Source organism: Aeromonas sp. CA23 (genome assembly GCF_002587065.1).
Classification (GTDB): domain Bacteria; phylum Pseudomonadota; class Gammaproteobacteria; order Enterobacterales; family Aeromonadaceae; genus Aeromonas; species Aeromonas bestiarum.
This window is the reverse complement of record NZ_CP023818.1, coordinates 4,913,214-5,026,492: the sequence shown is the minus strand read 5'-3', so window position 1 is coordinate 5,026,492 and position 113,279 is coordinate 4,913,214. Positions and strand designations below refer to the sequence as shown.

110 protein-coding genes, 1 tRNA gene and 13 pseudogenes (1 of these 124 only partly in view) are annotated in these 113,279 nt (G+C 53.5%); 78 read left to right on the top strand and 46 right to left on the bottom strand.

Annotated elements, in window-relative coordinates; all coding sequences use genetic code 11:
• The first annotated feature begins 106 nt into the window (after positions 1–106).
• The 17 genes from CK910_RS23180 to galE all read left to right on the top strand — a co-directional run bounded on the left by CK910_RS23180 (position 107) and on the right by galE (position 15,208).
• Positions 107–736 (top strand): outer membrane beta-barrel protein, encoded by a 630-nt coding sequence (locus CK910_RS23180; RefSeq protein WP_098984881.1) that lies wholly within the window; start codon positions 107–109, stop codon positions 734–736.
• Between the two features lie 173 nt (positions 737–909).
• A complete protein-coding gene (locus CK910_RS23175; protein ID WP_098984879.1) occupies positions 910–1,854 on the top strand; it encodes a YbgA family protein in 945 nt (314 codons plus the stop codon).
• 159 nt (positions 1,855–2,013) lie between these two features.
• Positions 2,014–2,901, top strand: coding sequence for a MerR family transcriptional regulator (locus CK910_RS23170; RefSeq protein WP_098984878.1), 888 nt, complete (start codon positions 2,014–2,016; stop codon positions 2,899–2,901).
• On the top strand, positions 2,898–4,319 hold the full coding sequence (phrB, locus tag CK910_RS23165) for a deoxyribodipyrimidine photo-lyase (RefSeq protein ID WP_098984876.1): 1,422 nt from the start codon (positions 2,898–2,900) through the stop codon (positions 4,317–4,319). Before CK910_RS23170 ends, phrB begins: the two co-directional genes overlap by 4 nt.
• 1 nt (position 4,320) lies before the next feature.
• Positions 4,321–4,749, top strand: coding sequence for a nuclear transport factor 2 family protein (locus CK910_RS23160; RefSeq protein ID WP_098984874.1), 429 nt, complete (start codon positions 4,321–4,323; stop codon positions 4,747–4,749).
• The gene (locus tag CK910_RS23155) at positions 4,746–5,480 is read left to right on the top strand and encodes an SDR family NAD(P)-dependent oxidoreductase (protein WP_172955408.1); all 735 of its coding nucleotides are present in this window, start codon (positions 4,746–4,748) and stop codon (positions 5,478–5,480) included. Before CK910_RS23160 ends, CK910_RS23155 begins: the two co-directional genes overlap by 4 nt.
• Complete coding sequence (locus CK910_RS23150; protein WP_098984872.1) at positions 5,477–6,736, top strand: NAD(P)/FAD-dependent oxidoreductase; 1,260 nt, start codon at positions 5,477–5,479, stop codon at positions 6,734–6,736. Before CK910_RS23155 ends, CK910_RS23150 begins: the two co-directional genes overlap by 4 nt.
• Positions 6,733–7,485, top strand: coding sequence for a DUF1365 domain-containing protein (locus CK910_RS23145; protein WP_043134390.1), 753 nt, complete (start codon positions 6,733–6,735; stop codon positions 7,483–7,485). The genes CK910_RS23150 and CK910_RS23145 overlap by 4 nt, the downstream gene beginning before the upstream one ends.
• Complete coding sequence (locus CK910_RS23140; protein ID WP_098984870.1) at positions 7,485–8,741, top strand: SAM-dependent methyltransferase; 1,257 nt, start codon at positions 7,485–7,487, stop codon at positions 8,739–8,741. The genes CK910_RS23145 and CK910_RS23140 overlap by 1 nt, the downstream gene beginning before the upstream one ends.
• A 2-nt stretch (positions 8,742–8,743) precedes the next feature.
• Positions 8,744–9,223, top strand: a complete 480-nt coding sequence (locus CK910_RS23135; RefSeq protein ID WP_098984868.1) for a DUF2878 domain-containing protein — start codon at positions 8,744–8,746, stop codon at positions 9,221–9,223.
• Positions 9,220–9,438 carry a TIGR02450 family Trp-rich protein gene (locus CK910_RS23130; RefSeq protein ID WP_043134397.1) on the top strand — a complete coding sequence of 73 codons (219 nt, stop codon included), beginning with the start codon at positions 9,220–9,222 and terminating at the stop codon, positions 9,436–9,438. The genes CK910_RS23135 and CK910_RS23130 overlap by 4 nt, the downstream gene beginning before the upstream one ends.
• Positions 9,395–9,937, top strand: a complete 543-nt coding sequence (locus CK910_RS23125) for a chalcone isomerase family protein (RefSeq protein WP_098984867.1) — start codon at positions 9,395–9,397, stop codon at positions 9,935–9,937. The genes CK910_RS23130 and CK910_RS23125 overlap by 44 nt, the downstream gene beginning before the upstream one ends.
• Positions 9,938–9,951: 14 nt before the next feature.
• The gene (locus CK910_RS23120) at positions 9,952–10,494 is read left to right on the top strand and encodes a DUF3833 domain-containing protein (protein ID WP_172955407.1); all 543 of its coding nucleotides are present in this window, start codon (positions 9,952–9,954) and stop codon (positions 10,492–10,494) included.
• A 129-nt stretch (positions 10,495–10,623) separates the two neighbouring features.
• Positions 10,624–11,091 carry a Dps family protein gene (locus CK910_RS23115; RefSeq protein WP_021140949.1) on the top strand — a complete coding sequence of 156 codons (468 nt, stop codon included), beginning with the start codon at positions 10,624–10,626 and terminating at the stop codon, positions 11,089–11,091.
• 218 nt (positions 11,092–11,309) lie between these two features.
• Positions 11,310–12,959: a hydroxylamine reductase gene (gene hcp, locus CK910_RS23110; protein WP_098984863.1), complete on the top strand. Its 1,650-nt coding sequence runs from the start codon at positions 11,310–11,312 to the stop codon at positions 12,957–12,959.
• 132 nt (positions 12,960–13,091) lie between these two features.
• Positions 13,092–14,099: a hybrid-cluster NAD(P)-dependent oxidoreductase gene (locus CK910_RS23105; RefSeq protein WP_098984862.1), complete on the top strand. Its 1,008-nt coding sequence runs from the start codon at positions 13,092–13,094 to the stop codon at positions 14,097–14,099.
• An 83-nt stretch (positions 14,100–14,182) separates the two neighbouring features.
• On the top strand, positions 14,183–15,208 hold the full coding sequence (galE, locus tag CK910_RS23100; protein WP_043554742.1) for a UDP-glucose 4-epimerase GalE: 1,026 nt from the start codon (positions 14,183–14,185) through the stop codon (positions 15,206–15,208).
• A gap of 180 nt (positions 15,209–15,388) precedes the next feature.
• Here the strand turns inward: galE and CK910_RS23095 are convergent, their stop codons facing one another.
• Complete coding sequence (locus CK910_RS23095) at positions 15,389–16,138, bottom strand: DsbA family protein (RefSeq protein WP_043134406.1); 750 nt, start codon at positions 16,136–16,138, stop codon at positions 15,389–15,391.
• A 198-nt stretch (positions 16,139–16,336) separates the two neighbouring features.
• Between CK910_RS23095 and CK910_RS23090 the strand changes: the two genes are divergently transcribed.
• Positions 16,337–16,424: transfer RNA gene (locus CK910_RS23090), tRNA-Ser, on the top strand.
• 220 nt (positions 16,425–16,644) lie between these two features.
• Here CK910_RS23090 and CK910_RS23085 read toward each other — a convergent pair.
• The 19 genes from CK910_RS23085 to CK910_RS22995 form a co-directional block, all read right to left on the bottom strand.
• Positions 16,645–17,553 carry a hypothetical protein gene (locus CK910_RS23085; RefSeq protein WP_098983700.1) on the bottom strand — a complete coding sequence of 303 codons (909 nt, stop codon included), beginning with the start codon at positions 17,551–17,553 and terminating at the stop codon, positions 16,645–16,647.
• A gap of 116 nt (positions 17,554–17,669) precedes the next feature.
• On the bottom strand, positions 17,670–18,074 hold the full coding sequence (locus tag CK910_RS23080) for a type IV toxin-antitoxin system YeeU family antitoxin (RefSeq protein WP_098983701.1): 405 nt from the start codon (positions 18,072–18,074) through the stop codon (positions 17,670–17,672).
• 2 nt (positions 18,075–18,076) lie between these two features.
• On the bottom strand, positions 18,077–18,391 hold the full coding sequence (locus CK910_RS23075; RefSeq protein WP_098983702.1) for a hypothetical protein: 315 nt from the start codon (positions 18,389–18,391) through the stop codon (positions 18,077–18,079).
• A 122-nt stretch (positions 18,392–18,513) separates the two neighbouring features.
• Positions 18,514–18,810: a hypothetical protein gene (locus CK910_RS23070; protein WP_098983703.1), complete on the bottom strand. Its 297-nt coding sequence runs from the start codon at positions 18,808–18,810 to the stop codon at positions 18,514–18,516.
• A 30-nt stretch (positions 18,811–18,840) separates the two neighbouring features.
• Complete coding sequence (locus CK910_RS23065) at positions 18,841–19,182, bottom strand: hypothetical protein (protein ID WP_098983704.1); 342 nt, start codon at positions 19,180–19,182, stop codon at positions 18,841–18,843.
• 1 nt (position 19,183) lies between these two features.
• Complete coding sequence (locus CK910_RS23060; protein WP_098983705.1) at positions 19,184–19,726, bottom strand: hypothetical protein; 543 nt, start codon at positions 19,724–19,726, stop codon at positions 19,184–19,186.
• Between the two features lie 28 nt (positions 19,727–19,754).
• Positions 19,755–20,081 carry a type IV toxin-antitoxin system YeeU family antitoxin gene (locus CK910_RS23055; protein WP_098983706.1) on the bottom strand — a complete coding sequence of 109 codons (327 nt, stop codon included), beginning with the start codon at positions 20,079–20,081 and terminating at the stop codon, positions 19,755–19,757.
• The gene (locus tag CK910_RS23050) at positions 20,078–20,440 is read right to left on the bottom strand and encodes a hypothetical protein (protein ID WP_098983707.1); all 363 of its coding nucleotides are present in this window, start codon (positions 20,438–20,440) and stop codon (positions 20,078–20,080) included. Before CK910_RS23050 ends, CK910_RS23055 begins: the two co-directional genes overlap by 4 nt.
• Positions 20,437–20,652: a hypothetical protein gene (locus CK910_RS23045; RefSeq protein ID WP_098983708.1), complete on the bottom strand. Its 216-nt coding sequence runs from the start codon at positions 20,650–20,652 to the stop codon at positions 20,437–20,439. The genes CK910_RS23050 and CK910_RS23045 overlap by 4 nt, the downstream gene beginning before the upstream one ends.
• Positions 20,652–21,119: a hypothetical protein gene (locus CK910_RS23040; protein ID WP_253852696.1), complete on the bottom strand. Its 468-nt coding sequence runs from the start codon at positions 21,117–21,119 to the stop codon at positions 20,652–20,654. The genes CK910_RS23045 and CK910_RS23040 overlap by 1 nt, the downstream gene beginning before the upstream one ends.
• A 157-nt stretch (positions 21,120–21,276) precedes the next feature.
• The gene (locus CK910_RS23035; protein WP_172955316.1) at positions 21,277–21,615 is read right to left on the bottom strand and encodes a hypothetical protein; all 339 of its coding nucleotides are present in this window, start codon (positions 21,613–21,615) and stop codon (positions 21,277–21,279) included.
• Between the two features lie 24 nt (positions 21,616–21,639).
• Positions 21,640–21,831, bottom strand: a complete 192-nt coding sequence (locus tag CK910_RS23030) for a hypothetical protein (RefSeq protein ID WP_098983709.1) — start codon at positions 21,829–21,831, stop codon at positions 21,640–21,642.
• Complete coding sequence (gene radC, locus CK910_RS23025) at positions 21,828–22,325, bottom strand: RadC family protein (RefSeq protein WP_098984860.1); 498 nt, start codon at positions 22,323–22,325, stop codon at positions 21,828–21,830. Before radC ends, CK910_RS23030 begins: the two co-directional genes overlap by 4 nt.
• A gap of 88 nt (positions 22,326–22,413) precedes the next feature.
• A complete protein-coding gene (locus tag CK910_RS23020) occupies positions 22,414–22,716 on the bottom strand; it encodes a hypothetical protein (RefSeq protein ID WP_098984858.1) in 303 nt (100 codons plus the stop codon).
• The gene (locus tag CK910_RS23015) at positions 22,691–23,119 is read right to left on the bottom strand and encodes a hypothetical protein (RefSeq protein WP_098984855.1); all 429 of its coding nucleotides are present in this window, start codon (positions 23,117–23,119) and stop codon (positions 22,691–22,693) included. Before CK910_RS23015 ends, CK910_RS23020 begins: the two co-directional genes overlap by 26 nt.
• A gap of 10 nt (positions 23,120–23,129) precedes the next feature.
• Positions 23,130–23,555: a DUF2787 family protein gene (locus CK910_RS23010; RefSeq protein ID WP_172955449.1), complete on the bottom strand. Its 426-nt coding sequence runs from the start codon at positions 23,553–23,555 to the stop codon at positions 23,130–23,132.
• A 35-nt stretch (positions 23,556–23,590) separates the two neighbouring features.
• Positions 23,591–24,154 (bottom strand): lecithin retinol acyltransferase family protein, encoded by a 564-nt coding sequence (locus CK910_RS23005; RefSeq protein WP_098984851.1) that lies wholly within the window; start codon positions 24,152–24,154, stop codon positions 23,591–23,593.
• 84 nt (positions 24,155–24,238) lie between these two features.
• Positions 24,239–24,925: a hypothetical protein gene (locus CK910_RS23000; RefSeq protein ID WP_253852780.1), complete on the bottom strand. Its 687-nt coding sequence runs from the start codon at positions 24,923–24,925 to the stop codon at positions 24,239–24,241.
• Between the two features lie 17 nt (positions 24,926–24,942).
• Entirely contained in the window at positions 24,943–25,308 is a 366-nt protein-coding gene (locus CK910_RS22995) for a hypothetical protein (RefSeq protein WP_098984847.1), read from the bottom strand.
• A 270-nt stretch (positions 25,309–25,578) separates the two neighbouring features.
• Between CK910_RS22995 and CK910_RS22990 the strand changes: the two genes are divergently transcribed.
• Entirely contained in the window at positions 25,579–25,923 is a 345-nt protein-coding gene (locus tag CK910_RS22990) for a helix-turn-helix domain-containing protein (protein WP_098984845.1), read from the top strand.
• Positions 25,924–27,108: 1,185 nt separating this feature from the next.
• On the opposite strand, the gene CK910_RS23990 is transcribed toward CK910_RS22990, so the two are convergent.
• Positions 27,109–29,181 (bottom strand): hypothetical protein, encoded by a 2,073-nt coding sequence (locus CK910_RS23990; RefSeq protein ID WP_157774676.1) that lies wholly within the window; start codon positions 29,179–29,181, stop codon positions 27,109–27,111.
• Positions 29,182–29,281: 100 nt separating this feature from the next.
• Here CK910_RS23990 and CK910_RS22980 point away from each other — a divergent pair, with 100 nt between their 5' ends.
• The 12 genes and pseudogenes from CK910_RS22980 (at position 29,282) to CK910_RS22925 (ending at position 39,716) form a co-directional block, all read left to right on the top strand.
• Positions 29,282–29,530 (top strand): helix-turn-helix transcriptional regulator, encoded by a 249-nt coding sequence (locus CK910_RS22980; RefSeq protein WP_098984843.1) that lies wholly within the window; start codon positions 29,282–29,284, stop codon positions 29,528–29,530.
• Positions 29,508–30,977 (top strand): YfjI family protein, encoded by a 1,470-nt coding sequence (locus CK910_RS22975; RefSeq protein WP_098984841.1) that lies wholly within the window; start codon positions 29,508–29,510, stop codon positions 30,975–30,977. Before CK910_RS22980 ends, CK910_RS22975 begins: the two co-directional genes overlap by 23 nt.
• Positions 30,978–31,554: 577 nt before the next feature.
• Positions 31,555–32,226: an inovirus Gp2 family protein gene (locus CK910_RS22970; RefSeq protein ID WP_157774675.1), complete on the top strand. Its 672-nt coding sequence runs from the start codon at positions 31,555–31,557 to the stop codon at positions 32,224–32,226.
• Positions 32,227–32,297: 71 nt separating this feature from the next.
• On the top strand, positions 32,298–32,702 hold the full coding sequence (locus CK910_RS22965) for an H-NS family histone-like protein (protein WP_098984839.1): 405 nt from the start codon (positions 32,298–32,300) through the stop codon (positions 32,700–32,702).
• A gap of 109 nt (positions 32,703–32,811) precedes the next feature.
• Positions 32,812–33,585: pseudogene (locus CK910_RS22960) on the top strand (IS5 family transposase).
• Positions 33,586–34,125: 540 nt separating this feature from the next.
• The gene (locus tag CK910_RS22955; RefSeq protein WP_157774674.1) at positions 34,126–34,521 is read left to right on the top strand and encodes a hypothetical protein; all 396 of its coding nucleotides are present in this window, start codon (positions 34,126–34,128) and stop codon (positions 34,519–34,521) included.
• A 196-nt stretch (positions 34,522–34,717) separates the two neighbouring features.
• Positions 34,718–35,418: pseudogene (locus CK910_RS22950) on the top strand (IS5 family transposase); the annotation flags it as partial.
• Positions 35,419–35,507: 89 nt separating this feature from the next.
• Positions 35,508–36,427, top strand: a pseudogene (locus CK910_RS22945) (IS5 family transposase).
• A 76-nt stretch (positions 36,428–36,503) separates the two neighbouring features.
• Positions 36,504–36,746 (top strand): annotated as a pseudogene (locus CK910_RS22940) (transposase); the annotation flags it as partial.
• Between the two features lie 1,114 nt (positions 36,747–37,860).
• On the top strand, positions 37,861–38,514 hold the full coding sequence (locus CK910_RS22935; RefSeq protein ID WP_098984836.1) for a hypothetical protein: 654 nt from the start codon (positions 37,861–37,863) through the stop codon (positions 38,512–38,514).
• Positions 38,515–38,531: 17 nt separating this feature from the next.
• Complete coding sequence (locus CK910_RS22930; RefSeq protein WP_098984835.1) at positions 38,532–39,242, top strand: hypothetical protein; 711 nt, start codon at positions 38,532–38,534, stop codon at positions 39,240–39,242.
• Positions 39,243–39,287: 45 nt separating this feature from the next.
• Positions 39,288–39,716: a hypothetical protein gene (locus tag CK910_RS22925; protein WP_098984833.1), complete on the top strand. Its 429-nt coding sequence runs from the start codon at positions 39,288–39,290 to the stop codon at positions 39,714–39,716.
• 365 nt (positions 39,717–40,081) lie between these two features.
• Here CK910_RS22925 and CK910_RS23985 read toward each other — a convergent pair whose 3' ends face one another.
• Together CK910_RS23985 and CK910_RS22920 are read right to left on the bottom strand one after the other, a co-directional pair.
• The gene (locus CK910_RS23985; RefSeq protein WP_157774673.1) at positions 40,082–40,243 is read right to left on the bottom strand and encodes a hypothetical protein; all 162 of its coding nucleotides are present in this window, start codon (positions 40,241–40,243) and stop codon (positions 40,082–40,084) included.
• A gap of 92 nt (positions 40,244–40,335) precedes the next feature.
• A pseudogene (locus CK910_RS22920) lies at positions 40,336–40,966 on the bottom strand (transposase); the annotation flags it as partial.
• 333 nt (positions 40,967–41,299) lie between these two features.
• On the opposite strand from CK910_RS22920, the gene CK910_RS22910 reads away from it, so the two are divergent.
• Together CK910_RS22910 and CK910_RS22905 are read left to right on the top strand one after the other, a co-directional pair.
• On the top strand, positions 41,300–42,241 hold the full coding sequence (locus CK910_RS22910; RefSeq protein ID WP_098984829.1) for an IS1595 family transposase: 942 nt from the start codon (positions 41,300–41,302) through the stop codon (positions 42,239–42,241).
• 84 nt (positions 42,242–42,325) lie between these two features.
• Positions 42,326–43,594 carry an IS4 family transposase gene (locus CK910_RS22905; protein WP_098984827.1) on the top strand — a complete coding sequence of 423 codons (1,269 nt, stop codon included), beginning with the start codon at positions 42,326–42,328 and terminating at the stop codon, positions 43,592–43,594.
• Positions 43,595–43,713: 119 nt separating this feature from the next.
• Here the strand turns inward: CK910_RS22905 and CK910_RS22900 are convergent, their stop codons facing one another.
• Positions 43,714–44,529 carry a LysR family transcriptional regulator gene (locus CK910_RS22900; protein ID WP_098984826.1) on the bottom strand — a complete coding sequence of 272 codons (816 nt, stop codon included), beginning with the start codon at positions 44,527–44,529 and terminating at the stop codon, positions 43,714–43,716.
• 211 nt (positions 44,530–44,740) lie between these two features.
• On the opposite strand from CK910_RS22900, the pseudogene CK910_RS22895 reads away from it, so the two are divergent.
• Together CK910_RS22895 and CK910_RS22890 are read left to right on the top strand one after the other, a co-directional pair.
• Positions 44,741–44,911, top strand: a pseudogene (locus tag CK910_RS22895) (helix-turn-helix domain-containing protein); the annotation flags it as partial.
• A gap of 22 nt (positions 44,912–44,933) precedes the next feature.
• Positions 44,934–45,335, top strand: coding sequence for an H-NS family histone-like protein (locus CK910_RS22890; RefSeq protein ID WP_098984824.1), 402 nt, complete (start codon positions 44,934–44,936; stop codon positions 45,333–45,335).
• Between the two features lie 409 nt (positions 45,336–45,744).
• Here the strand turns inward: CK910_RS22890 and CK910_RS22885 are convergent, their stop codons facing one another.
• The 3 genes and pseudogenes from CK910_RS22885 to CK910_RS22875 all read right to left on the bottom strand — a co-directional run bounded on the left by CK910_RS22885 (position 45,745) and on the right by CK910_RS22875 (position 51,401).
• Positions 45,745–49,380 (bottom strand): ATP-binding protein, encoded by a 3,636-nt coding sequence (locus tag CK910_RS22885; protein WP_098984823.1) that lies wholly within the window; start codon positions 49,378–49,380, stop codon positions 45,745–45,747.
• A 3-nt stretch (positions 49,381–49,383) separates the two neighbouring features.
• Positions 49,384–50,025: a response regulator transcription factor gene (locus tag CK910_RS22880; RefSeq protein ID WP_098984822.1), complete on the bottom strand. Its 642-nt coding sequence runs from the start codon at positions 50,023–50,025 to the stop codon at positions 49,384–49,386.
• A 459-nt stretch (positions 50,026–50,484) separates the two neighbouring features.
• Positions 50,485–51,401 (bottom strand): annotated as a pseudogene (locus CK910_RS22875) (IS5 family transposase).
• A 254-nt stretch (positions 51,402–51,655) separates the two neighbouring features.
• Here CK910_RS22875 and CK910_RS22870 point away from each other — a divergent pair.
• The 3 genes from CK910_RS22870 (at position 51,656) to CK910_RS22860 (ending at position 54,833) form a co-directional block, all read left to right on the top strand.
• Positions 51,656–52,444, top strand: coding sequence for a hypothetical protein (locus CK910_RS22870; protein ID WP_098984821.1), 789 nt, complete (start codon positions 51,656–51,658; stop codon positions 52,442–52,444).
• A 638-nt stretch (positions 52,445–53,082) separates the two neighbouring features.
• Positions 53,083–53,784 (top strand): EAL domain-containing protein, encoded by a 702-nt coding sequence (locus tag CK910_RS22865; RefSeq protein WP_098984820.1) that lies wholly within the window; start codon positions 53,083–53,085, stop codon positions 53,782–53,784.
• A gap of 44 nt (positions 53,785–53,828) precedes the next feature.
• The gene (locus CK910_RS22860; RefSeq protein WP_098984819.1) at positions 53,829–54,833 is read left to right on the top strand and encodes an OmpA family protein; all 1,005 of its coding nucleotides are present in this window, start codon (positions 53,829–53,831) and stop codon (positions 54,831–54,833) included.
• A gap of 842 nt (positions 54,834–55,675) precedes the next feature.
• Here the strand turns inward: CK910_RS22860 and CK910_RS22855 are convergent.
• Positions 55,676–55,981: a hypothetical protein gene (locus tag CK910_RS22855; RefSeq protein WP_098984818.1), complete on the bottom strand. Its 306-nt coding sequence runs from the start codon at positions 55,979–55,981 to the stop codon at positions 55,676–55,678.
• 433 nt (positions 55,982–56,414) lie between these two features.
• Here CK910_RS22855 and tnpC point away from each other — a divergent pair, with 433 nt between their 5' ends.
• Entirely contained in the window at positions 56,415–57,836 is a 1,422-nt protein-coding gene (gene tnpC / locus CK910_RS22850) for an IS66 family transposase (protein WP_098984817.1), read from the top strand.
• Between the two features lie 146 nt (positions 57,837–57,982).
• The gene (locus tag CK910_RS22845; RefSeq protein WP_098984816.1) at positions 57,983–58,306 is read left to right on the top strand and encodes a hypothetical protein; all 324 of its coding nucleotides are present in this window, start codon (positions 57,983–57,985) and stop codon (positions 58,304–58,306) included.
• Positions 58,307–58,410: 104 nt separating this feature from the next.
• On the opposite strand, the pseudogene CK910_RS22840 reads toward CK910_RS22845, so the two are convergent.
• From CK910_RS22840 to CK910_RS22830, 3 pseudogenes are all read right to left on the bottom strand, one after another.
• Positions 58,411–58,989, bottom strand: a pseudogene (locus CK910_RS22840) (IS3 family transposase); the annotation flags it as partial.
• Positions 58,990–59,001: 12 nt separating this feature from the next.
• A pseudogene (locus CK910_RS22835) lies at positions 59,002–59,895 on the bottom strand (IS3 family transposase); the annotation flags it as partial.
• A pseudogene (locus tag CK910_RS22830) lies at positions 59,891–59,986 on the bottom strand (transposase); the annotation flags it as partial. The pseudogenes CK910_RS22835 and CK910_RS22830, both read right to left, overlap by 5 nt.
• Positions 59,987–60,347: 361 nt before the next feature.
• On the opposite strand from CK910_RS22830, the gene CK910_RS22825 reads away from it, so the two are divergent.
• The 7 genes from CK910_RS22825 to CK910_RS22795 all read left to right on the top strand — a co-directional run bounded on the left by CK910_RS22825 (position 60,348) and on the right by CK910_RS22795 (position 67,193).
• The gene (locus CK910_RS22825) at positions 60,348–60,881 is read left to right on the top strand and encodes a fimbrial protein (RefSeq protein WP_098984814.1); all 534 of its coding nucleotides are present in this window, start codon (positions 60,348–60,350) and stop codon (positions 60,879–60,881) included.
• Between the two features lie 218 nt (positions 60,882–61,099).
• Entirely contained in the window at positions 61,100–61,636 is a 537-nt protein-coding gene (locus CK910_RS22820) for a fimbrial protein (protein WP_098984813.1), read from the top strand.
• Positions 61,637–61,699: 63 nt separating this feature from the next.
• On the top strand, positions 61,700–62,449 hold the full coding sequence (locus CK910_RS22815; RefSeq protein ID WP_098984812.1) for a fimbrial biogenesis chaperone: 750 nt from the start codon (positions 61,700–61,702) through the stop codon (positions 62,447–62,449).
• Between the two features lie 55 nt (positions 62,450–62,504).
• The gene (locus CK910_RS22810; RefSeq protein ID WP_157774672.1) at positions 62,505–65,069 is read left to right on the top strand and encodes a fimbria/pilus outer membrane usher protein; all 2,565 of its coding nucleotides are present in this window, start codon (positions 62,505–62,507) and stop codon (positions 65,067–65,069) included.
• 11 nt (positions 65,070–65,080) lie between these two features.
• Positions 65,081–66,166, top strand: a complete 1,086-nt coding sequence (locus tag CK910_RS22805; protein WP_098984810.1) for a fimbrial protein — start codon at positions 65,081–65,083, stop codon at positions 66,164–66,166.
• A complete protein-coding gene (locus CK910_RS22800; RefSeq protein ID WP_098984809.1) occupies positions 66,133–66,432 on the top strand; it encodes a fimbrial protein in 300 nt (99 codons plus the stop codon). Before CK910_RS22805 ends, CK910_RS22800 begins: the two co-directional genes overlap by 34 nt.
• A gap of 2 nt (positions 66,433–66,434) precedes the next feature.
• A complete protein-coding gene (locus CK910_RS22795; RefSeq protein WP_098984808.1) occupies positions 66,435–67,193 on the top strand; it encodes a fimbrial biogenesis chaperone in 759 nt (252 codons plus the stop codon).
• Between the two features lie 157 nt (positions 67,194–67,350).
• Here CK910_RS22795 and CK910_RS23980 read toward each other — a convergent pair.
• The 3 genes and pseudogenes from CK910_RS23980 to CK910_RS22785 all read right to left on the bottom strand — a co-directional run.
• Positions 67,351–67,476, bottom strand: a pseudogene (locus tag CK910_RS23980) (IS1595 family transposase); the annotation flags it as partial.
• 221 nt (positions 67,477–67,697) lie between these two features.
• Positions 67,698–68,080: pseudogene (locus CK910_RS22790) on the bottom strand (IS110 family transposase); the annotation flags it as partial.
• A gap of 119 nt (positions 68,081–68,199) precedes the next feature.
• Complete coding sequence (locus tag CK910_RS22785; RefSeq protein WP_157774671.1) at positions 68,200–68,904, bottom strand: EAL domain-containing protein; 705 nt, start codon at positions 68,902–68,904, stop codon at positions 68,200–68,202.
• A gap of 323 nt (positions 68,905–69,227) precedes the next feature.
• On the opposite strand from CK910_RS22785, the gene CK910_RS22780 reads away from it, so the two are divergent.
• The 7 genes from CK910_RS22780 to CK910_RS22750 all read left to right on the top strand — a co-directional run bounded on the left by CK910_RS22780 (position 69,228) and on the right by CK910_RS22750 (position 78,496).
• Entirely contained in the window at positions 69,228–69,794 is a 567-nt protein-coding gene (locus CK910_RS22780) for an opacity family porin (protein ID WP_098984806.1), read from the top strand.
• A gap of 756 nt (positions 69,795–70,550) precedes the next feature.
• Positions 70,551–71,744, top strand: a complete 1,194-nt coding sequence (locus CK910_RS22775; RefSeq protein WP_098984805.1) for an efflux RND transporter periplasmic adaptor subunit — start codon at positions 70,551–70,553, stop codon at positions 71,742–71,744.
• 17 nt (positions 71,745–71,761) lie between these two features.
• Positions 71,762–74,911, top strand: a complete 3,150-nt coding sequence (locus CK910_RS22770) for an efflux RND transporter permease subunit (protein ID WP_098984804.1) — start codon at positions 71,762–71,764, stop codon at positions 74,909–74,911.
• Positions 74,904–76,289, top strand: a complete 1,386-nt coding sequence (locus CK910_RS22765) for an efflux transporter outer membrane subunit (protein ID WP_098984803.1) — start codon at positions 74,904–74,906, stop codon at positions 76,287–76,289. Before CK910_RS22770 ends, CK910_RS22765 begins: the two co-directional genes overlap by 8 nt.
• 214 nt (positions 76,290–76,503) lie before the next feature.
• Entirely contained in the window at positions 76,504–76,932 is a 429-nt protein-coding gene (locus CK910_RS22760) for an FAD-dependent oxidoreductase (protein ID WP_157774670.1), read from the top strand.
• Positions 76,869–78,023, top strand: coding sequence for an FAD-dependent oxidoreductase (locus CK910_RS22755; RefSeq protein WP_098984801.1), 1,155 nt, complete (start codon positions 76,869–76,871; stop codon positions 78,021–78,023). Before CK910_RS22760 ends, CK910_RS22755 begins: the two co-directional genes overlap by 64 nt.
• A gap of 146 nt (positions 78,024–78,169) precedes the next feature.
• On the top strand, positions 78,170–78,496 hold the full coding sequence (locus CK910_RS22750) for a hypothetical protein (RefSeq protein WP_098984800.1): 327 nt from the start codon (positions 78,170–78,172) through the stop codon (positions 78,494–78,496).
• A 116-nt stretch (positions 78,497–78,612) separates the two neighbouring features.
• Here the strand turns inward: CK910_RS22750 and CK910_RS23975 are convergent, their stop codons facing one another.
• Complete coding sequence (locus CK910_RS23975; protein ID WP_157774669.1) at positions 78,613–78,936, bottom strand: hypothetical protein; 324 nt, start codon at positions 78,934–78,936, stop codon at positions 78,613–78,615.
• Positions 78,937–79,067: 131 nt separating this feature from the next.
• On the bottom strand, positions 79,068–80,276 hold the full coding sequence (locus tag CK910_RS22745) for a tyrosine-type recombinase/integrase (RefSeq protein ID WP_098984799.1): 1,209 nt from the start codon (positions 80,274–80,276) through the stop codon (positions 79,068–79,070).
• 402 nt (positions 80,277–80,678) lie between these two features.
• Here CK910_RS22745 and CK910_RS22740 point away from each other — a divergent pair, with 402 nt between their 5' ends.
• From CK910_RS22740 to CK910_RS22710, 8 genes and pseudogenes are all read left to right on the top strand, one after another.
• Entirely contained in the window at positions 80,679–81,449 is a 771-nt protein-coding gene (locus CK910_RS22740; RefSeq protein WP_172955406.1) for a LuxR family transcriptional regulator, read from the top strand.
• Between the two features lie 232 nt (positions 81,450–81,681).
• Positions 81,682–82,200, top strand: coding sequence for a type VI secretion system effector Hcp1 (gene hcp1, locus CK910_RS22735; protein ID WP_042867131.1), 519 nt, complete (start codon positions 81,682–81,684; stop codon positions 82,198–82,200).
• 189 nt (positions 82,201–82,389) lie between these two features.
• Entirely contained in the window at positions 82,390–82,689 is a 300-nt protein-coding gene (locus tag CK910_RS22730; protein ID WP_098984797.1) for a PAAR domain-containing protein, read from the top strand.
• A gap of 11 nt (positions 82,690–82,700) precedes the next feature.
• Positions 82,701–84,611: pseudogene (locus CK910_RS22725) on the top strand (type VI secretion system Vgr family protein); the annotation flags it as partial.
• Between the two features lie 72 nt (positions 84,612–84,683).
• Positions 84,684–85,445, top strand: a complete 762-nt coding sequence (locus CK910_RS24470) for an ADP-ribosyltransferase (protein WP_367582019.1) — start codon at positions 84,684–84,686, stop codon at positions 85,443–85,445.
• A complete protein-coding gene (locus tag CK910_RS22720; RefSeq protein WP_098984795.1) occupies positions 85,442–86,242 on the top strand; it encodes a DUF4123 domain-containing protein in 801 nt (266 codons plus the stop codon). Before CK910_RS24470 ends, CK910_RS22720 begins: the two co-directional genes overlap by 4 nt.
• A complete protein-coding gene (locus tag CK910_RS22715) occupies positions 86,242–88,239 on the top strand; it encodes a T6SS phospholipase effector Tle1-like catalytic domain-containing protein (RefSeq protein ID WP_098984794.1) in 1,998 nt (665 codons plus the stop codon). The genes CK910_RS22720 and CK910_RS22715 overlap by 1 nt, the downstream gene beginning before the upstream one ends.
• Complete coding sequence (locus CK910_RS22710; protein ID WP_098984793.1) at positions 88,239–88,940, top strand: DUF2931 family protein; 702 nt, start codon at positions 88,239–88,241, stop codon at positions 88,938–88,940. Before CK910_RS22715 ends, CK910_RS22710 begins: the two co-directional genes overlap by 1 nt.
• A 127-nt stretch (positions 88,941–89,067) precedes the next feature.
• Here CK910_RS22710 and CK910_RS22705 read toward each other — a convergent pair whose 3' ends face one another.
• Positions 89,068–89,952, bottom strand: coding sequence for a LysR family transcriptional regulator (locus CK910_RS22705; protein WP_098984792.1), 885 nt, complete (start codon positions 89,950–89,952; stop codon positions 89,068–89,070).
• A 109-nt stretch (positions 89,953–90,061) separates the two neighbouring features.
• On the opposite strand from CK910_RS22705, the gene budA reads away from it, so the two are divergent.
• Both budA and alsS read left to right on the top strand, forming a co-directional pair.
• A complete protein-coding gene (gene budA, locus CK910_RS22700; RefSeq protein WP_098984791.1) occupies positions 90,062–90,841 on the top strand; it encodes an acetolactate decarboxylase in 780 nt (259 codons plus the stop codon).
• Positions 90,842–90,868: 27 nt separating this feature from the next.
• Positions 90,869–92,539 (top strand): acetolactate synthase AlsS, encoded by a 1,671-nt coding sequence (gene alsS / locus CK910_RS22695; RefSeq protein ID WP_098984790.1) that lies wholly within the window; start codon positions 90,869–90,871, stop codon positions 92,537–92,539.
• Between the two features lie 100 nt (positions 92,540–92,639).
• Here the strand turns inward: alsS and CK910_RS22690 are convergent, their stop codons facing one another.
• Both CK910_RS22690 and CK910_RS22685 read right to left on the bottom strand, forming a co-directional pair.
• Positions 92,640–93,215 carry a DJ-1 family glyoxalase III gene (locus CK910_RS22690; RefSeq protein WP_098984789.1) on the bottom strand — a complete coding sequence of 192 codons (576 nt, stop codon included), beginning with the start codon at positions 93,213–93,215 and terminating at the stop codon, positions 92,640–92,642.
• Between the two features lie 35 nt (positions 93,216–93,250).
• A complete protein-coding gene (locus CK910_RS22685; protein WP_098984788.1) occupies positions 93,251–94,183 on the bottom strand; it encodes a ketopantoate reductase family protein in 933 nt (310 codons plus the stop codon).
• Positions 94,184–94,384: 201 nt separating this feature from the next.
• Here CK910_RS22685 and CK910_RS22680 point away from each other — a divergent pair, with 201 nt between their 5' ends.
• Positions 94,385–94,867 (top strand): YajQ family cyclic di-GMP-binding protein, encoded by a 483-nt coding sequence (locus CK910_RS22680; RefSeq protein WP_005311958.1) that lies wholly within the window; start codon positions 94,385–94,387, stop codon positions 94,865–94,867.
• Between the two features lie 132 nt (positions 94,868–94,999).
• Here CK910_RS22680 and CK910_RS22675 read toward each other — a convergent pair whose 3' ends face one another.
• The 6 genes from CK910_RS22675 to CK910_RS22650 all read right to left on the bottom strand — a co-directional run bounded on the left by CK910_RS22675 (position 95,000) and on the right by CK910_RS22650 (position 100,215).
• On the bottom strand, positions 95,000–95,842 hold the full coding sequence (locus CK910_RS22675; protein ID WP_043134423.1) for a nucleoside-specific channel-forming Tsx family protein: 843 nt from the start codon (positions 95,840–95,842) through the stop codon (positions 95,000–95,002).
• A 156-nt stretch (positions 95,843–95,998) separates the two neighbouring features.
• Entirely contained in the window at positions 95,999–97,378 is a 1,380-nt protein-coding gene (locus CK910_RS22670; RefSeq protein ID WP_098984787.1) for an AmpG family muropeptide MFS transporter, read from the bottom strand.
• Positions 97,379–97,463: 85 nt separating this feature from the next.
• Positions 97,464–97,793: a hypothetical protein gene (locus tag CK910_RS22665; protein ID WP_098984786.1), complete on the bottom strand. Its 330-nt coding sequence runs from the start codon at positions 97,791–97,793 to the stop codon at positions 97,464–97,466.
• A 116-nt stretch (positions 97,794–97,909) separates the two neighbouring features.
• Complete coding sequence (locus CK910_RS22660) at positions 97,910–98,461, bottom strand: peptidylprolyl isomerase (RefSeq protein ID WP_042867155.1); 552 nt, start codon at positions 98,459–98,461, stop codon at positions 97,910–97,912.
• A gap of 14 nt (positions 98,462–98,475) precedes the next feature.
• Positions 98,476–99,048 (bottom strand): YajG family lipoprotein, encoded by a 573-nt coding sequence (locus tag CK910_RS22655; RefSeq protein WP_098984785.1) that lies wholly within the window; start codon positions 99,046–99,048, stop codon positions 98,476–98,478.
• Positions 99,049–99,072: 24 nt separating this feature from the next.
• The gene (locus tag CK910_RS22650) at positions 99,073–100,215 is read right to left on the bottom strand and encodes a methyltransferase (protein ID WP_098984784.1); all 1,143 of its coding nucleotides are present in this window, start codon (positions 100,213–100,215) and stop codon (positions 99,073–99,075) included.
• A 206-nt stretch (positions 100,216–100,421) separates the two neighbouring features.
• Here CK910_RS22650 and CK910_RS22640 point away from each other — a divergent pair, with 206 nt between their 5' ends.
• From CK910_RS22640 to nqrM, 9 genes are all read left to right on the top strand, one after another.
• Positions 100,422–100,730: a BolA family protein gene (locus CK910_RS22640; RefSeq protein WP_042867323.1), complete on the top strand. Its 309-nt coding sequence runs from the start codon at positions 100,422–100,424 to the stop codon at positions 100,728–100,730.
• 440 nt (positions 100,731–101,170) lie between these two features.
• Positions 101,171–102,514 carry a Na(+)-translocating NADH-quinone reductase subunit A gene (locus CK910_RS22635; protein ID WP_098984782.1) on the top strand — a complete coding sequence of 448 codons (1,344 nt, stop codon included), beginning with the start codon at positions 101,171–101,173 and terminating at the stop codon, positions 102,512–102,514.
• Between the two features lie 3 nt (positions 102,515–102,517).
• Positions 102,518–103,747 (top strand): NADH:ubiquinone reductase (Na(+)-transporting) subunit B, encoded by a 1,230-nt coding sequence (locus CK910_RS22630; protein WP_098984781.1) that lies wholly within the window; start codon positions 102,518–102,520, stop codon positions 103,745–103,747.
• A complete protein-coding gene (locus CK910_RS22625) occupies positions 103,737–104,525 on the top strand; it encodes a Na(+)-translocating NADH-quinone reductase subunit C (protein WP_043134434.1) in 789 nt (262 codons plus the stop codon). Before CK910_RS22630 ends, CK910_RS22625 begins: the two co-directional genes overlap by 11 nt.
• Positions 104,518–105,150, top strand: a complete 633-nt coding sequence (locus tag CK910_RS22620; protein WP_042867161.1) for an NADH:ubiquinone reductase (Na(+)-transporting) subunit D — start codon at positions 104,518–104,520, stop codon at positions 105,148–105,150. Before CK910_RS22625 ends, CK910_RS22620 begins: the two co-directional genes overlap by 8 nt.
• A 3-nt stretch (positions 105,151–105,153) precedes the next feature.
• A complete protein-coding gene (gene nqrE / locus CK910_RS22615; RefSeq protein WP_005330713.1) occupies positions 105,154–105,750 on the top strand; it encodes an NADH:ubiquinone reductase (Na(+)-transporting) subunit E in 597 nt (198 codons plus the stop codon).
• A gap of 17 nt (positions 105,751–105,767) precedes the next feature.
• Positions 105,768–106,991 (top strand): NADH:ubiquinone reductase (Na(+)-transporting) subunit F, encoded by a 1,224-nt coding sequence (gene nqrF / locus CK910_RS22610; RefSeq protein WP_098984780.1) that lies wholly within the window; start codon positions 105,768–105,770, stop codon positions 106,989–106,991.
• A gap of 3 nt (positions 106,992–106,994) precedes the next feature.
• Complete coding sequence (locus CK910_RS22605; protein WP_043554759.1) at positions 106,995–108,032, top strand: FAD:protein FMN transferase; 1,038 nt, start codon at positions 106,995–106,997, stop codon at positions 108,030–108,032.
• Between the two features lie 11 nt (positions 108,033–108,043).
• Positions 108,044–108,268, top strand: a complete 225-nt coding sequence (gene nqrM / locus CK910_RS22600; protein WP_042867164.1) for a (Na+)-NQR maturation NqrM — start codon at positions 108,044–108,046, stop codon at positions 108,266–108,268.
• 90 nt (positions 108,269–108,358) lie between these two features.
• Here the strand turns inward: nqrM and CK910_RS22595 are convergent, their stop codons facing one another.
• Positions 108,359–108,577, bottom strand: a complete 219-nt coding sequence (locus tag CK910_RS22595; RefSeq protein WP_098984779.1) for a hypothetical protein — start codon at positions 108,575–108,577, stop codon at positions 108,359–108,361.
• Positions 108,578–108,709: 132 nt separating this feature from the next.
• On the opposite strand from CK910_RS22595, the gene dinB reads away from it, so the two are divergent.
• The 4 genes from dinB to CK910_RS22575 all read left to right on the top strand — a co-directional run.
• On the top strand, positions 108,710–109,762 hold the full coding sequence (gene dinB / locus CK910_RS22590) for a DNA polymerase IV (protein WP_098984778.1): 1,053 nt from the start codon (positions 108,710–108,712) through the stop codon (positions 109,760–109,762).
• A gap of 66 nt (positions 109,763–109,828) precedes the next feature.
• Positions 109,829–111,970 (top strand): methyl-accepting chemotaxis protein, encoded by a 2,142-nt coding sequence (locus CK910_RS22585; RefSeq protein ID WP_098984777.1) that lies wholly within the window; start codon positions 109,829–109,831, stop codon positions 111,968–111,970.
• A gap of 283 nt (positions 111,971–112,253) precedes the next feature.
• Positions 112,254–113,174 carry a transcriptional regulator GcvA gene (locus CK910_RS22580; protein WP_043134445.1) on the top strand — a complete coding sequence of 307 codons (921 nt, stop codon included), beginning with the start codon at positions 112,254–112,256 and terminating at the stop codon, positions 113,172–113,174.
• 45 nt (positions 113,175–113,219) lie between these two features.
• Positions 113,220–113,279 carry the beginning of an alpha/beta fold hydrolase gene (locus tag CK910_RS22575; RefSeq protein ID WP_098984776.1) on the top strand. 579 nt of this gene lie beyond the right edge of the window, so only the first 60 of its 639 coding nucleotides appear in the window; the start codon lies at positions 113,220–113,222; its stop codon lies beyond the right edge, outside the window.

The following is a 113,279-nucleotide window of genomic DNA, read 5'->3' as shown; positions in this document are numbered from 1 at the left end:
TGACATGATTTGGCAACAGCTTGCCGCTCGGCATTCCCCCTCCTGCTCGGCACAATGGTTCCATTCCAGCTAGGTCTCAACTAGCTCAACACGTGGAGTCATCAAAATGAAAAAAGTGGCACTTTCTGTTCTGGTTCTGGCCGGTTTCGCTTCTACTTCTGCTCTGGCACAGGATGCCTTCAGCTACGCCAAGGGCGGCCTGACCTGGGCACACACCAAGTCCGATTACATCGGTGGCAAAGAGGGCAACAACCGCGACTTCGGCGGCCTGAGCCTGGATCTCTCCAAGAGCTTCGGTTCCAACTTCTACGGCCGTCTGGGCAGTGAATTCACCTCCCGCAACGATGGCAACGACAGCATGGGCCTCTCCAGCCTGGGCCTGGGTGTCTACACCCCGCTCAGTACCGGTCTGAACCTGTATGGTGAAGCGGGCCTGATGGGTTACACCATGGAGCGTCAGGTGGCTGCCAACGTGAAGGACAGCGGCTGGGATCTGATCACCCGCAAGAACAGCGGCAGCATGTACGGTGAAGTGGGCCTGCGTTACGACATCGGCGCCGTCGAGCTCTCCACCGGCTACCGCTACGCCAACATGACCGACGACATGCACGATTTCAAAGTGGGCGCCGCCTACAAGGTGAGCCAGAACCTGGCCCTCACCGCCGATTACACCTATCGCAAGTGGGACCTGCAACAGGGTTCCATCTCCAGCCTGGGTGTGAAGTACAGCTTCTAATCCTGTTTCCTGTAGTGTCTTCATTTTTGCCCATGACGTCTGTCATGGGCTTTTTCATTTTCTGGTGATCCTGTTTTCGCCCTTGTGCCGTATCAGTCCGCAATAGTTATACAACTTTCATTTCTTTGTATAACTGCTATAACTGAACTCAGGCTTATACAAGGGGCGTCAACATGTACAAGATTAAAGTCGGTATCAGTGCCTGCCTGCTGGGACAGGAAGTGCGGTTCGACGGGGGCCACAAGCGCTCCAGCTTCTGCGAACGGGATCTTGGCGCTCACTTCGATTACCACCCTGTCTGTCCCGAGATGGCCATCGGCCTGGGGGCGCCGCGCGCCGCCATCCGGCTGGTCAAGCGCCATGGCGAGATCCGCGCCGAGGCGAGCAACGGCAGCTTCGATGTCACCGAGCAACTGATCGCCTTCAGCGAGCAGAAGGCCCGTCAGCTCGACTTCATCTCCGGTTACATCCTCTGCGCCAAATCCCCCAGCTGCGGCATGGAGCGGGTGCGCATCTACGGCGCCAACAACGAGGGGAGTGCCAAGGAGGGGATAGGCCTGTTCGCCAAGGCGCTGATGGAGGCCAACCCCCTGCTGCCGGTGGAAGAAGATGGCCGCCTGTGCGACCCCATTTTGCGGGAAAACTTCGTGCTGCGGGTCTTCGCCTACCACGACTGGCAGCAGCTCTGCGCCCAGGGGCTCAGCGCCGCGGCGCTCATCCGTTTTCACTCCCGCTACAAGTATCTGGTGCTCTCCCATGCCACCCCCCAGTATCGGGCGCTCGGCAAGCTGCTGGGCAACCTCGGCAAGGCGAACCTGCAGCAGGTGGCCGACAGCTACATCAAGGGATTGATGGCGGCCCTGACCCTGCGTGCCAATCGACGCAGCCACACCAATGTGCTGATGCACCTGCAGGGTTACTTCAAGCGGGTACTGACTCCGTCCCAGAAGCAGGAGCTGGCCGACACCATAGACAAGTACCGCACCGGCATCTTCCCCTTGCTGGTGCCGCTGACCCTGATCCGCCACTACCTGCGGGAATACCCCAATCCCTATCTGGCGCAGCAGGTCTATCTCAATCCGCACCCCGATACGCTGAAATTGCGTTACGGGCTCTGAGTCCAGCTTCGTGGCCCTGGCGCCTATCTGGTCGCGCAAGGTCTATCTGGACCTGCCCCCCGATACGCTGAAATTGCGTTACGGGCTCTGATCCCTGCTTTGTGACCCCGGGCCCGCATCAGGGCCGGGGCGCCCATACCCTGTTGAATGGAATTAGCCATGTCAGATTTACCACAAGATGATGCCACCAGACCGGATGAGGGAATTTACCCCATTCGCGAGGTCTCCCGCCTCACCGGCGTCAATGCCGTGACCCTGCGCGCCTGGCAGCGCCGCTACGGGCTGGTGCAGCCGGCCCGCACCGAGAAGGGGCACCGCCTCTACAGCGAGCAGGATATCCGCCAGATAGGCGAGATCCTGAGTTGGCTGGAGCGGGGGGTGAGCATAGGCCAGGTCAAGGGATTGCTGAGCGAGCCCCAATCCCAGCTGGTGAGCGATCACTGGCAGCAGACCCTGGAGCAGCTATGCCAGGCGGTGCTCGCCCTCAGCCAGCGCAAGGTGGAGGCGCAACTGAATGACCTGCTGGCGAGCTACCCGTTCGAGCTGGTGCGCAGCCGGGTGCTGCAACCCCTGGTGGCGCAGTTGCTCGGCCTGTGGCGCGAGCGGCCCGATGGCGAGCTGCTGCAACAGGTGTGGCTGGGCTGGCTTCATACCCGCTTCGCCCGCCACCTGATCGAGCAGGAGAAGGGCGTGCCGATCACCTTGGCGAGCTGGGGCCAGGTCGGCCCCCTCGATCTGGTCTGGTCTGCCTACGAGCTGATCGGCCAGGGTTATGAGGTGCAGCTGCTGGGGGCGGTCGAGCCGCGCCACCTCGCCCTGCTGGAGGGGCGGGCGACCACTCCCTGGCTGGTGCTGCTGGGGGCCGGGCTTGGCAAGCAGGATCTGGCCACCGGCTGGCCGACGGGCACCCGCTTGTTTGGCGAGCTGGGGCGCCTCTATGACGCGGATTGGCTGACGGCCCACGGCTGGCAGCCCACCCTTGCACAGGTTTCTTTGGACCAACCGGCAGCCCGTGGCGGCGCCGTGCGCGGGAGCAAGACCCCATGAAGCTGGTCTGGTTTCGCAATGATTTGCGCCTCGCCGACAACCCGGCCTTGCGACACGCTTGCGCCGAGACGGGGGAGGTAGCCGCCCTGTTTGTCATTTCCCCGATCCAGTGGCGACAACACAAGATGGCCCCCATCCGTCAGCGCTTTATGCTGGCGCAGGTCGATGCGCTGGGCCGAGAGCTGGCGGCCCTCGGCATCCAGCTCCATCTGTTGCGGGTGGAGACCTTTGCCGAGCTGCCGGCGGCGCTGGCGGCCCTGAGCCGGCAGCTGGGTGTCACTCATCTCTACGCCAATCAGGCCATCGAAATCGATGAACAGCGCCGTGACCGTGCCGTCAGCGCCGCGCTGGCGGAGCAGGAGGCAAGTTGCCACTGGTTCAACGGCTGCTGCGTGCTGCCGCCGGGGCGTGTGCTGACCGGTTCGGGTGAGATGTTCAAGGTATTCACCCCCTTCAGCCGCGCCTGGCTCAAGGCGCTGGAGGAGGATGGCTTCGTCATTCACCGAGCCCCCGCGCCACGGGGCGAGCCGCTGTCGTGGCAGCCTCTGGCAGAGCGGGAGTGGGTTGATGAAGCATTGGGTGAGCTGACGGCTGATCCCCGTTGGCCCGTGGGGGAGGCGGAAGCCGTTCGCCGTCTGCACGCTTTTCTGGAACAGGCGGTGCTCGACTATGGCGAGACCCGGGACTTTCCGGCTCAGGCGGGCACCTCCATCCTCTCGCCTTATCTGGCTGCTGGCATCATAAGCCCGCGCCAGTGCGTAGGAGCGCTGCAGCAGAGGCTCGGTTATCGGCCCCAATCCAAGGCACAGCCCGGTTTCGTCTGGCTCAACGAGCTTGTCTGGCGCGACTTCTATCGCCACCTGCTGGTGCTGGTGCCGACCCTCTCCATGAACCTGCCGTTCAAACCCGAGACAGCCGCCTTGCCCTGGGGCTGGGATCCGGAGGCCTTGGCCGCCTGGTGCGAGGGGCGCACCGGCTATCCCATCGTCGATGCGGCCATGCGCTGCCTCAACGCCACCGGCTGGATGCACAACCGGCTGCGGATGATAGTGGCGAGCTTTCTGACCAAGGATCTGCACATCCACTGGCGGCTCGGGGAGGATTACTTCATGAGCCAGCTGATTGACGGGGATCTGGCGGCCAACAACGGCGGCTGGCAGTGGGCGGCGGGTACGGGCGCCGATGCGGCCCCCTACTTTCGGGTGTTCAATCCCACTACTCAGGGACAACGATTTGATCCACAAGGAGACTTTATCCGTACCTGGGTAACTGAACTTGCCGATGTCCCCGCCGCCTATGTGCACCAGCCCCATGACTGGTTGCGACTCAAGGGGGAAAGGGGATATCCGGCACCCATGGTGGATCACGCCGTCGCCCGGGTGAGAGCCATCGAGATGTTTCGACACCTGGAGAAATAGGATGAACGCGCCGCTGGCCCGCTTTATTGCCCTTTACCAGCAACTGGACAAGCAGCAGTTGCATCGCTTGCCGGACGTCTATGCCGAGCAGGTGATCTTCATCGATCCGGCCCACCGTATCGAGGGGCTGACGGCGCTCACCGACTATTTTGCTGCTCTGTATCAGCGTCTCGCCGACTGTCGCTTCGAGATCATCAGCCAGCAGCAACAGGGTCGCGAGGCCTGGATAAGCTGGGTCATGACCTTCTCCCACCCAAGGCTCGGCGGAGGGCGGCCCGTCACTGTGGAGGGGGCGACCCGGCTTGAGTTCGACGCCGCAGACAAGGTGTGTCTGCATCGCGATTACTTCGATCTCGGCGCCATGCTCTACGAGCAGTTGCCGCTGCTCGGATCCCTGGTGCGCACCATCAAGGGGAGGCTGGGATCATGAGCGGACGTGTGCTGATCACGGGGGCCAGCTCCGGGCTGGGCCGCCAGCTGGCACTCGATTATCGGCAGGCGGGCTGGCAGGTGTGGGGCTGCGGCCGCGATGGCGATCGGCTGCTGGCATTGGGTCGCCACGGCATCACCCCCTTGCAGTTTGATGGCCGGGATGCGGCTGCCATGGCAGAGGTGGCGGCCAGCCTGCCGCCGCTGGATCTGCTGATCCTCAATGCCGGTAGCTGCGAATACATGGATCTGGCTGAGGGGTTCGATGGCGAGCTGTTTGCCCGGGTGATCGAGACCAACCTCATCGCTACCGGCCAGGCGCTGGCCACCTTCCTGCCGCTGCTGGAACGGGGTGCCCGGCTCGCCATCGTCGGCTCCTCGGTGAGCTGGTTGCCGCTGCCAAGGGCCGAAGCCTATGGTGCCTCCAAGGCGGCCCTCGACTATCTGGCCGATACCCTGCGTCTCGATCTCAGGGCCAGGGGCATAGCCGTGACCCTGATCCGCCCCGGCTTTGTGCAGACGCCGCTCACCGCCCAAAATGATTTTCCCATGCCCTGCCTGGTGACGGTGGAGCAGGCCTCTCGCGCCATCCTGAGCGGACTGGCGGCCGGTCGTCACCAGATCCACTTTCCCCGCCGCTTCATCTGGTTGCTGCGCCTGCTTGGCGCACTGCCGGTGGGACTCTGGCTGCGGCTTGGCAGCACGCTTGTTTCGAAAGGACGCCCTTCATGAAGAAAAAAATCGCCATCGTCGGCTCGGGTATCTCCGGGCTTACCGCCGGTTTTCTGCTCCACAAGCGCCACGACATCACCCTGTTCGAGGCGGCCCCCACCCTGGGGGGTCATACCGCCACCGTCGATGTCAGCCTGGCCGGTCGCAGCTATGCCATCGACACAGGTTTTATAGTGTTCAACGATCGCACCTACCCCAACTTCCTGAAGCTGCTTGAGCGGATCGGCGTGGCGCGCCAGCCGGCCGAGATGAGCTTTTCGGTGAAGAGCCCGCAGGGGCTCGAGTACAACGGTCACAATCTCAACACCCTGTTTGCCCAGCGCAGCAATCTGCTGAGCCCGCGTTTTTACCGCTTCGTGGCCGAGATACTGCGCTTCAACCGGGAGGCCCGTGCCTGGCTGGCCGACGGCCAACGACATGGCGAGTGTCCTGCGCTGACCCTGGGGGACTTCTTGCTGGTGGGGGACTTTAGCGACTACTTCGCCCGCCACTACATTCTGCCCATGGGAGCGGCCATCTGGTCCTCCACCCTGGCGGACATGCGTGCCTTTCCGCTGGCCTTCTTCCTGCGCTTTTTTGCCAACCACGGCCTGCTCGATGTGGCCAACCGTCCCCAGTGGTACGTGATCCCGGGCGGCTCGCGGGAGTACATAGGCCCGCTCACCGCAGGCTGGCAGCCGCAGATCCGCCTCGCCTGTCCGGTGCAGGGGATCCGGCGGCAGGCCGAGGGGGTGTCGATCCAGAGCCGCTATGGCGAGGAGCAGTTTGACGAGGTGATCCTCGCCTGCCACAGCGATCAGGCGCTGGCCCTGTTGCAGGATGTCAGCGAGCGGGAACAGGCGATTCTGGGCGACATGGCCTATCAGGCCAATGACGTCTGGCTGCATACCGATGCCAGCTGCCTGCCCACTCGCCGCAAGGCCTGGGCCAGCTGGAACTATCAGCTCGATGGCAGCGACGAGGCGCGGCCACTGGTGAGCTACAACATGAATATTCTGCAGGGGGTTAACTCGCCAGTGCCCTTCTGCGTCAGCCTCAATCCCAGGGGCAAGGTGGACGAGAGCAAGGTGCTGCGCCGCTTCGTCTATCACCACCCTGTGTTCAATCAGGCATCCATCCAGGCGCAGCAGGCGCGGCTGGAGATCTGCGGCCAGCAGCACACCCATTTCTGCGGCGCCTACTGGTACAACGGCTTTCACGAGGACGGGGTGCGCAGCGCGCTGGACGTGGCCAGACGCTTCGGAGCCGAGCTATGAGCACTGCCGCCATGGCTCAGACTGTCAGCGCCATCTGGCAGGGCTCGGTGCGCCATCGTCGCTTCGCACCGCGCGCTCATGCCTTCTCCTACAGCCTCTTCATGCTGGGGCTGGATCTGGACGAGCTGCCGAGCCTCGGCCAGGGGCGCTGGTTCGCCGTGGAGCGGGCCGGGCTGCTCTCCTTTCACCGCAATGATTACCTCAAAGGCCGCGAGGGAAGCCTCAAACAGGCGGTGTGGGACAAGGTGACCGAGCTTGGCGGCGCGGCCGAGCCGGACGGGCGCGTCTTGCTGCTCGGCAATGTACGCTGCCTGGGCTTCTATTTCAGCCCGGTCAATTTCTACTTCTGCTACCGGCAGGGGGAGGCGCGTTACCTGCTGGCCGAGGTGTCGAACACCCCCTGGAACGAGCGTCACTACTACCTGCTGGATCTGGCGGCGCTGGCGCCCCACGACAAGGATTTTCACGTCTCCCCCTTCATGGGGTTGGCGATGCGCTACCACTGGCGTATTCGCCCGCCGGGGCAGGAGACGCTGATCCATATCGAGAGTCATCCCAGGTCCGGCGAGGCCAAGCTGTTTGACGCCACCCTGGCGCTCCGCCGTGAGCCGCTGTCGCGCAAGGGGCTGGTGGCGCTGCTCGCCCGCTGGCCCTGGATGACCCTGAAGGTGCTGCTCGGGATCTACTGGCAGGCCCTGCGTCTTTTTATCAAACGAACCCCCATCTTCACTCATCCGGAGAGCCGCTAATGGAACTTGTGCAATCAACCCTCTCTGCCTCTTTTATCGACAAAGGCGCGAGGCAACTGCTGCTGACTCTGCTGGGGCGTCTCGAGCATGGTCAACTGCTGCTGCGGGATGGCAGCGAGCGCCACAGCTTCGGCGTGGCGGGCACCGATCTGCACGCGGAAGTGGTGGTGCAGGATCCGGCCTTCTATCGCCGTCTGCTGCTGGGGGGCAGCATAGCCGCCGGTGAAACCTGGGTGGAGGGGCTCTGGACCAGCCCGGATCCGGTGGCGCTGGTGCGGCTGTTGGCCCGCAACCTGACGCTGCTCGACAGTCTGGAGCGGCGGCTCAGTTGGCTGAGTTTCCCCTTCAACAAGGCGCGCCACTGGCTCAACCGCAATACCCTGACAGGCTCGAGATCCAACATCGCCGCCCACTATGATCTCGGCAATACCCTCTATCAGGGCTTTCTCGATGGCCATATGCAGTATTCGAGTGCCATCTATCCGAGTGCCGACGCAAGCCTGGAGCAGGCACAACAGGCCAAGCTGCGCACCATCTGCGAGCGGCTGGAGTTGGGGCCTGACGATCACCTGCTGGAGATAGGCACCGGCTGGGGCGGGCTGGCCATTTATGCCGCTCGCCACTACGGCTGCCGGGTGACCACGACGACCATCTCCCGGGCCCAGCACGACTACGCAAAGGAGTGGATTGCGCGGGAGGGGCTCGACGATCGCATTACCTTGCTGCTGGAGGATTACCGCAAGCTGGAGGGAACCTTCGACAAGCTGGTCTCCATCGAGATGATAGAGGCGGTGGGCCATGCCTTCCTGCCGGACTATTTCCGCCAGTTGTCGCGCCTGCTCAAACCCGGTGGTCGCCTGCTCATTCAGGCCATCACCATAGCCGATCAGCGCCACGCCCAGTATCTGCGCGGGGTCGATTTCATCCAGCGTTACATCTTCCCCGGCGGCTGCCTGCCGAGCGTCTCCCAGATGGCGGGCTTGCTGGCCCGCGAGACCGACATGCAGCTGGTGCGGCTGCACGATCACGGCCACCATTACGCCCGCACCCTGGCGCACTGGTGCGAGCGCTTTCTGGCGCTGGCTCCTGAGCTGCCGAGGCTCGGCTACAGCCAGGATTTCATCCGGCTGTGGCACTTCTACTTTGCCTATTGCGAAGGCGGCTTCTGGGAGCGGGCCATCAGCCTGGTCCAGCTGGAAGCGGCCAAGCCTGGGCCCCTTGGCTGGTCGGGGGACCTGCCAGTAAGCGGTCACTGACCATGTGGCAGTGGGCCCAGCTGCTGGGGTTCAACCTCTACTGGTTGCTGGCGGTAAAGTGGCAGCAGCCGGGCCCGCTGCTGCTGATGCTGTTGCTCCACTTTCTCTTCTCCCCCAGCCGCAGGCGCGATCTGCGGTTATGGCCGGTGGCCCTGGCCGGCTGTCTGCTCGATGGCGTGCTCTGGCAGCTCGGGTTGTTTCAATTTTCGGCCGGTTTTCCCCTCTGGCTGGTGTTGCTCTGGCTGGGATTTGCCCTGACGCTGGCCCACGGCATGCGCTGGTTGCGCCCCTTGCCCCGCTGGCAGCAGGGGCTGTTTGGCATGGCGGGTGGCGCTTCCTCCTATGTGGCGGGAGCAGCCATGGGCGCAGTACACTTACCTTGGGGCATCTGGATCAGCACGGCACTGCTGGCGGTGATCTGGATGTGGTGGTTACCCGTACTCCTGTGGGTAACGGTCAAGCTGGAGGGTGAAGCGAGATGAACACCTTTTCGACCGACACCTTGTTGTTTTCCAAGTGGACCAAAGAGAGCCAGCACGAGCTGACCGAGCGCTTCTATCTGGTGGTGTCATGCCAGCGGGATGCGCAGGGGCAACTGGCCCGCGTGGTGATGCAGGATATCAACACCCTGCTGGAACAGGAGATGGATTGGCATGAACTGGAAGATCCCGCGAGCTGGCACATGGGGTGGAATTAGCCTGCTAATCGTGGCCTTGAGCAGCCCGTGTTCACTGGCCAAAGAGGCCCCTTCCACGCCCTGGCAGCCGCTGCGAGCCGTGGGGCAGGGAGAGATGAGCTGGCTCTGGTTCAAGCTCTATGACGCTACCCTCTACAGCGCAAGTGGCCGTTATGAGCCGGGCCATTATCCACAGGCGCTGATCCTCACCTACGCCAGAGAGATCAAACGCAGTGATTTGCTTACGGCCACCGCCGAGGAGTGGCAGCGACTCGGGCTCGGCAGCGATGCCGATCGCCGGCGCTGGCTCGATCAGCTGGCGGTGCTCTGGCCCGATGTGGGGGTGGGAGACAGACTTGCCTTCTATGTGGATGAGGCCGGATTTGGCCATTTCTGGTGGCACGAACGGCCGCTCGGCAGCCTCGCCGATCCCCAATTCTCCGCGGCCTTTCTGGCCATCTGGCTCGCCGACAACAGTCTCGATCCCGCGCTCACTCGCCGCCTGCGGGGTCAACTCTGATGCTGGAATACTCAATGTCTTTCTATCGTTATTGTCGCTTTCTGCTCTTGTTATCACTCGTGGTGCTGACGGGGTGTGGCAGCAATCTGGACGACTACCGTGGTCAGGGGCCGAACTGGGATCTCGCCCGTTTCTTCAACGGCAAGCTGGTGGCTCATGGCCTGGTGACAGACCGCAGCGGCGAAGTGACCAGTCGCTTCCGGGTCGAGATGCAGGGGCATTGGCAGGGTGGCAAGGGGGAGTTGTTCGAGCAGTTCTATTTCGATGACGGCCGCCGGCAGACTCGCACCTGGTTCTTGAGCAAGGGGGCGGATGGTCACTGGCGCGGCACGGCATCGGACGTGGTGGGGGAGGCAGTAGGCAAAACCCAAGGATTTGCCCTCAACTGGCGCTATCAGCTCGATCTGGCCCTGCCGGACGGGGAGTTGGTGCGGGTGAGCTTCGATGACTGGATGTATCTGCTGGATGAAGATCGCCTGATCAATCGGGCCGAGATCAGCAAGTTCGGCATTCATCTGGGCGAGGTGATCCTCTATATCGAGCGGCGTCCGGGGTGAGGCATGCCAGATCATCTGATGGGTGCACTTGGCGATAGCCGCTCGCTATCAATCAGTTAGGCAGCAACTATTACCTTTTGAGTCTGAAGGGAGCTAATCTGGCTCCGTCGTCAAATCTGGAGGTGAAACATGAAAAGTCCGATTGGTCTTGATACCGTTCAATCACAAGCCCTGGCCGCCGAGCTGAACAAGTTGCTGGCCAGCTACCAGATCCTCTACATGAACGTTCGTGGCTTCCACTGGAATATCCGCGGCAACCAGTTCTTCGAACTGCACCTGAAATTTGAAGAGATCTACAACGATCTGCTGTTGAAGGTCGATGCCCTGGCCGAGCGCATCCTCACCCTGGATGGCGTACCCATGCACAGCTTCAGCGACTACCTGAAAGTCTCTGCCATCCCGGAGCAGAAGGGACTGCATGACGGCCGTGCCTGTGTCGAATCCCTGCTTGAGAGCTTCCGCGAGCTGCTGGTCGCCCAACGCCGGATCCTGGGACAAGCCGCCGAGGCCGGCGACGAGGGGACTGCATCCATCCTCTCCGACTATGTGCAGCAGCAGGAAAAACTGGTCTGGATGCTGCGCGCCTATCTGGCCTGATCCTTTGTTGAAGCGAGTTTTGTTGTAAACCTTTGTTGTAAACCCGAGTTGTCTCTCCTTTTATCCACCCGCTTGCCGCCCTGTTTGGGCGGCTTTTTTGTTTTTGATCTGCGTCAATGAAAACTTAATTGGCAAATTGAATGCCTATTAAGTTTTTGGCGAGGGGCATAGAATCGCCACAAAACAAGTAACTGAAATGTCCAATTAGGAGAGGCATGATGTTTTGTGTGCAATGTGAACAGACAATTCGTACCCCGGCAGGCAATGGCTGTGCTTATGCACAAGGCATGTGCGGCAAGACGGCTGAAACTTCGGATCTGCAGGATGTGCTGATCTATGCGCTGCAGGGCCTCAGTGCCTGGGCGCTGGCCGCTCGCGAGCACGGCGTCATCGACAACGAGATCGATGCCTTCGTGCCCAAGGCCTTCTTCGCCACCCTCACCAACGTCAACTTCGACTCCGCCCGCATCGTTGGCTATGTCAACCAGGCGCTGGCTCATCGTCAGCAGCTGGCCGACCGTCTGGCTGCACTGGCGGTGCAAGTCACCGGCTTGCCCGAGGCCGCCGGCTTCGAGCCGGGTGACGAGCTGCTCGCCCAGCTGGCCCATGCGCCGCAAACCGCGGTCAATCGCGGCAAGAGCGAGGTGCATGAAGACATCATGGGGTTGCGTCTGCTCTGCCTCTACGGCCTCAAGGGCGCCGCCGCCTACATGGAGCACGCCCGGGTGCTGGGTCAGCAGGATAGCGCCGTGGCCGCCGAGTTCCATCGCATCATGAGCTGGCTCAGCACGGACCCGAGCGAGCTGGATCCCCTGTTCAAATGTGCCATGGAGATCGGCCTGCTCAACTTCAAAATCATGGAGATGCTGGATCTCGGTGAAACCACCGCCTTCGGCCACCCGGAACCGACCCAGGTACGCGTCACCCCGGTGCCGGGCAAGTGCATCCTGGTCTCCGGCCACGACATGATGGATCTCAAGCTGATCCTGGAGCAGACCGCAGGCACCGGCATCAATGTCTACACCCACGGCGAGATGCTGCCGGCGCTGGCCTATCCCTTCTTCAAGCAGTACCCCCATCTGGTGGGCAACTACGGCTCTGCCTGGCAGAACCAGCAGAAGGAGTTTGCGAACTTCCCCGGCGCCGTTGTGATGACCTCCAACTGCATCATAGATCCGAACGTGGGCGACTACAGCGACCGCATCTTCACCCGCTCCATCGTCGGCTGGCCGGGCGTGACTCACCTGGAAGGGGATGACTTCTCCGCCGTGGTGGCGAAGGCATCGGCGCTGGAAGGTTTCAAACACACAGAACTCGAGCACTTCATCACCATCGGCTTTGCCCGCAATGCCCTGATGCAGGCGGCACCAGCGGTGATCGACAAGGTGAAAGCCGGTGAAATCAGCCACTTCTTCCTGGTGGGCGGTTGTGACGGCGACAAGGCCGAGCGCGCCTACTTCACCGAGTTTGCCAAGGCCGCCCCGCAAGACAGCCTGCTGCTCACCCTGGGCTGCGGCAAGTACAAGTTCAACAAGCTCGACTTTGGCGACATAGGCGGCATTCCCCGTCTGCTGGACGTGGGTCAGTGCAACGACGCCTACTCCGCCATCCAGCTCGCGCTGGCGCTCTCCGAGGCGTTCGAGTGCGGCGTCAACGACCTGCCGTTGACCCTGGTGCTCTCCTGGTTCGAACAGAAGGCCATCGTCATCCTGCTCACCCTGCTGGCGCTCGGTGTGAAAGACATTCGCACCGGCCCGACCGCTCCGGCCTTCCTGACCCCGGCCCTGCTCAAGGTGCTGGAGGAGCAGTTCGGGCTGAAAGGGACCACCACGGCCGAAGCGGATCTCGCCGAGATCCTGGCGGCCTGAATCCGGTGATAGCGCAGGCCGCGCCGGCCTGATCATCTCAGCGTGTTGTAAGCCTTTGGCGAGCCTGATGGCTCGCCTTTTTTTCAAAGCGTCGTGTTTCAAAAACATGTTTTCAAAATGAGGAGCCTTGTGATGACCTCCACCTCTCTCACCCTGCGTTGCATTGGTCGTCGCGCCGACACCCATGATGTGGTGAGCTGGCAGTTCGCGCCGCTTGCAGGCAGTCTGCCCCCCGTGCTGGCCGGCCAGTGCGTGACCCTGCACACGATGATCGACGGCCGGCCCATGTGCCGTGCCTATACCCTCTCCTCCAGCCCGCAGGACGCGTGCTGGCAAGTCACCATCAAGGATGTGGGGCGGGTCTCCCACCATCTGCACCAGAGTCTGCAGGTGGGGGACGAGATCCGGGTCGACGGCCCCTTCGGCGACTTCAACCTGACGGCGCTGCCCTGCGAGCGACCGCTGCTGCTCAGCGCCGGTTCCGGCATCACCCCCATGTGGGCCATGCTGCGCGACGAGCTGGCCAAACTGCCCGAGGCGGACATCCGCTTCATTCACAGCGCCCGCTCGCCCCAGGATCTGATCTTCGCGGACGAACTGGCTGCGCTGGCCGAGGCTCACCCCGGCGTGCGCCACGCACTGATACTGGAAGAGGCACCGACGGCTTATCCCTGGGTTGGCCGACTCAGCCCGGACATGCTGAGGGAATTGGCACCGGATCTGCTCGCTCGCCACGTCTATCTGTGCGGCCCTGCACCTTACATGACCGCCGTCTGCGCCATGCTGGCGGAGCTGGGGTTGCCAGCGGAGCAGTTGCATCAGGAGTCGTTCGGCCTGCCTGCTGTTACATCGGGCGCGGCGCCGGTTGCGGCCGCCAGCGACCATTTCTGGCTGACCCTCAAGAAAAGCGGCAAGAAGGTGAAGATATTGCCGGGCCAGACCCTGCTGGCCGCCCTGGAAGGGGCTGGCGAGACCATGATGGCTGCCTGCCGCGCCGGAGTGTGTGGCGCCTGTCGCTGTACCACGACTGGCGAGATCGAACGGCAGAGCGTGATGACGCTGAGTGCGCAGGATCTGGAGGGCGGCGTCGCACTGGCCTGCTCCTGTACCGCCAGGGGGGATGTCAGCCTCGACTATTGAGGACGCCATGAACATCTCGGCCTTTTCCCGTTGTGACTGGGCGGGTACACTCAGCCCAGTTTCACCAGAACACGGGATAAAAAATGACAATATTGGTCACGGGCGGCGCCGGTTACATAGGTTCCCATACCCTGGTTGAGCTGCTCAATGCCGGGCAGCAGGTCGTGGTGCTGGACAACTTGTCCAACTCTTCCCCCGAGTCCCTCAAGCGGGTCGAGCGGATCACCGGCAAGCCGGTCATCTTCGTGGAAGGGGACGTGCTGGACAGAGCCTGTCTGCAGCAGCTGTTTGCCGCCCACAAGATTGAATCCGTGATCCACTTCGCCGGCCTCAAGGCGGTGGGGGAGTCGAGCCAGATCCCGCTCACCTATTACCAGAACAACATCACAGGTACCCTGGTGCTGTGCGAGGAGATGGCAAAGGCGGGCGTGTTCCGGCTGGTGTTCAGCTCCTCCGCCACAGTGTATGGCGATCCGGCCTCTGTGCCGCTGCGGGAAGATTTCCCCACCAGCGCGACCAATCCCTACGGTCGCTCCAAGCTGATGGTGGAAGAGATACTGCGTGACTTGTCCAAATCCGATCCGCGCTGGGCCATAGTGCTGCTGCGCTACTTCAACCCGGTTGGCGCCCACGAAAGCGGCCTCATAGGTGAAGATCCCAACGGCATCCCCAACAACCTGCTGCCCTATATCAGCCAGGTGGGGGTCGGCAAGCTCAAGGAGCTGGGAGTGTTTGGCAACGACTATCCGACCCCGGATGGCACAGGCGTGCGTGACTACATCCACGTGGTGGATCTCGCCCTCGGTCATCTCAAGGCGCTGGCCCGCATCGCTGCCGATACCGGTGTCTTCACCTACAACCTGGGTACCGGTCAGGGCTATTCCGTGCTGCAGATGATCAGGGCGTTCGAGGCGGCCAGCGGCCGTACCATAGCGTACCAGATCAAACCTCGCCGCCCCGGTGACATAGCCGAATGCTGGGCCGAGCCGCACAAGGCCCGTGACGAGCTGGGCTGGCAGGCGGAGCGCGGGCTCGAGCGGATGATGGTGGACACCTGGCGCTGGCAAAGCCAGAACCCGAACGGCTATGGCCCTACTGCGAAGCCGTGATCAAGGATCATGCGCTGCTCGGGAGCCTCATTTATTCATATAAACTCCGGTCCCTGCGCAGCTCTTCGCCTTGCTGACAGCTCCTCGCGACGGCCCATCAGGCCTGAGGGGCCCAAGCCTGAATGGCAAAACGCCCCGGCATCGCGATGCCGGGGCGTTTTTTATGTGCGAAGGGCTGGGTTACTGAATGCTCTTGCCCGCGCGCACATCCTTGATGAAGCCTTTCAGGCTCGCCAGATCGCGAGGGGCACCACGCAGTATCTGGTCACCTATGATGAAGGCCGGTGTGCCTGAGATGCTCATGGCTTCGGCCAGCGCCCGGTTGGTGCCGAGGTTCTTATCTATGCTGCCGTCCTTGATCTTGGCCTCGACTTTGCTCCAGTTCACCCCGGCCGCTTCCGCCAGCTGCTTCACCTGGGCTTCATCGGACAGCGGGCCCTGATGGGCGTACAGCTTTTCGTGGAAGGCTTGGTATTTGTCAGGCTGACCCAGCTGCACCGCCAGCGCCGCACGAGCGGCGAAGTAGGAGGTCTCGCTCAGGATGGGGAACTGCTTGTAGATATAACGGATGTCCTTGTCTTCACCCAGCAGCTGCTTGATCAGCGGATGGGCGCGCTTGCAGTAACCGCAGTTGTAATCGAAGAACTCGACCACGGTCAGGCTGCCCTTGGGGTTGCCGCTCTCGGGATCCTGATTGGCATAGAGCTGCTTGGCATGTGCCTGGATCAGGCTCTTGTCGTTGGCCGCCTGCTGGCTCTCCTGCTTGGCGCGCAGGGCATTGGACATCTCGACCAGGATCTCCGGATTCTTGACCAGATAGTCGCGCACGATTTGCTCGACATCGCTCTTGGTCAGCTCGCTTGCCTGAACCGGCGCCGCAAGCAGGGTGGCGCCAGTCAGGGCGCAAAGCAGGGCATGTTTGATTCTCATAAGTCCATCTTGCTGGAAATTTCGTGATGGCCACTATAGTGGGTGAGTCTGTTTTCAAGTCAAGTTATCTGGTTGAAAAAGCGCTGCTTATGCCCCCTTTGTCGACTTTATACGTCATTTAGCCCAATAAATCGGCAAACGCACCGCGAGGGGATTTACAAGCCGGATCGCCATGGGTAATATTCGCCGCACTGTCGCGGAGGGGTGGCAGAGCGGCTGAATGCACCGGTCTTGAAAACCGGCGATGGGCGACCATCCGTGGGTTCAAATCCCACCTCCTCCGCCATCTATATAGCCCAACCGATTGATTCGGTTGGGCTTTTTTGTGTCTGTGATTTTTGGTATGCCAGTGAGTATGCCATTAGATGTTGGCTGCCTTTCTCCTCTATCGCATTCCTTTGGACAAGTATCGGCCCCACTTTCCGGTGGCTGCCCCTTGTGCTACTACCCGTAAAACGTAGCGCGTTACGAATGCCAGCGTTGCGTCGTATGCTTCATTGCATTGCCTATTCATATTTCGGATAGACAATGTGGCCAATAATCGAGCAGATCAAGCGAGAGTCACTGACATAAAACGTTTCTAGGTGGTCTGCGTTCTGTTCTCCAATAAAAAACACCCATGCTTTATCTTTCCTACCACCCCTTCTAGCCTGTTTGGCCTCTTCCTTTGCTGCATCTAACTCGTTAAGTAACATGGTTTTTTTGGCTTGTGACCAAGATTTCCACTCGACATGGAGCTGATAGTTTTTCGAGGGTTTCCGGTCTTCCCATTCTCCTGCTAGGGGGATAATTAACCGCTCCTCGCTCTGGGTGATCGGTAGCCACAACAACTCGGAATAAAAGATCTTCTTATCGGGGTACTTCTGAATTGGGCTACCTAACCTCTTGAACGCCGTCAGGTAATTGTCGGCTTCAATCCCAGGGATCTCCAAAGAGATGTTACGGTCGTGGGGGAAGTTGATGAACGCACGACAGATAGGGCGAATGCTTTGAGCTTTGCGTCTGGAAGTGCGTTGGGGGCCATTACCATGACCAGCAGCTACGGTTGGTGAATGTACCGAGGTTGAACCGTTTATTCCGTTTCCTTGATTAGTAGCTGTCCCTGGCCGTTTATCTATTAGCACTAGCCCTGAAGGCGACAACCCTGGCGATGAGTCCAATTGTTGACGCACGCTTTGTGTCTGTCCTTGGCTGATCACTTCCCGTTCAGCATCTGCATCACAATGGATGAGATGTTCCTTTCCCGGCATTTTGTTGAATGAGGGCCTCTTTTTGTTCTCTTTTTTCCAGGATGAGGGGTACATATCGATGCCGCATCCCCAGCACTCGTAACCATCCTTATCGACATGCACCAACATCCAAAGGGTCTCAGCCTCTATGATCTCACCGGTGCGTTTATCACGAGCAGATTCCATCGTTCTTATCCTTAGGCTTACCACGAAATTAATTGCTCCCATTACGACATGGGACGGATGAGATTGTCCACCAATACGACTCGATAGGAGCTTTCTATGGGAGCAGGAATGCCAAGTTAGAGAATGAACTCATGCCGATCTGCTGTGCCTTGGGTATGGTAAATCGCCAGGTAGACATAACCATGGTTTCCCAAGGTGTCAGCTTCACAGGTGAAACCGTCGTGTTGGACAGTGATACGTTGCTGGCATCGGGCATCCAGCTCACCGGTCAGCAGCTTGGCTTCCAGTTCCTTGATGATGGTTGGGAAAGCGGCTTCCAGCTGGTCTATTGCCACCTCTGCCCATTCGCCAACCAGTGAGGCCCGATCTGACAGAAAGTGCAGTCGGTGGTGCTCTTGGATAAGACGAGCGCCAAAGCGCGGGGTGACGGTATGGGGTAAACCCCACTGCGCAAAAATCCGCGTGGGCTGGTCTGGGGCTGCGGGTTGTTGGTCATTGGTGTTGGTAGCTGTCGCGGTCATGATTAGCGATACCTCAGTTGAATGTCGATGATGGTGCCGGGCACGTTGTGGCGCTGGCGCAATCTGGTCAGATGCTCCGAGAGTTCAGTCAGGCTGGCCAGTCGCCCCCGGTAGAGCCGGGAGAGATTGATGTAGTCAGGGTGACTCACGGTGATGGTTACCTGATGCCCTGGCTGCCAGCGGCCAAAAAGGTGGGCTTTGGCCTCTTTGATGGTGGTGATGCCGGGAGCGGGTAACGTCTGCCGGTTGCGCAGGTGCAGCTTGTTGAGCTCGGGGGCATAGCGATGCACCTCGAGTCCGGTGATAAGACGGGTCATGTTCGGTGACTCCAATGATGCAAAGGGCCAGCCTGTGAGGGCTGGCCCTTTATGCAGTGTGTAAATGAGCTGGGCTTGGGTGGTCTTGTCTGTTTGCCGGGCCGCAGTGACAGGCGCAGTGGCTAGCCGTTGTAAAACAGGATGTAGTTCACACCAGCCTGTTGGGCGGCAGTAATTAAGGGTTGCAGTGCTGGCGGGATAGCATCGAGCTCCATAGCCAGGTTCAGGGTGAACTCATAGGCGGAATCATCCTTCACACCGACATGTTCATGGGAGGCCATTTGCTTGACCCATTGCCACTCAGGCGCCAGGTCTGCGTCATCGTAATCACCGATGATGGAACTCATGGCGACATCCAGCATCTGCATAACCGAATGGCCTGCCAGTGGGTCAGGTGTTGCAGGGATGGTGTTGGTCATTGCATCGCTCCTTGTTGTCTGGGCTGTGCGTTACAGCTGATTGATAACCGGCTTGCAATTGAGCCGGTCCAGCAGGTGCCGCGAGCCGTACTGGGCTACCAGCAGGTCTATGGCCATCTGGGCGCAGGCCGCTCTGCTGGGCTTATTCTCAGGAATTGCGTAACGAGCGGTAAGCCAGCCGCCGAGCAGCGCGATGCGGTAGCCACTCGGAATATGGGTGAGCGACGTACCGATGCCGCTCCCATGAATGAGGAAGGGCACAGCCTGCCCGCCGATGTCGATATCCATGCGCTGGCCCTTGAGCTCGAAGGTGGTGAGCTCACCGGTTTGTGGATGTTTGCCGGGCACCTTGATGGCGATGTTCTTAGCCATTTCATACCTCCGGCTTGCTTTCAAAATGATGGGTCACAATGCCCGCCTCCGGGTCGATGCTGATAAATGCTGGGGCCTGCGGGTGGTACTGGTAGAGCCGCGCCAATTCAGAGCGAAACGCCTCGACGTTCGGCGCCATCACATGACTGATATCACCCTCGGCGTAGGTAAAGGTCTCCAGCTTCTCTGTGTGGATCCAGATGCCAAAGTACCAGGCGTCTTCCTCGGTATCGTATTGTTGCCAGCCCTGGGCCAGTAGCGTCCGGTCGTAGTAGTAACGGTCTGCCTGATGGCACCCCCGGTCGATGCGGCAACCCGTCACGGTGAGCTCAAGCGGGATACGCCCTGCCTTCATAGCCTTCTTGACCCGGCGCAATGTGTGCCGTGCCTTGGTCTTCTCTTTGCGCGGGTCGTAGGGGTTCAGCTTGCTGCCCACGTAGTTGAGGATCCCCTCGGCATTGCCGGCTGTATTGTGCGTCAGCGTGTGCAGCAGGGCGGTGACTTCACGGCGGGCCAGTGTGCCTACGTGATAGAACTTGTTCATGATATTTATCCTTGAAACAAACACCCCGCTAGTTAGCGGGGTGGTAGATGTCGAGGTAGAGGTAGCCGTAGCTGCGCCTCGGACTGGCTTCACACACCCAGCCCTTGTGTTCAAGGCGAAACACCGCGTCCATGTCGGTGCATATCTGGTATGCCTTGGCCATCTTGGTTAACTCACGCAGGAAGTGCGGCAGCACCGTGTCGCACTCGGCCCGCCACGCCTCGTCTGGCTCGCCGTACATACCGGCACGGTCGCCCAGGAAATCAACATAACCACGTTGCAGAATGGCTCGAGCCCCCAGCTTGGGCAGGTTCGGGGTGCCCAGTCCCCATGTCATGTGCTCGAAGATGCTCATGTGTGGCTGCTCCAGTTTGGGGTGTCGTTGGTGCCGTGGTTGAAGTAGGCACCCACAATGGTGCGTCGCCACTCCCCAACGGGATAGCCGAGGTCGTTGCACTCACGCTCCCACCACGCAAAATTAATCTCGCGGGGCAGGTTGTCCACCATGTCCAGTGGACTCACGAACAGCGAGGTCTTGTGCATCGTTGGCACGGGCTTGATCTTGTCGGGGCCAGTGCGCTTGCCGGTCTCGTCATAGTCGTGTGCCCACTTCGGGAAGGTGAGCTGATAGGTAATGAGCCGATGCAAATCGCTATGTGTGCTCATTGCCTGAGCGACTGCGACCTGGGTGAAGCTATCGTTGAATTCGATCATGGGTGTTTCTCTCTTTCTGCAGGTGAACGGTAAGCCGCAGCCAGCAGCGCAAACTGTTCGACCAGGTAACTGATGCTGATCCCCAGTTCATCACTGACCCCATCACCCAGACGATGATGCAGGTGTGCCATGTCATCGGCGATACGCTGGGCTATCTGGGCAGTTGAGCTCGGCGGTGAGCTTGTCACCGTCAGGGTGATGGAGAGAGGCATCACATCTCTCCCCAAGGTGCTTGCTCCCACAGTGACAGCCGGGTCAGCACGTCTTGCGCCAGTGCTTGCTGAAACTGCTGTATCACCTTCACCAGCCGGGGAGCCTGCTCAGGACTCCCACTCCATTCACTCGATTGGTACAGGGTGCAGCAGGTGAATTTGTAGAGCGCCACCAGTTCGCTATCGGTGAGAGGTCCCTGGTGGTAACGATGGGCAGGTTTAAACCGACTCAGTTTGGTCGAGCGGTGCTGGCGTGGTTCCTTACGGTCCTGCTGACGCCCTAGCTGATAGCGATGCCAGACTGCACGCCGATTAGCGAGCATCATCAGCCGTACCAGTCTGTCTACTCGCCACGTCCAGGTACTGGTGACATCCATTGGTGAGTTCCACCAGAGGGTGCGCAGCAGCTCAAGGGTGTAGTGCGGTGGCATGGGGGCATTGCAAAATGCGGTGTAACTGTACGGCAAAGGCCAGGTAGTCCTTGCGATCGATCATGAAGGCAGACATGGGGATGACTCCTTGAAATGCAAAAGGCCACCTGCAGTGAGGTGGCCTTGCTGAGTGATGTCGGAATATCCGGATCATGGTGTTGGCGCTGATGATCCGGGTTTGGGGATGCTGGCGTTATTCGTGCGCCTGCTCGGCTTCTGGGTGAGCTAGAGCGAACAGGATGGCGTAGAGCGCACAATCAATGCTATTGACGGCATCGTGGTGCGGGTAATAGGGCGGTGCGTCTCGGGATCGCTCGAAGTAGTCGTCAAAGCAGCTGAGGCACTCGCGGATCTCGATGGTGGATCCCCGTTGCAAGGTCTCTTCAAGCTGCTTGGCATAACCCTCGTCATCACGCGCCTTGGTTGCGGCCTTTCCCAGCAACGTCAGTGCATCTTCGTTGCAGGTGGCAGCCAGCCGATGGCGCAGCTTCTCGAGGGTTTCCTCCAGGGAATAGGGATTGGGTAATCGCATGGTGCTTGTTCCCTCGTGACGCGGCTAATGACGCAGCTGATGCAGCAGCGCATCAATGGCCTCGATGCAGTCAGCCTGGGTGAGCAGGTAGCCGTTAGGCATGTGAGCCACGATAGCGGGCTCGGCCTGCATCTCGACGTTGTCAGCAAGCCAGCAGCGCAATTCGAGGAGGATATCGAGGGTGGTGAGGTGTGACTTACCTGGGGTTAGAGTCATAGCTGACCTCGCTCAGCCAGCGAGGCCACGCCCTCAGCACCGACCACCAGATGGTCGAGTAGCCGGATATCGACCAGGGCCAGGGCCTCTTTGAGGGCTTGGGTAAAGACCCGGTCTGATTGGCTGGGCTCCGGGTCACCGCTGGGGTGATTGTGCACCGCGATGATGGCCCCACTGTTGAGTAGCAAGGCCCGCTTGACCACTTCCCGAGGGTAGATGCTGGCACTGTCGAGGGTGCCGCGAAACAGTTCCTCAAAAACCAGTACACGGTGTTGGGAGTCGAGGAATAGCGCACCAAACACTTCATGCTCCCGGTCCTGCAGCAGGGTTTGAAGCCGCTCGGCGGCCTCTGTAGTACTGGTAATGGCGGTGCCTTTGGCCAAACGCTTCCTGGCAATCTGATTGGCAATACGCAGCAGGTCTTGCTCGGTCACCGGCTCGGTGACGACATAAGTACCGGGGCATTCCCCGGCTTTCAGTTTGTGGTAACGCATGGAGGTCTCCTTAAAATGAAAGACCCCGGCAGCGCGAGGCATACCGGGGCTAAATGCAGAGGTGTTGTTGGTTCACTTGGAGAGTAGTTCAGTGGGCCGTAGTGGTGACGCCTTCCCTGGTGGTGGGTTCCTGCTTAACCGGCATTAGTGGTCCGGGGACCAGCACGGTGAGCGGGATGGCCAGCGCCAGGCTCAAGCGTTCGGCCAGTACGTAAGCTGGGCCTATGGTGTCGTAGTCAGCAACCCAGGTGGCCAGTGCCAGTCCGCTGGCCTCCATTGCTCGCAGGTAGACGCTGTAGCCCTGAACCGTCAGGCTACTGTCACGCACCACCTGCGTTTCCCCCTCTCGATTGATGGCTTCCAGCTCAACGGCTATCGGTTGTTTGGGCATCATGTGCCTCCTCTTGGGGTAAGGGGTCACTCTCCACGCAATAGCCGTGATGAATGCAGCTACGCTGCAGGTCGCTCAAAAAGCGTCCCAGCACACGGGGCTGCTCAGAGAGCGGGATGGGGCCTGCTTGGCAGCGCCAGAAACATTGGCGCTTGGAGTCCACGCAGATTTCATCCACGGGCTGAGTCATGGTGCGCCAGTCCTCGGCATTGGTGAGGGAGATCAGTTGCCACTGCACCCCAGACCAGCGCAGATGTAGCGTGACGGTGCGTGCATGTTTGCTACAAGGCGTCAGGTGCAGCAACCAGCGCTGGCCCTGGCGAGTCGGCTGCAGCTTAGCCTTCGCTGCGACCACTCCCAGCCACTGGCGCGAGGTATGGGAGAGCGGCAGTTCGTTAGTCATCACACACCTCCTACTTCCCACTGACCGCGACGGTGAAATACCCCAACTGGGCGTAGCTAATGAAATTGCGCTGCCACAGGGTAAACGGTTCCCGCGCTTCCACGTCGGGCAGTGGTCCCCAGCCCTGCAGATAGTGCTCATCACAGGAGAGGTTGAAGTCGAGCTCTTTGCCGAGCTCTGCATCCTGGCCGAGCCCCTGATAACTGAAGTCGATGATGTAATCGAAGACCCAACCGTGCAATCCCCGAATCAGCCGCAGCGCTACCGGATGGACGCCACCCGTTTCGGCACTGTAGCCGGGGCTGCGAAAGTTTAAAGTCAGAGTCGAGAGGTGGGTAAGGTCGAGTCGTTGTTCCCGCACGACGCTACGCAGCAAGTCAGGTAACGCGGGGGAAATCGGCAGGGCCATCCCTGCCAGGTAAAATGGCATGGTCATCATGGTGGGTCCTTTCGTATCGAATGTGAGAACCGTTAATCCCTGAACCAGCGCCAGGCGCGGTAGAGGCCATAAGTAGCTGCGAGGGAAAGCGTGATGGGAACAGTAGTAGTGCTCAGCAGCGAACCCGCCGTTGCTGCGAGCACTGTGCGCGTTGACGTACTTAGCATGGTGCTGGTGGTCAGCCCTGCGAGTGCTGAGGTGGTGGGTTGACTTGCCACAGTGCGCAGCGCCTGATGTGCGATATAGCCAGTGGCGATGAGCTGGTTAATCTGCTTGCTGTAGTGAAAGCCCTCAATGCACCAGAGCACGAAGTGCTCGCAGTTGTTAAAGATGGTGCTGTAGTGCGCCTCCCCAAGGCGGGAGTAAGCTCGGTCGATGCTTTCCTCCCGGTTGTAGGCGCGAGTCTCATGGTGCTGGATGTGGTAATCGTGCTCTTGGCAAAACTCGGCAAGCGTGGTGATAGCTATCTGACCGGACTGTGTTCCGGCACTGACCCCTTGGTAATGGATGACCAGATGGTCCCCCAGATAGAGACCGTGGTGCTGGTAACCGGTGCGGGGGGAAACGAGGTGGTCCCCTGATTGTGGTAATGGCATGAACCGTTCCTTAAATAAAATGCGACATAAAAAAGAGGGCACCCGAAGGTGCCCTGATGGTGGTGAGTGTGTGGTGGCTGGTGGTCAGGACTGCTTTCGCAGCGTCAAGCTGCTGGCATCCCATACCCAGCGCTGGCGAGGATTGCCGGGCAGGTCGAGGGTGAAACCGTTGGGGGCGGGGGTCAGCTTGCCTTCATCGCTGCAGGTACCAAAGGGTTGTGAAAGCATGGTCAGCGCCCCCGTCTGGGCGACCGCCAACTGATAGAGTGCCGGGCATGCCACACCGCCACTGTGCAGCTCAAACAAGACCGCCTGCCCGTTGGCCAGCGGCAAACGGTGCGTGAGTTTGATGGCGTCATATTCATCGGTGCGTAGCAGCACCTCACCCCCATGCCGGATCTCGATGCTGTCATCGTCATTTTTCACGATGGTAAATGACGTGGTAGTTGATGCGGTGGACGCGGGGGCAAAGGAGGGCTCGAAGTAACGACTGCCATCTGAATAGGTGAGAATAAAACCGTTCAGGGCAACCGGCTGGCTGACCTTGGGTATGAGCCTTGGCTCATCTTCATCCAGCGGCATCAGCATGATGCGTTCCCCTTTCGAGGTCTCTATCCAAAACTGCATGCTGGCGAAATTGAGGGTGCCCTCAACGTTGGCCGGTACCCGTTTAGTGACCGTTGGCACCGTGAATTCAGGCGCGGCCCAGGCTGGTAAGGCAAAAAGCGATAACCATGTGCACCACAGTGCTAGTTTGAATTTTTCTGTCATGTCACTCTCCAGACGAGTTATTCAATGGTGTAAGAGGCATTGCCCAGATTGGTGAAGAGGGTGACCTCTCTCAATCGGCACGGTTCGGTCATGACCAGCCGCCAGTTTTCGGTGTAATTGAGCTTGAATGGGAAATGGGTCCCCCCAAGCTGACCACCGATATCATTGCGCAGCATCACCCGGCATTTACTCTTGCCGCCATTAATCAGCACTTTCTGAATGGTGACTTGATCGTTGAGCGAGGTGACGACGATCTGAGGCCGTCCAATAGCGGTGTACTCCACGTCTAGACTGAATTCTGGGCCATCGGCAGACTCTGCATTGCAGGCACTCAGTGATAGGCCAGAGGCCAGCAGTAAGGGATAAAGCAGTGTGCGATTCATGATCTCTCCTTAATAAAATGGCAAAGGGATGCCTGACCGACGAGGCGAGCCTGTCGGACTAACGGATGTAAACGTAATGGGTTAATGGTGGTGCAGGCTGACAGCCAAATGCCACCAAGGGGATGGATTGAGGTTAGGTCGTGTCGAACTCCTTTCGATGTTGGGGTGACTATTTCAATGAATTAGATCTAATGAGGTGATCCTCATCGCAAAGGGTCCTTAATGTCAATGGAAGTCCATAGTCAACTATTAGGGTTGACTGGAGGACGTATGACAAACATCAACTCTGAAGAGCTGGCCAAGAGCGTGGGCAAAGCGATTGGACGTCAACGCCAGCTGGCGGGGCTAACTCAGGAGCAAGTGGCAGTAAACCTGGATATAGGGATGGAAGCCGTCTCCCGGATGGAGCGAGGTCTCGTGGTGCCGACCGTAGTGCGCCTAGCACAGTTGGCTCAGCTGTTTGGCTGTGAGCTTGCAGACTTCCTGCGTGAGACCAGCAACCGCCCCACCGAACAAGGCATTGTGCTCAGCCAACAGTTGGCCAAGCTCGATACAGCGGACAGAGAGCTGGTGCTGGAGGTGGTAGATAAGCTGGTGGCACGACTGGCCCCTTAATGGCTCGCAGTGCACATTGATGACTGGCCGACACCCGATGCCAGGGTCAATAACTTGGGAGGCCGCAATGACGCTCCCAAGCAGCTTCACAGCGATATGTGTTTACTCTCCCTTGATAATATCTATCTGAGTTGCTTTTCAATCGGACCGGAAAAGCGACAACCCTGAGCTACCAAGACGAAACTCGGAAGCCCCACCCATTTATCTATTTCAATGGGGAAATGTCTAGTGACCATGTTACTTGGTCTCTTCAGCGAGATGTGAGTTATTCTTGTTCGCGTGTCTTAGAGGGGGCTATTCGAATAAAAAGCATGACGTCTAGTCGCAAAGCGAACTACATTTCATTGGTGTTTAATTTAGCAGTTGCTCGGTGATTGAGGCGCAGTATTATTATTGATGCGAACACATCAAAGAGCCGCCAGTTAAGGACTGCTCCCTTATAAATTAAGAAATTTACAGTTCGATGGTCAACGAAAATGATATTTCACAACATCCTCGCTTCGAGTTTAAGCATTTTATCAATGCAAGTCTGAGCTCAAAGGTTTCCACCCCCTCTGAGAAGGTCTCCATTTTCAGATTAAATTTATTTCACTGAGCATTTATAAAGGTGTAGAGCACTCATGGTGCTGCATCACGTTAGAAGCTGATTCGTTAGGTAGAGGGAGAACGGAACAAGTTACTCTCACCGTATAGGTTAGCATATTGAGAGGCATAATATATTAAATGATTTTTGGTGATGTATTCAGTATTGAATAAATACATCAAAAATAGTTGTGAAAGTAGGATGTTGCTGAAGCGCTAAGGGATATTTGGGTGGTGATTGCCGTATAGATGAAACATATATTTCAGGCTAACTCTAACAACAGTATCAAGAATGCCAGATTGCCACAAAATATATTCATATAGATTGATGCTGCAGAGCTTCATATGAGAGGCATGGTTCCAATTCAAAGAGGCGCTATTAGGGGAGATCCCAGATACTTTTGATATTTGTATCTGAAAGTATCTGGAGAGGACTTGGGGTGATCGTATTTTATTGGCTGCAGTAACTTAGTACGAACAGGAGCGTGAACTGACTCAAGACTCGATGCCTCTGTGAGTGGTTTTACATCAACCAAAGCTATAAAAACATACTTTTCAACAAGTTACATATAATATATAAATTGAAAGTCATTCACTAGCAAGCTACTTTTTTGACATTCTAGATGATAGTTCCTCGTATGCTAGAAATAATAACTGCACAACATCGCTTTTCTCACCAAGCTTTATAATGTTATTAACATTATCGCCAGGAACAGAAAATAGCATTATGAGAGTTAAGTAGTCTAGGAGGCATGCTCCGAGTGAGGAGTCGGTAATACAGTGGATTAGATTACTCATGAACTCATTTCTTGAAATAATCTTGGCTCTACTTAAGTCATATACAAAATTTACAAGGGCGTTAGGATCTTTCAGATCCACATCGGTGTTAACTTTATCTAAACCAGATAATACTTTACCGCATACAATATTTAAATGTTCAAGTAAATTATGGCAAATCAGTTTTGAGTCATAGTTCAAATTATGTATATCTACAGTCAAAAGAGGCTGTTCAAATACGTTATAATGAATGCCACTAGCCGGTGTAGTATGTCGCGCAATAGTAAAATTATAACAATAAATAGCTTTTGCAAGGTACAAGTTGTAATGTCTATATTGGTTTAGGCTAAAAATCACAGAATGTTTATTGTAAGAATCCTCTGAAAGCCATGAATCTAAAAAGCGAGATCTATATAAAAGGATGGATATATTCCCTTCATGATTAAGCGTATCGTTCACTTGTGGTAATAATGAGATGTTTTTTATTTCGCTTGCTTTTTGATTATACAATAAACCAATGGTCAGTACAGCCAATGCATACTTATTGAATCCAAATGTTGATAAACTGAATTCGTTTATGTTATCGATCACATCCAGGGCTTTTTCGGGTAATGCCCTTTGAAGGGAATCAAGTATTTCGAGTAGGGGGATATATTGGGAAAAATAATCTTGATATTGGTTAGTTGGGTCATCTGCGAGTTCAGCTATAGTAGAGAAATAATTCCTATCAAACACGATATAATTGGTGTGAATGGGGTTTTCACTTGGGTTGCGTTCAAAATTTATATGTCCATTATCAATGTCGAGGCTATAAAAATAAGGCGCAGGTGGTGGATATACCATATGTGATAATAAGTCCAAGTTCTCATTCAGTTTTGCAAAATCAAATGCATCTTTGAAAGGAGGCATTAAAGGTGTGTCAAACAGTCGTAAAACACAATCAACAATTTTATTTATTCGGTCTATGCGTCTTTCTTTTACTAGCAATATTGGGTCCCATCCTAGCAACATCCCGAGAGCTTCATCATCTTCATTAAATATATTGTAATTACTTTCAAGTGCGCATCTTAGCGCATTTTTTAAATTATTTAGCAATGGACTAGACCTAGTGGCAATTTGGTTGTAAGTCTTGTGAAAGTGACCAAACATACCTGTTTTATTGTCTATATCTTGTAGGATTATAACGGCGGTGTAAGCAGCGGAAATTGAATTTAAATTAAAAACAGAAGTATCAAAATAATTATCAAGAAGTCTTTGTTCACAGAGGTTAATTTTTTCATTTAATGTTTTGCAGGTTTGGTTTCCTTTCTTGTGTAATTCATTTAAATAGTCCAATAGCTCTTGAATGAATGGTTCAGGTTTTTCATCTTTTCTTGATTCGCAAAACTTTAATATGTAGTTGTTTTTAATTAACTCTCGTATGTATTTTTGTGCTGTTAGTTTTCTGAACCTTTCTTGCCTCTTTTTTATTAATGTTAAGTTTTCCTGTCTTAGTATTTTGTCGAGATGATAATAAATGGATTCTTCACTCGATTGCTCTTTAAATATATATATGTCTGTGCAGATTAATGGAATTATTGCATTTTTAGTGTATATATTTAACACATCCTCTGATGGCTCCCTGATTATTATGTCTTTTCGAACCAATACATTGCATATACTTTCTAATATATCAATATGATTGGAAAGGATATTTTGTGACAAACTGCTGCCAATATGTAGCCGCTGGCATATTTTATCCAGTGTTAACTGGTAGTTGTACTTGTCATCGTCTGACAGTGCATTTATGTATGAATTTTCACCATCTCTACTGGGCTTCTCGGATGAGCGGACCGGCTTACTAAGCCCAAGGGTCTTTTCTACAAAGTAGAGAAATGCTGCGAAAAAGTGCGTCATCATGATTTACCTCTTGGGTTCGTAATTTGTCCCCCTGACACGTTACCCCGAGGTCCACCATAATGCGAGCTCATCCACTCAGACGTTAGAAGGACATCACGTAATGCAGGACGTAATAGATCGCATCATTAGGATGCAGGAACTTACAAAGATGATTAGCCTTGCTAGATCAACAATTTATGACAAGTTGAATGTCAAGTCTTCTCGGCATGATCCCAGCTTTCCCAAGGCGATAAAGCTTGGCAAGTCAGCGATCGGCTGGCGTCAGAGCGAGGTCAATCAATGGATCGCAACTAGGTCGCAAAGTAGTCAAGCAATGGAGGTCAATAATGAATCAACACAGAGCCATTGAAGCTGTCATTGAGCGGTTAGATCAATCCCTTTGGGATCCACTGGATGTCGTCGCCTATAAAACAAAAGCCCCGAGATTTATGATCTTGACTCAAATGTTATCTGTAATAGCTATCGCATCGCAGCAGTTGGTAGATATTAGCCCCAAAAGTGAGATAAAAATACCAGCATCACTTTACATTCTAATTCTAGCGGCTTCTGGTGAGAGAAAAAGCACGGTCGATAAGATGCTCATGAAACCAGTCCGTGAATTTGAAAAATGCTTGGCTGAGCAGGTAGAAGCTGCACAACAGAAATACCAGGTCGAACTAGAATTGTGGAATATGAAGAAAAAAGTGTTAAGCAAAGAATTATATGAAATTTATAAAAAAGGTGATGAGCAACCCGTTCTAATAGAGACATGGCATACTCACCATGCGATTATGCCTATAGCTCCGGTAGTTAAGAGGATTTTAGCTGAGGATATAACTGTCGCAAAGCTGAAGTCGATGTTAGCAGGGAAAAATACGTCATTAGCTCTGGTGTCCGATGAAGCGGGGACACTATTATCGAGTGACCTGATGAAAGATAATGCATTGTTTAACTCTTTATGGTCAGGTCAAAGTATACGTGTTGACAGAGCCAATGCCAATGAAGTCCATATTGAAGGCGCTCGTTTGACTTTGAGCATGCAAATCCAGCCTGATATATATAGAACATTCAGAGATAGTAATGGTGATGCGATGAGGAGCTCTGGATTAGATGCTCGAATTTTACTTTGTGAGCCTGAATCAGAGATTGGCTATCGTCAAGAAGATAGAAATGAGAGCACATCACTAGAGGATAACATTAAATTAGGTAGATTTAACTCCAGGATTGATTCTTTACTGAAAGAAGGGCTAGAGATGATAGCACAAGGCAAGGAGCGTCATTGCCTGAATTTGACAGAAAGTGCTAAGGAAATTTGGAATGACAAGTTCAATGACATTGAATACGCGATGAGACGTGGGGAATATTTGGAACACTATAAAGATTTTGGTTCAAAGTTTATGGAGCAGGCGTCAAGAATTGCGGCGGCACTTCATGTATTTACAAACATAAACTACAGAAACACGCTTGTGACTCATGAAACTATGCAGACAGCCATTGCACTGGCTGAAATATATTTGCATCAAGCACTGATAATATTTAGATCACCTGAGGCTAGGGAGTTCGTGGACGAGGCACATGTTAATAAGCTACTGGAGTGGATTATTCATAACTGGAATAATGAGCTGTTTCTGAAAGGTGACATTAGACGAAGTGGACCACATTGCGTTCGTAATTTGAATAAGCTAGAAGATGCAATAGAAGTTCTTATTGCTCGAGGAGATATCATTTGCTTTAAAAAGAAACAGTCAATCTATATTTCTTTATCTTGGAAAAAATACCCTCAGCCCCCCCCCCCCCCCCCCCCCCCCCCCCCCTAGGCTTGTTAGGCGCTCTTCAGTACGCACTCACGATAGGATTTATGTTAACGAACTTGTAGAGTATCGTGGAAGACGCCATTTAGGGATACCATCAGTTGAACTTTTTGAAAGACCGTTGATGGACATGAGAAGTCAATTACGATGATAAGAATATGCTCCATACCCATGCATTAAGATGCAGCATTAACGATTGCGATACCTATCCTTAAATAACTTAAGAGTGTTGTTATATATGGATGAATCATAACTGCATATGAATTAGGAATCATATGTATATATTTCAGTGCATATATAGATATGGGCAGGTTGTGTGTCAGGTTGCTTAAATAACATATAGAGCGGTATATGTATTATATATACACACTCCATTATATACATCCATAGCCATGCACACTACTAACGATGCATATACGCTATGCAATCTAACGATGGGGTAGCGTGAAGACTACATGCCTCTAAGCATGTACCACTATGGATAGCATCCAGAGCATGGTGTATTTACTTAAGCAAAAAGCACATCTATTTATTTAATTCAATAACTATACCTCCGTGTCTATTCACCAAGGTAGGGACTCCTATGTTGAATCACTTAAAAAATTCAGTATTGAAGATGAAAGCACTTACTAGATTATACACAGATAGTTACGGCCCTATGAATAGTAATTATTTAAGGCGTAGCTTAGATGTTGTTTCCGGTACCCTAGCTAGGTATCCTCGTGTTTATGCACTGCGTGTGGATCTGCGCTTTGCTAGTGAGTCGCCTGAAGATGATACTGATACGCTGACTTGTTTACAGCGTTCAGATTCATCAGTGATCACTCGCTTTATGGAGTCACTAAAAAGCCAATTACGTGCAGACCATTGCCGTCAGAAACGGCGTGGGTCTCCGTCATTACCAACCGTTATCTGGTGTCGGGAGCAGGAGTCATCGGCATCACCACATTACCACCTGATGCTGCTGTTTAACAAAGACGTTTATGCCTTCCTGGGAGATTATCGGGATTATGATGCTAACAACATGGGGACTCGGATCCAGAAGGCGTGGTGCAGCGCGTTGGGTCTCCCATACCCTGATCATGCAACGCTGGTTAACTTCCCTGAAAATCCACAATACAGGTTTGACCGTAACTCAGCGCGAAACTTAGATGACCACTTCAGTGCATTTTTATTTCGTATAGCTTATTTGAGTAAACAAAGAACGAAGGTTGCTGATGGACAACGCAACTTCGGTTGCAGTCAAGTACGATAATATGCTTGAGCACATCAGTGCTGATTAGTATGCTATAGAACAAACCCTGCATATTTAATTAAAGGATATCTATGAGTGAATTTCTGAAAGTGCTGCTGAACATCCGTAGCCTGCGCGCAGCAATGCGTGAGTTGTCTCTGGAACAACTCCAAGAAGCCCACGAGAAGATTGAATCGATTTATCTGGAGCGTCTGGAGCACGCAGAGAAAGAGCAAGCAGCCAATGCAGAACGTCAGCAAAAGCTGGCTGAGTTCCAAGCGATGTTGGCTGATGCCGGGATTGATCCGACTGAGTTGGTCGGGAGTGCTCCTGCGACGTCAACCGGTGCGGTTAAAGTGAAGCGGGCTCCTCGCCCTCCGAAATATCGTTATGTCGAGAATGGTGCAGAGAAAACCTGGACCGGCCAGGGCCGCACACCCAAATTCCTGGCTGAGCAGCTCGAGCAAGGCCGTCAGCTGGACGAGTTTCTTATCTAAATATGTAGTGTGTTAGGTGTATAGTTATGAAGGTTCAATGAATCATGATTCTCTAGGCTGTGTTCTTAAAGTGATGAAGATATATTCTCAACAGCTTAAGATCTATGCAGTGTCCCGTCGTTACCAGTTGACTGATGCACAATGGGGGCTTATCGAGCCCCTTTTTCCATACCACCATATAAGCGGACGTCCGACTCGCGAGCCACGCCAGGTGCTCGATGGTATTCTCTGGATACTCCACACCGGCACACCTTGGCGAGATCTGCCAGAACGTTTCGGCCCATGGAGTTCGGTCTACAACACCTTTCGACGTTGGCAGCGTACAGGTCGCATCGATGCCATCCTTGAAGCGCTGCAACTGCATCTCAATGAAGCAGGGCTTCTCGACTTCGACCTGTGGTGCCTTGACGGCTCCAATGTCAGGGCATCCAAAGATGCTGCCGGAGCACATAGAAAAACACTTCGGTGAATCAAGCGCTTGGTCGCTCGCGTGGCGGTTTTGGCAGCAAAATTCACTTGGTCACTGATGGTAATGGTTTACCGCTGGGGTTCTGCCTTTCGCCGAGGCAATCAGCGGAAATCAGATATGCGACAAGTGCGTTGGCCATGGCAAGGATTCCGGCCTCATCAGGCCGTTATCGCATGCGGCCAGCTGCGGTGCCATAAGGGACGTCCACTGGTATTGGACAAAACTCGTTATCGCAGGCGAAATGTGGTCGAGCGGTGCTTCGGATGGTTGAAGAAGTTTCGCCGATTCTCAACGAGGTATGAAAAGCTGGCGGAAAGTTTTGCTGCTTTTATCAAGCTGGTTTTTTGCCTTCGTCACTTGCGGGAACTATTGGTGGACAGAAAAGCAGCATTTTTAGAACACAGCCTAGTGTAGCTGTCACTTGGGGCTGGGACGTTGTGACTTGATGGCTGATTTAGGCAACAACGCCGCCTTAACTATAATAAGCCTCATGATTAACAATTCATTTTTCAACCAAGCTGTCACGTCACAATCCTACGTAAAAAAGGGATCACGCCTACATCCTGTGTCATTGAAATGCATTAGGATAGAATGGAGCATTGGGAATGCTTGTATCCTTATCCTGTAGTGTGTAGTTTCCCGGCTTCATGCCGGGCTTTTTCTTGTATGTTTGCGATCATTGTAATTTTTTCACAACCAACTAAATAGAGACTCTATAAAAATATCGAAGGTGATTTTAGTTCGTTAAACCCAATGGCAGGGAAGAGGGTAGGTATTTTATTTTCATTTTAATGATACAGGCAATTATCGCGGTTAACCAAGTCCGGCCTTTCGATGAGAGCTCTTTTGGTTTCTGTGGGGTGTGTTCTGCCATTATGTTGATGTGGGCGATATGGCATTATTTTCTGAATAAGTGGTCCGTATTTGCTTGCTTTATTTGTATGGTAACTAATGATGGCTTGGATTCAAAGTCTGCTAATGCTCTTTCTTGTTCAATATAGCCATTTATCAGCTGATGTGATTTATAATGGTACACAAGTGGCTAATAATGTGGATGTCGAAGTGGAGCGCTATGAGTTGCATAAGTACACTACGTTGCAATATACTCGCTCTGGGTGTACATTTGAGAATGCTTCGCCTTATTATATTGTGTTTTCTTCCATTAATATCAATCGACGAAATTTTTCTAAGGGGGATATTCCAAGTTTGGTCGCTCCATTTTCTAGCAACCCTCTTTCCAAATCACTTTGTCAGTATGCACAAGAATATATTGATGCTACAATGTTCATCATTAATGATGCTGGGGGAGTGAGTGAGGAACGTATTGATATAGTAAATTCTCAACACTGAGTTATTATTGTTTATTGTTTTATACTCGTAGTGATGGAATAATTTTTTTTAAATATCAAATGGTAAATGGCCCATTAATATGGATGGACATAAGGTAATCCCCCCATTTTTAGGGACCCTCAAAATTAGGGAAGGTGCGAACAAGTCCCCGGCATGAGATCATCAAGCCATCTTGGCATAAGGGATGATGTTCAACATGAGTCACCAGCTCACCTTCACTGACAGCGAGTTCAATGGCAAACGCCGTCAGACTCGAAAAGAGAGGTTCTTTGCCCGCATGGAGGCACTGCTCCCCTGGTCAAGCATGCTGACCGTCATAGAACAGGTCTATCCCAAGGCTTGCAAGGGTCGTCACCCTTATCCGCTCGACACCATGCTGTGCATTCACAGCATGCAGCAGTGGTATAACCTTAGTGACGGTGCGATGGAGGACTCACTCTATGAGATTGCCTCCATGCACCTATTTGCCAGGATCTCGCTCGACCAGGCTATTCCTGACTGCACCACCATCATGAACTTCCGCCATTTGCTGGAACAATACCAGCTGGCTCGCCAGCTCTTTGAAGCCATCAATCAGTGACTCTCTGAGGTGGGCATCATGATGACGCAGGGACGTTGGTGGATGCGACCATCATCGCGGCCCCGAGCTCGACCAAAAACAAACCGCAGCAACGGGATCCCGACATGCATCAGACCAAGAAGGGCAATCAGTGGCACTTCGGCATGAAGGCCCACATAGGGGTCGATGCCAAGAGTGGCCTGACTCACAGCTTGGTCACCACGCCTGCCAATGAGCATGACCTGAAGCTGCATGGCAAGGAGCAGTTGGTGTTGGCCGATGCCGCTTACCAGGGGGCAGAGAAACGGGAGGAGCTGGCCCATGTGAAGGCCGAATGGTGGCGTTGTTGCCCAAATCGATGCTGCTTGAATGGAACTAACTGAGGACTCGGTGATCTGATCACCAGCATCCTCTTCAAGTCTGCATCATGGGCATGTCGCTTCACCCCATCACCAACTGGTCTCACTCAGTACAACAAGTCTCTGATTTCTCGTGGCTCTCTCACCTTCTGGGTTGATGCCGAGGCCATGAGCAACTGGTTTCACCACGACCATCATGGGCGACGGGGCCGCAGCCAGCTTTACACTGACCAGACCATCTCAACTTTCCTGATGCTCAAGGGGATTTTCAGTCTCACTTTGCGAGCAACTCAGGGTCTACTCGACTCCCTGTTCGAGTTGATGAACGTACCGCTTTGTGCTCCCGATTACAGCTGTGTCAGCAAGCGAGCACGCACGATGACGGTGGCTTATCGACAGCCCCCAAAGGGACGCATTACCGACTTGGTTATCGACTAAACGGCCTCAAGATATTTGGTGAAGGCGAGTGGAAGGTCAGAAAACACGGTGCTGAGAAGCGGCGAGTCTGGCGCAAGTTGCATCTGGCGGTAGACCCGGTGACCCATGATATCGTGGCGGCGGAAGTGTCGTTGGAAAATGTCCATGATGCCGAGGTATTGCCCACCTTGCTCAACCCTCTGCGGCGTAAGCTGGGACATGTTTATGCGGATGGCGCCTATGACAGCAAAGCCAGCCATCAGCTTATCTCGCGCAAAGGGGCGACAGCCTGTATCCCGCCTCGCAAGAACGCGGGGTTATGGAAAAAGGGACACCCAAGAAATGACGCAGTGCTGGTGATGCGCAAGGAAGGGCTGGCGCACTGGAAGCAGATATCGGGGTATCACCGTCGCTCGCTGGCAGAGACGGCGATGTATCGGTTCAAGCAGTTGCTGGTGGGGAAAATCAGCCTGCGTAACTACAACGGCCAAGTGGGAAAGGTAATGGCGTATGTAAGCGCCATAAAAAACTGAATACCCTGGGGCTACCTGTCAGAAAGCCCCGAGTATAACGGTCACCTGGGGCTGGGGAAGTCATGACTGCTGGCTGATTTAGGCAACAACGCCCCGAATGGTACATCGCCGATGCGTCCTGGCAAGGTCAAGGAACTCAAGCAGCATCCCCGTAAAAACAAGGCGACTATCAAGTTCGAACGACTCAAGGCCAGCCTGCGCGCAAAGGTGGAGCACCCGTTCCGGATCATCAAATGCCAATTTGGCTTCGTGAAAGCGCGGTACAAAGGGCTGCTGAAAAACGATAGCCAACTGGCGATGCTATTTGCCTTGGCGAACCTGTTCCGAGTCGATCAGATAATAAGAAAGTGGGAGTGATCTGCCTAAAATCCGGGAATGACGGCCGAAATGAGGCTCTGTAAGAGCAATAACGCCTTTTATCGATGAAAAATAGTGTTTTTTTAGATTTTTTAGATTTTAAAAATCTGCTAGAGCATCACGTCGAGGTAATTACCCCATTTATTCGTACTTTCCCTCCCTAGGTAGAGTTCGAGTGCCGCTACCGAGAACGCTTGGGAAGTGTCTAGATCACTGCGGTGATTCAGATACCCCCCTTCTTTTATAAATATAAATTATTGGATATAAAACAAACATTATCTTGTATTTCTCTTTACTTCCCTTAATCAATTTTGTATCGTAATGCCTAGAGACAATGCGCCTATGTAGATATTATCATAAAGTGATGTGCAAACGAATTACTGGTGTTAACTAGGGGTGGTAGCGTACTTTTCAAAGGGAAGTCTCGAGTTAGAAGGATTGATATCATGGCTATTAGTGCAATATCCTATCCCCACCTATCGCTTTATTGTGCCCCTGGGCGATGAACAAGTTCAGTTTACCAGTGCCTCTGGTTTCGATATTAATTTCGACACCATTGAATACCGGGACGGTACCGGCAATTGGTACAAAAAGCCGGGTGAGATCCAGATTCAGTGTGGGTGAGCTAATCAGGGCTGGGCATATGTATATAGGGAATTGTCCAGGTCATATCTTACTGCAGTAAACATACGACTCAACACCGTGTTGGCGGCAAGGAGCCAAGAGCACGTTGAAGTATAAATCTATAGAACGAAAAATTAAGCGACAAGCTTAGTGAGGGAGGAGGTAAAGCCAGAGTGCCGTAAGCGAGATGGGGTGTGAGAAATTTTTCTAAGAGTTAACTTTATAAGGAAGACCAGAAATTATCTAGGTGCTCTACTCCGAAAAATTGCTCACGCTATTATCGAATAAGTCGGATAGTTGTTGTTGCCGTTCTGCCAGGGTCTTAATTGGTGTACAAAGCGGGAGGAGCAATTTCAGCAAATACTGGTTGTAGAGCAGTACATAACGTTCCTGCATCTCGGCCATATCTTTAAAACGGTGCGACGGCAGCACATCATTGATCCGGTAGGTGAAGCGTTTGTACAGTCCATATTAACGATAGAGGTGTTAAATGAGTGTTAAAGATGATTTTGGGAATGCAATGCAGACACTCCTTCTGAAAAGGGCTAAGCCTGTCGTTGATGCGATAAGCTCGGTAAAAAAGGATGAATATCTGATCCTTCCTCCTCTTGCTGTGCTCGTTGCAACAATGGGGGTGTGTAACTCCATGGCATCGCTGGTAAAAATGATAAATGGTGCTCCAGGCAGTACGGCATGGGTCACATTAAAGTTGAGAAATAATATGTCTGTTCCTGTTTTGATCGGTGAAAAGCTAAATGGATTCACTCAGTTTACGGAGCAAACCATATTGAGCCCAGGCGAAGTCATTGAGATTAGCATGACAGATTATTCAAGGTGGCACGATCCCATGACTCTAAAATTATACATTAAAGATTTTAACCAGTCATCTACTCGGCAGGTGAATCTGGTGCTTGGAAAGCATGTCGTGGACGATTCCGTCCATCTAGGGGTGCAGACAATCAGCTCGGGATCTACTACATGTAAAAACCCACATCTTAATTTTACGCAGGAGCTAAATAAAAAGTTAACCACTTGGTGGTTGCACCAAGAGGGGATCGTCTGTGGAGTAGGGTCAAGTATATTGACGCTTAGTAATCAAGTAACGGAGCATAGTATGAGCTTAGATGTTGTATTGTTTAACTAAGGAATCGGGAGGCGAGAATGACTATATGGAAGAGTACAAAGCCCAAAATCTATTTTGGTGTGGAGGCAGCAAACAAGATAGTTGAGGGAATGAATGAAGCGTACCATAGCGAGGTCGAACCTGGCACGTGGGCAAGTGGTTTGGATGTGGTGTCAAAGGCGGTGGATATGGCATCAATAGCATCGTCGTCAACTAGTAGCGAGTTTGGGATAGAGATTTATCTAAAAAATTCCGACAAGTATGTAATAGCGCCGGTGGCGGTAGTGATAGAGCATATGGGAGGAAAAGTTGCGATCACCGAAGCACCAGCGTTAATTTATCCTTCGGAAGGAGGGCGGTTGATACTGTCGTCACAGAATCACTTTTCGGTCAATATCAATTTGACGTTGGGTGTAGCAAAAGATACATCGAAAAATTATTACCCGATCAGCGATTCAACTTATATGACGTTCTTAAATTTTAAGTTGGAATTGAACGCGGGCGGTATAATGAATTTTGACATAAGAGAAGTAGGAGTACTGTATGCAGATTATAAACACTTAAAAACAGTAGAGCCGATAACAAGTAGTTTATTTGAAACGACGAAAATCGAAAAAAAGGAGGTCCTGACATATGTAAAATGCAGCCCGCCAATCGGGATATTAAACGCACCGGCCGTAGGTGTGGTGTGGAAGTCCGAGAAGAATTTTTCTTCCAAGGCGAGTAGGCACGTTTTGGAGTTTATCTGAGTGGGTAAATTGTACAGTAACCTAAATGCGAAAAAGGAAGTAATGATGAAGAAAGCACTGTGTCTGATACCGTTTCTTTTGGGGATGGCAGAAGCGTACGCGAGTGGCGACGTGCAATCGGAGAGATCAGAAGCGAAACAGTATTGTGATCAAGATTCGCTGCACGACCAAAGGTTCAGCAATTATTATGTGGCTAAGATCAAGTCGTCGGCGACCCTAACGGCCGGCGGAGGTCAGATTACGCATAATGCGTGGTTGTCGAAGAAGCAGGGGGGAGCTCCGGAAGTAAAAGTATGCTTGGACGCCACGGCCGTATCAGTAGCGTCGCAGGCAAAGTTGTATGGGTTTCCGGTGCACGTGATGTCGGCAGCATTATCAGGTGGTGGGGTAGTATTACTGGAGTTGGAGGTGGATTACGCGGCGGGACGGTGGCAGTGGGGAGCCCTTGATCACGCGGGAGAGCAAGCGGAATAAGTGAGAAGATGGGGGCCAGCAAGTCGCGCGACAACAAGAGGTGGCACCGTGGACACTAACTTAAGTTGGATAGTCACCACCGAGGAGCAGTGTTCATGACCAAGACCAGACGGTCCTCAAGTGCGAAGCTGTTGAGCAGGTACTTGCCGGCCCCCATTAGGGTATGTTGCCCAAGCTTTCGATATTACTGAGTCACTACTCGGCAAGTGGAAGCGTGAGCTCCAAGGCGCCGGACCCGATGCCTTCCCCGGCCGAGGCAAACAGACCGGTGACGCCGCCGAGCTCAAGCGACTGTGGGATAACTGGCCCACGTTACCACAGAGCGCGATGTCCTAAAATGTAGAAGTTCAGACTTGATCTGACAGTCAGGCTGCCACTAATGCCCGCTGATTTTCTAAGGTTCTCAGCCCGTCAATAATAACAAAATCGACGGAGCTTATCTGAAGGGCGAGCCGGACAACTTTTGCCAAGTCGGGATGAATGTTAGCCAAGTGGTGCTCACTGCGCTGGCTGAAGGTCCACGTCATGATTTAACCTCCGGCGCCTGTAAAATACGTCGCCAAAGCCAACGGAGTAGAGTGCTGCCTAACGTACTGCAGATGCCAGAAATAACCAGAGTCATGAGGCCATGATCGCGCATGACACGATATACCCGCTTGGCGTTTACCACAGGCTGTCGTGTTGCCTCTGACTGACGCCGTAACAGCGCCCAAACTCGGCGATAGCCATAGGAGGGGAGCTCTCCCATCGCCTCCATGATCCGGCCAAGTAAGGCAGCATCATTACGCTGGCGATGATGACGACCATCTTGTCACCCCGGGTTTCGATGAACACGAACGGATAGCTACGCACGCGATACATTAAGAGCCTGGCTCACAGCACTTAATCGTCGTCCCCCGGCAACAAGGGCGCATGCGCAATCCATTTTTTTGCTCGACCAACCTCCACGGCTTCTTTGTGGATCTCATTCTCCATGGTCTTCTCCCGAGCAGACGCTGGAGCTCTCGGATCTGCTTGATGGCAGCAGCCAACTCTGAGGCTAGAACAACATCCTCACCGGCGGTGATCGCCGTGAGAGACCCTTCCTGGAATTGCTTACGCCATTTGAAAAGCTGGTTGGCGTTGACGTCGTGCAAGCGAGCGACATGAGAGACGGTCATACCGGGCTCAAAGGTCTGCTGCACGATGGTGATCTTTTCCTGCGGAGTCCGGCGTCGACGGCGCTCGGCCCCTGTTAACACTTCGACCATCTTCTCGTTGTGACTAGTACTGAACATAGTTCCAAGACTACCTCTTAAGTTAAGAGGGGCGAAGTGTCTGGATCTTCAAGGGGCCAATCGATTCAGGCTATATCCACTGGAAGGGAACTTACCTGATTAATTGTGTTGTAAGGTGATCGTGTTTTTCTGTCATAATATTTTTGCTGGGCGAGGATACACTGTATCCCGCTTCGCTCGGCCATAGCATAGTGTATCAGACCATAATCACTGAAGTTCATGCCATCCCCCTTTATAATGGCGCTGTCCCAATTACGTGTTGAAAGGCTAACCTTGAAGTAGGTCATCACCCTGAGGGCCGTCGTCATGGATACCCAAGCCTTTCAACACCTGCTGTCTCTCTTCCCACAGCTCACTTTGCGCCAGCGTCGCCTCGCGCAACATGAACTCACCACTCCCCACCCCATCACCTCGTTGGCCACCCAACTCCCCGCTTGTCAATGTTGCCCCCACTGTCATGCCGAGGCCGCGCAATTGGCCCCCTGGGGTTGGAGTCGAGGACGACGCCGTTATCGCTGCAAACAGTGTCTGCGCACGAGTTCAGTCCTCACCCAAACGCCCATGGCCAGACTGCGCAAGGCCCAATGCTGGGAGGACTACGCCCAGGCACTCATCGACGGCCTGACTGTCCGACAAGCGGCGCTGCGCTGTGGGGTCGGTAAAAACACCGCCTTCTTGTGGCGTCACCGTTTCCTGAAAGCCATGGCAACCCATCAGGCGGCACGGGAAGAGGGTATCGTCGAGGTCGATGAAACCTTCTTCCTGGAATCGTTCAAGGGGCAACGTGGATTGCCCCGCCCGGCTCGCCATCGTGGCGGCAAAGGCCGTACCCGAGGCACAGGGCCGGATTACATCCCGGTGATGGTGGTGCAAGACAGAGCAGGCCACCTGGCCGACTTCCAGTTGGAGCCGCTTATCGCCCCGGATGCCGTCCTGTGCAGTGATGGTGCCGGGGTGTATGCCAGTTTCAGCGAGGGACTGGGGATAACACACCAAGTGGTGCGCAATCGCGCGGGAGAGCGAGTGGTGGGTGCATATCACATCCAACATGTGAACGGGTACCACAGGCGATTGAAGGAGTGGATGGAGCGGTTCCATGGGGTAGCGACCCATTATCTGAGGAATTATCTGGGTTGGCTAAGGATGTTGGAGCTCTATGGACGGGAAGTGAATATCTCACGTTGCTTGCATGAGGCGCTGGGGTGCCCCATGCAACACGTAATTGGGACACATGTACAGGATCTTTAGCGGCAACCAATTGAAATAGATATAAAAAAGGCTTCGTTTGTGATCTGATTTTATCGCCAAAAAAAATCAACACGCGCGAAGCCTATGACCATTATCAATGCTAATTACTATCTGGAGCAACTCCTGGCTCCCGCCGCACTCGAGCGCATTGCTCGGCTCTGCAAGTTTTGTCTGCGTCAGCGCGCCATTACCCCTGCCATGCTCGTCCCTGCACTGCTGCGGGCCATGGGGGGCGACCAGGTCAATGACATTGCCGGTTTACACTGTCATTTCAATGCCTTGCAACTGGTAAACGCGCATCAGGTTTCCTACAAACCGTTTCACAATCAGCTGCGCAAAGAGAGCTTTGCCCTCTTTATGAAAGCCCTGGTCGAACGGGCGATTGCATTGCGTATCGACCATCAACTCAAAGCGGCTTCCCTCGGCGCGTTCAAGCAGGTGTTACTGCACGATGGCACCTCCTTTGCTGTACATCGCCGCCTGGCGGCTTACTTTCCCGGCCGGTTCAAGACCATCAGTCCGGCGGCTATCGAGTGCCATATGACCATGTCGCTGTCGGAGCAGAGCCCACTGTGCATGAGTGTGTCTGCCGATACCGCAGGGGAGCGGCAATTTCTCCCTGAGGCTCACAAACTGGCCAACTGCCTGCTACTGGCTGACGCGGGTTACATTGACAGGGCTTGGTTTGAACAAGTGAACGACGCCGGCGGATTTTATCTGGTGCGAGGAACTCAAAGCCTGAACCCCAAGATAATCCAGGCCTGGCGCGGTGATGGACGGGAAGTGCCAAAGCTGGCGGGATTGTCACTGAAAGAGGCCGGACGGCGACGCTGTCGGGCCGAAGTACTGGATATGGTGGTGAAGTCCGGCAAGGTGGAATATCGGTTGATCCGGCGCTGGTTTGCCGAGGAAAAGCGGTTCTGCCTGTGGATGACCAACCTACCGCGAGCGGCATGGTCAGCAGAGCAGGTGATGAGCCTGTATCGCTGCCGTTGGCAGGTGGAGCTGTTATTTAAAGAGTGGAAATCGCACAACCGGCTCAAAGGATTTGTGACGGGAGAGAAAGCTATAGCCGAGGGATTGGTGTGGACGAGCCTGCTGTCGCTGGTGATGAAAAGACGGGTCGCGCAGAGTGTGATGATAGGGAAGCTATCGATGTTGAAAGCATCAAAGAACAGTACGACATGGTGGTTACCGCTATTGGAAGCAGTGGCCCATTGGGCGCTGACAGAAATAAGGGAAAGACTGGAATGGGCAGCTGATTATTTGGCAAAGAACGCCTGCCGAACCAAGCAGAGAAAATCGATACAGAACAGGACCTTGGAAGGCGTTTTAAAGGGGCTCAACGCTTAAGGTCCTGTACATGAATTGGGACATAGCCTTATAATAGCCCCCTGTTCCGGGGGACGGCATGAAGATAGCAGCTTATGAAAGAACGAAAACATTAAAAATGTTTCATTTGAAGCACGTCATCACATTAATATTTGTTGTATGTTAGAGTCTACAACATGCTTGATATGTGATATCAATGCATCATGCTCAATGTCTTTCTTTAATGTATTAATATAGATAAACAAAGGCTGCTGATAAATAAAAGGAAGGGAGTGATAATTCCCCTGAGCTTTAGTTAAAAATTTAAACATCACTCCATATCCATTATTAAAGTTACTATCAAGGCAAATGGCGTTGTCAATCTGATGCAGGTGACCTTTGAATCCATGAGAACGTAGTTTAGAAAAAATATTCTCAAAATTAGGGTGATGTGTGAGAGCTCGTTCAATTAAGAGGGATTTATTTTTCCATTCTTTGGTATCTTCGATTGGACATATTAGTGATAATGGTACATCTATTTTTTCTACGTTAAAAAATGATGGTGCACTAACCTCTTGAAAAGAAATAAAAATATGATCATTATCATGTATGCATTCCACATTTCTGATAACGAGGGGGGTCTGTAGTAAAGGATAAACAGGCTGAAGTAAGTCAGCTAGCACTGACGAGTTGCTTTGTGGAGAAGCAATATGAAGAGCAGCTTCAGATTTCTTTATAAATATGTTACTGAGCGCATAGTAATGTGGTAACAGTTGACGGTAGAGGCTTGTTGCTGTCTGAGTGGGGACTATACGGTTTCTCTCTATGATAAATAATTTATCTCCAACCCACTCCTCTGTTATTTTTAGCATTCTAGAAACAGGTGGGACAGTTAGGCACAATTTATCGGCTGCTTTTTTAAGGCTTCCTTCTTGATAGATAGTAATAAATACACGCATTGCTTTTGATGTAAACATAAAGACCCCAGTTATTATTTTGTAGTATGTTGTTTATATAGCGACATTAGTGATCTTATCGAGGGGTATTGTTAGCAGTTTTTCTTGATTTTAGGTATAGGCACATTCTTAAAGTTAAATTAATATATGTAACGATTTCAATATTTATTGATTGTATGAATATAGTTTGTATGTGTGATTCATAGAGATCATTTCACTATGATGTGATGCTATGGACAGGGAAATTCAGCAAAGATTACTGTGGGTACGCCTCTACGAGGAAACCGGTAATGCAGGTCTTGTATGTCGTCGGTGCGGCATATCCAGACCGACTCTCAGGAAGTGGTGGCGCCGCTACAAAGAGTACGGTGACGCCGGTCTAGCGAGCCTCAGTAAGCGACCTCTTTAATTAAAGGATATATATGATGAGTGAATTTTTGAAAGTGCTGTTGAACATCCGTAGCCTGCGGGCAGCACTACGCGAGTTGTCTTTGGAGCAAGTCAAAGAAGCCAACGAGAAGATTGAAGCGATTTATCTGGAACGGTTGGAGGTAGCGGAGAAAGAACAAGCAGCCCAAGCTGAGCACCAGCAAAAGTTGGCTGAGTTCCAGTCGATGTTGGCTCAAGCAGGTATTGACCCCACTGAGTTAGTGGGGAACACTCCAGCAGTAGCAACTGCAGCTAAAGCTAAACGGGCACCTCGTCCACCGAAATACCGTTATGTTGATCATGGGCAGGAGCATACCTGGACCGGTCAGGGCCGCATGCCGAAATACTTGGCCCAGCAGGTAGAGCAAGGCCGCCAATTAGACGACTTCCTCATCTAACACATCTAAAACCGATAGGGTGCGGTCGCTCTGTTTGTGGCCTCCATTGAGATCATTTGGTGATGGGGCAAAGCGCCAACCATAAATGTAGACTTGAAGAGGATGGTGGTGATCAGGTCATCGAGTCCTCAGTAAGTTTCCTTCAAATTGCATCGATTTGGTCAACAACGCCCGCTAAAGATCCTGTACATGAGTGGAGACAGCCAAACGGCTGAGGTGTTCTCCCCAGGAATGGCTGCGTGCCATCGTCCGAGTCCGAGCTTGTTGCATCGAGAAAACGGATTACCCCATTCCTGGTTACATTGATTTAGGAAACATCGTATCTAATGTTGTGTAAAGAGACACCGGTTTGAGGCCGGTGTCAGGCGATAGCTAGATCTGTACACGCGAGCTCTTTAAATAGTATTGTCTAAAAATAAGTGCTTCTTATTTTATTAAAGCAATATATAATTTTATCTATTAGGATGTATAGGTGAGGTAGTTCAATTATATCTCCTCTGAATTTTTCACCCTCAATTTCTTCACAAATCAAGACTAGTTCATTATACCTAATCATTTGTGCTGAACCTTTAATTCTATGAATGGCTGTAAAGAATGACTTCTCATCACTTTGATCTATAGCATGTTTAGCAACTATAAGATCAGCCTCACTAAGCCTTATCATCTCAGACAAAAATGAAATTTTATCCTCTTGTGTCTCAAATATTGATAAATCAACATCTACCTCTGAATTTTCTATACTAGATGTATCGTATCTATTAGGCTGCATCTTGTTTTGATATTGTATAATCAGCTCTTGTAATCGAGCTAATCCAATGGGCTTAAATAGGCAGTCATTCATACCTGCCGCAATACAAGCATCATAATCTTCTATTAATCCACTTGCAGTAAAGCCAATGATGATCACGTTGCTTTTTAGGGGGGCATTATTACCACTTCTAATCTCTCTTGCAAATTGATAACCATCCATACCTGGCATTTGGCAATCGGTTATTATAATGTCAGGTGTTTCTGTTGCAAATTGTTTGAGACCATCAATACCATTTTCTGCTAAAACAACCTCTTGCTTAAGATATTCAAGTTGTTTTTTTAGTAATGTCCTATTGGATGGATGGTCATCTACTACTAGAAACTTTAGCGTTCTATTAAGAACATCTAATTTTACCGCGCCATCATCATCGTAGCTACTTATCTTTACAGCTTCTTGAGCAATAATAACATGAGGGATGGTAATATTTACTTCAGTGCCTTGGTTCTCTATACTTGTAATAGATATATCACCCCCCATTAAATTTGCCAACGCCTTTGATATATTCAATCCTAATCCTGTACCACTGTATCCTGTGTTAATATTTTCATGCAGTTGACTAAATGGTTTAAATAAATCATTCATCCTATCTTTGGGGATGCCAATGCCTGTATCACTGACCTTAATTGATATGGTTTTATCAATACACGATAACGTAACAGTGACATCACCTTTATTTGTGAATTTAATGGCGTTATTGACTATATTTAGAATAATCTGTCTTAACCGCGCAGGGTCAACATAACTTACGAAGTCACTACTTAACCAAGAGACAAATGATAATTTATTCTTCCTTTTTCTTGCCAATGAACTTGCCATATCAGTTATAGAAGAAACAAACTCTACAATATATATGTTTTCAGGAACTATTCTAACAGCTCCAGATTCAATGCTGGAGATATCCAATATATCACCAATTAATTCAAGAAGACCTTTTGATGCCCTCATCGCCATTTTCAATGACTCTCTGTCGATATTGTTAGCATCATGGTTGACTTTGGAGTCATGTAATGCAAGTTCAATAAATCCAATGATGGAGTTCATCGGGGTTCGTATTTCATGGCTCATTGATGCCAGGAATCGACTTTTGGCTAGATTAGCCTTATCAGCCGCATCCTTGGCATCTACTAACTCATCTTCAAGATGTTTTCGAGCGGTTAGATCTATCCAGCCACTGATAATACCCTTAACTTCACCTTCGGCATCTCGGTATGGTATATTCCATTCATAAATATATTTTTGTTCATGACAAATTGTCAGTAAAAGCTCTCGACTTAGGTCATCACCGCTTTTTATAACTTTACGATATATATCATCAAGCTCGGTTGCCTCTTGGATAACCCAATGTAGTGACTCACGTAGTGTTTCGCCAATTACTTTAGCTCTATCAACGGTAGTTATTTTGACAAAACTATCATTGCAATACATTAATACGCCATGAATGTCTCTTACTTGCAGTGGATATGGCAAACTATTTATAAGAACGCGAATAAAAATCAACTGTTCATTGAGTTCCAAGGCCGCTCTATTTCGCTCTTCAAATAGTCTTCGCACATACCAATATCTACTTGCATATGATATGAAACCAATAGCTAATACTACGAGCGCATAGAGTATCGGCTTGTGATTTCTCTGAATGAATGTGGATGTTGGATAAGGTGCCATTTTCCAAAAAGATGAATAACGAGCCAGTTGACTTGGAGGTACTACATCCAATGACTTCTTAATAATATTATACAACATGGATTCTTTATTTTTAAATGCGAAGCCAATCTCAAGGTTGCTTTCTGTAACACGTTTAACGATTTTGAATTCAGCCGCGTTATTATCTTTTGAAAGGAAAAATTTTGCTCGATGTAAGGAAACTATTGCGCCATCAATATCTCCCGATAGCAAGAGTTCGATAGATTCACTACCAGAGCTTGTAAGGCGACGTTCACGATTATTTAATGCCACATCAATTTTTGAATTATCTGGGTAATCCTTATCTATGCCTATCACGCCCCCAATATAATCATTGTTACTATCAACTTTATCAAATGGGGCAAGTAGAACCATTGTATCGTCATTATTATATGGTAGAACGGTTAGTTCGATTGGTTTGCTAAGAATTGTCGGCATTACAGCAATAGCATCAATTTTTCCGCTTTCGAGAGCCTCATTTAAGCTGGAATCATCGTCAAACTCAACAAGTTTGTATTTAATTCCTGAAATTCCAGAAATAGATTGCAACACGTCAACCGTGATTCCAGAGACTCCGTTTTGGTAATCAATAAATGTATAAGGCGCATCATTTCCATTGAAACCTATATTTGCTACTTTGTTTTCAATGAACTTTACTTCTTGGGGGGACCAGTAAATAGGGAAAAAGCTATCTGATGCAGGCAATCCGCCTCGCCAACGTTCAATGGTCGCAAATTTCTGGTTCTTATCGAAGATATCAATTAGTTTATTCATTATTGAAAGAAGGTGCGAAGACCGTTTGTTAATGAAAAACTTAAATTCAATTTTTTTATTACTTAAGATGTCTATTGGTTGAAGCTCACCAAATCTTTGACTATTTAAATATATAAATGAATTTATATCAGATATTAAAACATCATTTTGTCTAAAATAAACACTATCAAAAGCTTGCTGTACATCAGGCATCTCCATTAACTTCCAGTTAAGGATCTGCTCATTGCCTATTAATGGTAATAAACCACTGGGGTAGGCAGCATGTGTCTGCGGTGATAACGTACGAATGCTGTGTCCTCCATGAGAGTTTTTCATTCTGGATATCACTAATGGCGAATCAATAAATACATGAGAATAATAGCCTACATTGCTTTTATTAGATAGTTCAACCTTTGAATATGTGGTCGCTCCCAAAGAAAGAAAATCAAGGTTTCCATTCTCCATATCACTTATGGCACATTGGATGTTATTGTACTTCTTTATTATAGTCGGTCTATTCAGGTGTAAACTTAATGTCCTTAGAATATCCGCGCTAATACCTGTCACGCCATTATCAGTAACAATTTCAAAGGGCTCATTGCTTGGTGCAATGATACCCATTGATATATTGTCTTTCGATTCCAGCCATTGCATTTCCTGCATGCTCATTTTAATTTCAAAAAAGAGCTTAATATCACCAGTGCTGGCAAGATGCATTTCAGTTGCTTTATGACATATGGCATGCGCTGATATTGATAGAGCAAGGCATGATAGACCCAAAAGGCCATGAAATTTGAACATACATTATGCCCCATCTTTTTTATATGTTTCTATAATATCTTGAAGGTTATGCATTCCAGTCTTTTCAATTATTCGAGCCTTATATGTGCTAATGGTCTTGTTACTTAACATTAATTCAGTCGCAATCTGCATATTTGTCTTGCCGGATACTAACCCCTTTAATACTGACAACTCTCGGTTACTCAACGTTGTAAATACTGATGAGTTATTATTGTCAGTGGATTCCGTAGACATCTTTCGTGCAATTTCATGAACACTATGAGAGAAAAAATCATATCCGGATTGGATTTGCTTTATTACATTTGGCAATAAATCAATTGAATCAGTCTTTCTTAAGAAGCCATTTGCTCCAGCATAAAAACATCGAACTGAAAAACTATCGCTGGAACTGGCTGTTATTACAAGTATTTTAATGTCAGGATAAGAACGCCGCAGTCTCTTTATCACTTCAAAACCATCCAGCATTGGTATATCAATATCTAGAACAATAACGTCTGGCGTAAACTCTTCAACAGCCTTTAATGCATCTATACCATTGTCACTTTCCGCAATGACGCGAACTCCGTTTGACTCCAATATCCTTTTGAGCGCAAACCTAATTGCGGGGTGGTCATCAACTACAAGGCAACTAATATCATTTTCCATGGTATTATTCTCATTTTTTATATCGGTTGATTTGATGTGCTTTCAATAATGAGACAGTTCAATTATCCAGACCCAAAAAAAAGAATAGACTGTCTACCAATACTGACCAATACTGACCAAGATGACAAGACAATTCATAGTATGTGTATTTTTCATTATTTTATCTTACCAAGAAATGATGAATGTTAAAATAGGCACAATCCTTACGATCGCCAAGAAATGAACTACATCATGGTTAAGTATAGCGCGGATTGAATTCGTAGCCAGTACTCATGTATGGATCTTTTGCGGCAACCAATTGAAATAGATGTAAAAAGGTTTCATTTATGATCTTATTTCATGAGAGTGTAAATACTGTGTAAATCGCATTCTGGCCAACCTGTGTAAAGGAACAACAGAATGCGGCGTTGTTTCCCAAATCAACCATCAAGCCACAACTGCCCCAGCCCCAAATGACCGTTACACTCGGGGCTTTCTGACAGGCAGACCAAGGGCATTCAGTTTGTTCATCGCACACACGTAGGCCATGATCTCTCCCACTTGGCCGTTGTAGTTACGCAGACTGATTTTGCCCGTCATCAACAGCTTGAACCGATACATCGCCGTCTCTGCCAGCGAGCGCGATGATATCCCGACATCTTCTTCCAGTGCGCCAGCCCTTCCTTGCGCATCACCAGTACAGCCTCATTTCTTGGGTGTCCCTTTTTCCATAACCCCGCGTTCTTGCGAGGCGGGATACAGGCTGTCGCCCCTTTGCGCGAGATAAGCTGATGGCTGGCTTTGCTGTCATAGGCGCCATCCGCATAAACATGTCCCAGCTTACGCCGCAGAGGGTTGAGCAAGGTGGGCAATACCTCGGCATCATGGACATTTTCCAACGACACTTCCGCCGCCACGATATCATGGGTCACCGGGTCTACCGCCAGATGCAACTTGCGCCAGACTCGCCGCTTCTCAGCACCGTGTTTTCTGACCTTCCACTCGCCTTCACCAAATACCTTGAGGCCAGTCGAGTCGATAACCAGGTCGGTGATACGCCCCTTACAGGGCTGCCGATAGGCCACTTTCACCGTACGGGCTCGTTTGCTGACACAACTGTAGTCCGGTGCGCACAGCGGCACATTCATCAACTCGAACAGGGAGTCGAGTAGTCCCTGAGTGGCCCGCAGAGTGAGGTTGAAAATTCCCTTGAGCATCAGAAAGGTTGAGATGGTCTGGTCGGTGTAGAGTTGGCTACGGCCCCGCCGCCCATGATGGTCGTGGTGAAACCAGTTGCTCATGGCCTCGGCATCAACCCAGAAGGTGAGTGAACCACGGTTAATCAAAGACTTGTTGTATTGAGGCCAGTTGGTGATGGAGTGAAGCGACGTGCCCATGATGCAGACTTGAAGGGGATGGTGGTGATCAGATCACCGAATCCTCAGTTAGTTCCATTCAAGCTGCATCGATTTGGGAAACAACGCCACAAAGGAGACAATCCCATTAACAACGCCCACGTTAGCCGGAATTGCTGTCCCACTTAGCCGGGATGCTCATCTGGCTGACATTTCGGAAATTTCTTGCTTTTTTAGGCTGAAATTATCTGTAGCCTGTCTAGATATACAAAAATATTCAACAACAAGGGGTTGTAATGAATAAGGGACGACGAAACGTTACGTTAGGATTACTAGGGGTGCCAGCAGTGGCAGCCCTTATCGGATGTAACAGCAGCAATGATAGCAAGGCTATAGAGATGAATTTTCACAAACTTCTAACCGCGAGGCTAACGGCTGAACTGAATGATGAGAGTGTGGCCAGTAAGCTGGAACCATTTATAGAGGAAGCTTGCTTTAATATGCTGCCACCGTTTATTGTGATATCTCGTGCGAGCAACCTGATTGCATTTGCTTTTGGTAACCGTCCAAATGACTCCGGAAACCCTAATGAATTAGCAAAACCCGGACCAATGAATGAGAGTTTAGCAGCTTGTTGCGCTGCATTATATCGACAAAAGGCCATGCCCATGTATGTCCAATGGGAAATTGCGCGTTATCTTGATTCAGCCCATTATCCAGATATTCCTGCCAGGGATGTTATCTCCATCGAACCCCGCTGGGATGATAGCGGTAAATTGATATATTTGAGTACTGATGGAGTGGTGCTGGATATTATCTCAGAATATTTTGGCAGCGATCCCGTAGCACTAGGGACAACGGTTATCATTGGGCATAGGGATCATATTAAGCGTTGTGTCATGACTTGCCGATCGCGCAAGGTAGATTGTTATGCGCCTGAGGGAATTGAGCTGCCAGTTTGGTATGATGAACAGTCCGCGCAGCCGTGGACACGGCGTAGGGAACTCTATGTTCTTCAGGATATTTCAGCCCAATTAATGATGATGTCTCAGGCTAATATTGCCAACGCCTATCCGAATGGATGATGGTTGGCATTGTGGCGGATATATAATTATACGCAGGGTCAAAAGGTTACTGTGGGAGTAAGGGGTTGGTGTGCGTTGATGTGGGTAAATAGTCCGCATAAATTAAGTCACTATATATTAATCGGTGTGCTTAATTCGTTCTTGAATACTTGGGTGTTTTGTTCTTGGGTTATTACTCGACACCAAGCCAGATAATCTTTCAGATAGGCAATGCCGACGCCGTGAAATTTTGCCATACATCTGTGCCTATGGCTCATGTAGTTATTTAGGGGCTAGAGATTGTCATCTGTGCAGAGGATTTTCCCATTAGTGGGGGCAACCTAAAATAATTATAATACGCCTCCGGAACAGCGCCATCTATTATACTTTCATACAGTCGAGTGTGGGCATTTGCCACGCCATGATTGGGAAAGCTCCTACATACCGAGCAGTGCAATGTTGGCTATAATAATAACAGTTACTTAAGTGAGGAGAGTGGTCATTGTCAACCATATTGTAGTTGCGTTTAGGCAATGCTATTGGTTGAGCGTTGCAATTTTTTGTCGTTAGGGATGGGGCATATTGTCAATAGCATCGATTTATAGCTTACAGAGATACTTTAAGCAAATTATGCGAAATCATACATTATGAGATAAATTATGTTATGTTCAGCTAAAACTGAAAACACCCATCTACACACCATCCCAGTGATGAGAAGCAGATTACAGCCGATTATGTGCTTAAAAAATAGCGAGCAAATCGGCTATGAATTACTGTCCAAAGTGGATGGTGTCGATAACACTGAGCTTTATTTTACCAGCTTAAGCAAGCAAGATATAGCGGTGCTTGTTATGAAGCAGGTATTAATGATGAATCAGGTCAATTTATCACGAGAAGTGGTACGTGGTCGGTGCTTCATAAATGTACGTATCGAGTCGCTTGCTGATAGCAATTTAATAATGTGGATTTGTCGCAACTGTAAAATACCATTATCACTTGAAGTTGATTATCAATATCTTATCCTGAATTCAGATGTGACTAATTATACAGCTAATCTGGCCTTGTTAAGATCTTTCGGACATCAGATATGGCTTGATGATTTTTTGTGTGATTTCAGTCAGCGCTCGAGAGAAACGCTTTCAGTTGTTGATTGGGATGGTATTAAGGTTGATAGAAGTATTCTATGGGACCTATGTTACAACGAAATGGAGCTTCACCATATAGTAAATTGTTGTAGGGGATTTACTGACTGTGTACTAATTGAGGGGGTTGAAACTGATCATCACGTAAAGGTTTGTCAATATGCTGGTGTTGATTACGCTCAGGGATTTCACTGGCTGGATCGGCTATTGTCATCGTAGAGTTGGTTAGTCTAATTATATTAATTAATAATTGCGAGGAACCCATGAAAAGAATGACAGTTATTGTATTGGCTGCACTTGGTACGCACAATGTAAGCTACGCAGGCGAAGATGTATATATTGGCGCGGGTGCTGGCTTTACCCATTTTCATGGTTTAAACAAGATTGAAGGTGTTACTGCAGGAACTGAAGATGCCGCTGCAGCAAATGCGTTTGTAGGATATAACCTCAATGATTACTTAGGCGCTGAACTTGGCTATGTCTATGCCGGTCGAGGCAATACCGATGGCAACCGCTTTGAGAACCAGGGCGGAACATTATCATTGATTGGACGAGTTCCACTTATTGGTGACCTGTCATTGTTTGGTGAAGCTGGTGGTTATTGGGCCCATACTGATGGCTTGGGTACTAAAGATACAAAAGTGTCATCCTTGTTTGGTGCGGGTTTGACATATCCGGTCTCTGAGTCGTTTGATGTACAAGCACGCTGGCGCTACATGAGCGATGTGAGTGACTTGCACTCTACCTCGCCAGATGCTCGTATGAAGATGAATCAGAATATGACGACGTTGGAAGTCGTTTACCATCCGTTTCGAGGTGAGTCTGCTTCGGTTCCTGTCGAGGCTCCGGTTGTTATCCATCAGCCGGTTCCTGTAGAAAAAACCTTCCAACTTAGCTCTGATGTTTTATTCTCATTTGGTAAATCAGACTTGAAGCCAGAAGGTATTATTGAATTAGGTAAGATGTATGAACAGTTGATTGCGATCCAGCCTAAGGACGGTAAGGCCATTGTGATCGGATATTCTGATCGAATTGGTTCTGATGCGGTGAATCAAAGAATATCAAGGGAGCGAGCCGAGGCCGTTGCCAGTTTCTTGGTATCTAAAGGCTTTCCATCAGGAAAAATTAAGACTGAAGGGCATGGCGCAACAAATTCAATCACTGGTAGTGAATGTGATGGACTAACATCTAAGGCCAAGCAAGTATCCTGCTTAGCCCCGGATCGCCGTGTTGAAGTTAGCGTGACTGGTGTTGTCGATGAGAAGTAATAATGAGTAGGGATTTCTCAGGAGACATGGATGCCTCCATTTGCATACCGATTCAGTCAAATACAACTATCTAAACTAATTATACTTATTGACATCTAGTCTGGTGCTGACAGTTGTGCACCTTGAAAAGACCTATTGTATAAATAAGCTTTCCACCGCATCAGTTATATGGTTTATATGAATTAAGGTAGTTTCACAATATGCCAATGCAATAATAAATACCATAGCGACATTTGCATCTGCCTCTTGGTTGTATACTAATATTTTCGTGAGTCCGCATCATATATGATTATATGAAAATATAGGTCTTACAATATGAATGGACTTCCAAAATGCCTGTGTTGGCACATTGGCTATATGATATGAAAAGAATGGTCTCCGTAAGCGAGGCTGCTGATTTTATGAGGGCAATGCCAAGTGGAATACGCTGGTACATTAAGTCCATGCAAAAGTGTGAAGATATATTATCAATAACTTTACAGTATACGGATGGCAGTATTGTTGGTATTGAAGTGCTTAATATAATTCCCTATAACCATATTCCAGGTAGGATGCCGAAAATCAGCCTCGGTGAGGATGACATTGAAATAGGCATCATGCAAAGCTTAGTGTTACTGAAATCTGGCAGGTGCTATTGCGTTCTTCGTGGACACAGTTATCGTTTAAACGATGATCATTCTTGGATGTTTTAAAATTACCAAACCATTTGATATCAAGATGGTCATCGGTTCTTCGCAACGTGATGAGGGCTGGATATGAAAATGGCAGGCGCGATTATTGTGTATTCAATGCCAGTCAGCTTTAATGAACTGGCATTGTCCCTTTAGATAAGTTCTGAACACTTATCTGTATTCTACCGTGACAACGACTTCTCCTTTGTCCTTGTTTATCCACTGTTTGGATACGGTATATGTGTTTGATGATGGTGGTGACTTAACGTCAAGGGTAGTCAGCCGAAATTCGGTCATCTGATGTTGCTGACCGGAACCGCAACTCACTTGCAACTTGCTGGGTTGCTGATCAAGCAGGCATGTTTCCTGCACCACTGCACCGTAAAAGTTGATTCGCCCAGTGTTACTTGCTGAAGCGATGGCGTCCTGTGTCACGCCAACAGTGGCCAAGGCCAACATCATATAGGTAACGTTCATCTAGACCTCCAGATTGTCTCATCACTTTCCCTGGATTGCTTATGCAATCACAGTATTAGTATCGACAAAATCAGGTGTTACATTAGACAATATTTGAATCGCAGCAGGGACATACAGCGGGCGTTGCACCGTGTTCGGCCAACGCCTGATGAAGTAGATCACGTTGCAGATGGTGCCGAAGGTGTTCCTGAGCGCGTTCCAGTTGTATAGGGTCAAGTTGGTAAAAAGAACCGAAGAAGTGAGGAAAATACTTGGTTATCCATGGCAATCTCCTTACTTAAATAGCCTAAAATGAGTATAACTCTTGCCACCAATACGGCTCTGTAACAGGTAACCGTTCACCGAGAGTGGCTTGACAGGAAAAAAGAGACGATCGTCTCTTGATCCTCCTTTGTCTGTTGTTTGATCCCGCTCGTATTGCATGCTTACTGGCATGACCAAAAAGCTCTCGACACCAGCGGTTAACGCTCTGACTATCGAACAGGCCCACGAGCTGATACATAAGCTGCTGGACCGTATTACCGAGTTAGAGGACCGCCTTAATCAACACAGCGGCAACTCCTCCAAGCCGCCCTCCAGTAATGGCCCTGGCAGCACACCACCTGTTAGGCCGCGTCCGGCTTCCGGTAAAACACGTGGGGCCCAGCCTGGCCACAAGGGTCAGCGGCGCGAGAGCCATTCGCACGATGCCCGTCTGTCCGTGGAAGCTCACTACCCGGCATCGGATTGCCCCTGCTGTGGTGGCAACGTGCTGGCGCATGAGAAACCTTATCGAGCGCATCAGGTGTTTGACCTACCAGAGGTGAGCTACTTCGTTACCGAGCATCAGCTGTTTCGCGCCACCTGTACCCGGTGCATTCACACGGTGGAGGCCGCACTGCCTGACTCGGTCAGCGACACTCAGATGGGCCCGAACCTGCTCAGTTATATCGCGCTGCAAAGTGGTCAGTTCCATCAGAGCGTCACCCAGATACAACAGCAACTGAAGCAACACTTTGGTCTGGTTTTTAGTCGCGGGGCCATCAGCGAAGCACAAGGACGGGTCAGTGCCATGCTGACGCCGACTCACCAGGCCATCAAGCATCAGGTCCAGTCAGCCTCACTTATCCACGCCGACGAGACCCGCCATCAACGGGGTGGTGAGCGGCGCTGGATGTGGATGGCACTGAGCAAGATTGCAGTCTGCTTCATGACCGCCTACGGCCGTGGTATCGATGCCGCCAAGCGCCTGCTGGGGTCAGAGCTGGCCGGCGTGCTGGTGACGGACCAGTATGCTGGCTACCGGTTTGTCGATGCGAGTCAGCGCCAACTCTGCTGGGCCCATGTGCTGCGCAACGTGGCCGCCATCGCCCAGAGTGGTGAGCTGGTTAATCAGCCGATTGGCGCCAGGTTGGTACTGCTGGCCAACAGTGTCTTTCGGGTTCGCCATCGCTATGAGAATGGGGCCTTGAGCAGAGAGCGCTATCAACACCGGCTCAGGCGTTATCGGCAGAGCTGGTTAAAGCAGTTAGAGCAAGGAGGGCTGCTTCGCTCGAAGCGCTATCGGGGGCGCTGCGAGTGGCTCATCAAGGATGACGAGATGCTGTGGCGGTTTATGAGTGATGACGATATTCCGCTGACGAATAATGAGGCAGAGCGAGCGCTGCGCGGCTATGTGCTGTGGCGCAAAGGAAGCTACGGCGTATGCTCACATCGTGGCGAGTTGTTTCGCCAACGTATCCTGTCGTTGGTGGAGACGGCTAAACGCTTGGGACGTTGTCCCCAGGAGTGGCTGCGCACCATCGTCAAAGCCTGCATCGAGAAAACGGATTACCCCATCCCCACTGAGTTGTGTGTGTCAAGCCCCTGCCGGTGAACGGTTACCTGTAACAGCGCCTCACCGAGAGAGCCAAAAATGACAACTGCATGATCAAACTCACAAACATAGGCTTTATGCATGGAAATGACCAATATACGATGTTAGGTTAATAACAAATCAATCAATAAAAGAAGAGGCGAGCGATGCAAATAAGTGTCATAGAGAAAACGTTCAAGCTTGCAGGGGATGATGGCTTGAAAGCTCAATTTACCTTTATCACATCTGGCACTGTACACATATGGTTTCAGGAAACAGGCCTCCAGATGGAAGCCCATCACAATCATCTACGCATGCAAAACAACACCCTGATTTATACAGATGGACTTAATCATGGTCAACACCGTGCCCTTTGGGCTTTGACCGTGCACGATGAAGACATCACGGAATTCAAAGAAGTTATGTCACTGCTTAAGCCACAACCTCATCGTAAAAACATGCCTAAACGAAAACATTGGGCTGTAGCTTAAGCCGTGCTCCACAGACAACCATTTCTAATGAATGAAAAAATAGGCGTGATGTGATGTTTGGGGGCTACGGCCCCCATTTTATGGGGTTGATAGAAAAGACATATGGCGGTGCGAAAGTCCTGCCATTCACCACCGGTAAACTGGCTGCCCTGATCCGAATGCACCAGTACCGGCTGCTTGGGCTTGCGCCGCCAGACGGCCATCAATAACGCATCCACCGCCAAGTCTGCCGTCATGCGTGACTTCATCGCCCAGCCGACGATCTGGCGAGAGAACAGGTCGAGCACCACCGCCAGGTACAGCCACCCTTCTTGAGTACGGATGTAGGTAATGTCAGTCACCCAGGAGAGGTTGGGGGCTGGCACCTTAAACTGACGTGCCAGCGTGTTTGGGGCAGCCTGCGGGCTCTTGCCTCCATAATGCCCCTTGCGGCGTTGATAGCCCGTTTGCGAACGCAGCCCTTCCCGCCTCATTAATTTGGCCACACGGTGCTTGCCGCAGGCTTCCCCTGCGTCACGAAGGTCGCGATGGATCTTGCGATAGCCGTAGACAGCACCACTTTCCAGCCAGGATTGCTTGACCAATCCTATCAGTCGTTCGTCCTCCTGCTGGCGTGGCGATACGGGCTGTTTCAGCCACGCGTAGAAGCCACTTCGGTGAACCCCCAGGGTCTGGCACAGGGTAACGTGTAGTTGTCAACTAAATCCGGACACTTGGTTAGGCCGAACTTCGGCTTTTGCAGGCGGTATCCCGTCATTGTGTTGATGTGGACGCCGCCAGTTGTAGTAATCCATCAGGTAATAACTGATATCCCGCTTTGCTTCCCGCAGGCTCATGTATCCCGTTGCAGGAAGCCACTCTGACTTCAGGCTTCTGAACAATCGCTCCATCGGGGCGTTATCCCAGCAATTACCACGACGACTCATGCTCTGGGTCATGCGATAGCGCCACAGTCGTTGCCGAAATGCCCGGCTGCCATATTGGCTGCCCTGGTCAGAGTGAAACCGCACGCCAGATGGGCAACCTCGTTGCTGATAGGCCATTTCCAGTGCTTTTATTGCCAACTCTGCATCAGGTTTGTCAGACATCGCCCAGCCCACGACCCGCCGGGTATGCAGGTCGAGCACTGCGGCCAGGTAATGCCAACGACCACCGGCCCAGACGTAGGTGATATCGCCACACCACACCTGATTGGGTTGCGGGACATCAAATTCGCGGGCCAGCAGATTGGGAATATCCGGCCGTTCAGACTGTGCCACCTTATAACGGTGTGCGCCCGGCTGCCTGGATGCCAGCCCAGCTTCCTTCATCAGGTTACGTACTTTGAATCTGCCAATCTGATACCCCAATTCCCGCATCATCGACATCAAGGCGCGGCTGCCTGCCGAGTTCCTGCTCTCTTTGAACAACCGGCGCAACTCGCTGCGTTGCTGTATCCGCTCACGGTTAATCGTCCGCTTGCGAGCCAGATAGTCGTAAAAACAGGAAGTGGGAACATCGAAAGCGCAGCAGACCAGGGTGATGGGGGCTTGCTCTCTTAATTGGTCTATCAGCGCGTACGTGTGAACTCGTCCGTCATCAAGAGAGCACTCGTGCAACGTCAGCCACCGGCCGTCCGCGCTCGGCGATTTGTTTAACCGCTTCGATTTTGAATGTTTCTGGATAACGCTGACGGGTCATAACACCTCCTTAATAGTTGCCTCATTTTAAGGCTGTGAGGTGTCTAGGAAACTGGGGGCGATTCAGGGCGACCATCCCATTACCAACGCCCGAAAGATCCTGTAAAAGATCCTGTATAGGAACAGCCATTTACACAGAAAGCTTACAATGTTCGCTTGCATGACCCACTCTGGAGTCGCACATGTCACACACGTCCAGTGGGCATTGCTTACTTCCTGTGTCGCTTTCATCCTCTGTGTCTTACAGATCGATCAGACGGGGCCTGCTGACTGGCTGCGAAAATCATTGCTTAATAGCATCGCCAACAAAATGAGTTGGCAGGCCAAAAATCAAAAAATTAAGTCTTTAGTGAGGGTTTTATATGTCAGTAGCAAAAATGAGTGCAATCGCCGCTGTTGTTGTGATGTCTGCATCTATGAATGCCAATGCTGCCAGCAGCAACACTATCCAGTTTCAAGGTGAAGTGACTGAACAAACTTGTAGTGTGGCTGTGAATGGCCAAGCTTCTACACCAACCGTATTACTGCCTACCGTCTCCATTGGTGAGCTGACCGTGGGACAAGCTGCCGCCAAAGATACTCGTTTTACCATCGGTCTGACCGGTTGTTCCGCGCCTGCTAGTGCGCAGAATATCAAGACTGTATTTGTCGGTAACAATCTGACTGCTGAGGGTCGTCTGGGTAATACTGGTACTGCAACAGGGGTTAGCCTCCAGATTGTGGATCCTAAGGATGGTGTTCAACTTGATTTGAATGGCGCAGGAATCCCGGGTCTTGTCCTTCAGCCTGGGGAATCCGCTGCTTCATATGATTTTGCCGTTAAGTACTTTGCAGATGCAGCGCCCACCGCTGGTTCTGTGCTCGGTAGCCTGCAATATGCAGTTTCATATCTTTAATTTTTAATAGTTCAGTATCCCCGCCCCCCCCTGCTGCTAAAATAAATACCTTTGGCGAAGGGGGGGGAGTGAAAAGCATAATGTTAAAAGCATTATCTTTTATGCTTATTCTATTCGCTGAAAATATATAAAAGTGAAAGCGTCAGTTGATGATTGTTGGACGTAATTGCTTTTTATAATGAATGGGATAATCGACAACAATATTAAGTGGGGGAGTTATGTCAGTAGCAAAAATAAGTGTAATGGCCACTGTTGTGGTTGTTTCTGCATCTATGAATGCCAATGCAACAAGCGGTAATACTATCCAGTTTATAGGTGAAGTGTCGGAACAAACCTGTAGCGTGACTGTGGATGGTCAATCTTCTACCCCGGTCGTCGTATTGCCTAACGCTACAGCCGAAGAGCTTAAAGCTTTAGGGGATACTGCTCATTTGACACGGTTTACCATCGGAGTGACCGGTTGTGCCGCGCCAGTTAGTGTGCAAAATTTCAAGACCTTGTTTGTCGGTAACAATCTTACTGTTGATGGTCGTCTTGGTAATACGGGTACGGCTGGGAATGTTACCCTGCAGGTTGTCGATCCTGATGCTAGCACCATTCAGCTTGATTTGACTGGCAAGGGAATCCCTGGGCTGGTACTTCAGGCAGGTGAAACTGCTGCCTCACATGATTTCGCCGTGCAGTACTATGCAGAAGGTCGGGCCTCAGGTGGTTCTGTACTGGGCAGTCTTCAATATGCAGTTTCATATCTTTAATAATTAAGCCAGCCCCCTGTTGTTTAGATAAATATTCTTTAGTGACGGGGGAAGGAGAAATAAATGAAAAGCACGAAATTAATAACATTATTTTCCTTGCTTTTATTTTTACCGCTGAACATGTCAGCAGCATATGCCAGCGTTGTAATGTCGACCACACGAGTAATCTATAATGAGGGCGTGAAGTCTGCCTCTATCCAGCTTAAAAATAATGACGAGTTTCCATACTTGATCCAGGCTTGGACTGATGAAGGTGATGAATCTTCATTGCCGGATACCCAAGGTGGGCCAGTCATTGCGCTGCCATCACTGTTCAAGGTTTATCCCAAAGCGGGGCAGAGCATTAGAATTGTTATCGATAATGCGAAACTGCCAAAGGATAAAGAGTCGGTCTTTTTTCTCAATGCATTACAGATCCCGGCGCAGAGCAATAGTGATGCATCCAGAAATAAAATGGTCGTGATGGTCAAGAACAGAATTAAAGTGTTCTATCGGCCAAAGAGTATCATGGGAAGTTCTGATCAGGCGGGTGAGTCGCTTTCCTTCTCGATGGGGGTGAATGCCGGGCGACCTGTGCTGGTTGTAAAAAATCCGTCCTCTTACCATGTGTCGCTCTCTCGAGTTGAAGTGCGCAGTGCCGGTGGTAAAGGTGTTACAGTCTTACCCGAAATGATTTCACCGCAATCCAATCGAAACCTTCATTTCGAAAATAAGGTATCTATGCAAGCGAATAAACCGCTGGATATCACCTATTTCTATGTGAATGACTATGGTGCTGAAGTAAAAGCAGTCAAGCATATTAACAATCTTTAATTATCATTGTTGGATTATCAATGATGATGCTTTGATCTTATTGAGGCTCACCAAGATGAATGAATTTAAATTAAACTATTTATATCGTTTAATGTTGGTTGCGATGTGTGGTGTGATCAGTGAGAATGCATTCTCTAGTGAGCATGATAATTTCACAGATACGACCTTTGATGAGAGTTTGATCCTCGGTGAAGTGAGCAAACTCGCCTTCGAAAAAATAAACAATGGTGCCGAGGTTGAACCGGGAAAGTACCTTGTTGATCTCTATGTCAATGGAACTTATTATCGTCAGCTTTCAGTCAGTTTTGATTTGGATAAATCAAAAAGGGTTGTACCGTGCATGCCGCCCAAGCTGCTTATGGACATGGGCGTTGACAAGGCACTCTTCTCATCTGCTGACAGCGGTCCTGGTGATAGTTGCAAGCCTGTCGACCAGTATGTCAAGGGTGCCACTGCCAAGACGGACTTCTCCGAGTTAAGAGTGGATCTTTTGATTCCCCAGGCATCGATGGTGAGAGTGGCCCGAGATAGTGTCGCAGAGGATGACCTCAACGAAGGGGAGACCGTCGGGTTTATAAACTATGACTCGAACTACTACCATTCCAAACTGAAGAATAGCGATTCAACGTATTCATCCACTTACGTCGGATTGAATTCTGGGGTGAATCTTGGAATGTGGCGCATTCGTCAACAGTCTTCTTTCACTAACACGGATAGCAGTACTAGTGCTAGCCAGAGTGACTGGAAGAGTATTAGGACGTATGCACAGCGTCCGCTTGTCAATATTGGAAGTGAGTTGACCATCGGAGATGCGTACACATCAGGGAATCAATTTGGGAGTATCGGCATCAGAGGTGTTCAGTTAAACACCGATGAGCGTATGCGGCCAGCATCACAACGGGGTTATGCACCAACCATTCGAGGCATTGCAAACACCACAGCCAAAGTGGTGGTCAAGCAAAATGGCAAGGAAGTTTATCAAACTACGGTGGCTCCCGGGGCATTTATTATCGACGATCTTTATCCTACCAGTTACGAGGGCGACCTGCTGGTTGAGGTGCAAGAGGCCGATGGCGCTCGCTCATCATTTACCGTGCCATTTTCTGCCGTGCCTGAATCTATGCGCCCTGGACTGTCAAAAGCCAGATTTTCTGCCGGTGAGGTCCGAAGTGTCACTAATTCAGATGCCTGGCTAGCGGAAGGGGTCTATGAACACGGGTTGAGCAATGCGGTGACCGGAAGTACGGGTGGGCGACTCTCTGATGACTATTTTGCCCTTTACACGGGCTTGGTATATTCGAGTGTCGTGGGGGCGATAGGTTCGGATGTCGTCTATTCAAATACCAAACTCTTTGATGAGAGATTGGATGGTTGGCGTTTTGGTATTAACTATAGTAAGACAATGCCCTATACGGGGACCAACTTTGCACTGGCCGGGTATCGATACTCTACGGAAGGTTACCGTGATTTGAGTGATATACTGGGTCTACGTGCGGCACAAGAGAATCACTCGACATGGCAATCGAGCACTTATCAGCAGGATAGTCAGTTCGTGGCCAATATCGGTCAGCCACTCGGCAGTCTTGGCCAAATCTATCTGTCAGGGGCAATCAGCAAATATAGGGATCGAGGTAATGATACGCAGTATCAATTTGGTTACTCGACCTCTTATGCCGGTATTAGTTACAACTTATCGATTGCAAGGCAGAAGATGTCCCTGCCAGAATATGGTCAAACCATATATGGCGGAGTGGGGGAGTCTCAGCAAGCTGATATGACCTCCACTCAAAATATAGCGATGTTGAGCGTGTCAATGCCGTTGGGGAACAATGCTACCTCGCCAGTGCTGTCAATAAGCTCTTCCCGGAATTCGACAGATGACACCTCATCTTATCAGGCCAGCCTAACCGGCACGCTTGGTGAGGAAGATGATGTCAGCTATGGCGTCAATACATCCTATGATACGGCAGGGAATACCAAAACGGCCGGGGTCTCCTTGAACAAGCAGACATCTGTGGCAGCCTTGGGTGGCAGCTACTCGTATAGTGACGATTATTCACAGGTTGGCGCCAGTATACGCGGGGCCGGGGTGATACATGAGGGCGGGGTCACTCTGGCGCCATATCTCAGCGATACTTTTGCCCTGGTTGAGGCGGATGGGGCTCAGGGGGCTCTAGTCACCAATGGTATGGGGGCGTCGATCGACAGCAATGGCTACGCGGTGGTGCCTTCACTGGTACCTTATCGATACAATGATATTGCGCTCGATAGCAATTCATTGATAAGCAACACTACCGAACTGGCGGAAAATAGATCTACTGTCGCACCCTATGCCGGGGCTGCAGTGAAAGTGAAGTTCAACACTGTCACCGGTTATCCCGTGTTGATCAAGCTGGATCATAGCGTTCCGATGGGGGCCGATGTATTTGATAGCAGTAATACGATAGTTGGCATGGTTGGGCAAGGTAGTCAGATATATGCCCGGGTTGGTGATAAGAAGGGCGTGCTTAACGTCAAGTGGGGCGACGGCGAGCAGGATGTGTGCGTGGCCAATTATGATTTAACTGACTTAGACTTGGCACAATCCATGGTCAAGTTGACCTTACCTTGTAACAAGTGATAGGGCTATTTATGTCTATTAACAGAACAAATTTTTTAGCAAGTGTGATCGTGTTAGTCGCATCATCAGGCGTAAGTGCTAATTGTTTTAGGATCGATGGTTCTACTAATCCAGCGCCTTCAAGCAATACGTATCTTGAGCCTGGTATGGGCAATCGCGTTGCGTGGACTGGGTCGACAGACTCTACGGGTTATGTCTCCGGGGTTAGCGTTCCTAATACGATAAATTTAAATAGCAGTGCGTTTCAACCGGATGGAACTATCCTTGCGTCAGGCATCCAAACCATTTATGCAGCTACAGGCAATATACTTGATCCAGAAAGCGTGTTGTTTCGTTGTCAACCAGGCGATGAGAATTCATTATATGAGTATTTTTCCACAAATGGTGATGATGCCCGCAGAGGAATGATCGAAATTGGCACGGCCGCTGGACTTGGAGAAGGTATATATCGAACTGAGGCGCAAGATATTGGTCTTCGCATCACGAACCTGACAACAATGCAAACTCTTTCTAGGTATTACAAAGGTAGGCAACTAACAGGGCTTGATAAAGATAGTCAAGGTTGGACTTTGGTGAAAGCTAAGAATTTTTCAACGCAATTCAAAGTGGATTATATTAAGGTTGCTGGTAGCATTGGTCATACAGGCGACTTTCATTATTATATTGCTCCTAGCGGTTATCTTACCTTTGTCGGTCCTGGAATTCCTTCTAACTATACCGAGGGATCAGATGCGGCAGCCAAATATCTTGGGCATTTTGCTTATTGGCCTGCCAGTTTAGCAAATGGATGGGGTATTAAAGTTCGTCGCGCGGCAACGTGCGCAGTAACAAATGTAACCCCCACCGTCACATTTCCTCCGATCAGTGTCGAGGAGTTGGAATCAGGTGGGGTACGTCAGGTACCCATCGATATTCGCTTTGATTGTCAAACCGGTGCACCGGCCAGTACCGGATTAATTAAGTTTGTGAGTGGTACGAGTTTGAATCAGACCGCCATGGGGATCCTGGTTCAGCCGGCCAATGCCGCAGCAGCACAAGCTGAGGGGTTGGCAACAGGGGGGGGGTGCAATATTTGCTTTCCGATGGTTATGGTGTGAATGCATCGGTAGCCAAGGGGGTCGGAATAGAGATATCTAGGCAGAATGGTGAACCACTGAAGTTGTTGGGTTCTGAGCTGATTGTCGGTGGAGGTAGAGCTGCGGGTTGGTATCCTGTGCTGGAGGACAGTACCAGTAATGGAACGGCCAATGGCGTGACCAACTATTCAAAACAGTTGTCTGCTACTCTTAAAGCGTTACCAAATAAAACACCGACTGCGGGGCGGGTTGCCGCAACCGCCCAGGTCATCATCAAGGTGCAATAGTGATGGCACGATATGTTGTGTTTGCTCTGTTGATGACGTTCGGTCTTGACGCTTTGGCATCGGGCCTTGAGATGAGCTCGTCCAGGATTGTTATAAAAAGTAGTGACCGGGAACGGTCACTACAGTTAAAAAATAGCTATGACTACCCTCTGGTCATTCAATCTTGGGTGGATGAGGGTCACATCAGCGGCTCTCCGGAACTGGCGGTCAATTCACCGATGATTGTGCTGCCAGCGATGTTTCGCCTAAATGCTGGCGAATTGAAAACCCTGCGACTGGTGTCAACCGGTATGTCGTTGGCGAAAGACAGGGAAGAGGTGCGATGGCTCAATATCTATGCCCTGGCGCCCAAGGAGCAGGGCACCGATGCTGATACTAATCACAACAAGCTGAATGTTACGGTAAGGTTGCAAATGAAGGCATTTTTTCGCCCAGCGACGTTGACCGAGCAACCGTCTGAGAGGACAACGCATTTATCATTTTATGATTGCATCGATTCGAAAAAGCAGCACTCCATGGTTATGAGAAATGATTCGCCATATTTTATCTCTTTCTCCCATTTTCAGTTCGAGAGTGAGATAAAAGGGGTTAACCCTAAGGATAGGGCTATCGAGATGTTGCCGCCGTATGAAAGTCGAACCATTGCACTTTCGTCAGATGAGGCTGCGCAGTATTCAAAGATACGCTATAGATGGTTGAACGATGATGGTAGTGGTCTTATTGAAGTTAAAGATATTTTACATCAATGTCCAAAACATTAATTGCTTTCGCTGATGCTATCAGATTGTAAATTTTTGAGCCTGTAAATAATTCTGTGTCAGTGGCTGTTAGTTACTGTTCTAGCCGCTCGCCGAACAGGATCATAAATAGGCTCATTGTTTGCTTCCAGTCCCGTATCGGTATAGTCCATTATTTAGGCTATGTCCCAATTCCGTGTTGCATGGGGTGCCCTAGCGCCTCATGCAAACACGCTTTGATATTCTTCACACCCCTTCAGTAACGCTCCCGCATCCTGCGCCAACCCAGGTAGTTCTTCAAGGCGTGGAAATCGTACAGACCTGTCTCGCCATCACGTCATGATTGCCTGCGCAATCTGTGGTTATCTTCAACACTCGTTGCTATGCACTGTTACTCCATCGGCAGCACATTTATTTCCTGATGTGCAGCCAATATCGTGGAAGGCTCGTATTCATACCGTCTTGCCAACACCAGCATCAAATTCCCGGTCATGGGCGAGCAGCGCCCAGACGATACGGGCATTCTTGTTGGCGGGCGCGATGCGGCGCCAACACGGCTAACTGCTCACTGCTTTTAATTGGCACAAAGCGCATGGTGGGTCGAGTGACCGCTTCGCAAATAGCCTCGGCATCCGCCGCGTCGTTCTTGTTGGTCTTCACATAAGGCTTAACAAATTGGGGAGCCATCAGTTTCACCGTATGTCCCAGCCCTTGTAGTTTGTTGGCACCAGTAGTGTGTGTTACCGCAGGCTTCCATACCAAAATCAGGTAAGGAGAAAGGTTGGCAAATAAAGGGGGTCATCTGGTCCCGCTTGAGCGGCTTCTTCAGCAGCACTTTGCCACGCTCATCCACGCCATGAACCAGCAGGACATTTTTTGGCCAAGTCGATGCCACTCGTGGTAATTTTCATAGCGGTCGCCTCTCTACAGTCAGTGGGAATATTCTTCGCCACATTGGCACGTTAGATGCCGTTTAGGGAGGGGCGACCATCCCACTAGTGCATGAGCCGTTATCTGGCAAGATGATTTATTAGTTCAGCTTTGTTAGCCAGGCGTCAAGGGGGCAAGCCTCACTAGAGGTGATGTATGGCCCCGGCATGTCTGCCTGGTGTAGGGGGCTCAGCGGTAAGTGGCGCCCCGGATACTCCACGCAGTCATAAACGATGGTTGGATTGAGAGTGCGCAACTTGGTGATGACTTTTTGAAATGTTTCATATTGCAGGCCGCCTTGCTCGACTAAATGGAATATAGCATCATCTAATTTGATGATGTCATACGGTAACCAGTGAAGCCGTATCAGATCCAGTCTGTTGCTGACATCAAATTTCCCCATTGATATAAGACCGCCACACTGTTTTATATCGTCGATTTGATTGCGCAGTTTCTTATTGATTGACACGACATCTGACATTTCGCACCAGATGTTCATGTCAAGGCACCGTGCATATCGGATACATATCTTGAGTAACTGTAAATATTGTCTGGTAATATCCGGCGATGGCAGGGTGATGGAAATCACCCTGACGCCAATGGATTTTATTATCGGGAGGTCATTGATTACTTTTCTAATGGATTTTATGGCTGAGTCTGATATGTTGACAGACAATGATGGGTCTGTATCCTTAATTATGGCAAATTCATCGCCGTGGCTCACTTGATAACCAGGCATGGTTTCAAAGGCTAATATATTGCCGATATTGTCAAAAATGGCTCGGTAAAGCGCGGTGATAATCATATGATGCACGTGAAGTATTTCTATCAAAAATGCATCATATCAAGTTTACGGATAGTCGTTTTCCTTTGTTGTTGCAAGTCTTTTCTGATCAGGCGCCAGGCTTGGCCCATCGTTAATTCTGGCTCGCACATCGCAGATGTGGAATGCAGATGTGGAATATAGAGGCAGACCTGATTGGATATGCTCCGTCACTGGCTGGTTGCTATCGGGCATTTCTCGCCAATCCATGGTCTCGTGCCTACATATCTGGCTGGTTTGCTCAGGCATCATGCGCAATTCAATAACCAAAAAAACAGAGGGATAATATATAATGAAGCTAAGCAATGAAGCTAAGCACAGTGGTTTCTGCAACTGCGTTGTCAGCAATGTTGCTATTGGCTGGGTTGAGCAGTGTTCAGGCATCTTCTCAATCATATCTGCAAAAAGGTACTCATGAGCTCAATGTTCAAGGGGCTGTCGATTTCGACGCAGATGATAAATACAAGATAGATTTGAATGGCAAGTATGGTTACTTTGTCATGCAGGGTTGGGAAGTAGGTACTAACGTAATTACTGATATGAGTAAAAGTTATAAGTCAGGCGGCATCGGTATTTTCACTGAGTATAACTTTGTCAACTCAACAAACTTCGTTCCCTATGTTGGTATTGGCACTGAATTGATGCGTGCTAACTATAACGATAAGCGTGATGACAAGCTTGATACTGAATCGTTCAATTCTACTGCAATGAATTTTAAAACCAATCTTGGTGGTAAATATTTCATCAGTCCAAACGTTGCATTAACTGCAGAGGTTAACTATAACGTGGCCACCGATCATTTCAAAGTATATGGTGGTGATGCCAAGAATTCATTCACCAAATTCTTTATTGGCACCAGCTTTTATTTCTGATGGTAAGCATTTATCTAAGGGGCATATCAAGTATGCCCCTGTTTAATAAACGTCGCATTACCTGATATTGCCGCCGCCTTTCAGTATCCCCCCCCCTTTTGTTCATTTGCAGTGCTCCTTGCGTAAATCAAACCATGTCTTTGTATTATGCGTGGGCCTTCCGCAAGGCATTCCACCAGCGCAGGACGATATGCCTTGCCATTCAGAACGTATATTTTCAAATGTCATGCTGGTTAATTTATTGCATGTGCACGCCAGTGAATGTCCCCGGTGGCGCGAGATATTTGATGGTGGCAGGGTTATGGATAAGTTGGCCTTGTTCATGATAAGTTGATTAAGGGCGGCTTGACTCAACCGTAGGGAGAGTACTGCCATGTCATGGTATCTTACTTGTGCGATATCACATCGGCACTTGGCTGACGTCATTTCCCACTTAGGTGGCAGATAAATCCATCATGACATAGGATGTTTCCTATTGGTGGTTGTGGTGTGCCGTTGGTATCTTGACAGTGTATCACTAGCTGGTGATGCAATATGCTGTATATTAAGCTGTTGTAAGTTGTTGTCTGCTCCTTGTGTAAAGTTCTTTTTTTGCACGCTCTTTTAAAGGTGGAAATGGAAGTTCACCTTTAATTCTTTTGTTGATTAAATAACTCCAATATATGTCTGATGGCATTGTTGTTGTCTATGCAAAGGCTCCTTCTTTTCATTATTTCGCTTACCTCCACATAAACTAAATAGGATATTAACTCTATTATGAATAAGCATATTCTTGCTCGTTCAGTGGGTCTTGCCTTGCTGGCAACAGGCTTGCTGGCAGGTTGTGGTGACCAGGGGGGCGCGCCCCAGGGACTGGGTGGCATGCCCCCCGCGGCGGTCAACGTGGTGACCCTGCAGAGCGGCCCGCTGATGTTGACCACCGAGTTGACCGGTCGCAGCGCCCCGCTGCGGGTGGCCGAGGTGCGTCCGCAGGTGAGCGGCATCATCCTCAAGCGCCTCTTTACCGAGGGGAGCGATGTGAAGGCGGGCGAGCTGCTCTATCAGATCGATCCGGCTGTCTATCAGGCGGCGGTCGCCAGCGCCAAGGCCAATGTGGCCAAGGCCGAGGCCAACGAGCAGAGTGCCCGCCTCAAGGTGCAGCGCTATGTCGAGCTGGTGAAGGTGAAAGCGATTAGTCGCCAAGAGTATGACGATGCCGATGCCGCCTGGAAGCAGCAACTGGCCGAGATAGGCGCTGCCAAGGCGGCCTTGCAGAGTGCCAACATCAATCTGGCCTATACCCGCATCACGGCCCCCATCAGTGGTCGTATCGGTAAATCCGCAGTGACCGAGGGGGCGCTGGTGACCGCCCAGCAGGCTGACAGCCTGACCGCCATCCAGCAGCTCGATCCCATGTATGTGGATGTGCGCCAGTCTACCGCCGATCTGCTGCGCCTCAAGCGACTGGTCGCCGAGGGCAAGCTGACCCAGGACGAGCAGAAGGGCGCCAAGGTGACCTTCCAGCTGGAAGATGGCAGTACCTATGGCGAAGAGGGCTCGTTGCAGTTCTCCGACGTGACCGTGGACGAGACCTCCGGCATGGTGACATTGCGGGTGATTGTGCCCAACCCTCATCAGCTGCTGCTGCCCGGCATGTTCATGCGCGCCACCCTGCAAGAGGGCGAGCGGGCACAAGGGCTGCTGGTGCCGCAAACTGCGGTCTCCCGCACTCCCAATGGTGGTGCCACCGTGCTGGTCGTGACCGCTGATAACAAGGTGGAGTTGCGCAACGTGCAGCTGAGCCGGGTCGTCGGTAGCAACTGGGTGGTGGAGTCCGGTCTCAAGACGGGTGAGCGGGTGATCGTGGCTGGCTTGCAGAAAGTACGACCGGGCGCCGTGGTCAATCCCGCTGAGCAGGGGGCCGATGTGCCGTCTGCCCTGGCGTCTTCCAACACCCCGGCCAACAAGTAGGATGGAGTAATCGCCTCATGGCTCGATTTTTTATAGACAGACCCATTTTTGCCTGGGTGATCGCGCTGGTGATCATGTTGGCGGGCAGCCTGGCCATCATCAAGTTGCCGGTTGCCCAGTATCCCAGTATTGCGCCACCCGCTGTCGGCATTTCCGCCAGCTATCCGGGGGCCTCTGCCAAGACGGTGGAAGACTCGGTGACCCAGATCATCGAACAGAACATGACCGGGCTGGATCACTTGCTCTACATGTCTTCCCAGTCTGATTCGTCCGGCAATGTGTCGGTGACCATTACCTTCCAGCCGGGGACCGATCCCGATATCGCCCAGGTGCAGGTGCAGAACAAGCTGCAGCAGGCGATGTCGCTGTTGCCGCAAGAGGTGCAGCAGCAGGGTATCCGGGTGCAGAAGACCACCAGCAGCTTCCTGATGGTCGCGGCCTTCATCTCCAGCGATGGCAGCATGAACAACGACGACCTGGCAGATTATGTGGTCTCCAACATCAAGGAGCCGCTGAGCCGTCTGGACGGGGTCGGGGACATCACCCTGTTCGGCAGCCAGTACTCCATGCGGGTGTGGCTCGATCCCAACAAGCTCAACCGGGTGCAGATGACCCCGGGGGATGTGCAGGCTGCCATCAAGGCGCAGAACGCCCAGGTGGCGTTCGGCAAGCTGGGTGGCACCCCGTCGGTGGAAGATCAGCAGTTCACCGCGACTATCATGGGGCAGACCCGCCTCTCCACCGTGGCGCAGTTCAACGATATCCTGCTGCGGGTGAATCAGGATGGCTCCAAGGTGCGGCTCAAAGACGTGGCCCGGGTCGAGTTGGCTGGTGAAAGCTATGACGCCGAGGCGCTCTACAATGGCCAGTCCACCGCGGCGGTTGCCATCAAGCTGGCCACCGGCGCCAACGCGCTGGATACCGCCGACAAGGTGCGCGCCAAGCTCAACGAGCTGTCGGACTACTTCCCGGCCAACATGAAGATCGTCTATCCCTACGACACCACGCCGTTTGTGAAGATCTCCATTGAGGAGGTGGTGCAGACCCTGATCGAGGCGATCTTCCTGGTGTTCTGCGTCATGTATCTGTTCCTGCAGAACTTCCGCGCTACCCTGATCCCGACCATTGCGGTGCCCGTGGTGCTGCTCGGTACCTTCGGGGTGATGGCGGCGTTCGGCTTCTCCATCAACACCCTCACCATGTTCGGTCTGGTGCTCGCCATCGGCCTGCTGGTGGATGACGCCATCGTGGTGGTGGAGAACGTGGAGCGGCTGATGAGCGAGGAGGATCTCTCCCCGCTGGAAGCGACCCGCAAGTCGATGGATCAAATCACCGGTGCGCTGGTGGGGATCGCCCTGGTGCTCTCTGCCGTGTTCGTGCCGATGGCGTTCTTCGGCGGCTCGACCGGTGCCATCTATCGCCAGTTCTCGCTGACCATCGTCTCGGCCATGGTGCTGTCGGTGCTGGTGGCGTTGATCCTGACCCCGGCGCTCTGTGCCACCCTGCTCAAGCCGATGAAACACGGCGACTTTGGCGCCAAGCGCGGCTTCTTTGGCTGGTTCAACCGCACCTTTGATGTCAGCACCAATCGCTACCAGAGCGGTGTGCGCAAGGTGATCAAGCAGGGCGTGCGTTACAGCATCATCTACGGTGCGATGCTGGCAGTGCTGGCTGTGCTGTTTATGCGGATGCCCACCTCCTTCCTGCCGGAAGAGGATCAGGGGGTCATCATGTCCATGGTGCAACTGCCGGTGGGAGCGACCAAGCAGCGCACCGAGGTGGTGCTGGCGGACATGCGCGACTACTTCCTGAAAAACGAGAAGGATAACGTCGAGTCCGTGCTGACCGTGTCGGGCTTCAGCTTCGCCGGTAGCGGTCAGAACACTGGTATGGCGTTTATCAAGCTCAAGGACTGGAGCGAGCGCAAGAGCGCGGATCGCAGCGCCAATGCCATCATCGGCCGCGCCATGGGCTATCTGTTCAGCATCAAGGAGGCGCAAGTGTTCGCCTTCAACCTGCCTCCGATCCCGGAGCTGGGTACGGCGACCGGTTTTGACTTCTTCCTGCAAGATCGCGGTGGCATCGGTCACGACAAGCTGATGGCGGCGCGCAACCAGCTGCTCGGCATGGCGGCGCAGGATCCCACCCTGGTACGGGTGCGCCCGAACGGGATGGAAGATACGCCGCAGCTCGATATCAAGATCGATTACGAGAAGGCGCTGGCGCAGGGGCTCCCCATCGCGGATATCAACAACACCCTGGCCGCGGCCTGGGGTTCGTCCTACGTTAATGACTTCGTCGACCGTGGCCGGATCAAGAAGGTCTACCTGCAGGCGGATGCCCCCTTCCGGATGAACCCGGAAGATCTGAAGCTCTGGTATGTGCGCAACAGTGCTGGCCAGATGGTGCCCTTCTCCGCCTTTGCCAGTACCCAGTGGAGCTTTGGCTCGCCCCGTCTGGAGCGTTACAACGGCGTACCGGCGATGGAGATCGTCGGTGAAGCGGCGCCCGGCAAGAGTACCGGTGATGCGATGGCCGCCATCGAACAGATGGTGAAACAGCTGCCGGAAGGGGTGGGCATCGAGTGGACCGGGCTCTCCTTCCAGGAGCGTCAGGCCGGTTCACAGGCACCCGCGCTCTACGCCATCTCCTTGCTGGTGGTGTTCCTCTGTCTGGCAGCGCTCTACGAGAGCTGGAGCATTCCGTTCTCGGTGATGCTGGTGGTGCCGCTCGGGGTACTGGGGGCCCTTCTGGCTGCTACCCTGCGCGGGCTGGAGAACGATGTCTACTTCCAGGTGGGTCTGCTGACCACCATCGGCCTGTCGGCGAAGAACGCGATCTTGATCGTGGAATTTGCCAAAGAGCTCTATGACAAGGGGATGGGCGTCAGCGAAGCCGTGGTGGAGGCGGCGCGTCTGCGTCTGCGCCCGATCCTGATGACCTCGCTCGCCTTTATCCTCGGGGTACTGCCGCTGGTGATCAGCTCCGGCGCCGGTGCCAGCAGCCGTAACGCCATCGGTACCGGCGTGATGGGGGGGATGATCAGCGCCACCGTGCTGGCCATCTTCTTTGTGCCGCTCTTCTTCGTGCTGGTGATGCGCTACTTCACCAAACACAGTTCACGGGAAGAGCGGGCTGCCCTTGCCAAGGAGACTCATCATGACTAAGACGATCGTCGCCTTGAGCGTGACACTATTGCTGGGGGCCTGTTCTATGGCCCCCGACTATCAAAGACCCGAATTGCCCCAAGGCGCCTCCTGGCAGAGCAATCAGACAGCAGGGGAGGAGGCCGTCTCTCCCTGGCATCAACAGTTCCTCGACCCGACGCTGCAAAGGCTCATCGATATCGCGCTGGAGAACAACCGGGATCTGCGGATCGCGGCTCTCAATGTCGAGGCGTATGAAGCCAGGTACCGTATTCAGCGGGCGGCCCAGTTGCCGACCCTGGCAGCGAACGGCTCGGGCTCACGTCAGCAGGGGTCTGACGATCTTAGCAGCTCGGGGCTGGGGACTATCAGCAGCCAATACGATGCCAACATAGGGATCACCGCCTATGAGCTTGACCTGTTTGGCCGGATCCAGAGCCTGAAAGATCAGGCTTTGGAGACCTACCTTGCCGAGATTGAGACCCAGCGCAGCACCCAGATTGCGCTAATAGCGTCGGTAGCCAATGCCTACCTCACCTTGCTGGCGGATCAGGAGTTGCTGGCGCTGAGCGAGGCGACCCTGTCGACCGAGCAGGAGAGTTATGGCCTGACCGAGCACAAGTACCGGTTGGGTGCCGCCTCCGAGATGGAGCTTGCCCAGGGGCGTACCGCACTGGAAAGCGCCCAGGTCAGCTTGGCCCAGTACCAACGCCAGGTGAAGCAGGATCGCAATGGTCTGGCACTGCTCCTTGGCTCCCAGGTTCCAGTGCTGGACAGCCAGCCAGTGACCCTGGCCGAGGTAAAACTGGCGGCGATCCCGGTGGGCGCGCCTTCGAGCTTGCTGCAACAGCGACCGGATATTCTGGCTGCCGAGCACAGCCTTAAGGCTGCCAATGCCAATATAGGCGCGGCGCGCGCTGCCTTCTTCCCCTCCATCTCGCTCACCGCGACGGCGGGGACGGCCAGCAACCAGCTGAGCGGTCTGTTTGACGGAGGAACCGGCACCTGGTCGTTTATCCCCCAGATCAACCTGCCCATCTTCGACGGTGGCAAACGTATCGCCGATCTTGATGTGGCTGAAGTGAGTACCCGGCAGGCGGTGGCGAGCTACGAGAAGAGCATCCAGACCGCCTTCAAGGAGGTTGCGGATACCCTGGGTGCCCAGGCGGACTATCAGCAGCAGTTGCAGGCACAGCAGGCTCTGGTCGAAGCCAACCAGACCTATTTCAAGCTGGCGGAGTTTCGTTATGAGCAAGGTGTGGACAGTTACCTGATCCGGCTCGATGCCCAGCGTTCGTTGTTCAGTGCCAAGCAGGGGCTGATCAGTTCTCGCCTGGCTAAGCTGACCAATCAGGTTGCGCTCTACAAAGCTATCGGTGGTGGTTGGTCAATAGAATAATGATGCATTATGTTATTTGATTTATTCCTGTCAGCTATTAATCTTTGATAGCTGACATTTATTATGTCAATGGCGAGGTACCCCTGAAATATTTATCAGATTGTTCCTGTCTATTTTTTATGTTGCGAGTGCAGATTAAATGATTTCATCAGAATGATATTTTTAATGATTTACTATTAATAAGTTAATTGATAGGTCAAAGGGAACGATGAAAATGAATATAAAGGTAAACATAAGTGGGGTGACGTATCTCATCGGACTTTGCTTTTTATTGAAAATAGCAGCTGGATTTGCCAGTGAACCAAGCTTACAGGCACCCCAGGTTGAGTCTCATGATATTTTAATTATTGGTGGTGGTATTTCAGGACTAACCGCTGGATATTTTCTGAAGGATAAAGATTTTATTTTGCTAGAGCGGAATGATGTTGTTGGTGGGCGAGCCACATCAGGAAACTACAAACAGTTTTCGTATGCAAAGGGTACCGAGTATCTGGGCGAGCCAGATGATATTCTTACCAGTATGGTTAGTCAGCTGGGACTTGATCTGAAAGAAATCCCATCTCCCATCTCCCATCTCCCATGGATGCTATCTTTGATGGACAGGCTACTCGTTATGGTAGTGATGGTATCGCTAGGCATTTGATAAATGGCAGTAGTGTTGACACTTACAATAAGATTTTAAAATTAATTTTTTCGGCATATGCCTTTTATGAGGAAATCCCTATTGCTGATTATAACAAAAGAGCCAAAGCGCTGGATTATATTGATGCGAGGAGTTGGCTTTTAGGAAATGGAATTCCTGACATTTACATTGAAAAATACAATGTAACCAGTCGTGGGCTTTTTGGCGCCGGGTTGCAGGAAATTTCAGCGCTTAGTTTAATTCCGGAGGTCGTATTTGACTATGATGATAGTCATTTCTTACTGGATGATAATATTGGCAGTATCTCGGAACAGTATAATAAAGCCAAAAGTGAGGGTTCAAATTCGTTCACTTTTACAAAAGGTATTTCTGAGCTAACTGATAAGCTTGGTGATGTATTGAGTGATAATATTAGAACGGGATGCAATGTCACTAACATCACCAGACAAGGCAAGAATTACTCAGTGGTGTATTCCGCGCAAGATGGAAAAATGGCAACCATTATTGCCAAAAAAGTAGTTTTGGCAACGCCAGCACCAGTAACAATGAATATTGCAGATTCTATTCTCTCGTCAGAGAAAAAAAGAATTATAAAAGAAATAAATTATGCGCCTTATATCACGGTCGCTCTTTTTTCCGATGAGCCAATATTTGATAAAGCATTTGATTTGGCTGTGCCAGACAGTTACTTCTTTACTGATATATATGATGCTACATGGGTTGAACGGTTTTACAACAAGCAAAAGGCAGACCACCCAAATATTATATCTATTTATATTGCACCCAAGACGAGCATCAATAAATCACTTGTGCTCATGGGTGATCATGAATTGTTGCAGAATGTCTATCATGATTTGGATAAAGTATTTTCTGCCGCCAGCAGTAAAGTAACGGGCTATGATATTGAAAGATTTCCATATGGTTATCCCGTTATGTCATTAGGCGCTTATGAGCGGTTGGCAAAATTGAATGCTAGCAATAATGGTTCAGTTATCTTAGCTGGAGATTATATGATTTATCCGACTTTTGAAGCAGCAATTCAGTCTGGCTATTATGCAGCGGAAAAAATCCTTGAGACTGAGCGTAATTAAGGACGTTGGTTGTGATTGGTATAAGTGGTTAAGATGGTTATGGCATCGCCGCCCAGAACTTGACTCATCGGAATGGTATATCTAGCTGGGTAACTTATTTATTTACCCAAGCGTAAAACACGTTTAATTAATATTATGGAGGCAAGATGAAGGATGATGGAATTACAAGTTTTCGAGCTCCAATGGTTACTGCAAATAGTATAATGTTGGGCTTTTTATTGAATTATATGGCTACATGGGTTCGAAGCGATGTTGCTCATGTAGGTTCGGAGTGGCAGTCATACTTTATCGGGATGTGTGTTCTGGCTGGCACGGTCAGCATGATTTTTGTGTTGTTTAGAATATTGAGTGTTCGCCAAGATGATGATGCTTTGACTTTCTATAAGAATACGCTTTATCTTTTTATATTTGGTATTGGCATTGCTTTTTTTGGCGTGTTTCTTGATATGTTTATGACGTTCATGTTTGACTAACATAGTGAGTTAAATTGCGCTTAACTTTTTTCAAGTGCACCATACACCAGATTTGACAATAGCTCAAGGAAGCGGCCGATGGCCGCTTCCTTCTGGGGTCTGATTAAGCTGAAAACTCAGCGTTTGCCAAATATCCCTTGGATTACGTTACCCATAACATCAGGTGATTTTTCCACTTCATGTTGGGCTATTTGATGTTGCACAATTTCCCCCCATCGAAGAAATAAACTCCTCAGTTTTTCAGGATTACGTAAAGCGCCCGCCTGATAAGTTCGCAGGAGTTTGTCACTGATCTGGTGGTTCAGCATATGTTCAATCTCTAGAGGTCCTGCACCAAGTTCAATACCACAGCAGTTTGCAACACTGCGCCGCAGGTCGTGTACGCTAAAAGGCTCAAGTTCAGCCAGTTTACGCTTCTGTAGCCGGTCAAGAGCGCGCATAAGTGCATCACCAGTGATGGCATGACCTAGTTTTGTCGTCGATTCGAACACATATGGACTAGTCGAGGAAGTTATCATTCGCTGTTCTGCAATGATTTCATGAAAGAAGCGACCACCTGGTCGCTTCTTTCTTATTCAGTTGGTAAATCGCCAGCTACAAACTCAGCCCACGCATTCATCATGGGATGGCGCTGATCGAGCAAATCAGTACGGTGGTATGCAGCTTCTACCTTGTTTTGAACTGTGTGAGCCAACGCTCGTTCAGCGAGATCCCGCGCATAGCCTTGCTCGCTACACCAGTCCCGAAAGCTGGAACGAAAGCCATGAGCAGTTGCCATTCGGCCAGGAGTACAACTATCCGCTTTAGCTCTTCTCAGAAACATCGTCAGCACAGTGTCCGAGAGCGGTACCTGATCTCTGGGAGAAGGGAATACCAACTCGTCATGTAATCCCATCAGCCCCTTCAGGATCTCGACGGCACGAAGAGATAACGGAACACGATGTTGTTGCTTGGCCTTCATACGCTCGGCAGGCAAGGTCCAGATCCTTGCTTCCAAGTCTACTTCTGACCATTTCATTGATCGGACTTCACCAGAACGACAAGCTGTCAGGATCAAGAACTCCAGCATAGAGCGGGTTACATCGTACTGTTGCGCTGTTCTCAGGTGCTTTTGCACAAATGCAGGGATATCACGCCAGGGCATCGCAGGCTGATGCTCTACTCGCACTGACTTGCTTGGCTGAGCCGGTAGTAAGTGGTTCACCACATCCACAGGGTTTGCAGAGGTATAGCCATGAGCCCATGCCCAAGCCATCACTGCGTGTAGGCGCTGCTTAACACGGCTTGCTGTTTCCGGGATCGTCAGCCATATCGGTTGCAAAACGGAAGCGATATGGGCTGGGGTGATGGTATCAATGGAGATAGCGCCAATTGCAGGAAAGGCATATTGCTCCAAGGTGGTGATCCATTGTTTACCGTGTTTAGGGTTCTTCCAGCCTGGTAACAAGCTTTCGTAAACCAGTCTGGCAGATGCTTCCAAGGTCGGGATCTTCGGCTTGTTCTGCTCCTGCAGCCGGATCTCTAGTGGGTCCAGATTATTTGCCAGCTGTTCCCGCATTACCTGGGCGTCTCGAGCAGCGTCAGCGATAGAGATCTCAGGATAAGTCCCGAGGCCAGCGTTACGTCGTTTCTTCGTCAGTGGGCTGACATAGCGGAACACCCACTTTCCTCTGCCCTTGATGGTAGAGGGGTGTAGCGTCAACCCGGTGACGCCACCATGAGCAAGGGGCTTATCTTCAGGCTTGATGTTGCGGGCTTTGGTATCGGTGAGGATTGCCATCAGGTAACCTCCTTGAGAATTGAATATGCCACACAGTATGCCACCGAGCATGCGCAGTAGTAATATGTGATTGGGATGTATTGGACAGTGTTTATCTCTAATTCGCTGATAGTAAAGGGCTTGCTGGATTGGTGTGGAGTTGATTGGACTTGATTGCGGCGGGCACCTCCTCCGCCATTTATTCAGCCAAAAAGGCCATCCGAAAGGATGGCCTTTTTGCTATGTGCTCAGTGCCCTTTCAACGGTGCTTTCATACAGTCATATCTGAATTTGCAGGATAAACTGTGGGCAATCTCCGATTTTGTGACAGGCCCAAGTGTGCCATCCGTTGACGCTTGTTAACATGTGATACGTTTCCATGTTTGGCCACCCTACCTTGTGCACGATCCTCATACTCTAGAAATGAACACCCTGCATGCGCTGGATCTCATCGCCCAGTTTGAGACGGCCGCTGATGAGCGCACCATAGTGACCCTGTTGCGTGAACTGACCGCGCACATGGGATTCGATTATTTCAGGCTCGGCCTGATCTTCCCCAGCACCATTCAACGCCCCGACGTCATCATCTTCAACGGTTGCCCGCAAGCCTGGGTGGATACCTACACGGCCAGCGGTTTCTTTGCCATCGATCCCATCGTCAAACGCGGCATGACCCAGAGCACCCCCATTCTGTGGGCCGATGTGGTACGCGATGACGAGAGCGGTGGTGAGCAGGGCCGGGAGGTGATGCAACTGGCCAGCGAGTTTGGCATTCGCGATGGCGTGACGTTTCCCTGGCACGGAGCCAACGGCCATGTGGGCCTGCTCTCTTTCATCACCAGCGAATCTCGCACCAGGGCGCAGTGGCTCTCTGCGGTGCCCTTTCTCAGCTGGCTCTCCATGCACATTTTCGAGGCGGTGGCCCGGGTCTGTCTGGCCGGTCTGTCACCCCACGATGCGCTGAGTCTGCGGGAGCTGGAGGTGTGCCGCTGGGCTGCGGAGGGCAAGCAGGTGAGCGATATTGCCCAGATATTGGGGATCACCCCTCGTACCGTGACATTTCACCTGAACAATGTGGTGAGCAAGCTGGGGGCCAGCAGCAAGAGCCAGGCCATCTCATGGGCTCTGAAGCAGGGGATGGTCAGGTTGAACGTGGAGATGGCGCTGGTTGCCAATGTGGATGAGAAACAGTGATTTCATTGGCATTGAGCAAGTAGTTGCGCGATCTGCAAAACATTCAACTGAGTGGGCAACTATTTATGGTGTAAAGGCCGGTAACGCACAACTTATTGCGCTGCATGAGTGAGGTTTGCTTGAGTGTTTTACTTAAGATGTTGAAAAGTAAGGGCTAAAAAGAGTGGCATGGTCGCTGCTAATGGTTTGGTCGAGTGCTATCTCATTTAACCAACCCATCAGGAGCATACACATGCCAACTCCATGTTATATCAGCATCGAAGGTAAAACCCAGGGCAATATCACTGCCGGTGCCTTCACCTCCGATTCCGTCGGCAACATCTTCGTGCAGGGCCATGAAGACGAGATGCTGGTACAAGAGTTCCAACACGTTGTTACCGTGCCGACCGATCCGCAATCCGGTCAGCCTGCCGGCCAGCGCGTCCACAAGCCGTTCAAGTTCACCGTCGCCCTGAACAAGGCCGTACCGCTGATGTACAATTCCCTGGCCTCCGGCGAGATGCTGCCGAAAGTGACCCTGAAATGGTACCGCACCTCGGTCGAAGGCAAGCAGGAGCACTTCTTCTCCACAGTGCTGACTGACTCCACCATAGTCGACATCGACTGCCAGATGCCCCACTGCCAGGATCCGGCGAAGTCTGACTTCACCCAGCTGATCCAGGTCTCTCTGGCCTATCGCAAGATTGACTGGGAACACACAGTGGCTGGCACCTCCGGCTCTGACGACTGGCGTGCACCTATCGAGGCCTAAGCCCTGAGTCCTTATTAACGTTATTCCTTGTAATGCACCCCAGGGTTCTGGCGTTCACAGTGTCAGTGGTCGCCAGGCCCGTGCAAGCTTTCTCCGGCCTGTTCGTCTGGACGTGGTCGGAGCTTTTGTGTTTTGCCATATGGCTGAAGGCATCGACCTTATTGCAAAGCACAACAGAGGTCAGTCGTGATGTGTCCCACTATTGCATTGCCCGGTGAGATCGGTACTGGGCGCCATGGGCTTCACCCATCCCCCGTGATTGCCGCCAGCCCCGATGTGTTCCTCGATGGCAAGCCGGTGGTCCGGCAGGGTGATCCGCTGGCCCCTCATGTCAAACCCAACAATCCTCCCCATCCGCGCAGCATCTCGGGGGGCGTCGGCTCCGTGCTGTGCACTTTGCGGCGCAGTGGCAAGCCCATCGCCGTGGCAGGCACCGCCATAGGTTGCGGTGGCGTTGTGATTGGCTCGGGCAGCGGACAGGCAGGATAAGGAACAGCGTTATGGCAGACAGCACAGGATTACAATTTACCGTCAAGGTGGGGGCACTGCCCGAGAGCACCTTCGTGGTGGCCGAGTTTGCGCTGGAAGAGGCGCTGAACGGACCGTTCCAACTGCGATTGGAATTGGCGAGCCCAGAGCCAGATGTCGACTTTGGCACCGTGCTGGACCAGCCGTGCGAGTTGATGGTGTGGTACAACGGCGAGCTGCAGCGGCGGGTGTGCGGGGTCGTGAGTGATTTTGCGCAAGGGGACAGCGGCTTTCGCCGCACCCGCTATCAGCTCATGGTTCAGCCGGCGCTGTGGTGGCTCTCCCTTCGCCAAAATTCGCGCATCTTTCAGGCGCAAAAGCCCGATGAAATCCTCTCCATCCTGCTGCAAGAGCACGGCATCACAGACTACGCCTTCGCGCTCAAAAACGAGCACGCCCAGCGGGAATACTGCGTGCAGTACCGGGAGACCGACCTCGATTTCGTCAACCGGCTCGCCGCCGAAGAGGGGCTCTTCTACTTCCATGAATTCGACGCCGGCAAACACCGCGTCGTGTTTGCCGACGACGCGGCGGCCTTGACCGCCGGCCCCGCGCTCTTCTTCAACCTCGGCAACCGCTCGCTGGAACAAGGCCCCTATGTGCGCCAGTTTCACTACCGCGAGGCGGTGCGTCCCAGCGACGTGGAGCTCAAAGACTACAGCTTCAAGACCCCGGCCTACGGCCTCTCGCACAAAAAGGTGGGCGCTGAGCTGGAACACCAGCGGAGCACCTATCAGCACTTCGATTTCCCGGGCCGCTACAAGCAGGACGGCAGCGGCAAGGCGTTTGCCCAGCACAGGCTTGATGCGCTGCGCAATGACGCCGTGGCCGGCAGTGGCAAGTCCAACAGTGCAGCCCTGCTACCGGGCCAGTATTTTTCGCTGACCGAGCACCCGAACGGGACACTCAATACCGACTGGCAAATCGTGCGCATCAGCCACACCGGCTTGCAGCCGCAGGCGCTGGAAGAGGAGGGCGGCAGCGGCCCTACCGTCTACCACAACGAATTTGATGTGGTCAAAGCCAGTACCAGCTGGCGGGCGCGCATAGGCAGCCCACAGGCGCCTTACAAGCCCATGGTGGACGGTCCGCAAATTGCCGTGGTTGTCGGCCCCGAGGGGGAGGAGATTTACTGCGACGAACATGGCCGGGTGAAACTGCAGTTCCCGTGGGACCGCTACGGCAGCTCCAACGACCAGAGCTCCTGCTGGGTACGGGTAAGTCAGGGCTGGGCGGGTGGCCAGTACGGCATGATGGCCATCCCGCGCATTGGCCACGAAGTCATAGTGAGTTTCCTGGAAGGAGACCCCGACCAGCCCATCGTGACCGGCCGCACCTTCCACGCCACCAACCGGCCACCCTACGAGCTGCCGGTCAATAAGGCCCGCACCGTGCTGCGTACCGAAACCCACCAGGGGGAGGGCTTCAACGAGCTGCGCTTTGAAGACCAGGCGGGCAAGGAAGAGATTTACATCCACGGTCAGAAAGACCTGAACGTGCTTATCGAGAACGATGCGGCCTGGCATATCAAACACGACCAGCACTGCGACATCGACAATGAGCGGGTCACTCGCATCAAAGCCAACGACCACCTGAGCGTGGAAGGTGAGAAGCGCGACCAGATCAAGGCCGATTATTCACTCACCGTCGATGCCTCCCTGCACCAGAAGCTGGGGCAGTCGCTACTGGTTGAGGCGGGCAGCGAAGTGCATCACAAGGCGGGCATGAAAATCGTGATGGAAGCGGGCGCCGAGCTGACCCTGAAAGTGGGTGGCAGCTTTGTGAAGATTGATGCTGGTGGCGTGACCCTCAGTGGTGGCTCCATCAAGATGAACTCGGGTGGCAGCCCGGGTTCTGGCGCCGGTTGGGCAGGCAAGGCGCCCATCCTGCCGGGCAATGTCGAGGTGCCAGCACCACCTCCGGCAACCTTGCCTGCTCCGGCCATTCACAAGAGCATGGAGTCCATGGCGCCGCTGGCCAAGCCTTGTCCGCTCGCGCCCCCACCACCCGCCCCACCCCAGCTTGCCGGAGGGCCATCGATGCCACCGCCGCCACCACCCGTTGCGGCCAAAGGGGAGGGCAAAAAGCCGGCAAAGAAGTGGGCGACGGTAGAGATATCCAAAGCGGATGAAGCACTCAGATACTATTCGGCGCAGGGATACACGCTGCTCAATAACTATTTGCGGGATCGCCCCTACAAGCAGCAAGAGGCCGTCGATACCCTGCTTAGCCGCAGTTATTTGAATGATGAACCGACATCCAGGGGTGAGTTTGACCAAGCAATGAAGGCCTATGTTGCCGATGTGGAGGCTGGTCTGGCGAAATTGCCGGCCTCACCCGGTTTGTACTTCGTGTACCGGGGGTTGGCGCTGGACAAGCCGGAGCTTGCAGCCCTGAAAGAGCAGTTTACCGGGGTGGGCAATATCGTTGTTGAGCCAGGATTCATGAGTACCTCACCGGACAAGGCCTGGGTCAACGATACCTTGTTGAGGATCCGCCTGCCTGCCGGTCATGGTGGCCGTCTGCTGGGAGACGCTGCGCACTTCAAGGGGGAAGCTGAAATGCTGTTTCCGACCCAGACCAGACTCAGGGTCGATCGGGTGGTTTCCTCCATGAGCGGCGATTTTGACTCCTTGCTCAATACGATTCCAACCTCTGACAATGCATCGGACAACCGCAGCAGGATCAAGCGACTGATTGAGGTTTCCGTATTATGACGTTATCTGATTGGCTCGCTGGCAAGCAAGCGGGTGAAATATATGCCGTCATCGATGGAGCCCTGGCGGCGTCAGCCGTGGCAGATTTCTATACATATGACGGAGAGAATGCCAATCCACTTTTTGCCGGTACCGCTTTCGATGAACAGTCTGCGTTGGGGCCCTGGTTGCTGCCTGCCCCTTCCACTGAGTTCATGATGGCCAATCCCGCCCTGAGCGGCTTCTACCTGATCAGCGACCAATCAGTGGAGCAGATCCGCCGCCATTGGCAGAGCCTGATAGAAGCGATACGCGAGGGAGAAGCTGTCTGGTTTCGTTTCTCTGACCCACGCATTTTCCTGCCCATGCTCAGCGCCATGACCCCTGATGAACGCGATAGTGTGCTGGGGCCCTGTTCCGGGCTCTGGATCCATGGCAAGGCCTTCTCTCGCACGCCTCATGCCCGGTTCCAACCCGCATTGCAAAGCCCCTGGTTTCATATCCGGCCTCATCACCTGGCTGGACTCTACGACGAGAACCGTCATGCCTACATCTTGCGGCGGCGGTTATGGCAGACCATGACGGCTATGATGGAGCGCCATCCCGACCCGGCCGGGACCATTTTACCCACCCTCAAACAGGCCAATCAGGATGGGCTGCAAGAGGATGTGCGCGATGGTGTGGTGGCTGGCACCTTGGCCTTGCAGGCCAATTTGCCTCTTGAAGAGATACGGGTGCCTTTGATGCTGACCGACGATGAGCTGGTGCAGGTAGCAAACTGGCTGAACAAACATCACGAATTGACAGGAGTATCCTGATGGCGGCAGATCCCCACTGTATCCCTTGCGAACGTTATGATAACTGGATAGAGATAGACGTTCGTGATGAGCACAACTGTTCGTTCAAGGGGCTCAAGGCGACTTTGACTGACGAAACAGGCAAGTCAGAGACGGTCACCCTGAAGGATGGACCCACCCTGGTACGAGGTTTTGCAGTTGGCCCGGTGACAGTAAAAATCGAGACGCCAGCCTGGCTCAAGGCGGCGCAATCCCGTGAGGCCCTCAAGGAGGGTGAGGTCACACAGGTACTCGCCTATACAGACAAGCTCTTCGGGCACTGCGACGTCAAACGAGAGCACATCAAGGTGACCAGCGGTGACCTTTGCCTCACTGAACCAGAGCAGCCACTACCGAAAGGACATCAGGCAGAACAGGCTCAGCCTCCCCGCTTTTTCACCAAGCACTCCTATGTGATTGAGGTGAAGGGCTATCAGATCAATATCTTGCGGATTGGGGTGTTTTTTGATGGCACCGGCAATAACACCCACAATGCTGAGAATGGTTTGAAGAAAGTGGAACAGTGGTTGCTCGAGACATGCGCTGACCCAGCTCAACGAGAGAAAGAATTACGCGGTTGTCAGATGGGGATGCGACCAGTGGACGGTAGTGCCGCCAATGATATTACGAATGTGGGCAAGCTATTTATGCAGTATGACCTTGAGGCTGGCCCATTAATTGCACACTGCTATATAAGCGGTATTGGTACTCGTGATCCGATTACTGACAAGGATGGTAGGAGGTTCCGTTCAGACGATACTCTAACCCAAGGAGTAGATATAGATTTCAGTGGTGAAAATACTTCGATTATTGGTAAGGTGACAGAGGCTTGTAAAAAGAGCATTACGCAAGCTATTGACAATGATCTTAAACAGTCTCTACCTAAGATAGATTGTATACATCGGATAGTGTTTGATGTATTTGGTTTTAGCCGGGGGGCTGCGGCGGCTCGCCATTTTGTCAATGTAATCGATCAGAAAGCCGATCATCCTCTTGTCAAGGCGGTGGCAAGTGAACCTGCTATTCGGCTGAAGGCCGGATTTGACTGGGCCAGTCGGGATGACGTACGAATCATGTTTGTCGGCCTGTTTGATACGGTCAAGTCCTCTTTTAATCCCAATGTCAATATCTATTTGCATGCTGAAAGTGTTGAACGGGTTGTGCATCTCACGGCGCTGGATGAGGTGCGAAAATATTTCCCATTGTCGCGTATTACTCCTGATGCGGCAGGCACCAGTATTGCACCGCACTTTACTGAGCTGGCACTGCCTGGTGCGCACTCCGACATTGGCGGCGGTTATTACAGCCGTTGGAGTTTGGGTAATCCCAATAGCACACCGGCTTTGACTGAATGTATCGAGTTGGAACGCTTTATGAGTGAAGAAGATGTGCAGACTCAGGATTCCACCAGTCGAGCCTATCAGCAGGCGCGAGCCTATGCCGATGAAAAGGTTTCACTGGGCTGGGTTGAACGAATCAATCCCAGTTTTCCACGGGGTGCGACGCCTCCTCTTGGAGCCATTAGCTTGATCACTTACTCATTTCGACGAACTCGAGGAAAAGATAATCCTTGGCCGAAAAAAGCTGTGTATGTCGAGGTGGTGATGAATCGTGTCGTAGAGGGTGAGTATTCCCGTATCCCACTTCATTTAATGGCTGAAGCAGGTAGGGCAGTGGGAGTACCTCTAAAGGAGTGGGCAAGCAAAGACAGATCACTTCAGCTTGAACCTCTTTCTGCTACAAAGCCCTTGATTAACTTGGATAAATTGGATGAAAAGTGGGCTAATACTGCCTTGGAACAGGGGGTCGCCAAAAACTTGGCTCATCAGTTATCCCCGGAGGTCTATCGGGCACTACGTCGTGACTATTTGCATCATAGTGCCAGTAGCCAAGGCATAGCTAATCCGGCAAATATCAATGAGTATGAGACGACGGTGAGCAAAGAGCGTCGTCATCTGATAGGAAATAAGGAGGAATAATGTTTAGAAAGCTATTATTCATCATATTTTTTTTAGGCGCTTTAACTGCCAGTTCAGCATACGCTTATTCAGTATCTACTGATTGGTCATACGGAACAGGAAGTAATATCGATAGTTCGATAACAATACGTACAAATTTCTATAAAGAAAAACAGATTGTTTTTTCGTCCCGTATAGGGGGAGGGGCTGGTGGTCTTCTATCTGAGCGTATAAAAAATAGAGAGTATTATTGGGCTGGTGGTGGTGGTATTTCAACTGATGGTATCCAAATACCTGATCATGCAGAGATAGAAATTGTCTCGTTTTATGACCAGAAGCGCTATCGCATCAAGGTCGATCTGCCCAATAACTTGGAGCAGCAGATGAAGAGGGTATATAAAATAAAGGGACGTGAAGAGCGTCGTGACCAGCTATATTTTGGGATGGCTCCGGGTGGATACTACGAAGTACTATTGATGGGGCGCAGTCTTGGTGTTAGTCCTGACATATTACTTTCTCGTGGTATTGCAGAAGAAGTCACGGATGATTGGTACGATCAAAAAGTCCCTGTTGCGGAGCAATATGGGATGGATTCATTTGTGAGAAAATACGGAGAGTTGTTTAATAAACATCCCGTTCCCAGCGGAATGGCTTGGGCTCCCATCATGGATGCTTATCGTGCTGCCCAACCCGTCACCGATGTGAATCCTGTGTCTGAATAACGATTCTGTTTCATCTCAACCGGAGATAAAGGTGAGCTGAATTATTAAGTAGACCAATATTTGTACGCTATGTAATGCGGCATCAATGCCCCATCAGCTCATGCCGATGGGGTTTTTTGTTTGTCTTTCAATGATGGCCAGGGATCAGCCCAATCAGGTGCTGCAGGCTTTTCTGGCGGGGATGGCGACGGGTGGCGAGGCTGATTCGGGTGGTGAGCGGTTCATCGGCGATGGGGTGATAGCTGACGCCGTGGGGGTGCAGCTCGCTCACAGATCGCGGGATGATGGCAACCCCGAAACCGGCCTGCACCATGCCGACGGTGGAGATCACCTGCGGGCTCTGGCTGCCGAGACGAGGGCTGAAGCCGGCCCGCTGGCAGCGCTGGGTGATGGCGTCGTGCAGGCCGGGCCCGAGCTCGCGGGGGAACAGGATGAAAGGGTCCGCCGCCAGGGCCTCGATGGCGATGGCGTCGCTGCCTGCCAGCGCATGGTGCGGGGGAAGGGCGATCAGCATCTCCTCCTCGTCGATGAGGTGGTGGGTCAGTGCCGAGCTGCTGCTGCAGGGCAGGCGCAGGATGGCGGCATCCAGCTCCTCGCTCACCAGATCGCGCACCAGGTTGGGCATGCTGTTCTCGATGGGATGCAGGCTCACCTCGGGCCAGGCCTGGCGAAAGTCGTGGATGAGCCGCAGCACGCTCGGGTGCAGCACTGTGGAGCCGGCAAAGCCCAGGCGCAGGGAGCCGAGCTGACCACGGGCGATACGCCTGGCCTTCTGCATGGCCTGCTCGGTTTGCGACAGTATCCCCTTGGCATCCTGATAGAGGCTCAGTCCCGCCTCGGTCAGCTCCACGCTGCGGGTCAGCCGGTGAAACAGCGGCGTGCCCACCTCCTGTTCAAATTTGCGGATCTGCTGGCTGAGCGGTGGCTGGGCCATGCCCAGCGCCTCGGCCGCCTTGGTAAAGCTCTGCTTCTCTGCCACGGCTACCAGGTAGCGCAGGTAACGAAATTCCATATCTGGTACGTCTCGAAGCTGATGGGTTTGGATATTGGTATCAAACTGTGATCTTGGTCACTATTGAATCCTGATTTGCCAACCTAACAGGATTGGAGGTTAAATCCAAATGGAAACCTATACACAGTGTGACTGTGCCATCGAGATCAGCCAGCAGTTTGCCCGCTGGCAGGCCCGTCAGGGGGGCGGCGAGGTCTATCAGAGCTCCTTGATGAGCGCCCTGCTGGCCGGCGTCTATGAGGGCGAGACCACCATGGCCGATCTGCTGCGCCACGGCGACTTTGGCCTTGGCACCTTCAACCGGCTCGATGGCGAGCTGATTGCGTTCGAGCGCCAGATCCACCAGCTCAAGGCCGACGGCTCGGCCCGTCCGGCCCAGGCAGGCCAGAAAACCCCGTTTGCGGTGATGACGCATTTTCGCCCCTGCCTGGAGCGCCGCTTCGATCACCCCCTCAGCCGCGATGAGATCCATCAATGGATCGATCAGCTGGTGGGCACCGACAACGTCTTCGTCGCCTTTCGGCTCGACGGCCTGTTTGAACAGGCGCAGGTACGCACCGTGCCCTGCCAGACCCCGCCCTACAAACCTATGCTGGAAGCCATAGAGGCCCAGCCGCTGTTTTCGTTCAGCCAGCGGCGCGGCACCCTGGTGGGCTTTCGCTGCCCGCCCTTCGTGCAGGGGATCAATGTGGCCGGCTATCACGAGCACTTCATCACCCAGGATCGCCAGGGCGGTGGTCATATCCTCGACTACGCCATGGGCCACGGCCAGCTGCAGTTGTCTGTGGTTCAGCACCTCAACATAGAACTGCCACGCAATCCGGCCTTTCAGCAGGCCGACCTCAATCCCGCCGATCTAGACCGCGCCATCCGCGCCGCCGAAGGCTAATCCCTTCGCTTACAAGGAGTTATTCTCATGGAAAATCAACACTGGGGCTGTGGGGCCGAACTGGTGGTGCGCCACCTGGAGGCACAGGGCGTCAAGCAGGTATTCGGTATTCCGGGGGCCAAGATCGACCGGGTGTTCGATGCGCTGGAAGACTCCCCCATCGACACCATAGTGGTGCGTCACGAGGCGAACGCCGCCTTCATGGCCGCCGCCGTGGGCCGGCTGACCGGCAAGGCCGGGGTGGCGCTGGTGACCTCGGGCCCGGGTTGCGCCAACCTGATCACAGGCCTCGCGACCGCCACCTCGGAAGGGGATGCCATGGTGGCGCTGGGTGGCGCGGTGCGACGGGCCGACGGCCTCAAGCTCACTCACCAGAGCCTGGATACCGTCAGCCTGTGCCGCCCCGTCACCAAGTTCAGCGCCCAGGTGGGCACGGGATCCGCCCTTTCAGAGGTGATGGCCAACGCCTTTCGGTCCGCCGAGCTGGGTCGCCCTGGTGCCGCCTTCGTCAGCCTGCCCATGGACATCATCAACGAGCCGACCGATGGCGCCATCCTGGTGCCCAGAGCCATTCCCGAACCCGGTGCCGCCGATGAGGCGGGCATCGACAGGGCGCTGAGCCTGCTGGCGCAAGCCCGCAAGCCGGTGGTGCTGCTCGGCCTGCTGGCCAGCCGGCCGGAGAACTCCCTCGCGGTGCGCGCCTTTTTGGACAAGAGCCGGTTGCCGGTGACGGGCACCTATCAGGCGGCCGGCGTGGTGGATACCCACCATTTCGATGACTTTGCCGGTCGGGTGGGGCTGTTCAACAACCAGCCGGGGGACAGGTTGCTGCAGGGGGCGGATCTGGTGATCTGCATCGGTTACAGCCCCATCGAATATGACCCTGTGCTGTGGAACGGCACGGGGGAGCGGCAACTGCTGCACATCGATGCCCTGCCGGCGGAGATAGACAGCAGCTACTGCCCGGCGGTGGAGCTGGTGGGCTCCATCAGCGCCAATCTCTATTGCTTGACCAAGATGTTGAACCAGCCGCTGGCACGGGATCCCGCCATCGCCGCCCTGCTCGGGGAGATCCGGGCCCAGCGCCATCAGTTGACCCAGCATGCCCAGCATCTGGGGGGCATGCCCATCCATCCGCTGCGCATCGTCAAGGAGCTGCAGGACATCATAGGGCAGGACATGACCCTGTGCGTGGACATGGGCAGCTTCCACATCTGGATTGCCCGCTACCTCTACAGCTTCCGGGCGCGCCAGGTGCTCATCTCCAACGGCCAGCAGACCATGGGGGTGGCGCTGCCCTGGGCCATAGGTGCGGCCATGGTACGGCCGGGGGAGAAGATCATCTCGGTGTCCGGCGATGGCAGCTTCATGCAGTCGAGCATGGAGCTGGAGACGGCGGTGCGGCTCAAGTCCAACATAGTGCACATCATCTGGGTCGATAACGGCTACAACATGGTGGCGATGCAGGAGGAGAAAAAATACCGCCGCAGCTCGGGGGTGAGCTTCGGGCCCATCAACTTCAAGGCCTATGCCGAGTCCTTTGGGGCGGCCGGGTTTGCGGTCACCTGCGCCGAGGATCTACGGTCGACCCTGCGCGCCGCCATGGCGGTCGTTGGACCAGCCGTGGTGGCCATACCGGTAGATTACAGTGACAACCACCTGCTGATGGAGCAGCTCAGACCCGAGTTGCTGAGCTAGCGAGCGTCCGAGTTGCGCCCGGCCAATAGCAGAGCGCCCCTTGCCGGCAGGCAAGGGGCGCTCTGTCATGACGAGAGGGCATCCGCGATGGCAACAGGGGTCATGGCATGACAGAAGGGGGCATCACCATGGGGCCGGCCACCGCGAGGGCTGTGTCGTCCCCGCGCAGCACCCGCACGATTTCGAGGGCAAATTCGATGGCGGTGCCTGGCCCCTGGCTGGTGATCAGGCGATGAGCCTCATCCGTCACGACCCGCGCCTTACTCAAGTGTGCGGCGGGCAGGCTTGCTTGAAAGCCCGGATGACAGGTGACGCTGGCATCCCCCAGCAGATCGTGGTGTTGCAGCACCACTGCGGGGGCGGCGCAAATGGCTGCTCGCCAGCGGCCGAGCGTCGCCTGCTCCCTGAGCAGGTCGATGGCGAGCGGCGTATCGCGGATCGCTTCGCTGCCGGGCAAACCGCCCGGCACGACTATGGCCTCGAAGTCACGGCTGGTCAGCTCGTCGATATGATAGTCAGCGACGAGTTGCACCCCGCGGGAGGCGCGGATCTGGCGCAGACCGGCAGGACAGCAGGAGGCGAGCAGCACCTCGATGCGGGCGCGCACCAGGGTGTCGACGATGGCGACCGTCTCTATCTCTTCCGAGCCGGGGGCTACCAATACCAGTACTGTCATACTGCACTCCTTAGTTGCCCGCGATCTCGCCAGGCTCAGCTCTTCTCTTTGATGGCCTGATAGAGGCCCTGATTGACCGGTACTGCGATGCCGTGCCGGGCGGCCCTGGCCAGCAGGAAGCCGGTGATGGCCTCGATCTCGGTCTCTCGGCCCAGCTCCATGTCCTGATACATGGAAGAGTAATTGTCGGCGGTGAGCTCCACCACCGTCATGGCGCGGCGCAGCAGCTCATCGTTGCTGGTGGGCTGGCCTTCGGCCTGCATCACGTCCGCCACTTCCACGCAGATCTGTTGCAGGACATCGGCGAAGCGGGGGCCGGCCAGCTCACCATTCTTGAGTTTATAGAGCGCGGTCAGCGGATTGATGGCGCAGTTGATGGCGAGTTTTTGCCACTGGCGAGCCAGGATCTGCTCATCCCAACCGGCCTGGCCGAGGGCGGCACCGAGATCGTCCGCCAGGGAGGCATGGGCCTTGGCCGCCTCATTGACCGGGCCGAGCCAGGTTTCACCCTTGCCGGTATGGCGGAACACGAAGTGGCCGCTTTGCATGGCGCCATGGCTGGTGACACCTGCGATGACAGGGTTATGGGGGAACAGCTGGACCACCTGCTCGGCTATGCCCATGCCATTGTGCAGCAGCACTATGGGCACGCCTGCCGCCAGCTTGCCCACCAGCGGCGTCAGGGCCGACACCACCTGACCAGCCTTGGTCATCACCAGCAGACGCTTGATCTGGCCGGGCTGGCTGATGAAACCGCGTTCGATGGCGATCAGCTGGGTATGGCCCTCCAGCGAGGTGAAGTCGATCCCGGGATGCAGGGTCGAACGGTGACGATCGCGCAGCAAGACGCGGGTAGGTTGACCGCTTAGAGTCAGCAGGGAGGCGAAGACGCCACCCAGGGCGCCGCAGCCCAGCAGTGACCATTGGGGGGAGGAGGGCAGTCGGGAACTCTGTAATCCGCTTGGCATGGAGAGACTCAATCAAGGTAGGGGTTGCATTCCGGTCAACCGCCCGCCGGGGATAAGTGAAGATGTCGCGTGGCGGACACTAACGGGTCTCGCCATTCCTGTGCGCAGGGGATTCTAGCAGAGCAACCCCATCGAAATCAGCAAATTTGCCGGTTTTCTGGTAGATTTGCCCCCTTATAGCGCAACATGAGGAGCCCTGACATGCCGTCATTCGATATTGTCTCTGAAGTCAAAATGAACGAGGTGTTGAACGCCGTCGATAACGCCAATCGTGAACTGGCGACCCGTTTCGATTTTCGTGGTGTTGAAGCCAGCTTCGAGCTGAACAAGGAAGAAGTGAAGCTGGAGGCCGATGCCGACTTCCAGCTCAAGCAGATGGTCGAAATCCTGCGCGCAGCCCTGCTCAAGCGCAACATCGAGAACAGCTCAATGGACGTGGGCGACAGCGTTCACTCCGGCAAGCGTTTCCACCTGAACGTCAAGTTCAAGCAGGGGATCGAGAAAGAGATCGCCAAGAAACTGGTGAAGCTGATCAAGGATTCCAAGATCAAGGTGCAGGTCGCCATTCAGGGTGATGAAGTGCGCGTCACCGGCAAGAAGCGTGACGATCTGCAGGAGGCCATGGCGCTGGTACGTGGTGCCGAGCTGGGTCAGCCGATGCAGTTCCAGAATTTCCGCGATTGATGACGGGCGGGAGGGTTCGGCCCTCCCCCTTATGCGACCGCCACGCGGTGCAGCAGTAAAAGGTTCGATGACAGAGCCATAAAAAAACCGGAGCAGCTGCTCCGGTTTTTTGTATCTGCATTACCCGTTCTATCAGAACTTGTAGGTAACGGAGAAGTAGTGGCTGAAGCCAGAGCTCTTCCAGGGGGTACCGTCGTAGGCGGTAGAGCCATCTTTGGTGCCGTAGGCATCCATGAAGTACTTCAGGCCGTAACCGACAGCGTAGCGGTCAGAGTGCCAGTAGATACCGTGGAAGGTAGCCAGGTTGTCGCTGGTACGGTCGGCACGGTCGTGGGTGTCCAGATCGAAGGCGTAGTCCAGGTAGCCCTGGTAGGAGACGAAGCTGCCGTTGCTGAAGGTGTAGAAAGGCTTGAACCAGTTCATGGCGAACCAGTAACCGTTCCACTCACCTTCTTCTTCGGTGAAGAACTGGTTTTCGGTGGCGTGGCGGGCATACAGGTTCATACCCACTTTACCGAACCAAGGCACCTGTACGTCAGCACCCAGACCGATCATGTTTTCCATCTGGTTGTCGCCGATGTTGTTCAGGGAGGCGATGTACACCTCTTGCACCGGGCCGAAGGAGAGATCTTTACCAGTCAGCGCATCCAGAGACATACGCGGCGCAAACTTCATGAAGAGGTTCTGACCCTTGTGCTTGTCGCTGTGACGGGAATCGAAGATGTCGAACACATCGACGTAACCGTACAGGTCAAACAGACCGGAACGACCGCCAAATTCCATTTCGAAGTAGGTGTCGTTGTAATCTTCTGCACCAGTGGTGAAAGGACGTTGGTCGATGGTATGCATGACGTTGAACTGCATCCACTTGTAATCGTTCTTGTGGATGTCACCGCTGTAGTCAGCAGCGAAGGCCGGGGTGGCGGCAGCAGCCAGCAGACCGGCAGCGATCAGAGTCTTGGTAAATTTGGCCATTTTATTGGTCTCTTGTGCGTTAGTTGAGGTTTTCCGTAGCCTGCCCACAAGGAGCGGAAGGGATTCTAGCCAAATAAATTCATCGGAGAAACAAGAGCCGGGGAACTTTATTCGGAAGTGTGAATCTAATCACCCCCAATTTCACGCAAACGCTTGCTATTTATCCTGTTGCGAGAGCAAGTCTCTTCCTCGTTTGGCAACCAGCAAGATCAGGATCAACACAGGAATGCCGAGCAGGCTGGTGCCGATAAAGAAGGTGCTGTAGCCGAACTGTTCGACGAAACGCCCGGAGAAACCCGCCAGCAGCTTGGGCATCAGCAGCATGACGGAGCTGAACAGGGCGTACTGGGTGGCGGAGAAGGCCACGTTGGTCAGGCTCGACAGATAGGTCACGAAGGCGGCTGTCGCTATGCCGGCGCTGAGGTTGTCGACCGAGATGATCAGGGTCAGCAGCTCCAGGTTGTGGCCCACTTCGTTGAGCAGGGCGAACAGCAGATTGGTGCTGGCGGTGAGCAGGGCGCCGAGGAACAGGATGCGCAGGGTGCCAAAGCGCATCACCAGCACGCCCCCCAGGGCGGCCCCCACCAGCGTCATGATGACGCCATACACCTTGGTGATGGTGGCCACTTCCGTCTTGCTGAACTGCAGGTCCACGTAGAAGCTGTTGGACATCACCCCCATCACCACATCCGAGATACGATAACAGGCGATGAGCCCCAGGATCAGCATGGCCGAGCCGCCGTAACGGCGGAAGAAATCGGCAAACGGACACCAGATGGCTTCGTAGATCCAGGCGCCGATGCCGGCCAGCGAGGTGGGCCAGCCACGGGAGAGCAGCAGCGCCTTGCGCGCCTCCTGCTGATCGTTCTGACCGGCGAGATCTATGTCCGGTTCGTGGCAGATCAGGGTGGTGATGACGCCGAGGGACATGAGCCCCGCCATCAGCAGATAGGTGAGTTGCCAGCCACGGTAGTCATAGCCGCTGTTGCTGCCGAGCCAGGCCGCCAGTGCCAGCGCCCCCGCGCCGGCCATGATCATCGCCAGCCGGTAACCCGTCATGTAGGAGGCCGCCATGGCCGCCTGCAACCGCTCCGGCGCCGATTCGATGCGATAGGCGTCGATGACTATGTCCTGCGTCGCGGAGCAAAATGCCACCAGCAGGGCAAACAGGGCGAGCTGGGCGAGCTGGGTCTTGGGATCGCAATAGGCCATGCCCACCAGCGAGAGGGCAATCAGCACTTGGGAGAGCAGCATCCAGCTGCGGCGCCGTCCCAGCCAGCGGGAGAGCAGCGGCAGCGGCATCCGGTCAACCAGCGGCGACCACAGCCACTTGAAGCCATAGGCCAGCGCCACCCAGCTCATGTAGCCGATGTCGGTCAGGCTGACATCGGCCTCGCGCAGCCAGAACGAGAGGGTGCCAAACACCAGCAGCAGAGGCAGGCCGGACGAGAAACCCATGGCAAACAGTATGAGGACCCGAGTCTCAAGGTAGACGGCGAGCGAGTCTCGCCAGCTCGGTGTGCGGACAGTGTTCAAATACCTGACTCCTCTGGGAAAATTGCGCCATTTTGTCAGGTTCGAGGGGGATAGCCAAGGCAAGCCGAGCGTGGCGGGTCTGGATTCAGGGGCGCGAACCCATGCAGTGGCGCGGGCAGGGGCCCTCTGTGGTCAGATAGTTGGCGCATTCCATCAGCTGCAGGCGCAGCCAGACGTCGGCGATGATCTGCTGCTCATCCCACTGATGCAGGCTGTGCAGCAGGTGCCAGAACACCCCTTCCTGGTCGGTAGCCGGTTGTTTGTCTGCGGGTATATGGGGCAAGTCTTGCCAGTGGGAGAGGAGCTGCCAGCTCAAGTCTTCCAACTGCTGATAGGAAATTTCTCGTGCCAGAAAGTGACGAACCGCCTGGGCCAGAGGGACTGTGTGTTGGGCTAGGTACTCGTTGCAGGTCACCGGAACCTCCTTCTCCTCATGTGGGCCATACCCCGGGAACATGGGGCAAGGCCAGAGTATAGAAAGGGACGCCGGTGACCCGGGCAAAGACGCGGCGGAATGTGATCCGGCCCGCGTTATTTCTCCGCCAGCAACACCACCTTCTTCAGGATGATGGGGCTGGTGGGCACGTCGTTGGCGCGCAGGATGGAGCTGTAACCCGTCTGCACCTGGGCCAGCTTGTCCAGCACCTCCATGCCCTGCACTACCTGGCCGAACACGGTATAACCGGCGCCGGCATTGGCGTTGAGGTTGTTGTTGTCGGTCAGGTTGAAGTAGAACTGGCGGGTGGCGCTGTCCACGGCCTGGGTACGGGCCATGGCGATGCTGCCACGCTTGTTGGGCAGGCCGCCCTTGGACTCGTTGACCACGGGATCCAGGGTCGGCAGTTGCTGGAACTGCTGGTTATAGCCGCCCCCCTGCACCACGAAGTCCTGGATCACCCGGTGGAACAGGCTGCCGTCATAGCTGCCGTCCGCCACGTAGCGCAGGAAGTTTTTCACCGTCTGCGGCGCCTGCTTGGAGGCCAGCTCCACCACTATGTTGCCGTGGTTGGTCTCCATCCTGACCTTGGGGCCGGCGAACGCCAGCGGGGCGATCAGCATGGCCAGTAACCAGAGTTTTTTCATTTGACTCTCCTCGCTCAGCTCGGCTGACCCTTGAGATAACCACGCAGGGCATTGTCCGCCATGATCTGTTGCAGCAGGCTGCCCAGCTGCTGGTTCAGGATGGATTCCAGCTCGGCCATGGTCGGTTCCCCCGGGCCTTCCTTGCTGGAGGACATGTTGAACTGCTTGGTCAGCTTGCTGCCCTGGAAGTCGGCCATCACCTGCAGGCTGACGCGGGACTTGGTGATGTAGGTGAAGGTTTTCTCTTCCACCGTGACCGCGGCGCTGGAGATGGCCAGGGTCAGGTTGGTGGTACCGCTGTTGCCCACTTCCAGCCCCTGACTGCGCAGGCCTTCGGCCAGCTTCTCGGCCAGCAGGTTGTTGAGCGGCTGCTCGCTGTTGACCAGCACGGCGGCCTTCTCTTTCTTCTTGATGGAGAAGACGTAGGCGGCTTCACGCTTGTCGACCCCTTCCAGGGTGATGCGGTTGCCCGAGTAGTACTGCTGATTGGAAGGAATAACCTGCGGGTTGAGCAGGGCGGTTTCCGGCCAGTGAGTCGCACAACCACCCAGCGTCAGGGCGGCCAGCAGCAAGAGTGACTTTTTCATCATGGGTTTCCTTTAGCTTTCTGTTTAGCGTTTGATGGCTTTCAAAATAACGAATTTGCTGTTCGACGCAACGACTTGTGCATTGGCAAACAGGCGCTTGAGTTTGTTGTGATAATCCAGGTGACGGTTGCCTACTATCCAGAGTTCGCCCCCCTGGGGCAACACCCGGTGGGCATCGCTGAACATCTGCCAGGCGATATGATCGGTGATCGCCTGCAACTGATGGAAGGGCGGGTTGCAGAGGATCCGATCCGCCGAGCCGACTTCCACCCCATCGAGACAGTTGTTGACCGTGAAGCGGGCGCGGGGCAGGGCATCCGGCAGATTGTGTTCGACGTTGAGCCGCGCCGAGGCGACCGCCATGTGGGATTCGTCGATGAAGGTCACCTCCACCTCGGTATCCCGCGCCAGCAGCGCCAGCCCCAGCACACCGTTGCCGCAACCCAGATCGATCACGCGTCGTGCGCTATGGATCGGAAGGTTGTCCAGCATGAAGCGGGCGCCTATATCCAGGCTGGTGCGCGAAAACACATTGGCATGGTTGTGGATGAGCATGTCGGTGCCCTCCAGCGGCCAGACCGTGGGAAAGGGATTGGCCAGCACGGGGCGTTCGGCGGGCGTACCGGCCGGGGTGCAGTGAATGAGGCGTGCCTTCTTCCAGGCCAGCGAGGTGCGGGTCGGTCCCAGGTATTTTTCAAACAGCGCCAGAGTGGAGCTGTGAATGTCCTTGGCCTTGCCGGCGGCGAGGATGCGGGTGGCCGGGGTTGCCACCTGGCGCAGGGCCAGCAGTTGCTGTTCCAGCAGTGCCTGATACTTGGAGACCTTGATCACCACCAGCGCGGGTGACGCAGGCAATGGCGCCAGCGCATCCTGCAGCGTGATGGCATGGGGATCCAGCCCGTTCTCCGCGAGGTTGGCCAGGGTGGCCCGCTCGCTGATATGGGAGTCGCTCACACAGACGGGGGCATGGCCGTGCAGGTAGGCGGCCAGGGCCCCGAAGCCGTCGTTCATGATGATGACGGGGCCGGTCTGCTCGAGTGGCGCCTCTGCCAGGGTATTGATCAGGTACTCGTCTGCCGCATCCCAGGCCTGCAACGGATCCTGGCTCTGGCGTGGATAGCGATACAGGGTCAGACGACAATGAGCCGTGTCGAGAAGGGTTTGCATAAGCGAAGCGTCCAGATGATTCATAAAACAGGCGCCGGCGGGGCGCAAAGTGGCGCTATTCTAGCGGGGGCGGAGAATTTCACCAGCCCGGCGGCACTGGACGAGGGGCAAAACCTCGCCTCTTTTCCCGTGCCGGACGATTTCGTCATACCGCCAACCCTGGCTACAATGGCCGGACATCCATTTTGGGAGTTTTGCTCGTGACCATGCAACAACAGATCGAGGCCAAGCTGGCCGCTGCCTTGTCCCCCAGCCACCTGGAGGTGATCAACGAAAGCTACATGCACAGGGTTGCGCCGGGCTCAGAGAGCCATTTCAAGGTGGTGGTGGTGAGCCAGGCCTTCGAGGGTCAGCGACTGCTGGCTCGCCACCGCCAGGTCAATGGGGTGCTGGCCGACGAGCTGGCGGGCGCCATTCATGCACTGGCGTTGCATACCTATACGGAGCAGGAGTGGCAGCAACGGGAACAGGCGCCGACGACCCCGAGTTGTGTCAGCAAGAATGGCCCGGCCTAAGGCTATTGACGAGTTGATTACTCAATCCTCGATTAGTTAACAATTAATAAACGTTTTTTGGCGGCGCCCCGAGTCCTTGCTCGTGGCGTCGCTCTCCCGCCCAGACATCAAAATTTCTAATCTATTTTCGAACATAAACGCCATTACCTATTTTGAGGTATTAATGGCTAACTCGAGGCAAATCCTGAGGTTTAGTGAAGAAATCGGCGTGATTAAATTTCGATGATTTTGTGATAGAGCGGGGATTTTCCCCATTTTGCATGGCAGTAAACTTGCCATAAGTGCTAAACTCAGGCGCTTTTGAATGACCCTGTATGTTGCTGATTTGTTTGTTTCTTCGACATTTTTTCGCAACATGAACGGGCTCATTCAACAACTCGTCGTGATGTATTTCTCGGCGCTAACCAACCTGTCTTCCCTTAACGGTAGTGCAAGTGAGTATGATTACAATTAAAAGAGGACTGGACATCCCCGTGCTGGGTGCTCCGGAGCAAGTAATCTACGATGGCCCGGCCATCACCCGTGTTGCTACACTCGGCGAAGAGTTCGTGGGGATGCGACCTACTATGTTCGTCAAAGTAGGTGATCGCGTCATTAAAGGTCAGGAGCTCTTCGAAGATAAGAAGAATCCCGGCGTTAAATTCACGGCCCCCGCCACCGGTGTGGTTTCTGAGATCAACCGGGGTGCCAAGCGCATTCTGCAATCTGTCGTCATCGAACTCGATGGGTCCGACGAGCAGGTGACCTTTGAACACTTTGCGTCTGCCGAGCTCGCACAGCTCGCGCGCAGCAAGGTGCAAGAGATCCTGGTCGCGTCAGGCCAATGGACTGCGTTGCGTACCCGCCCATTCAGCAAGGTGCCGGCCGTGGGCTCAACCCCGCGCGCCATCTTCGTCACCGCGATGGACTCCAACCCGCTGGCCGCCAATAGCGACCTCATCATCAAGGAACAGGCTCAGGCTTTCCTCGATGGTCTGGCGGTATTGACTCGTCTGACCGATGGCGCCGTCCATGTCTGCAAGGGCGAGGCCAGCCTGCCGCACGCTTCCCTGGCGCAAGTCAAAGAGGAAGTGTTCGTCGGCCCGCACCCTGCCGGCCTGCCTGGTACTCATATCCACTTCCTGGATCCGGTCAGTGCCAAGAAGGTGCAGTGGTACATCAACTATCAGGATGTCATCGCTTACGGCAAGCTGTTCACCACAGGCCAGATCTTCACCGACAAGGTGATCTCCTTGGCCGGTCCGAACGTGGTCAAGCCACGCCTGCTGCGCACCCGCATGGGCGCCTGCATCAGCCAGCTGACCAACAACGAGCTGCGTGCGGATGAAAACCGCGTCATTTCCGGTTCCATCCTGAGTGGTGCCAAGGCCGAAGGGGTGCATGACTACCTGGGTCGTTACCACAATCAGGTGAGCGTGCTGGGCGAGGGACGTGAGAAAGAGTTCCTGGGTTGGGTCAATCCCAGCGCCAGCAAGTTCTCCATCACCCGTACCACCCTCTCTCATCTGATGAAGGGCAAACTCATCAACTTTACTACCACCACCAACGGTAGTGATCGCTCCATGGTGCCTATCGGCAACTATGAGCGCGTGATGCCGCTCGACATCCTGCCGACCCTGCTGCTGCGGGATCTGGTCTCCGGTGACATCGACAGCGCCCAGGCGCTCGGTTGTCTGGAGCTGGATGAGGAAGATTTGGCGCTCTGTACCTTCGTCTGCCCTGGCAAGACAGAATACGGCCCAGTCTTGCGTGAGTGCCTGACCAAGATAGAACTGGAAGGTTAAGCGATGAGTTTCAAGCAACTTCTTGAAAAGATGGAACATCACTTCGAGCCGGGCGGCAAGTACTCCAAGTACTATGCCCTGTTCGAGGCGGCGTACACCCTGTTTTATACCCCCGGGTCCGTGACCCGCAATGCTGCCCACGTCCGTGATGCGATCGATCTGAAACGCATGATGATCATGGTGTGGCTGGCCGTGTTCCCGGCCATGTTCTGGGGCATGTTCAACGTCGGCAATCAGGCGATTGCCGCCATTGCCCATCTGGGCACGGCTGCCGGTGCCGACACCTGGCAATATGCGCTGGCGCAACTGCTGGGTGCCTCGCTGGATCCGGCCGTGGCCGGTATCGGCAGCAAGATGCTGATCGGTGCCACTCACTTCCTGCCCATCTACCTGACCGTGTTCCTGGTCGGCGGTTTCTGGGAAGTGCTGTTCGCCATGGTGCGCAAGCACGAGATCAACGAAGGCTTCTTCGTGACCTCCATCCTGTTCGCCCTGATAGTGCCGCCCGAGCTGCCCCTGTGGCAAGCCGCGCTGGGTATCACCTTCGGTGTGGTGCTGGCCAAGGAAGTGTTCGGTGGTACCGGCAAGAACTTCCTGAACCCGGCCCTGGCGGGTCGTGCCTTCCTGTTCTTCGCCTACCCGGGCCAGATCTCAGGTGATGCCGTCTGGGTTGCCGTTGACGGCTACTCGGGCGCGACCGCGCTGAGCCAGTGGGCCCAGGGCGGCCAGATGGCGCTGATCAACGGTGCCACCGGTCAGGCCATCAGCTGGATGGATGCCTTCCTCGGCAACCTGCCGGGTTCCATCGGTGAAGTCTCCACCCTGATGATCCTCATCGGTGCCGCCATGATCGTCTACATGCGGATCGCCTCCTGGCGCATCATCGCCGGTGTGATGATCGGCATGGTCGCCACCTCCCTGCTGTTCAACGTCATAGGTTCAGACACCAACCCCATGTTCAACATGCCGTGGCACTGGCATCTGGTGCTGGGCGGCTTCGCCTTTGGCATGGCCTTCATGGCGACCGATCCGGTTTCCGCTGCCTTTACCAACAAGGGCAAGTGGTGGTATGGCGCCCTGATTGGCGTCATGGTGGTGCTGATCCGTGTCGTGAACCCCGCGTTCCCGGAAGGCATGATGCTGGCCATTCTGTTTGCCAACCTGTTTGCCCCCTTGTTTGACCATTTTGTGGCGCAGGCGAACATCAAGCGGAGGATCGCTCGTGGCGTTTAATAAAGACTCTACTGTCGGCACCCTGACGGTTGTAACCGGTCTGTGTCTGGTCTGTTCCATCGTGGTCTCAGTGGCTGCCGTGGGGCTGCGTCCGGCTCAGCTGGAAAACAAGGCGCTGGACAAGCAAAGCAATATTCTGTCCGTCGCCGGTGTCGATGTCAGCAGCGTGGCCAAGCGTGATCTGGCCCAGCTGTACGGCGACAAGATTGAAGCGCGTCTGGTGGACCTGACCACGGGTGAGTTCGTTGACGGCGATGCCGACAACTTCGACACCAAGCTGGCAGCGAAAGACCCGGCCAAGAGCATTCGTCTGGCATCTGCCGACGACAAGGCCGGTCTGCGTCAAATCTCCAGACTGATCCCGGTGTTCTTCGCCAAAGATGCTGAGGGCAAGGTCGACAACATTATCCTGCCTATCTACGGCCAGGGTCTGTGGTCCACCATGTATGCCTTCGTCGCCGTCGCGGCTGACGGTCAGACCATCAAGGGCATCACCTACTATGACCACGGTGAAACCCCGGGTCTGGGCGGCGAGATCGAGAACCCGGCCTGGCAAGGTCTGTTCATCGGCAAGAAGCTGTTCGATCAGGACGGCATGCCGGCATTGCGCGTCATCAAGGGCCATGCTCCGGCAGGTTCCGAGCATGAGATCGATGGTCTGTCCGGTGCCACCCTGACAGGTAACGGTGTACAGCACACGTTCGACTTCTGGATGGGACCCAAGGGCTTCGGTCCTTTCCTGGCCAAGATTCGTGCAGGAGAAATCAACAATGGCTGACAAGAGCGAAATGAAGAAGTTGCTGTTGACGCCTGTGCTCGGCAACAACCCCATCGCACTGCAGGTGCTGGGTGTCTGTTCCGCGCTGGCCGTTACCAGCCAGATGAAGACGGCGTTCGTGATGACGCTGGCGGTGACCGCGGTCACCGCCTTCTCCAACCTGTTCATCTCCCTGATCCGCAACCAGATCCCGAACAGCGTGCGGATCATCGCCCAGATGGCGGTGATTGCCTCGCTGGTTATCGTGGTTGACCAGGTGCTCAAGGCGTATGCCTATGACATCTCCAAGCAACTGTCGGTATTCGTGGGTCTGATCATCACCAACTGCATAGTGATGGGTCGTGCCGAAGCCTATGCCATGAAGAGCGCCCCGCTGCCCTCTTTCCTGGACGGTATCGGCAACGGTCTGGGCTATGGCGCCGTGCTGCTGGTCGTGGCGACCGTGCGCGAGATCCTGGGCTCGGGTACCTGGTTCGGTATCGAGCTGCTGCCGCTGGTGAACAATGGTGGCTGGTACGTGCCTAACGGCCTGTTGCTGTTGCCGCCGAGTGCGTTCTTCATCATTGGTCTGATCATCTGGGGCGTCCGCACCAGGGATCCCAAGCAGGTGGAGGCGAAGGATTAAGGTATGGAACACTATCTGAGTCTGTTGATTCGTTCGATTTTCATCGAAAACCTGGCCCTCTCCTTCTTCCTGGGGATGTGTACCTTCCTGGCTGTGTCCAAGAAGGTCAAGACCGCCATGGGTCTGGGGATTGCCGTTATCGTGGTTCAGACCGTTGCCGTTCCGGCCAACAACCTGATCTACAACTACGTCCTCAAAGATGGCGCCCTGGTCTCCGGCCTGGATCTGAGCTTCCTGAGCTTCATCACCTTCATCGGTGTGATTGCAGCCCTGGTGCAGATCCTGGAAATGGCGCTGGACAAGTATTTCCCGGCGCTCTACAACGCGCTCGGCATCTTCCTGCCGCTCATCACCGTGAACTGCGCCATCTTCGGTGGCGTCTCCTTCATGGTGCAGCGTGACTACAACTTCGTGGAGTCCGTGGTCTATGGCGTGGGGTCGGGTGCAGGCTGGATGCTGGCCATAGTCGCGATGGCAGGGATCCGCGAGAAGATGAAGTACTCCGATGTACCGGAAGGCCTGCGTGGTCTGGGCATCACCTTCATCACCGCGGGTCTGATGGCGCTGGGCTTCATGTCCTTCTCTGGTATTTCCCTGTAATCGGAAAGGAAATATAGATGGAAATTATTCTGGGTGTGGTCATGTTCACCGTGATCCTGCTGGCCCTGGTAGCAGTCATTCTGTTCGCCAAGTCCAAGCTGGTGACCGCAGGTGACGTGACAATCAGCATCAACGGCGATCCGGCCAAGGCTGTCACCAGCCCGGCGGGTGGCAAGCTGCTCGGCGTACTGGCCGGCAGCGGTATCTTCGTCTCCTCCGCCTGTGGCGGCGGTGGCTCCTGTGGTCAGTGCAAGGTGCGGGTGAAAGCCGGCGGCGGCGATATTCTGCCGACCGAGCTGGATCACATCAGCAAGGGCGAGGCCCGTCATGGCGAGCGTCTGGCCTGTCAGGTCACTGTGCGTGGCGACATGGACATCGAGCTGCCGGAAGAGATCTTCGGGGTGAAGAAGTGGGACTGTACCGTCATCTCCAATGACAACAAGGCCACCTTCATCAAGGAGCTCAAGCTGCAGATCCCCGATGGCGAGAGCGTCCCGTTCCGCGCCGGTGGTTATATCCAGATCGAAGCCCCTGCTCACCATGTGCAGTACAAGCACTTCGATATCCCCGAGGAGTATCGCGGGGACTGGGATCGCTTCAAGATCTTCGAACTGGAGTCCAAGGTCAATGAGCCGATCATTCGTGCTTATTCCATGGCCAACTATCCGGAAGAGTTCGGCATCATCATGCTGAACGTGCGGATCGCGACCCCGCCGCCCAGCAACTGGACTGCGCCTCCCGGCCAGATGTCCTCCTACATCTTCAGCCTCAAGGCTGGCGACAAGGTAACCATCTCGGGTCCGTTTGGTGAGTTCTTCGCCAAGGACACAGACGCCGAAATGGTGTTCATCGGTGGTGGTGCGGGTATGGCGCCGATGCGCTCCCATATCTTCGACCAGCTGCGTCGCCTGAAGACCCATCGCAAGATGAGCTTCTGGTACGGTGCCCGTTCCAAGCGCGAGATGTTCTATGTCGAAGACTTCGACATGCTGGCCGCCGAGAACGACAACTTCCAGTGGCACGTCGCCCTGTCTGATCCGCAACCGGAAGACAACTGGGATGGTTACACAGGCTTCATCCACAACGTCTTGTTCGAGAGCTATCTCAAGAACCACGAGGCGCCGGAAGATTGTGAATTTTACATGTGCGGGCCTCCCGTCATGAACGCTGCCGTCATCAACATGCTGAAAAACCTCGGTGTTGAAGACGAAAACATCTTGCTGGATGACTTTGGTGGTTAATCAATGCACAGTGTTGTAAAGACCTGGCTAGCCTTCGGGCTAGCCTTTTTCTTGACTGGGTGCGGTCAGGAAACGGTCCAATCCAAGCCGGAGATCCACATCACCGGCAGCACCATGGGTACCTACTACTCCATCAAGGTGGCGGACAACGTCATCACGGATCCGGCCAAGTTCCAGGCCGAGGTCGATGTCTTGCTGGAGCGGGTCAACGACCAGATGTCGACCTATCGTCCCGACTCCGAGCTGTCGCGTTTCAACCAGCACCGCAGCTCGACCCCAGTGGTGGTCTCTCGCGATACCGCGCGTGTGGTGACTGAATCCCTGCATCTGGGCCGTGAGAGCCGCGGCGCGCTGGACGTGACCGTCGGTCCCCTGGTCAATCTGTGGGGTTTCGGGCCGGATGCCCGCCCGACCAAGATCCCGTCCGAGGAGCTGATCACCCAGACCCGCCAGAAGACAGGTCTGGGCAATCTGCACGTGATCACCTCCGCCGATGCCGATACCCTGCAAAAGGACATTCCGGATCTCTACGTGGATCTCTCCGCCATCGCCAAGGGCTTTGGGGTGGACAAGGTGGCCGAGTATCTGGAAGCCATGGGGTCTCACAACTATCTGGTGGAGATCGGCGGTGAGCTGCGCATCAATGGCGTCAACGGCAAGGGTCACCCCTGGCGCGTGGCCATCGAGAAGCCGACCGCCAATGCCGGCTCGGTGCAGGAAGTGATAGTGGCCGGTGACAACGGGGTTGCCACCTCGGGTGAATACCGCAACTATTACGAGATGGACGGCCAGCGTTTCTCCCACACCATAGATCCCATGACGGGCAAGCCCATCCAGCATCGCATGGTGTCGGTGACCGTGATCCACCCCTCCTGCATGACGGCAGACGGGCTGGCGACCGTGTTCATGGTGCTCGGGCCCGAGAAGAGCCTGGCCTATGCCAAGGAGCGCGGGCTGGCTATCTTCGTGATCACCAAGACGGCCGATGGCTTTGAAGAGGCGTATTCAGATGCCTTCAAACAGTATCTGGTTAGAAAGTAAGAGGCAGTAGCATGCAGATTTTCTTGATCACCTTCGGGGTGTTTCTGGCGGTCGTGGTGGCCATGGCCATAGGTTACATCTTCCAGAAGAAGACCATCTCAGGTTCCTGCGGTGGGCTGGGCACGATCGGCATCGAGAAAGAGTGCGATTGTCCGGAGCCCTGTGACAACCGCAAGAAGAAGATGGCCAAGGAAGAGGCCCGTCGCAAGATGCTGATCGACAACCGGATCATCTGAGCGGGTCGGGGGCCGAAGTCGTATTCGGACCCATGCTGGATAACAGGCGGGCTGACCTTGTGGTCAGCCCGCTTTTTTATGGCGGTGTGCTCAGTAGTCGTATTGGCGACAGGCTTTCTTGTTGAACTCTGCCTGCCAGCGCGCCAGTTCTTCCCGTGTTCCCAGCTCGTCACCCTGCTTGATGGCCTTTTCCAGTGCCGCTATGCGGTCATACAGCCAGCTGCATTCGGCAGTCGGGTTGTCCTTGCTGCTGCCAGGCTGCGACAGCAGGCAGAACCCCAGCCCTAATCCCAGCCAGAGTGCTTTCATCTCGTCCTCCTTGACCCATGGGGTGGTGAATGGTGCCTTAAGAGTCTATGCCTGTTCGTCGCTTCATGCCGATGGCAGAAACGGCAGCGCTGGGTTAGCATAGGCAGGTTACCTGTTTATCCGTACAGTGGTATGCGCAAAATCATTCACATCGACATGGACTGCTTCTACGCGGCGGTAGAGATGCGGGACAATCCGGCCCTGCGCGAGGTGCCGCTGGCCATCGGCGGCTCGGCAGACAGGCGCGGCGTCATCTCGACCTGCAACTATGTGGCGCGCCGTTTCGGGGTGCGTTCCGCCATGCCGAGCGGCCTGGCCAAGAAGCTCTGCCCGCCGCTGGTGCTCATCCCCGGCCGGATGGCGCTCTACAAGGAGATCTCCCGCCAGCTGCGTGCCATCTTCCTGCGCTACACCGAGCTGGTGGAGCCGCTTTCCCTCGACGAAGCCTATCTCGACGTCACCGACAGCCCCTGCTGTGGCGGCAGTGCCACCCTGATGGCGGCCGAGATCCGTCACGCCATAGTGACCGAGCTCGGGTTGACCGCCTCGGCCGGGGTGGCACCGAACAAGTTTCTGGCCAAGCTGGCCTCGGAGCAGCGCAAGCCCGACGGCCTGTTCGTGATAAAGCCGAATGAGGTGGATGAGTTCGTGCGCCAGCTGCCGTTGGCCAAGCTGCCGGGGATTGGGCGCAAGACGGCCGATCGGCTGGAGTCCCAGGGGCTTTACTCCTGCGAGGATGCGAGAGTGCTCAGCAGCGAGGAGCTGATCGCCCGATTCGGCAAGCTGGGAGAGATGCTGACGGGGCGGATCTGGGGCCATGACGATCAGCCCGTGCAGGCCCAGCGAGTGCGCAAGACCATAGGCGTGGAGACAACCCTGGCCAGCGACGTGCTGGATGAGGCCGCCTGCTGGCAGGTGCTGAGCCGGCTCATTCCCGAGCTGGAGCTGCGCTTTGCCAAGGCCTGCCCGGCAGAGGCGCTGATGGGGCAGGGGATCAAGCTCAAGTTTGCCGATTTTCAGCAGACCACAGTCTATCGCCGTGGCGGCTATCAGCCCGAGCTGTTTCACGATCTGCTCCATGAGGGGCTGCTGCGGGCACAGGGCAAGCCGATCCGGTTGCTCGGGCTGGTGGTCGGGCTGCCCCGTGACGGAGAAGTTAACCAGCTCAGCCTGGATTTCGCCTGATAGGTTAAGTTTTTGTTTCCAAAACCGATACACTGAGCACATCTGTATGAAGTTAGGAATGGTGGTATGAGTTCTCTTTCTGTTCAGGGGCGCATTACCCTGATCGCCGGTTGTTGTTTGTTGGCCAGTGCCGGTGCCCTGGTCGCTTCTTCTCTCTATAGCGCCGCCCGGATGCAGGATCAGGTGCTGACCTCCACCACTGAGGAGGCGCAGCGTTCGGCCGAGAACTGGATGAAGGCGATGGGATCCGAGCAGGCGGCCAAGGTCACCAGTTATCTGGATGAGGCCTATTTCCGCACCACCCTGCTGGCGCAGGGGATCCTGTTCCAGCGCAAGAATGCGGCCGACAATTTCGGCTCCTCCGAGACGCTGCGTGGCGCCGTCAATCAGCAACTGCACGATGCGGCGGCCTCCTCGGCCAATCTGCTTGGTGTCTATGCGGTGTTCGAGCCGGATCAGCTCGACGGGGAGGACAGCAACTACCATGGCTCCAGTGCGCTTGGGGCCAACGACAAGGGGCGCTTCTCCACCTATTGGGCCCGGGTCGACGGCAAGATAGAACCCGAGGTACAAAACGAATCCGTGTTGGCGGACGAGAGTCCAACGGCGGCCGGCGGAGTGGAGAACGAATGGTATCGCTGCAGCATCCGCAGCAAGGCGCTCTGTCTGCTCGAACCTTATCTCGACGATGTGGGGTCGCAGAAGGTGCTGATGACCTCGGTGACAGTCCCCCTGCTGGAGCAGGAGACCCTGCTTGGCATGGTCGGGGTCGATATCTCGCTGGCCACCTTGCAAAACCTGGTCAAAGAGATGGATCAGGCGCTCTATGACGGTCAGGGCAAGGTGCTGCTGGTCAGTCACGAAGGGCGCGCCGCCGGGGTGGATGGCTTTGACGTGACCCTGGGCAGCCCGCTTGGCCAACAATACCAGGCGCTGGCCGGCGATCTGACCGGCTGGCTCGGCCAGGGGCAGACCATGACCCGCTGGAGCCCGGACGGTTCTTTGCTGCAAACCTTCGTGCCGGTCAGGATGCGCGGCACGGCGCAGACATGGGGCATCTATATCGAGCTGCCCCGCAGCGTGGTGCTGGCCTCGGCCCGTCAGCTGCAAGAGGATCTCTCCAGCCAGGCCAATCGTAGCGTGGTCACCCAGCTGGTGATCGGCGGCGTGATCTCGGCGATCGGGCTGCTCTGCATCTGGCTGATGGCTCATCAGATAGTGGCACCCATCCGCGCCGTGGTGGCCCGCCTCAAGGACATAGCCACCGGGGAGGGGGATCTGACCCAGCGCATCGACTTGCATCGCGATGACGAAATAGGTGAGCTGGCCAAATGGTTCAACAGCTTCCTCAACAAGTTGCAGACCACCATCAGTCAGGTGATAGACACGGTTGCCGGCACCCGCGCCAGTGCTGAGCAGGCGGCCCAGGTTGCCGAGCGCACCAGCGCCGGCATGCAGGCCCAGTATCAGGAGGTGGATCTGGTGGCGACCGCCTTCGAAGAGCTGAGCGCCACCGCGCTGCAGGTGGCGGGCAACGCCAACTCGGCGGTGGCGGCAGCCAACCAGGCCGATACCTCGGCGCAGGAGGGCAAGTATGTGGTGGCCGATACCCAGGAGGCGATGCGCAAGCTGATGGCGGTGATCAGTGACGCCAAGCCGGTGGTGGAGCGGCTTTCCGCCAACAGCGAGAACATCAACGACATCCTGGTGGTGATCCAGGGAATCGCCGAGCAGACCAACCTGCTGGCGCTGAACGCGGCCATCGAGGCGGCGCGGGCCGGTGAGCAGGGGCGTGGCTTCGCCGTGGTGGCGGATGAGGTGCGCAATCTGGCGGGGCGTACCCAGAACGCCATCGTCGAGATCCAGACCCTCATAGGGCAGTTGCAATCCGGTACCCAGGCCGTGGTCAAGGCGATCATGACGGGCCACAGCCAGGCGGATGTGACGCTGACAAAGGTGGATCTGTCGGTCAGCGTGCTGGAGCAGATCATCCATGCGGTGGCGACCATACATCAGATGAACGAGCAGATTGCCCGGGCGGCGCAGGAGCAGAGCGGGGTGGCGGACGAGATCAATCGCAACGTCAGCAACATTCGCGATGTGAGCCACACCATACGGGCCGAGGCGGCGACCTCCGCCGAAAACGGGCGCGAGTTGTCGGCGCTGGCGGACAAACAGCAGCAGCTGGTGGGGCAGTTCAAGGTATAGGGATAAGAAAAAAGGCGCCATCCAACCGGAGGCGCCAAACACATTCAGATGACAGACTGGGTTAAATCGGTCCGATTTAAGCCCCTCTTCCCGCAGAGGAAGAAACACAACACCACAATCGCAGACCACTGACTCACAAAAATCACATGTAAACCAACATGGAAGAGAAAAAGTGAGCCATATGACAACGGATTGCGAAGCGAATTATGTTTATTCACTGGTCGGCCCGCAACCGACAAATTATAATGCGGCCCATTAGAAAAACTCATCGTCGGCTGGTCTCATGTCTCGTCGTTTACCCCCGCTCAATGCACTGAAAGCATTCGAAGCCGCGGCTCGTCACTTAAGCTTCACCCGGGCTGCGGAAGAACTGTTCGTGACCCAGGCTGCCATCAGTCACCAGATCAAGGCGCTGGAGGAGTATCTCGGCATCAAGCTGTTTCGCCGCAAGAACCGCTCCCTGCTGCTGACCGAAGAGGGGCAGGGCTACTTCCTCGATATCAAGGACATCTTCAGCTCCATCTCGGAGGCGACCGACAAGCTGCTGGCCCGCAGTGCCAAGGGGGCGCTCACCGTCTCTCTGCAGCCGAGTTTTGCCATCCAGTGGCTGGTGCCCAGGCTGGTGAAGTTCAGCGAACGCCATCCGGACATAGATGTGCGGATCAAGGCGGTGGACATGGACGAGGGGTCGCTCACCGACGATGTGGACGTGGCCATCTACTACGGCCGTGGCAACTGGCCTGGGCTGAGATCCGACAAGCTGCACACCGAATACCTGATCCCCGTCTGTTCGCCGCTGCTGCTGACTGGCCCCAAGCCTCTGCGCACCCCGGATGATCTGACCCGTCATACCTTGCTGCACGATACCTCCCGCCGTGACTGGAAGGCCTGGTTTCGCCAGCTCGACATAGATGCCCCCAACGTCAATCAGGGGCCCATCTTCAGCCACTCGACCATGGTGATCCAGGCGGCGATCCACGGCCAGGGGGTAGCGCTCGGTCACAGCGTGCTGGCCCAGCCCGAAATAGAGGCCGGTCGCCTCATCTGCCCGTTCGAACAGGTGCTGGTGAGCAAGAACGCCTTCTACCTGGTGTGCCAGGAGCAGCAGTCGGATCAGGGCAAGATAGTGGCCTTCCGCGACTGGATGCTGGAGCTGGTGGAGCAGGAGGAGGCCCGTCGCCGGGCACGGCTCGCCGATGCATGAGGCCTGATGGGTGTGCACTGAGGTGATTGCGTGAGAGAGGACGTCATGACTGAGGTGATAAGGGAGGGGGCAAGCGATGCCCCCGTTCGCATTTTGCTGGCTCAC

Bases quoted from the DNA above. Each gene is read 5' to 3' on its own strand.
- CK910_RS23180 (WP_098984881.1), top strand. From the start codon at position 107: ATGAAAAAAGTGGCACTTTCTGTTCTGGTTCTGGCCGGTTTCGCTTCT.
- CK910_RS23175 (WP_098984879.1), top strand. From the start codon at position 910: ATGTACAAGATTAAAGTCGGTATCAGTGCCTGCCTGCTGGGACAGGAA.
- CK910_RS23170 (WP_098984878.1), top strand. From the start codon at position 2,014: ATGTCAGATTTACCACAAGATGATGCCACCAGACCGGATGAGGGAATT.
- phrB (WP_098984876.1), top strand. From the start codon at position 2,898: ATGAAGCTGGTCTGGTTTCGCAATGATTTGCGCCTCGCCGACAACCCG.
- CK910_RS23160 (WP_098984874.1), top strand. From the start codon at position 4,321: ATGAACGCGCCGCTGGCCCGCTTTATTGCCCTTTACCAGCAACTGGAC.
- CK910_RS23155 (WP_172955408.1), top strand. From the start codon at position 4,746: ATGAGCGGACGTGTGCTGATCACGGGGGCCAGCTCCGGGCTGGGCCGC.
- CK910_RS23150 (WP_098984872.1), top strand. From the start codon at position 5,477: ATGAAGAAAAAAATCGCCATCGTCGGCTCGGGTATCTCCGGGCTTACC.
- CK910_RS23145 (WP_043134390.1), top strand. From the start codon at position 6,733: ATGAGCACTGCCGCCATGGCTCAGACTGTCAGCGCCATCTGGCAGGGC.
- CK910_RS23140 (WP_098984870.1), top strand. From the start codon at position 7,485: ATGGAACTTGTGCAATCAACCCTCTCTGCCTCTTTTATCGACAAAGGC.
- CK910_RS23135 (WP_098984868.1), top strand. From the start codon at position 8,744: ATGTGGCAGTGGGCCCAGCTGCTGGGGTTCAACCTCTACTGGTTGCTG.
- CK910_RS23130 (WP_043134397.1), top strand. From the start codon at position 9,220: ATGAACACCTTTTCGACCGACACCTTGTTGTTTTCCAAGTGGACCAAA.
- CK910_RS23125 (WP_098984867.1), top strand. From the start codon at position 9,395: ATGAACTGGAAGATCCCGCGAGCTGGCACATGGGGTGGAATTAGCCTG.
- CK910_RS23120 (WP_172955407.1), top strand. From the start codon at position 9,952: ATGTCTTTCTATCGTTATTGTCGCTTTCTGCTCTTGTTATCACTCGTG.
- CK910_RS23115 (WP_021140949.1), top strand. From the start codon at position 10,624: ATGAAAAGTCCGATTGGTCTTGATACCGTTCAATCACAAGCCCTGGCC.
- hcp (WP_098984863.1), top strand. From the start codon at position 11,310: ATGTTTTGTGTGCAATGTGAACAGACAATTCGTACCCCGGCAGGCAAT.
- CK910_RS23105 (WP_098984862.1), top strand. From the start codon at position 13,092: ATGACCTCCACCTCTCTCACCCTGCGTTGCATTGGTCGTCGCGCCGAC.
- galE (WP_043554742.1), top strand. From the start codon at position 14,183: ATGACAATATTGGTCACGGGCGGCGCCGGTTACATAGGTTCCCATACC.
- CK910_RS23095 (WP_043134406.1), bottom strand. From the start codon at position 16,138: ATGAGAATCAAACATGCCCTGCTTTGCGCCCTGACTGGCGCCACCCTG.
- CK910_RS23085 (WP_098983700.1), bottom strand. From the start codon at position 17,553: ATGGAATCTGCTCGTGATAAACGCACCGGTGAGATCATAGAGGCTGAG.
- CK910_RS23080 (WP_098983701.1), bottom strand. From the start codon at position 18,074: ATGACCGCGACAGCTACCAACACCAATGACCAACAACCCGCAGCCCCA.
- CK910_RS23075 (WP_098983702.1), bottom strand. From the start codon at position 18,391: ATGACCCGTCTTATCACCGGACTCGAGGTGCATCGCTATGCCCCCGAG.
- CK910_RS23070 (WP_098983703.1), bottom strand. From the start codon at position 18,810: ATGACCAACACCATCCCTGCAACACCTGACCCACTGGCAGGCCATTCG.
- CK910_RS23065 (WP_098983704.1), bottom strand. From the start codon at position 19,182: ATGGCTAAGAACATCGCCATCAAGGTGCCCGGCAAACATCCACAAACC.
- CK910_RS23060 (WP_098983705.1), bottom strand. From the start codon at position 19,726: ATGAACAAGTTCTATCACGTAGGCACACTGGCCCGCCGTGAAGTCACC.
- CK910_RS23055 (WP_098983706.1), bottom strand. From the start codon at position 20,081: ATGAGCATCTTCGAGCACATGACATGGGGACTGGGCACCCCGAACCTG.
- CK910_RS23050 (WP_098983707.1), bottom strand. From the start codon at position 20,440: ATGATCGAATTCAACGATAGCTTCACCCAGGTCGCAGTCGCTCAGGCA.
- CK910_RS23045 (WP_098983708.1), bottom strand. From the start codon at position 20,652: ATGCCTCTCTCCATCACCCTGACGGTGACAAGCTCACCGCCGAGCTCA.
- CK910_RS23035 (WP_172955316.1), bottom strand. From the start codon at position 21,615: ATGCGATTACCCAATCCCTATTCCCTGGAGGAAACCCTCGAGAAGCTG.
- CK910_RS23030 (WP_098983709.1), bottom strand. From the start codon at position 21,831: ATGACTCTAACCCCAGGTAAGTCACACCTCACCACCCTCGATATCCTC.
- radC (WP_098984860.1), bottom strand. From the start codon at position 22,325: ATGCGTTACCACAAACTGAAAGCCGGGGAATGCCCCGGTACTTATGTC.
- CK910_RS23020 (WP_098984858.1), bottom strand. From the start codon at position 22,716: ATGCCCAAACAACCGATAGCCGTTGAGCTGGAAGCCATCAATCGAGAG.
- CK910_RS23015 (WP_098984855.1), bottom strand. From the start codon at position 23,119: ATGACTAACGAACTGCCGCTCTCCCATACCTCGCGCCAGTGGCTGGGA.
- CK910_RS23010 (WP_172955449.1), bottom strand. From the start codon at position 23,555: ATGACCATGCCATTTTACCTGGCAGGGATGGCCCTGCCGATTTCCCCC.
- CK910_RS23005 (WP_098984851.1), bottom strand. From the start codon at position 24,154: ATGCCATTACCACAATCAGGGGACCACCTCGTTTCCCCCCGCACCGGT.
- CK910_RS23000 (WP_253852780.1), bottom strand. From the start codon at position 24,925: ATGACAGAAAAATTCAAACTAGCACTGTGGTGCACATGGTTATCGCTT.
- CK910_RS22995 (WP_098984847.1), bottom strand. From the start codon at position 25,308: ATGAATCGCACACTGCTTTATCCCTTACTGCTGGCCTCTGGCCTATCA.
- CK910_RS22990 (WP_098984845.1), top strand. From the start codon at position 25,579: ATGACAAACATCAACTCTGAAGAGCTGGCCAAGAGCGTGGGCAAAGCG.
- CK910_RS23990 (WP_157774676.1), bottom strand. From the start codon at position 29,181: ATGATGACGCACTTTTTCGCAGCATTTCTCTACTTTGTAGAAAAGACC.
- CK910_RS22980 (WP_098984843.1), top strand. From the start codon at position 29,282: ATGCAGGACGTAATAGATCGCATCATTAGGATGCAGGAACTTACAAAG.
- CK910_RS22975 (WP_098984841.1), top strand. From the start codon at position 29,508: ATGAATCAACACAGAGCCATTGAAGCTGTCATTGAGCGGTTAGATCAA.
- CK910_RS22970 (WP_157774675.1), top strand. From the start codon at position 31,555: ATGTTGAATCACTTAAAAAATTCAGTATTGAAGATGAAAGCACTTACT.
- CK910_RS22965 (WP_098984839.1), top strand. From the start codon at position 32,298: ATGAGTGAATTTCTGAAAGTGCTGCTGAACATCCGTAGCCTGCGCGCA.
- CK910_RS22955 (WP_157774674.1), top strand. From the start codon at position 34,126: ATGGCTTGGATTCAAAGTCTGCTAATGCTCTTTCTTGTTCAATATAGC.
- CK910_RS22935 (WP_098984836.1), top strand. From the start codon at position 37,861: ATGAGTGTTAAAGATGATTTTGGGAATGCAATGCAGACACTCCTTCTG.
- CK910_RS22930 (WP_098984835.1), top strand. From the start codon at position 38,532: ATGACTATATGGAAGAGTACAAAGCCCAAAATCTATTTTGGTGTGGAG.
- CK910_RS22925 (WP_098984833.1), top strand. From the start codon at position 39,288: ATGAAGAAAGCACTGTGTCTGATACCGTTTCTTTTGGGGATGGCAGAA.
- CK910_RS23985 (WP_157774673.1), bottom strand. From the start codon at position 40,243: ATGACGTGGACCTTCAGCCAGCGCAGTGAGCACCACTTGGCTAACATT.
- CK910_RS22910 (WP_098984829.1), top strand. From the start codon at position 41,300: ATGGATACCCAAGCCTTTCAACACCTGCTGTCTCTCTTCCCACAGCTC.
- CK910_RS22905 (WP_098984827.1), top strand. From the start codon at position 42,326: ATGACCATTATCAATGCTAATTACTATCTGGAGCAACTCCTGGCTCCC.
- CK910_RS22900 (WP_098984826.1), bottom strand. From the start codon at position 44,529: ATGTTTACATCAAAAGCAATGCGTGTATTTATTACTATCTATCAAGAA.
- CK910_RS22890 (WP_098984824.1), top strand. From the start codon at position 44,934: ATGAGTGAATTTTTGAAAGTGCTGTTGAACATCCGTAGCCTGCGGGCA.
- CK910_RS22885 (WP_098984823.1), bottom strand. From the start codon at position 49,380: ATGTTCAAATTTCATGGCCTTTTGGGTCTATCATGCCTTGCTCTATCA.
- CK910_RS22880 (WP_098984822.1), bottom strand. From the start codon at position 50,025: ATGGAAAATGATATTAGTTGCCTTGTAGTTGATGACCACCCCGCAATT.
- CK910_RS22870 (WP_098984821.1), top strand. From the start codon at position 51,656: ATGAATAAGGGACGACGAAACGTTACGTTAGGATTACTAGGGGTGCCA.
- CK910_RS22865 (WP_098984820.1), top strand. From the start codon at position 53,083: ATGTTATGTTCAGCTAAAACTGAAAACACCCATCTACACACCATCCCA.
- CK910_RS22860 (WP_098984819.1), top strand. From the start codon at position 53,829: ATGAAAAGAATGACAGTTATTGTATTGGCTGCACTTGGTACGCACAAT.
- CK910_RS22855 (WP_098984818.1), bottom strand. From the start codon at position 55,981: ATGAACGTTACCTATATGATGTTGGCCTTGGCCACTGTTGGCGTGACA.
- tnpC (WP_098984817.1), top strand. From the start codon at position 56,415: ATGACCAAAAAGCTCTCGACACCAGCGGTTAACGCTCTGACTATCGAA.
- CK910_RS22845 (WP_098984816.1), top strand. From the start codon at position 57,983: ATGCAAATAAGTGTCATAGAGAAAACGTTCAAGCTTGCAGGGGATGAT.
- CK910_RS22825 (WP_098984814.1), top strand. From the start codon at position 60,348: ATGTCAGTAGCAAAAATGAGTGCAATCGCCGCTGTTGTTGTGATGTCT.
- CK910_RS22820 (WP_098984813.1), top strand. From the start codon at position 61,100: ATGTCAGTAGCAAAAATAAGTGTAATGGCCACTGTTGTGGTTGTTTCT.
- CK910_RS22815 (WP_098984812.1), top strand. From the start codon at position 61,700: ATGAAAAGCACGAAATTAATAACATTATTTTCCTTGCTTTTATTTTTA.
- CK910_RS22810 (WP_157774672.1), top strand. From the start codon at position 62,505: ATGAATGAATTTAAATTAAACTATTTATATCGTTTAATGTTGGTTGCG.
- CK910_RS22805 (WP_098984810.1), top strand. From the start codon at position 65,081: ATGTCTATTAACAGAACAAATTTTTTAGCAAGTGTGATCGTGTTAGTC.
- CK910_RS22795 (WP_098984808.1), top strand. From the start codon at position 66,435: ATGGCACGATATGTTGTGTTTGCTCTGTTGATGACGTTCGGTCTTGAC.
- CK910_RS22785 (WP_157774671.1), bottom strand. From the start codon at position 68,904: ATGATTATCACCGCGCTTTACCGAGCCATTTTTGACAATATCGGCAAT.
- CK910_RS22780 (WP_098984806.1), top strand. From the start codon at position 69,228: ATGAAGCTAAGCACAGTGGTTTCTGCAACTGCGTTGTCAGCAATGTTG.
- CK910_RS22775 (WP_098984805.1), top strand. From the start codon at position 70,551: ATGAATAAGCATATTCTTGCTCGTTCAGTGGGTCTTGCCTTGCTGGCA.
- CK910_RS22770 (WP_098984804.1), top strand. From the start codon at position 71,762: ATGGCTCGATTTTTTATAGACAGACCCATTTTTGCCTGGGTGATCGCG.
- CK910_RS22765 (WP_098984803.1), top strand. From the start codon at position 74,904: ATGACTAAGACGATCGTCGCCTTGAGCGTGACACTATTGCTGGGGGCC.
- CK910_RS22760 (WP_157774670.1), top strand. From the start codon at position 76,504: ATGAATATAAAGGTAAACATAAGTGGGGTGACGTATCTCATCGGACTT.
- CK910_RS22755 (WP_098984801.1), top strand. From the start codon at position 76,869: ATGGATGCTATCTTTGATGGACAGGCTACTCGTTATGGTAGTGATGGT.
- CK910_RS22750 (WP_098984800.1), top strand. From the start codon at position 78,170: ATGAAGGATGATGGAATTACAAGTTTTCGAGCTCCAATGGTTACTGCA.
- CK910_RS23975 (WP_157774669.1), bottom strand. From the start codon at position 78,936: ATGCGCGCTCTTGACCGGCTACAGAAGCGTAAACTGGCTGAACTTGAG.
- CK910_RS22745 (WP_098984799.1), bottom strand. From the start codon at position 80,276: ATGGCAATCCTCACCGATACCAAAGCCCGCAACATCAAGCCTGAAGAT.
- CK910_RS22740 (WP_172955406.1), top strand. From the start codon at position 80,679: ATGAACACCCTGCATGCGCTGGATCTCATCGCCCAGTTTGAGACGGCC.
- hcp1 (WP_042867131.1), top strand. From the start codon at position 81,682: ATGCCAACTCCATGTTATATCAGCATCGAAGGTAAAACCCAGGGCAAT.
- CK910_RS22730 (WP_098984797.1), top strand. From the start codon at position 82,390: ATGTGTCCCACTATTGCATTGCCCGGTGAGATCGGTACTGGGCGCCAT.
- CK910_RS24470 (WP_367582019.1), top strand. From the start codon at position 84,684: ATGGAGTCCATGGCGCCGCTGGCCAAGCCTTGTCCGCTCGCGCCCCCA.
- CK910_RS22720 (WP_098984795.1), top strand. From the start codon at position 85,442: ATGACGTTATCTGATTGGCTCGCTGGCAAGCAAGCGGGTGAAATATAT.
- CK910_RS22715 (WP_098984794.1), top strand. From the start codon at position 86,242: ATGGCGGCAGATCCCCACTGTATCCCTTGCGAACGTTATGATAACTGG.
- CK910_RS22710 (WP_098984793.1), top strand. From the start codon at position 88,239: ATGTTTAGAAAGCTATTATTCATCATATTTTTTTTAGGCGCTTTAACT.
- CK910_RS22705 (WP_098984792.1), bottom strand. From the start codon at position 89,952: ATGGAATTTCGTTACCTGCGCTACCTGGTAGCCGTGGCAGAGAAGCAG.
- budA (WP_098984791.1), top strand. From the start codon at position 90,062: ATGGAAACCTATACACAGTGTGACTGTGCCATCGAGATCAGCCAGCAG.
- alsS (WP_098984790.1), top strand. From the start codon at position 90,869: ATGGAAAATCAACACTGGGGCTGTGGGGCCGAACTGGTGGTGCGCCAC.
- CK910_RS22690 (WP_098984789.1), bottom strand. From the start codon at position 93,215: ATGACAGTACTGGTATTGGTAGCCCCCGGCTCGGAAGAGATAGAGACG.
- CK910_RS22685 (WP_098984788.1), bottom strand. From the start codon at position 94,183: ATGCCAAGCGGATTACAGAGTTCCCGACTGCCCTCCTCCCCCCAATGG.
- CK910_RS22680 (WP_005311958.1), top strand. From the start codon at position 94,385: ATGCCGTCATTCGATATTGTCTCTGAAGTCAAAATGAACGAGGTGTTG.
- CK910_RS22675 (WP_043134423.1), bottom strand. From the start codon at position 95,842: ATGGCCAAATTTACCAAGACTCTGATCGCTGCCGGTCTGCTGGCTGCT.
- CK910_RS22660 (WP_042867155.1), bottom strand. From the start codon at position 98,461: ATGAAAAAACTCTGGTTACTGGCCATGCTGATCGCCCCGCTGGCGTTC.
- CK910_RS22655 (WP_098984785.1), bottom strand. From the start codon at position 99,048: ATGAAAAAGTCACTCTTGCTGCTGGCCGCCCTGACGCTGGGTGGTTGT.
- CK910_RS22650 (WP_098984784.1), bottom strand. From the start codon at position 100,215: ATGCAAACCCTTCTCGACACGGCTCATTGTCGTCTGACCCTGTATCGC.
- CK910_RS22640 (WP_042867323.1), top strand. From the start codon at position 100,422: ATGCAACAACAGATCGAGGCCAAGCTGGCCGCTGCCTTGTCCCCCAGC.
- CK910_RS22635 (WP_098984782.1), top strand. From the start codon at position 101,171: ATGATTACAATTAAAAGAGGACTGGACATCCCCGTGCTGGGTGCTCCG.
- CK910_RS22630 (WP_098984781.1), top strand. From the start codon at position 102,518: ATGAGTTTCAAGCAACTTCTTGAAAAGATGGAACATCACTTCGAGCCG.
- CK910_RS22620 (WP_042867161.1), top strand. From the start codon at position 104,518: ATGGCTGACAAGAGCGAAATGAAGAAGTTGCTGTTGACGCCTGTGCTC.
- nqrE (WP_005330713.1), top strand. From the start codon at position 105,154: ATGGAACACTATCTGAGTCTGTTGATTCGTTCGATTTTCATCGAAAAC.
- nqrF (WP_098984780.1), top strand. From the start codon at position 105,768: ATGGAAATTATTCTGGGTGTGGTCATGTTCACCGTGATCCTGCTGGCC.
- CK910_RS22605 (WP_043554759.1), top strand. From the start codon at position 106,995: ATGCACAGTGTTGTAAAGACCTGGCTAGCCTTCGGGCTAGCCTTTTTC.
- nqrM (WP_042867164.1), top strand. From the start codon at position 108,044: ATGCAGATTTTCTTGATCACCTTCGGGGTGTTTCTGGCGGTCGTGGTG.
- CK910_RS22595 (WP_098984779.1), bottom strand. From the start codon at position 108,577: ATGAAAGCACTCTGGCTGGGATTAGGGCTGGGGTTCTGCCTGCTGTCG.
- dinB (WP_098984778.1), top strand. From the start codon at position 108,710: ATGCGCAAAATCATTCACATCGACATGGACTGCTTCTACGCGGCGGTA.
- CK910_RS22585 (WP_098984777.1), top strand. From the start codon at position 109,829: ATGAGTTCTCTTTCTGTTCAGGGGCGCATTACCCTGATCGCCGGTTGT.
- CK910_RS22580 (WP_043134445.1), top strand. From the start codon at position 112,254: ATGTCTCGTCGTTTACCCCCGCTCAATGCACTGAAAGCATTCGAAGCC.